Raw genomic sequence first — 115,343 nt, 5'->3', positions numbered from 1 at the left:
CCGGGTTGCCCGACTTGAAGATGCCGGAGCCGACGAAGACGCCCTCCGCGCCGAGCTGCATCATCATCGCGGCGTCGGCGGGTGTGGCGATGCCGCCCGCGGTGAACAGCACCACCGGCAGCTTGCCGGTCTCGGCGACCTCGCGCACCAGTTCGTACGGCGCCTGCAGCTCCTTGGCGGCGACGAACAGCTCGTCCTCGGGCAGCGACGACAGCTTGCGGATCTCCTGACGGATCTGGCGCATATGGGTGGTCGCGTTGGAGACGTCGCCGGTGCCCGCCTCACCCTTGGAGCGAATCATGGCCGCGCCCTCGGTGATTCGGCGCAGCGCCTCACCCAGGTTGGTGGCGCCGCAGACGAACGGCACGGTGAAGTTCCACTTGTCGATGTGGTTGGCGTAGTCGGCCGGGGTGAGCACCTCGGACTCGTCGATGTAGTCGACGCCGAGGCTCTGCAGGATCTGCGCCTCGACGAAGTGGCCGATGCGCGCCTTGGCCATCACCGGGATGGAGACGGCGTTGATGATGCCGTCGATCATGTCCGGATCACTCATCCGGGACACGCCGCCCTGGGCGCGGATATCGGCGGGCACCCGCTCCAGCGCCATGACCGCGACGGCGCCCGCGTCCTCGGCGATCTTCGCCTGCTCGGGGGTGACCACGTCCATGATCACCCCGCCCTTGAGCATCTCGGCCATACCGCGCTTGACGCGGGCGGTGCCGACGGTGTTGGTGGTCTCGGGCGTAGTCACGGCAAACTCCTGGGTCATGACGCCAATCGGGTGGCAAGATTTCGAATCGACCCAATTCTAGGCGGCGTCATCAGGCCACTTGATAGCCAGTCGGACACCACTGGCCTGGTACCCGGAGGGCCATCACGTGCCACGGTGATCGCAATCGACCCCGGGCTGATTGTCGGCAACTCCCCAGGGCCGTGCCCTCAGATCGGGTTCACCACCAGCAGCTGCGCCCAGTACTGGGCGGCATCCGTGCCGAGGATCGGTGCCAGGAAATCGAACAGCAGATACGACATCACGTGCAACTCACTTCCGCGTAACAACCCGGTCGCGACCCTATCACGGTGGTGAAAAGCATCACATAAAAGCTGGTCGGGATGGGTGTGAGCGGATGCGGTCGCGACGGTTCCCACCTGCGGCGATCCAGTAATCCATGGGCCACAACGCCTTTCAAGCCACTGGTTTCTGTGTTTGGTTGCCCGATCGATTCACTTCCTAGACTCGCCAATGTCGTTCGGCGCAAGCCGAATCGAAAACGATGAGGGGTCGGGTGACGCCAGAGGGGCTGCTGTGATGGGTAATCGGAACAAATCGACGCGGAATTGCTGCGCGGTCCGCCGCACCAGATTGGTGACCCCCGATCACAGCCCGCTGCCGGAGGGCAGGCCGCGCTACCGCATGGCCCAGATCGTGCAGTGGAGCACCACCCGGGGCCCGGCCCGCTGCCTGGTTCGCGGCTACCGCCCAGCCAAGGGCAGCTTGCTGCTGATCGCCTCCGATCTGCGCGGCATCGCCCACGCGACGACCGATTTCACCGACAACTTCACGGCGATGGCCGAGACCTTCCACCGCGTTTGGCGGGGCAGGCTGCTGGTGGCCCCGGAGCAGATCACCTGGCTCGCCCACTTCGGCGATCCCGCTGCGGCGCAACCGAATACCTTTACCCATGTCGAAATGCACTGGGACGGCACCCGTTACCTGAGCGGTACCGAACACCGGCTCACCGCGGATCAGGCGGGTGAGCTGACAACGGATCTCGTGCTGGAACCGGTGCCGCAGGTGCTGGACAGCCTGCGCGCCGCGGCCTGATTTCAGCGGATCGAGCGAACCTCGGGATCGGAGTCGCTCGATGCCGCGGCGGCGGCCTCGGGGATCAACTGATCCAGGTTGTACGGGTAGACGGTCTCGCCGGAGGCGTCCAATTCGACGATTTCGGATGGCGTGCACCACTTGTGGGCGGTGATGGACCGGCTCTCCAAATAGGCGCGGTTACCGCCGTCCGGATCGTAATTCGGCACCCTGAGCGCGAAAAATAGTTCCTCCGAGCGGATCAGCTCACCGTCGAACGGAAAGATGGCCACCCGCCGCCAGATCGGGCCGCGCAGGCCGTCCGCATCGGCGCGCAATCCGGTCTCCTCACGCAGTTCGCGCACCGCCGCGTTGCGCAGGGATTCACCGGGCTCGACACTGCCGCCGACGGTGAACCAGAACGAGGACCCCGGCGTCTTCGGGTCGTTACCGCGCATGAGCAGCACCCGGTCGGTTTCGTCGAGCAGCACGACGCGGGCCGAGGTGCGGGTGGTGTCCACCTCCAGACCGGTCGACGCGGCCGGGGTCGCCCGCTCGATGATCTCGAAATACGTTGGCAGCGGCGCAGTTCCGCCCAGGTGCAGCACGCGCACCGGCCGGCGGGTGCGCAGTGCGAGGGTGTCGCGGACGGCGTCGTTGTGGAAGCGCCGGGCGATCAACACCCTGGCCTCGGCATCGGCGAGCTCGGCCACCAGTTGCGGCGCCAACTGTTCGATATCGACCGCGGAAAGCGCTGCGGCGAGCCGGTTTTCGGCGGTTTCCCGGTCGGCGCGGGCGGCACGCTCGGCCCGGTCCGCCAACCCGGAAAGCTGTTTGCCCTGCTCCCCGCCGAGTGCCATGGCCACCGAGCGGGCGACCACCGCCCGCCGGGCCAGCGCGGAATCCAATGCCTGCCAGGACAAATCGGAGCGCACATGCAGGCGGTCGAGCCGGTTCGCGGTGGAGTAGGCCCAGACACCGACGGTGACGATCACCGCGGCGAGCAGCGCGAGAACGAGGATCGTGGTGGCGGAGAAGGTGATCATCCGACGGCACGCACCCTGATATCGCCCACGGTGACGGTCTCGTACACCCGCAGGATCTGCTCGGCCACCACCGGCCAGTCGTACTCGCCCACCACCTGGGTGGCCGTGCGCACCAACGTGTCCCGGCGTTCCCGATCGGTGAGCACGGTGTGGATCGCGCGCGCCAGCGCGGCCGAATCACCCACCGGCACCAGCATTCCGGCCGCACCGTCGCGCAGCACTCGGCGGAAGGCATCCAATTCGCTTGCCACCACGGCGGTTCCGGCCGCCATGGCCTCGATCAGGATGATGCCGAAGCTTTCGCCGCCGAGATTGGGCGCGACGTAGACGTCGGCGCTGCGCATGGCCGAGGCCTTCTCCGCATCGGACACCTGCCCGAGGAACCGCAGACGCCCCGCGTACTCCCCCGCCTCTCGGCGCAACCGCTCCTCATCGCCGCGGCCGACGATCATGATCTCGATATCCGGATGCCTGCGCACCAGATCCGGCAGCGCGGCCAGCAGGATCTGCATACCCTTGCGCGGTTCGTCGTAGCGGCCGAGGAACAGAACGCTGCGGCCCGGCCGCGGATAGCCCGGCAGCATCGGCGCACGCGCGAAGGCGGGCACGTCGACGCCGTTGGGGATCTCCACCGCATCCGAGCCGAGCGCCTCGACCTGCCAGCGCCGCGCCAGCTCCGATACCGCGATCCGGCCGCTGATCTTCTCGTGATACGGCCGCAGCACGCCCTGAAATGTGCTGAGCACCAACGATTTCGTGGTGGAGGTGTGGAAGGTCGCGACAATCGGTCCCTCCGCGATCTTCAGCGCGAGCATCGACAGGCTCGGCGCATTGGGCTCGTGGATGTGCAGCACGTCGAAATCGTTGCCGTCGATCCAGCGGCGAATCCTGGTGTATGCCGTCGGCCCGAACGAAAGCCGCGCCACCGAGCCGTTGTACGGGATGGCGACGGCCCGGCCCGCCGAGACCGCGAAATCGGGCAGCGGCGTGCCGTCCGAGGCGGGGGCGAGCACGCTCACCCGATGCCCGCGTTCGATCAACACCCGCGCCAGCTCGACCACATGTGCCTGCACCCCGCCGGGGACATCGAACGAATAGGGGCAGACCATGCCGATCTTCATGGCGCGATATCTCCCTCGCGGACACCGTCGTGCGCGACGGTGGCCTGCGCCGCGGCGATCCTGGCCAGCCGCTCGGCGGACAGATCGCTCTCCCAAAGTGGTTGCAGCATATGCCAATCCGCCGGATGCTCGGCGATATTGGCGGCGAAGCGGTCGGCCAGCGCCTGCGTCGCCGCCGCGACGCCGACCGAAACGTCAATGGGCGATTCGGTTTTCAGGCCCCAGTTCTCCCGCCCGTCGGCCTCGACGATGTACCAGCCGTGCACCGGCACCAGTGCGGCGCCGGTTTCCGCGGCCAGCCTGGCCGCACCGGCGGGCATCCAGGTGCGCTCGCCGAAGAAGGTCACCGGAACCCCCTTACCCGTCAGATCGCGCTCCCCCATCAGACACACAATCTTGTTCTGCCGCAACCGATCCGCGAGCTGACCGAAGGGCGGCTGCTCACCACCGGTGAGCGGGAACACCTCGAAGCCGAGGCTTTCCCGGTACGCCATGAACCGCTTGAACAGCGATTCCGGCCGCAGCCGCTCGGTGACCGTCGAGAAGGTGCCGTAATGCTGTACCAGCCAGACCCCGGCCATATCCCAGTTGCCCGAATGCGGCAGGCACAGGATGACGCCCCGGCCCCGCGCCAATGCGGCGTCCAGATGTTCCAGCCCGCCGACGTAGTAGTCGATCGCCGAATGGTCCATCGACGGCAGCCGGAACGCCTCCCGCCAGTAGCGCGCGTACGAACGCATGCTGGCCCGGATCAGCTCGTCGGGTACCTCGTCCGGCGTCACTCCCAGCACCCGAGATAGGTTGCGCCGCAATTGAATCGGGCCACCATTGCGGACGGACCGGTCGGCGCCCCAGTCGAAGAGCCCGCGCGCCGTCCGCTCCGGCAGCGCGCGCACCACCCGCCAGCCCGCCGCATAGGCCAGATCGCTGGCCCACTCCCCCAGGTTCACCGCGCCTCCTGCGGGTTCTGTGCCGGTGGGATCACGTCTCGCGCACCGGGCGAATTACGAACCGCGAGCACCCGCTGGAATACGGTGACGATGCTCAGCACCGCCAGGATCCACATGGACACATGCACCGCATAGGTGAGCCAATCGATGCCCCAGTAGCCGCCGATACCGGTGAATCCCGCGCCGACCAGCACGATGATCAACCGGTCCGGCCGCTCGATGATCCCGCCGTCCGCGGACAGCCCGCTGGCCTCGGCGCGCGCCTTCGCATACGAGATCACCTGCGAGGTCACCAGCACGACGAGCGTCGCGAAGAACAGCGGCCGATGGTGTTCGTGATACACCGCCCACCAGGCCAATCCGGCGAAGATCGCGCCATCGGCGACGCGATCGCAGGTGGCGTCGAGCACCGCACCGTATTTCGTGCCGCCGCCGCGCGCCCGCGCCATCGCGCCATCGAGCATGTCGAACATGACGAACAGCCAGATCACCATGGTCCCCCAGAACAGATGTCCGGTCGGGAACAGGGTGACCGCGGCCACGATCGACGCGGTGGTGCCGATCAGCGTCATCGCATCGGGGGTGAGCCCGGTGCTCACCAGCGCTCTGCCGAGCGGCGCGGTCGCCTTGGCGAACGTCTCGCGGCCGAAGAAGCTCAGCACGGTTAGCCGACTTCCTGCTCGATCGGGCGCATCTACGTCTCCTTCCAGGCCGCCGCGAGCAGCGCGCGGGTCTCCCGCAGCAGCTGCGGCATCACCTTCGCACCGCCGATGACCGTGATGAAGTTCGCGTCGCCGCCCCAGCGCGGCACGATGTGCTGGTGCAGATGGTCGGCGAGCGAACCACCCGCGACGCCACCGAGATTCAGCCCGACATTGAAGCCGTGCGGGCGGGAGACCTTCTTGATCACCCGGATCGCCTGCTGGGTGAACGCCATCAGCTCGGCGGCCTCCGCGTCGGTCAGATCCTCGAGGTTCGCGACCTTGCGGTACGGCACCACCATCATGTGACCCGGGTTGTACGGGTACAGGTTCAGCACCGCGTACACCGATTCACCGCGCGCGATCACCAGGCCGTCCTCATCGGCCATCTTCGGGATGTCGGTGAACGGATGTCCGGTGGTGTCCTTGCGATCCGCACCGGCCGCCTCGACGATGTAGGACATCCGGTACGGCGTCCAGAGTCGTTGCAGCCGATCGGGTTCGCCCGCGCCGGTGTCCACGATGGCCCCTTCCACGTCGAGGTCGTCGCGAACGCTGTTGTCACTCATGCCTGCGCCCGCCTCTTGCCATCCCCGAAGTCACTTTCCGCCCTTGATCTCGAACCCCTCGGCGGTCGGCGACTTGTTCTCGCGGCGTCCGACCCAGTCGACGATGGTGGCGACGGCGTCGGCGACCGGGACGCCGTTCACCTGGGTGCCGTCGCGGAATCGGAAGCTCACCGCGCCCGCGGTGACATCCCGCTCGCCCGCCAGCAGCATGAACGGCACCTTCTGCGCGGTGTTGTTGAAGATCTTCTTCTGCATCCGGTCGTCGCTGCGGTCCACCTGGGCGCGGATACCCGCGTCGTGCAACCTTTCGATGACCCGATCCAGGTGCGGCGCAAAGGTTTCCGCGACCGGAATGCCGACCGCCTGCACCGGTGCGAGCCAGGCCGGGAACGCACCGGCGTAGTGCTCGGTGAGCACGCCGAAGAAGCGCTCGATCGATCCGAACAGCGCGCGGTGGATCATCACCGGCCGCTGCTTGGTGCCGTCGGATGCGGTGTATTCCAGTTCGAACCGTTCCGGCAGGTTGAAATCCAACTGGATGGTCGACATCTGCCAGGTGCGGCCCAGTGCGTCCTTGGCCTGCACCGAGATCTTCGGGCCGTAGAAGGCCGCGCCGCCCGGATCGGGCACCAGTTCGAGTCCGGAGGCCGAGGCCACCTTGGACAGGGTTTCGGTGGCCTCCTCCCAGATCTCGTCGGAGCCGACGAACTTCTTGGGGTCCTTGGTCGACAGCTCGAGGTAGAAGTCGTCCAGGCCGTAGTCCTTCAGCAGATCCAGCACGAATTGCAGCGTGCTGGTCAGCTCGGCGTGCATCTGCTCCTTGGTGCAGTAGATGTGCGCGTCATCCTGAGTCATACCGCGCACCCGGGTAAGACCGTGCACCACGCCGGACTTCTCGTAGCGGTAGACCGAGCCGAATTCGAACAGCCGCAACGGAAGTTCGCGGTAGGACCGGCCGCGGGAACGGAAGATCAGGTTGTGCATCGGACAGTTCATCGGCTTGACGTAGTAGTCCTGGCCGGGCTTGCGGACGGTGCCGTCCTCATTGAGTTCGGCGTCCAGATGCATGGCCGGGAACATGCCGTCGCGATACCAGTCCAGGTGACCGGAGACCTCGAACAGATGTCCCTTGGTGATATGCGGGGTATTGACGAATTCGTATCCGGCGGCGACATGCCGCTGGCGCGAGTACTCCTCCATCTCCTTGCGGATGATGCCGCCCTTGGGATGGAAAACCGGCAGACCCGAACCCAATTCGTCGGGGAAGCTGAACAGATCCAGCTCCAGGCCGAGCTTGCGGTGGTCGCGCCGCTCGGCCTCGGCCAACAGGTGCAGGTGCTCGTCCAGCGCCTCCTGCGATTCCCATGCGGTGCCGTAGACGCGCTGCAGATCCTCCCGGCTCTGATCGCCGCGCCAGTACGCGGCCGAGCTGCGGGTGAGCTTGAACGCCGGAATGAATTTGGTGGTCGGGATGTGCGGCCCGCGGCACAGATCGGCCCAGATGCGTTCGCCGGTGCGGGGATCCAGGTTGTCGTAGATGGTCAGCTCTTTGCCGCCGACCTCCATGACCTCCGGATCGTCGATACCGGATTTGTCGCCGATCAGCTCCAGCTTGAACGGCTCCTTCGCCAGTTCGACACGGGCGTCGTCGACCTCGACCACCCGGCGCGAAAAGCGTTGCGCGCCTTTGATGATCTTCTTCATCCTGGTTTCCAGCTTGGCCAGATCCTCCGGGGTGAACGGGCGGTCCACCTGGAAGTCGTAGTAGAAGCCGTCCTTGATGAAGGGGCCGATGCCGAGCTTGGCGCCCGGAAACTCCTGCTGCACGGCCTGGGCGAGCACATGCGCGGTGGAATGCCGGATCACGTTGCGGCCGTCCGGGGTGTCCGCGGCGACCGCCTCCACCTCGACGTCGGTATCGGGGGTCCAGGACAGGTCCTTGAGCTCACCGTCGTACCGGACCACCACGATGGTGTCCGGTCCTTTAGTAGGGAGGCCCGCCTCCCGCACCGCAGTGCCCGCCGTCGTCCCGGCTGCGACCCGGACGCGGGCGACAGGACTTTTGGCGTTCGAGGTGGTCACGGCGGCGCTCTCCTTGGCGTCTTCGTGCGGGCGGATTCCCGCGCTGTCGCGGGCCGGTGCCCGCGGGTCGTCCCCGGAGCGCGTTTTCACTCCGGCGCGACCATGCTATCGGCACGGTCTCGACCACGTGCCGATGGATCATCGTGCACCGCGGCCCGTCGCACACGGTAATGGCTTTCCCGGGCGAAGGCGCAGCGTGCGCGGCGTGTTCCCGGGCGGCTCAGCCCTGCGCGGCCAGTTCGGCGAGCAACGTTTCACGTTCCGCCGCAGCGCGTTTCGGGCAACTGGTGCACATATCGCGGCCCGGCACCTCGAAGACCAGGCAGCACGAGATGCGTTTGACGAAGGTGCGCCCGCCGATTTCGACGAAGCGCGGCACCGGGAGTTTCCCGCCGACGGCCGTCGCCAGCCGCGCGCCGGCCTCGGGCGAGCCGGAGTCCAGCGCGCGATTGCCGATGGCGTCGGCCACGATCGCCCACAGCGCGGGCACACCGGCGCCGGATACCGCGGCGACGGCCGGGATCACCGCGGCGAGGGTTTCCCGCAGCGCCGCGGCGGCCACGGCGTGAAACGGTTCGGGCGCAGCCGCTTCGGATGCGGCGGGCTCGCCCGGCACGTTGACCCGATCGATACCGCCGTCGGGCCGCACCTCGCAGTCCAGTCGACTCAGCTCGGGCACCGGCGCGACACCACCGGTCGCATAGGCCGCCGCCAGCTGTTCGACCAGCGCCGATGCCACCATGCACCACCACAGCGTCCCCGCGATCCGCGGTGCGGCGGTACCCCAGGACTCGCCCATTTCCGCGATCCGCGCGGTCAACCATTCCGGCTGGGTGAGCATTCGTCCGGGGACGGTGTGCATCTCGACTGGGGACTGCATAACCATTGCCATCCGACTCCGATCCAGCGCCGATCTCGAGATTTCCCTATTACCTATGGTGTCGCGTTACCCGCGTCGCCGCACGTATACCGGCCACCGCCCGCCACCTCGGCGGACCCGATTCGGAACACGCTGCCGCACAAGAGGATTCGCGTTCCGACTGATAGCTTCACCCGACCGGCCAACCCGGCGACACGCCGTAATCCAGTTAGGCGAGGCTTAGCGTAGATCGCTCCGCCTCCGCGCACCAGAGGGCACGCCCGAAATCAGCGCCGAAGGGATGCGACGATCGTGTCGCCGACGAGTGATCGGCACGCCGGTTTGCGGTTGCGTCGCTACGACGACTGGATTGCCCCAGACAGGCGCGGGGCGGTAGCTCCCCAACCGGGGCGGAAACCCGCCCGGTCGGCGACCGGGCGGGTTTCGTTGTGGCTCAGACGAGTTCGGCGCTTCGGGGCTCGGTGTCCTCGATGCTCGCCAATCCGTCCTCGGTCACCTCGATGACCCTCGCGCCGGCGATATCGAAGAACAGGCCGGTGACGGTCACGCCGCGCTCGGCCATCGCCTTGCGGACGACGGGGTGCCGGTGCAGGGTGTGCACCTGCACCGCGACGTTCACCATGCTGAGCTGATCCACCTCACCGAAACCGGCGGCGGCCGCCGCACGCGCGACGGGGTGGCCGGCGTGGAAGCGCTCCAGGCTCGGGCGGGCGTGGGCCAGCCAGGTGTCGATACTCGCGCCGACGGCCGCGCCGGAATGGACCGCCGCCATCGCGCCGCAGGACGAGTGCCCGCACACCACGATCGTTCGGACGCTCAACTTCTGCAGCGCGAAGAGCAGCGCGGATTCCACCGATGCGTCACCGTGTTCGGGCACCAGGTTGCCGATGTTGCGGACGGTGAACAGATCGCCGGGGCCGCTGTTGGTGATGACGTTCGGCACCACCCGGGAATCCGAGCAGGTGAGGAAGAAGGAATCGGGATCCTGCCGGTCGCGCAGCTCGTCGAGGTGCGGGCGCACCACGTGGGCGTGACTGCGGTTGAAGTGCGCGATGCCCGCGGCTATCGGATTGTCGTTCGGCACGTCGCGCCGCCACGGGCCGAGCACCTCGTCCCAGATCGCCCGCCCGAATCCGCGCTTGGGCGGTCCGGCCACCGCATGCGCCATCCGCGCACTGCCCATCTCCACGAATTCGACTCGGCCGCCGCCGCTTTCCTGCTGGTGCTGCCACACCTCGATGGCCTCGAACGCGGCGTGGTCGAGGAAGTCGACGGTCATTTCGACGGTGACATCCGCACCGGCCGGGACCTTCGCCAGTTCCGCGGACAGCTTCGGCAGCGCGAGGAAGGTGCACGAGCCGTCGATGCGGATCAGCCAACGTCCGGTGCCCGGCACCTCGTACGCCTCGATGAGTACCCGCACCACCCGCCACAGCAGCAGGGCGAAGGCCAGCGCCAGGCCGATGAGCACACCCTCGAGCAGGTTCAGGAAGACGACGCCGAGCACGGTGACCGCGTAGACCAGCAGGTCGCCGGTGCGCCGCGCCAGCTTGATATGCGCGAGCTTCACCAACTGGGTGCCGATGACGATCAGCAGGCCAGCCAGCGCCGCCTTCGGAATCTGCTGCACCACCCCGGCCAGCGCGACGGAGAACAGCAGGATCCAGCAGCCGTGCATGATCGCGGAGGCGCGGCTGCGCGCACCCGCCTGCACGTTGGTGGCGCTGCGCACGATCACGCCGGTCACCGGCAGGCCGCCGAGCAGGCCGGACAGCACATTGGCCGAACCCTGGCCGATCAGCTCCCGGTCGAAATCGGTGCGGGCGCCGGTGTGCATCTTGTCGACGGCGACGGCCGATAGTAGAGACTCCACGGAGGCGATGAGCGCGATGGTGAGCACCATCAGCGCGACGGCGGACCAGTTGCCGCTGGGCAGATTCGGCAGCTGGATGGCGTCGAACAGCGATCCGTTCAACGCGATTCGTTCTGCGCCGGTCGAAAACACCAGGGAGAGAATGGTTCCGGCGAGTACCGCGACCAAAGGTCCTGGCACGATTCGGACCTTGGGCGGCAGGTAGCGCCAGCCGAGCATCACGGCGATGACGACCGCGCCGATGAAGGCGTCGCCGCCGTGCAGGTTCAGCAACTGCCCCGGCAGCTCGGTGAGGTTCTCGAACGCGCTGCTGTGCGACGATCCACCGAGCAGTACGTGAATCTGCTGCAGCGCGATGGTGATACCGATACCGGCCAGCATCGCGTGCACGACGACGGGCGCGACGGCCAGCGCGGCGCGGGCGATCCGGCTGAGCCCGAACAGGATCTGCAGCACACCGGCCGCGACCACGATGAAAGAGGTGACTCGCCAACCGAATTGGTTGATCGATTCGGCGACCACTACGGTCAGACCCGCCGCGGGCCCGCTGACCTGCAGCGGCGATCCGCCGAGCGAGCCCGCGACGATGCCGCCGATCACGGCGGCGATGAGTCCGGCGGCGACCGGCGCGCCGGAGGCGACGGCGATGCCGAGGGACAGCGGCAACGCGACCAGGAATACCACGATCGATGCGGGAAGATCGTGGCGCAGAATCGAATTCAACAATGAGTTACCCGTGGACGGCGAGCGGTGCAGTCCCCCGGGTGAGCGAGCATCGGTGCCTGGTGGGGCGGCATCGTGCTGGATGGCCATGACTTCTCCTTCGCCGACTCGGCGGTGCGCCGAGGTCGGTTGACGATCAATGTCCTGCAGGGCAATGGACCGCGAACCGGCATCTCGCGGTGAAGCAGCTCTCGACACGGCAACGGGTCGAGATTTAAACCTCGGCCAGGCTAATGGTAAAGACTTAGCAAAGGCTGAGGGTTCAATGGTGCCCGCAGGAATGGGTCGCACACCAGGTGAACCGCGTCACAGATCGCGCGATCACCGCATGTTGGACGTCAGACCGGTTCGGCGGCGACCCGGTCACCCATATCGTCGAAGTCGGCTATTCCGTCGATCGTCACCTCGATCACCCTTGCGGTGGCGAGGTCGAAGAACAGGCCGGATACCGCGACCCCGCGGTCCTCGATGCCGCGGCGCACGGCCGGATGCCGGTGCAGCGTCTCCAGTTGCAGCGCGACGTTCACCATGGCCAGCTGGTCGACCTCCGGGAAGCCCGCGGCGGCCGCGGCGGCCGCCACCGGATGACCCGACCGGAACCGCGCCAGGCTCGGCCGCGCGTGCGCCAGCCAATCCCCTAGCCCCGGCCCGGCCTGCACCCGCCGATACAGCGCGTCCATGGCGCCGCAGCTGGAATGCCCGCAGACCACGACGGCGCGCACGTCCAACTTCTCCAGCGCGTAGATGAGCCCGGCCTCCACCGAGGAGTCGGTGCCGTCCACCGGCACCAGATTGCCGACGTTGCGGACGGTGAACAGATCGCCGGGACCGCTGTTGGTGATGACGTTCGGGACGATCCTGGCGTCGGCACAGGTGAGGAAGAAGGTATCGGCATCGGGGCGGTGGCGCAGCCCGTCCAGATGCGGCCGCATGAGATGCGCGTGCCCGCGGTGGTACGCGGCGATGCCCGCGACGATCGGATCCACCCGGTTACCGTTGCGCCGCCACGGCCCGAGCACCTCGTCCAGCACCTTGCGAGAGTGCGCGCGCTGCGGCGGCCCGGATAGCGCCCCCGCCATCCGCGCCGCGCCGATCTCTACGAAATCGACTGTGGTGCCATCGGATTCGCGGGCACGCGCCCAGTCGGTGATCAGTTCGCATGCGGCGTGGTCGAGGAAGTCGACGGTCATCTCGACGGTGACGTCCGCACCGGCGGGGACCTTGGCGAGTTCGGCGCTCAGCTTGGGCAGCGCGAGGAAGGTGCAGGTGCCATCGATGGTGACCACCCAGCGGCGGGCGCTGGCGACGGGTTCGGCGATGATCGTCACCCGCACCACCCGCCACAGCAGCAGCGCGAAGGCGAGTACCAGTCCGATCACCATGCCCGCCAACAGATTCAGGAATACGACGCCGAGTACCGTCGCCAGGTAGACGTAGAGGTCGCCGGTGCGGCGGGCCAGCCGGATATGCGCCAGTTTGATCAGCTGCACCCCGATCAGGATGAGCAGTCCGGCCAGCGCGGCCTTCGGAATCCGTTGCACCGCACCGGCGAACGCGATCGCGAACAGCAGGATCCACACTCCGTGCATGACGGTGGCCGCCCTGGATCGCGCGCCCGCGTTGGCATTGGTGATGCTGCGCACGATCACCGCCGCCACCGGCAGCCCGCCCAGCAGCCCGGACGTCATATTCGCCGCACCCTGCCCGATCAGTTCGCGGTCCAGGTTGGTGCGGCGGCCCGGTGCGAGTTTGTCGACGGCGACCGCCGAGAGCAGCGACTCCACGCTGGCGATGAGCGCGATCGTCACCGCGGTGAGCGCGATGGCGAGCCAGCTCCCGGACGGGAGCGCGGGCGGACCGACCGCATCCAGCAGCGATCCGTCGAGGACGAGGTGTTCGACGCGGGTCGGCAGCAGCGGCGCGAGCAGCGTCGCCACCACCACGGCCACCAGCGGTCCCGGCACCGCCCGCAGCCTGCGCGGCACGAATTTCCATCCGATGAGGATGGCGATCACCACCAGCCCGATGCACAGGTCGCCGCCGTGCACCGACATCAACTGGTGCGGCAGCTGGCTCAGGCTGGCCGCCGCGCTGCTCAGCGAGGTGCCGCCGAGCAGAACGTGCACCTGCTGCAGCGCGATGAGCACGCCGATCCCGGCCAGCATCGCGTGCACCACCACCGGCGCGATGGCCAGCGTCCCGCGCGCGATCCGGCTCAACCCGAAACCGATCTGCACCAGGCCCGCCAGCACCGTAATGAAACACGTTGCCGCCCAGCCGAATTGCTGCACGCTCCCGGCGACCACCACCGTCAGGCTCGCGGTCGGCCCGCTGACCTGCACCGCGGATCCGCCGAGCAGTCCGGCGACCACCCCGCCGATCGCGGCGGCGATCAGCCCGGCCGCTACGGGCGCCCCGGAGGCCAGCGCCACGCCGAGCGAAAGCGGAAGGGCGACAAGGAATACCACGATCGAGGCGGGCAGATCGCCGCGGACTATCGCACGGATGCGGGCGAGCGGATGCGACGTCGGTGGTGCGGAATCGGTGTCGAACATATTTCTCCTTCGCCGGATCGTCGATCCGGTAACCGGTGGAACATGTACTGGCATCGAAAGCGAGCGGCGGAGGCGCCGGGGCTGATAGTAAAGACTTCGCAAAGCATACGGAAAGGTTTGCGGAATTTGACGCCATCGCCGCTATCAAAATGTGACCTACCTCACACGTGATGACAGGGTCGAACGCCCACACAACCCGGCTGCATTTCGCGGGCACCGAATTGGATCCCGACCTGCCCGGGTGGATCGAGGGCGCGGTACGCAGCGGTTACCGCGCGGCAGCGGAGATCGCTCGCGCACTGTAGCCGGATATTCGGGCGGCTACTGCTGCGAAATATCGTTCGACTGAAGGTCTTTGGTGGCCTCGCGCAGCACCGCCGTCGCCTTGGCGAAGTAGTCGAACAGGACCGCGAGTTGCGCCGGATCGTAGTCGGCGAAGACGCGCCCCATCTTCTGCTGTAGCGGTGCGAGGGCGGCGGCGAAATCCATTCCGTGTTCGTCGCTGGGCTCGATGACCACTTTTCGGCGGTCGACGCCGTCGCGGACACGCTTGACGCATCCGGCTTGTTCGAGCCGATCGATCAGGCGGGTGGTGGCGCCGGTGCTCAGGCCGATCTCGATCGCCAATTCACCCGCGGTCATCGAACCGGCGAGCGAGATCAGGTTCAGCGCCGCGAAATCGGTGGCGCCCAATCCGAGCGTGCGCGGCATGGTCACACCCACGACGCCCTGCGCCGTCAGGTATCGGCGATAGATCGACTCGCCCTGTTGGAGCAGTGCCAGTTGCTCTTTGGACAGGCCCGGGGGCAAAGCGTTCGAGAGCGAGTGTTCGCCACCCGTTGACGCCGCCGGGTCGTCGTGGCAATCTTTAGTTGCATCCATGCAGATATTTCTCCAATGCAGATACTTACCCCATGCAAGGAAGCATACTCCGGGATGCGATCGATCACGCGAACCACTCGCGCGATCATCGGCCTCGAACAACGACAAGGAATGCCAATGAATGGGAACGTCGTGATCATCGGCGCGGGCATCGCCGGCCTCACCACCGCGATCGGACTGCGCCGCGCGGGTATCGATGCCGAGGTGCACGAGGCGCGCGATCGCCCTACGGCCGAAGACAATTCGCTCGCCATCGCCGCCAACGGCCTGCGGGCGCTCGGACATCTCGACTGCATCGAACCGGTGCTCGAACGCGGCTTCTTGGTCTCCAGGATGAGCGTCTGGAGCGGACGCGGAAAACGGCTCGGCACAATACCGTTCGCCGGTTCCGAATACGGCGATCTCGCCGGATTGGCCATCAGCCGGACTCCGCTGATCGAAGCACTGACCGAACGGGCGCGCGACCTCGGCGCACCTATTACCTACGGCCGACGGTTGGTCGACGCCGGACCAGAAGCCGACGGTGTGCTTGCGCGGTTCGACGATGGCAGCACGGCCACCGGGACCACACTGATCGGCGCGGACGGCGAATACTCCCGGGTGCGTCGCATCATCGACCCCGATGCACCCGCCCCGCGCTACGCGGGCTTGGTCGAATGCGGCGGATACACCGATGCGGCAATGGATCTCCCATCGAACGAGATCACCATGATCTTCGGGCGGCGCGCCTTCTTCGGCTGCGGTCGCGGCCCCGGAGGCAGAACATGGTGGTTCGCCAATGTGCCGACCACCCCTGAACCATCCAGAGAAGAATTGCGCTCACTGTCCTCGGGCGCGTGGAAGCGGCGATTGCTGGAGCTATTCGCCGACGACGCCGGCCCGGCCCGATCCATCATCGAAATGACCGAGGGTCCGCTGCGGCCGCGGGTCAGCCGTCTGCTCCCGCCGGCGCCGGTGTGGCACCGGGATCGCATGATGATCATCGGCGACGCCGCGCACTGCGCATCGCCCAACTCGGGACAAGGCGCTTCGATGGCGATCGAGGACGCGGTGGTCCTGTCCGGACATCTGCGCGCATCCGACTCCATCGACGCCGCCTTCCGCGGCTACGAAAACGCGCGGCGAGACAGGGTCGACCGCGTCGTCCGGTACGGCGCGCGCAGCGCACGATCCAAGGCGCTCGGCCCGATCGCCCGCGTGGCCGCGGATGCGCTGATGCCGTTCATGTTCCGGCGCATCGCTACCCACCGAACGCTCGACTGGCTCTACGACTACGACGCGGCAGCCGGACTGCCGACGCCGGTATGATCCGCAGCGCGGTCCGCTGAGGTGAGCCAGATCGACTCGAATTAGCCTGTGCGGCAATCTGATTGGCTACGAGAACGCTTCGGCGGTGGTGCCGGTTACAGGCCACCGGGTCAGCGGCGCGGGGTGGCCGTCACGGTGACCCACGGGTGAACGAAGCGGATTCGACCGTCCGGCAGGCGTGACGGTGCCAGTCCTGTTGCGGGGCCGCCGTCGAGTTCCTGTTCGAGTCGCGCGCGAATCCGCGCCCGGACCTCCTCCGGCGTTCGGGAACGTTCGAGCCAGTCGTCGAGGTCGAGGTCGAAATCCGCGACGGCCTGCGAAACCACCTCGGCCCCTGACTCTTCGACGAGCGCGAGTATCTCCTCGCGGGTCAGCGTTCGGTTGTGACTGGGATCGCGCAACCGCTCCAGTCTGTTGGCTTCCGCCTGCTCGGCGGCGGAGACGTACATATCGGTGATGCCGATCCGGCCGTCCGGCCTGGTCACCCGGATCATTTCGCGGACCATCGCCGCGGGATCGGCGACCTGGTGCAGCGCCAGACGGCAGACCACCAGATCGAACTGCCGGTCCAGCCAAGGCAATCGGGTGGCGTCACCCACTGCGAACGTGATGTTCCGCAGACCGGCCCCTTCGGCCAGCCGCTGCCCCTGGAGCAGCATCTCCGGAGTCAGATCGATGGCGCTGACATGCGAAACCAGCGGCGCCAGCGCACGACCCAGGTGCGCCGCACCCGCGGCGACGTCCAGCGCCACGTCATCGCGGCGGGGCGTCAGTTGCTCGATGATCCAATCCAGGCCGCGGACAGCGAATCCGGCATTGTCGAAAGTCGTTGCCTGCAACCGGAACTGCTCACGAACCCGATCATCATGTGCGGTCGCCACCAATCCAGTGTTACACCGAACGCGGATGCGGAAACCTATAGCACACAGCGGATCATGCGAAGCCGGTCACATTCGTGTTGTGCCCGGCGCGTGGCCGCCGATAGCCGAGTGACAGCAGGTGGAGATCTCGGAGAGGCGGCGGTACATGGCGGGTCGGCATCGCGCGGTGCGCAAGCACGGCAAGTTCTTACGTGGACTACCGGTTGCGGTGATATTGCCTGCCGCCGTCACCATCTGCGATTCGGCTACGGCGCAGGCCGCGCCGACGGGGCTGATCGAATCGGTAACGGAGGCCGCAACACCCACCGGCCTCGACAGTGCACCGGCGACGGTCGGTTTCGTTCCCGGTTCGGCGGTTTCGAATCCGGCCGTCGATTACGTTGCGGCACAACCAACGGCACCGACCGAACACATTGCCGCGCGGCATGATGCGATTACCCCTCCCGTCGAACAGCCTGCGACCCAACCGATCCCGCGGATCCAGCCGGTGGCCCGCGCGACCCCGATCGCGAGCCCGGTCGAGAACGCCACCTTCATCGGTTCGGCGGCGGGCCAGCTGATCGGCGGCGTCACCGGAGCCGTGCTCGGCGGCGCCGCGGGCGGCGCACTCGGCACCGCGCTCGCCGTGCCGACGGTCGGGGCGGCGGTGCCGATCGGTGTCGTCGGTGGCGGCGTGGTCGGTGGAGTGGTCGGAACCTATGCCGGGTACTACGCCGGTTCGTTCCTCGGATCGGCGATCGGCGAGCAAGCCCCACAGGTCATCCCGAACGTCCTCCCGTAGCCTGTAGCGCCGCCCGCCCAACCGCACGTGCACCGAGTGGATGTGCTGTGCCGCTACTGACCGCGCCAACCAGCCGGGTCGACCCCGCCCGGGATCGGTCCGGCCGGTGCGTACGGCTCGCGGGTGAAGATGAAGCTGGCCAGCTCGAGGTGGTCGACCGCGCCGTCCGTGCCGCGCACCACCCGCAGCCGTTCACCCGCGTAGTAGCCGTCGAGGCCGATCCAGGCGTCGTCACCTTCGGGACGGAACCGGGAGGTGCGCCCGCCGTGCGCGAGTGCCTTCAACTCCAACCGGCCGTCGGCCAGCAGATGCAGCGCGATGGACGCCGAACCCCAGTACCAGACGCCGGTGAGCGCGAGCAGCGCCGGATCGACCGATTCAGCGGGCAGCCATTCCTCGGGTATCGACGGTTCGTGCTCGGCCAGGATGTCCAGCATGGCCAGATGCAGTTGGCCGCGAATACCGCCGTAGGTGGTGTTGGACAGGAAGAGCACCCCGGTGCGGTCGGCCGGATCGGCCCAGACCATGGCGATGAAACCGGGCATGGCCCCGCCGTGCCCCAGCAGCCTGCGGCCGTTGTGCCTGCGCAGTTGGACGCCGAGCCCGTGGCCGTCGACCCACTCGTCCCCGTCGAGGACGGCCGCGGGCTCACGCATCTCCGCCCAGGTGTCCGCGGACAACACCGGACCGGTATCACCGGCGAAGAAGGCGGCCCAGCGGGCCATATCGTCGGCGGTGGACCAGAGTTGGCCCGCCGCACCCATCGCGCCGTGATCGTATGCGGGCTCGGGCAGCACCGCATCCGCCCACGGATGCACCGCCCAACCGGTGGCGTGCGGGGCGACCGGCGCGAGGGTGGTGCGGCCCATGCCCAGCGGCTCGAGCACCTCGGTCCGCACGGCATCGAACCAGCTCATCCCGCGTAGTCGGGCGATCAGCTCACCGAGCGCCGCATAGCCGACGTTGCTGTAGTGGTACCGGCTGCCCGCGGGATGCAGCACGGCCTCGCCGTCCATACCGGCCGCCAGTTCGGCCCAGTCGCCGCCCTCGGTGCGCTCCCACCAGTCGCCGGGCGATTCCGCGCGTACACCGGCCGTATGCGAAAGCAGTTGGGCGATGGTCCGATCCCCCATCGGCGATCCGGGTACATGCCGGTCCAGCGGGTCCGACAAATCCAGCCTGCCCTCGTCGCGCAGGCGCAGCACCACCGTGGCCACCAAGGATTTGGTGATCGACCCGATCCGGTATTGCGTATCGATGGTCGGCCGCGCCTGCTCGACCCAGCCCGCCGCCCGGCCGCGCGCATCCCACCAGGCCAGTTCGCCGTCCCGGACCACCGCGGCGATCAGCGAGGGCACCCGGTACTCCGCCTGCTCCATCGCGAGTCGGCGCGTCAGTGCCCGCTCGGTCGTCGGCAACAGCACCTTTCCTGGCATATGGCACCTTCTTCATCGATCGACAGTGGGTATGCCAGCACCATTCTGTGCGGTCGTCCGATTCGCTTCGCCGCCGCATCGGGCTACGTGCCGGTAACGCCGCCGTCTTCAGAGGACGGCGACGGTGACTCCGAGATGAGTCGTGACGCTCTCGGCCGGGCGGCCGTTGTAGACGCGACCGCCGTAGGAGACATGAGTCAGTGCGTCCCAGTGGGTTCCGGCCTGCAAACCCATCGTCACGATGTCATCGCTTGTGGCAATGCCGTTGGGGCCGAACATCTCCCAGTTCACCGCGATCATGGAGTGCAGCGGATTCACCCGGCCGGGAACCAGTCCGGCCTGAATCCCGTTCTGCCGCAGCGGTACCCGGATACCGGAGCGCACCGTCGTGGCCGCCGCGCGCACCACCTCATCGGTGATGAGATACCGGCGGATCAGTCGTGCCAGCCGCTGCTCTGGAGTATCGACTCCCACGATCCCCCGGCCAGCTCCGGATGACGTTCCCGCAGAATCACATTCGCCAGTGAGGCCGGGGTGGCCTTCTGCGGTTTGGCGACGGCCTGCAGTTCGACGGAGCGGGTCAGCGCGCGGCTGCCGCCCAGTCGCGGATACGCGGCGTGCACGAGGTCGGCGTATCCGGCGGGCAGGTCGGCCGGACTGCCGCCGATATCGATCCCGATGCCCGCCACCGCGATCCAGCTCTCCGGCGGGCGCCGCCGCCGGTAGACCGGAGAATCGGTGAATCCCGAGGTGTGCGCCGCGATGCTGTCCCAAACGATATCGACCCGCGAATCGGTTATTCCGTTGTCCTCCAGGAACTTCGCCGCGAAATCCGCCCCATCGATCTCGAATCGCTGATCGCCGTTCGCCTGTTCGGACAGGCCGACGTCGTGCAGCGCGCAGATGAGGAACATCAATTCCTCGTCGTAATCACGGCCGGGCAGCCGACCCTGCTGTCCCGCGGCGGCCCGCCCGAAGAGAAATCCGCGCACGCTGTGGTTGCGTAGGTGCGGTTCGAGGGTGTTGTCGATGAGCCTGCGGCCGCTGTCGGCGAGCGGGGTGGCTGGAGCGCCAGCCCGGGATCCGGCTGCGCATGCGCCCGCGTTCCGGCGAGCGCGGCGGCGGTCACCGCGAGCCCGGCGCCGAGCGCCGCACGTCGGGGTAAGGTCATTGCACTGTTCCTTTCTTGAATTTTATTGGGCCACAATGGTTATCGGGCACCGGGCCGTACGATCATGAGCACGACGACCACCGCCCACAGCAGGTTGTAGACGCCGGCGAGCATGCTCAATGTCCGCAGTCGCCTGGCATCGGCGAGCCGCTCGAGCACCTCCCGCTGGATCGGGTGGATGAGGATGACCAGCAACCCGGCGGCGATCCCGGTCAGCGCCATGGCCACGGTGATCCAGACCTCGCCGAGACGGTGCTGTACGGCGGCGAGCGCGATTCCCGCGATCGGCACGATCACACCCGGAGCGATATAGACGCCGGTGATCCGATGCAGTGCGACGGCTACCGCGCGGCTGCGTTCCGGAGAAGCGGGCTCCGCCGGGTCGGCCGCGATCGGGGCATAGCGGGTGAACAGGCTCGTCGCGATCGCCGAGCCGCCGATGAAAACGATGCCCGCGAGGACGTGCACGGACAGCAGGAGGTGCTGCATTGTGAAACTCCCTCAACCTTCAGATTGCCTGAAGCCTACGCCCAAGGCTTCAGGCAGTCTGAAGGTTGTGGTTCAGATCACGAGCCGGCGAAGGCGGCGAGAATTGCGGCGCCCAACTTTCGCTGGATCGGGTCGGCGTCCGCGCCGAACAAGCGCTCGTCGACGGTCGACACCGCGTCTTGCGCGGCCCGCAACAGGCGCCGCCCCGCCGGCGTGAGCTCGATCGCCGATGCCGCACCCGCCCTGGCCGTGCGGTCGCGTACGAAACCGGCCCGGGCCAGGGCCTTCACCGCCGTGTGCACACTCTGCACGGTGATCCCCGACATGCGGGCGAGATCGCTGAACGACGCCCCCGGCACGCCGCTGATATGCCCCAACAGGCCGAGTCGCGCCACGGTCAGATCGAGCGGGGCCAGCGCCGCGCCGAGTTCGGCCTCGACCCGGTGCGCCAACGTCAACACGACGATCGACGGGCTGGTCACGGGCGGCACGGTGTTGTCGGTGGTCACCGAAAGAGTTTCCCCTAGAAACCCGCGGCACCCGGTCAGCTCAGGGCGGTCGACAGGTACGCCATCGACGCGAGATGCGTCGCACCCGCGATCACGGAACCGGCAACCTGGCCGGGTATCCGCCGATACAGCCCGATCAGCGCGTCCCCGACCTGGCACGCGCCCGCGACGGCGAGCAGCGCGATCCAAGTTTCGTCCCTGGCCGAAACGAATGCCAGCGCCAGGACGGCGACCCCGACCGGAATCGCGCGAACGGCGTACATGGCGGCGTAATAACGCGTCGAGGCCACCACCTCCGACCGGGCCAGCGCGGCAGGCGCGACGACACCCACAACCGCGAACCCCACGGTGACCACCGCGACGACCGCATTCAACGCGGCAAGCCAGACCGTCATCACACACCAACCATTCACTCAAGAATCGTTCTGCACTGAATTGTTCTAATGCGATACTATCCGAGTCGTGAAACGTGTCAACGGTGCGGATCTGCTCGGCTCACTCAGCTTCCGGCTCGGTGTGGTCGGCACGCGGATAACCCAGACGTTCGGCGCCCGGATCGAGGCACTCGGCCTGACCCACAAACAGGTCGGCGTGCTGGCCGTCGTCGACGCCGGCCCGGCCCGATCGCAGCGCGAGGTGGCCGACGCACTCGGCGTCGCGCCGAGCCTCGTCGTCACCCTCGTCGATCGCCTCGTCGCGATGGACGCACTCGTCCGCACCCAGGACCCCACCGACCGCCGCGTATACACCCTGGAACTGACCCCCCGGGGCCACGACCTACTCACCCGCTGCGTCGAGATAGTCCTCGACCTCGACCGCGACCTGCGAACCAGCCTCGACCACAACCACACCGCCGCGGTCGACACGGCCCTGACCCACTTCCTGACCAGGATCCAGTCCTAGCCGGGCGTCACGCCGGAATCGCGGGCGGGGAGCATGGCCGAGGCGGCGAGCATGATCAGCGTTATGATCGCGACGCCGACGAAGACCAGGTGTACCGCCGAGGCCAGGTCGGCGGGGGCCGGGTGGTCGGGGTCGGGGAGGTGGGCGTTGACCAGTGCGCCGAATATCGCGACGCCCACCGCGCTGCCGAGGTTGCGGGCGAACATATTGGTGGAGGTCACCACCCCGCGCTCGGACCATTCGGCGCTGGACTGCGCGGCGATCAGCGTCGGCGTCGCCATGAGGCCCATGCCCATGCCGACGATGAAGCAGCCCGCCGCCATCTCGGGCAGCGTCGAACCCTTGTCCACCAACAGCAATGCGGCCGCACCCAGGGCGGCGAGCGTGCTGCCGATCAGCGCGGTTCGGCGAAAACCTATGCGCAGATAGACCTTTCCCGCCTGTGACGCGGACAGCGGCCAGCCGAGCGTTAGCGTGCCCGAGGTCAGACCGGCGATCAGCGCCCCGCTGCCCAGCACGCCCTGGGCGAAGGTCGGCACATAGGAGGTGAGCCCGAGCAGCACCGCGCCGACCAGCAGCGACACCAGGCTGCTCGCGACGACGATGCGGCGGGTGAAAATCCACAGCGGCAGAATCGGATTCGCGGCATGCCGCTCCACCCAGCCGAATATCGCGAGTACGGCAGCGCCGCCGACGCACAGCGCGATACCGGTCGGCGAATTCCACGCCCACGCCTGCCCGCCCTCCAGCAGCGCCAGCATGAGCGCGCCCGCGCCGACGGTCAGCAGCGCGGCGCCGAGATAGTCGACCTGGTGTCGCTGCCGGGGCGCGCTTTCGGTGAACTGCCGCACGATCATCCACGCCGCTACCACCGCCAGCGGCAGGTTGACCAGGAAAATCCAACGCCAGCCGACGTATTCGGACAGCACGCCGCCCAGCAGCGGGCCGAGCACCGAGGACGCGGCCCATACGCTCGCCAGGTACGCCTGCACCTTGGCGCGCTCGCGCACCGTGTAGATATCACCGGCGATGGTCATCGACATGGGGCTCACCGCGCCCGCGCCGATACCCTGCACGGCACGAAAACCGATGAGCGCCACCATATTCGTGGCGAAACCGCACAGCATCGATCCGAGCGCGAATACCGCGATGCCGAACAGCAGCACCGGCTTTCGCCCGAGCATATCCGCGAGTTTGCCGTAGATCGGCACGGTCACCGCCTGCGCCAGCAGGTAGATGCTGAAAAGCCAAGGGAATTGCGCGAAGCCGCCCAACTGGGCGGTGATGGTCGGCACCGCGGTGGCGATAATGGTCGAATCCAGCGCCACCAGCGAGTTCGCCAGCATGATGGCCGCCAGGATCGGTCCGCGTTCGGAGCGCAGGCCGACCGATATGTTGGTCTGTATTGCCGTCACCGGCAATCCCTTTCGTCGAGTTGCGCCGAATCGGACCGCCCCGCAACGTGATCGCACCCCGCTGGCGATCACGTCGGCCGGGCGGTCCGGGGAGCCGGTCAGCCGAGCGCGTTCCGGAGGAAGCCGATGCTGCGCCGCCAGGCCAGATCGGCGTGCGCCGGGTCGTAGTTACCCGAGCGGTTCTCCTCGTTGGCGAAGGCGTGACCGGCCGGATAGAAGTGCAGCTCCATCGTGTTGTCGGCCTGCTCGCGCAGCTGGGTGGCGAGTTGCCTTGCCGCATCCGGCGATACGGAGGTGTCGTATTCGCCGAAGTGGCCCTGCACCGCGGCGCGCAGACCGGTGAAGTCGGGATGGTCACCGGCGTATACGCCGTAATAGGACACGGCGGCAGCGATTTTCGCACCTACGGCGGCGGCCAGCGCGACGACGAAACCGCCGCCCATGCAGTACCCGACGGCGCCGAGCGCGTCACCGGTGACGGCGTCCGAGGCGAGCAGATAGTCCACCGCGCTCGACAGCTGCGCGACGCCGCGTTCGAGTGGCAGTTCCGCCATCCATTTCTCTGCGTCGGCCGCGTTGTGGGTTACCCTGCCGCCGTAGAGATCCGGCGCGAGCGCGACGAATCCCGCCGCGGCCAAACGGTCAACGACCCCCGCGATCTGATCGGTGAGCCCCCACCACTCCTGGATGACGATCACACCGGGGCCGTGCCCGCTCTCGGGTAAGGCCAGGTAGCCGTAACCGTGGCCGTCATCGGTCGGGAAGGTGACGTTCTGCCGGAATGTCGCGGTGTTCATCGAGTCGGATTCCTTTCGTCGCGGCCGGGCGGCCGCGGATCGAGTAGTCCTCTGCGGACTGCGATTTCGGTGTCGTGCCAGATGGCCATGGCCGTGGTCATCGGCAGGAAGCCCAGCCGCCGGTAGAAGTCCTCGGTGCCGGGGTTGGCGTAGAGGAGGATCTTCTTGTGTCCACGGCAGCGCTGGATCAGTCGGGTGATGATGCCCGCGCCCAGCCCGATTCCTTGATGGTCGGGATGGACCGCGACATCGGCGATATACGCGCAGTCCAACCCGTCGGCCAGCACTCGCCCGGCCCCGACGAGATCCTCGGCCGAGTAGACGAAGCAGGCGAACATGCTGTTGCCGAACACTTTTCGCAGCCGATCCGGCGGCTTGTCGCCGAGCGGCGCGATGCGGTAGAGGTGCGAAAGCTCGGCCAGATCTACGCCCGCCACCGAATCGACCCACGAATAGCCGTGTGCACCAATATTTTCGGACTTCACGTCAGGCCTCGGCCGCGACTCGATCGTCCGCCTGACTCGCCTGCTCACTCGCATTCCGGCCGAAGGCGAGGGTGAGGGCCACCGCTGCCGCGGTGAGTGCGACGCCGAGCCAGATGGCGCTTCTGATGCCGAGATGGTCGGCGAACAGCCCGCCGACGAGCGCGCCCAGGGCGATCGACAGGTTGTAGCCGAGGGTGTTGATGGACATCGCGGCTTCGAAGGCGGCGGGGGCGGCGGCGAGGGTCAGGTTGACCTGGCAGAGGTTCGCCGCGCCCAGGGCGATACCCCAAACGGTCATGCAGACAACGGCTCCGGCGGGTGTGTGACCGATCGTGAGCAGCAGCGTCAACGACACCGCCAGCCCCGCGCAGGCAACCATGAATCCGGCTCGCGGATTCGTCTTCACGACGTGCCCGGCGAGGAAATTGCCTGCCGCACCGCCGATTCCGAAGACGATCAACAGACCGGTGATGAATCCGGGCGAGGCGGAATCGGTCCGCTCCAGGAACGGACGGACATAGGTGTACGCGGCGAAATGCCCGAATACGTAAAGGATTACGGTGATCATCACATTCCGCAGCCGCATGTTCCCGACCGGCAGCGCGAACACTTCCCGCACCGAGACCGCGTTATCGGACGGCAGCGCCGGAATCGTGACGAGGACCAGCAGCAGCACCACCACCGCGAGGGCGCTCCAGATGAGAAACGTTGTGCGCCAACTCGTCAGGCCGCCGATGAAGGTGCCGAGCGGAATTCCGACAACGGTGCCGATCGAGATACCCGACAGCGCGATCGCGACGGCCCGGTTCGCGTGCCGCTCCGGGACCAGCCGCATGGCCATGCTCACGCCGATGGCCCAGAACATGCCGTGCGCGAAACCCATGATCAACCGGGTGACCAGGGCGAGCGGAAAGCTCGGCGCCGCGGTGATGATCAGATTTCCGAGCGCCAGGATCGCCAGCAGCATCGCAAGTAGCGCACGGCGGTCGACCCGCCGGGTCCAGCCGACCAGGAACGGCACCCCCAGACCGGCCGAGATGCCGAAGAGCGTGACGATCAGCCCGGTGGTGCCGACGCTGACGCCGAGGCTCGAGCTCATCGGGGTGAGCAGGCCGACGGGCATCAACTCGGTGGTGACGAAGGTGAACAAGCTTGCGGTGATGACCGCGACGCCCAGCCAGGATCGCAGCGGCGAGAGCGAATGCTCAGTATTGGTTGACATCTTTCCTCTCCGACTCTTGGAATGCGCTTCACGCCGCGTGGAACTGGGGATCCCGGTTCCGGGCGCGCTCGAGTTCGAAGAAGCCGTCGGTGCCCGCGATGGCGAGCACGCCGTCCCACAGCCGGCCCGCGGCCGCACCGCGCGGCGCGGGCGAGATCACCGGGCCGAAGAAGGCGATCGGTTCGCCGTCGGGCGTCGGCACGTGAATGACCGGGGTGCCGACCGCGTCACCGACGAGGTCCATGCCCGCGTGGTGGCTCGCGCGCAGCGCCGCGTCGTAGTCGGTCACGTCGGCCGCATCGGCGAGATCGCCGGGCAGGCCGACGTCGCTCAGCGCGGCGCGGATCATATCGCCGCCGAGTCCAGCCTGCCGCTGATGAATCCGGGTCCCCATGGCCAGGTAGAGCGGCCGCAATGCCGCTGTGCCGTAGCGTTTTTCGGCGGCGATGCAGACCCGGACGCAGCCCCAGCCCTCGATCTGACCCCTGCGGTACTTCTCCGGCAGTTCCCTGCCGTCGTTCAACACGGACAGGCTCATCACGTGGAAGCGGGTTTCGATGGGCCGCACCTGCTCGACCTCGAGCAGCCATTGCGTGGCGATCCACGCCCACGGGCAACGCGGGTCGAACCACATATCGATCGTGGTGGCGGCCTGATCAGATGAAGCGTCGATCACTTCGGAAATCCTTTGCGCTGCGAAACTTTTGGCTCTCGAAGTTTCGCCCGCATCGGATCAATGAGTCCAACACATGTTTGTCATCTCATCAATCATTTCTAGAGATTGATGAGCTCTGCTCGGCCGCGCCGATGCCGCACAGCGCGGCGAAATCCTCCGGCGACAGCCCGTCGGCGGAGTTCATATCGCAATTGCCGAACGGCGGACAGCCCTCGGGCAGCCCGCCACCGTAGCCGGAACCGTCGGTGTACTGGTGGGCGATCTGTCCGGGCAGCCGCGGATCGCGACCGTAGCCCGCGCCGATCAGTCGCACACCCTCGGGCCGATCGCCCCACATGCCGAACAGATCGCCCTGATTCGCGTAGCCGATCACCCGGCGCCGATCGCCGAGCCAATCCGCCAAATGCCAATAGCCCCTGTTGATTCCGTCCGATTGGTCGCCGCCGGGATTCCCGCCGGATTCGACATCGATCATGGTGATCATGCGCGGATGCGGACCCGCCGCCGCGAGCACCATGTCCTGATGGGTGCGCGCGGTGTCGAGCCAATTGGGCCGCCAATAGAGATAGACGATGAAGCAGGCCAGCCGTCCCGAATCCGCCGCCCCGGTGGCCCAGGCGTAGTTGGCGGCGAAATTCGGATCCTGGAAGGTGCCGTCGTTGGAACGGAAGCTCAGGATGCGGTACGGGTACGAATCATCCACCGGCGCTTGGAAATACGAGACATCGGCGAAGAGGGTGTCCACAGTGGCTAGCGCTTTCGCGTATCGGGAACCGGCAGGCAGGTGGTGACGTTCAAGGTCAGTTCGGCGGGATCGATATCGCCCGCCCTCGGCATCAGCGCCTTGGTGACATGCCAGAAGTCCCACTGCCCCTGCGGAATCGTCTTGCAGAAATCCTTGCCATCCACATCCCGGACATTGGCGTACCAGTCGTTCTCGGCCCCGTGGTACCACAGCGGGATGACGGTGACGCTGTCGGTGGGCGGGCAGGTCTTCCAGTAGACGTAGAACCCGTCCTGGTGATCCGTCTCCATGGATACGCCACAGGGCGGGTCGGGATCGACGGGGCGTCCCGGGACGGTGGGCGAGGCCTGACTCGTCGCGGGGATGACCGCCGCACCGACCGCGACGGTGATCACCCAGGTGATCTTGCGAATACGCATGGTAGAGAATGCCTTTCAGATTTGATATTGCACCGCGCCCAGGACGGCGGCGTAGACGCTTCCGGCGCCCCCGGTTCGCCGATAACGCAGCGACACCCGAGATCTGGCGCCGGTAAGCGGAAAAGGACCGCGCCGCACCACATTCGGGCCCGGTTTGCACAACCAATCGGCGACCACGGTCGAAGAGCCCGAGCTCTCCAACACGATCTGGCCCTCCCCTGTCGTACCCGGATCGCAGCCGTCCGAGGTGGTTATTTCCAAGCCGGTGTGCGTGACCACCAGGTCGGCCACCCACACCGTTTCGAAGGCGGCACTCGTGACGACGGGCGCGTCCTGTTGGCGCGTCCGCACGAACTGCACCGCCACCGCGACGGCACCGGCGTCCGACCGCTTGCGCAGTTCGGCCACCTCCCGGCGCAGCGCGGCGATCTCGTCGAGCAGATTCGTCGGCTGGTTGATCGGCGCCATTCAGATCGCCTCCTCGATCAGCGAATTCATCGTGAACGCCACCTGGTCGTCACCGTGATCGCCGACCACGACCTCGATGCCGACGATGCGCATGACGGCATCGATTCCATTGGTGTGGAAGCCATCCCGGATGATCACCCGGGCCTGGTCGCCCACCTGGACCTCCGAGAGATGCGGCGGCAGTCCGCTGTGCACCGACAGCGTCGGCAGCGCGACCGGAAGCCGGCCCGCCTGTAGATCGGCGGCGGCATACGACCGGAGTTCGTCGAATCCGGAGACGGAGGTGTAACCGTGCTCGGTCTCCAACAGCGGCCAGCCGGATCGGTATCGGTCGGCGTCCTCCGCGACGGCGATGAGCAGGCGCGGGCCGGTCCCGGCTCCGGTGGCGAAGGTGCGGGTCGCCATCCTGGTCGCGTCCGAGGGCCACGTGTAGCCGGTCATATTGCCGCCGTACTCCCAGACGTGTGCGGTGGTGGTCGCGCCGAGCCGGGGCGCACCCAGCCGCAGCAACCGGGTCGGCCGACCGGCGCCATCGATGGGACCGGCATCGAACATCAGGTCCGGCCCATCCTTCAACTGCGACAGTCGACGCAGCGCGTCGCCGACGCTGACGTTCTGGTAGCCGTAATAGGTGACGCTGCGCGGGAACATGGACGCTCCGGATTCGGCTACGGCGATGCCGATATCGCCGCCGGGATGTCCGGCCGCCAGCGTGAGCAGGTTCCGGACGATCAGATTCTGGTCGACGCCGATCCATTGCACCGGCTGCAGCTGTGCGATGTAGTGCGGGCAGTCGTATTTCTCCGGCGACAGCTTCGGCAGCACCTTGCGGTGGTCGAAATACGACCAGAAATCCCCGCAGCCCAAGGTGATTCGACGTGCGGCCGAATCGTATCTGCGGGTCCAGATCAGCCCGGCCCAGACCGGGACGTCGTCGCGCAGCACGTAGAGCACCCGGCGGCCCGGCGTGGTCAGATCGTGTGGGTCGATACCGTCCGATCGGGCCGCGCCCAAGCTGAGCGACGCGGTCAATTGACCTGTGGCGCAAAGCTTCTTGGAATAGCGGACCCCGGTCAACTGCGCTTCGGCCAGGATCTGATTGGTCATCAGATCGCAGATCAGATATGTATGAACCGAGGCCACCGACATGTCACGGCCTCAACCAGGTCAACGTGATGTTGTTGATATTCGGCCAGCTCGTGTCCTGATCGCAGGGCACCGACGTCCACATGATCACGCTGAGCTGGGTCCCCGCCGGAAAGACGTTCTCGGCAACGCAATTCAGCGCGGCGGGCACCTTCCGCCGTTGATCGTGATTCGCATTGGCGTAGCGGATGCCGTAATTCGACGCGTCGACGATCGCGATGTAGCTTTCGTAGAGATTCTTGTCGAAATCGTCACCGACACCGCCGTCTCCGCCCGGACCGGCGGCGAATAGACGCTGACTGGTCGTGATCCGCCAGAGGCCGCCGCGCGTGAGCGTGAACGTGCCGAACGTCTCGTCGTGCACGACATCATTGGATTCGTACACCTTGTCGGGGAAGCGGATCCTGGTCTCGCTGCCCGTGATGTGCTGACCCTGCCCGTGGGTCTCGTATCTCGCCTCATGCCGTTCCGTCGGCGAAGCCCCTGTGCCGCAGTCGATTACGCCGAGCCAGGAGCCGCCGGTCCACCGGTACAGCATGCCGTCGTCGGCGCTGAGTACCAGCTGACCGAGCGCCGGATCCTTGATCGTCGCGGTGAGATCGGCGAAGGAGGCGCACACCGGAATGCTCGGCACCCGCCACCTCGAGCCGTCGCTGATCTCCAGCCAACCGCGGTCCTGGCGGTACACGGTCTGCCCGCTATAGGTCTGCGCGATGGCGGGGCGATCGTCCGCGGTGCGCACCGGTGCGATGCCACCGAGCGCGACCACCCGCTTGAGTTGGCTGTTGTTCTGGATCATGTCCGGGGTGAGCGCGGTGGCGCCACCCTTGACGTTGATGCGCGCGAGCACAACGAAATCCGTCGATCCCGATACCGGCGGATCGCCCGGCGTACCGGGAACGCCGGGGATGTGGCGCACCGCGAAGCCGTTGCCGGTGTCGCCGGGGTAGGACATATCCGACTGCTGCGCGACGATCAGATCGACCCGGGCCGCCGTCGCGGCGGGCGCGTGCTTCAGCACATCGATCGGCGTCGGGTCGTCATAGGTCTGGATGTAGCTGCCCGCACCGCGATTAGAGCGCATGAACATCTGGAACGGCCGCACCGTGACGAAGCTGGTATCCGCGGCCACCTGTACGGTTCCGGGATCGCCTGCGGCGGCGCGTATTCCGGTTTCGCTGCTGGTGCTGGTCGGGCCGGGTTGCAGCAGTGCGGTGGTGGCGAGGCGGGCGTCCTCGGTGGTGATCAGCCCGTTCGGACTGCTCGATACGGCCCAGGAATAGTGCTGGGACATGAACTCTCCCTTTCGATTCAGATGGTGGCGTGCCGCCAGCGAGCGGTCAGCAGCGCGGCCGGGTCGTAGGCGCTCGCCGTGAAACCGATCCGCACCGTGCCGTGCGCCGGGATCGGAAACCATTGCCGGGTAAGCAATTCACCATTGCGGCTGACGCCGTTGAGCAGCACGGTTCGCGCATCGGTATCGATCACGAGGCGCTGTCCGGCGTCGATCGTGAAATCGCCGTCGAAGACCAGCCGCTGCCCGGTCTCGCGGTTCACGATCACCGGACCGCGCACCGGACCGACGATCTCCAGCACCGGCCAGGCGGCGACATCACCGTCGTTGCGCGCCAACAGCATTCCGCCGGGTTTGCCGGTGCCGAAGACCAGCGGGAAGCGCAGCGGAAACACCAGACCGTCGACCGCGGGCTGCGCCAGTCCCGTCTGGGCCGTCGACTCGGCCGGCGAATACAGCCGCGGATCGGTGGCCACCCACTGGATCGCGCCGGTCGTGTAACCCACCGAGTAGTACTTGGCCACATCGATGGTGCGGCGGGTGCAGCGCGCGTTGGCCAGCCAGGACTGCTTGTCGAGCCGGGCGACGAGCGGTTCCTCCACCGGATGCTCTGTGGGCGCGGTGATTTCGCGCAGTTTGGCGATCACCGCGCCGAATCCGTCCAGTGGAACACCCTTCACCAGGTAGGTCATGGTGATCACCCGCTTGCCCATGAGCTGCGTGCCTTGGAACAGACCGTGCCGATTGGGCCGCGGCAGATCCTGGCCGCGTACCTCGGCGAGATCCTGCCAGCCCTGCAGCCGCACCATCCGGTATGGACTTGCCGACCCCAGAAGCGTTCCCCGCCATTCGATTTGGCCGTCCGCCGTAATCAGATCCCCGGCCGACATCAGCCGCCTCCTCTGGCCATCCAGTCCAGTTCCGCGGCGATATCGGCCGGGCTCTGGGTGGGGGTGGCATAGAAATTTTCGATATGGAATCCGGACCCACCGGAATTCAGGCCGCCGAACGGGCTCTGCGCGGCCAGGGCGAGCGGTTGCGGTGCGCTGATCGCACCGGTCAGCGCGTAGCTGTTCATGGCGTACGAATTTCCGCCGACGATGGACCGGATCAGGTTCCAAGCCTTGCCGAGCACATCGATCAGTGCGCCGACCGCATCGATGACCTTGTGGATCGCATCGGCGAGGGATCCGATCGCGTCGAAGACCGCCCCGATCGCCTCGACGACCCCCTTGATCGCCGAGACGACCGCGCTGATCAGATCGATGAACGTGGTGACGGCGTCGATGATCTTGTGGATCGCGTCCGCGATGGCCCCGATCGCGTCGGCCACCGCGTGCACGGCGTCGGCGATGGCCTGGATCGCCTCCGCTGCCTGCCGGATCAGCGGGGAGTACAGCGCCGACATCGCACCGAGCGCGATGATGCCCGCCGTCAGCACGACGACCATCGCGGCCGCATCCTCAGCGGCGTTTTGGACGGCGCGCAGCGCCGCCTCGAATTCGTGCAACTTGCCGACGATGTCATCGACCCGCTCGGCGACCTTCTCGGCCAGATCGCCGAGTACCCCGGCCACCCGGGCGGACATGTCCTGGAAGATCTGCTCCACCATGCCGGGCAGCGGTGCGAGCCGGTCGTGGAAGGTCGCGACCACGCTGTCCAACCAGGATTGGATCATGTCCAGCATCGCGGCGGTGGCATCCGCGATGATCGCCGACAGTTGATCGAAGTCGGCGGCGGTGAGCTCGAGGATCTGTTGCCATGCCCCCGCCACCACGGCATAGATCGCATCGGTCGCCGCCTGCACGGTGGCCAGCACCGCCGTCCAGATCGCGTCGACGGCCGCCCACATATCGGTGAGCAGGGCGACCGTCGTGTCGAGCACCTGCTGCCAGGCCGCGGCCACGACGGCATTCACCGCATCGGTCGCGGCCTGCACGGTGTCGACGACGGCCGTCCAGCTCTCGTCGGTCGCGGCGAGCACGGCGGTGAACAGCGCGACGGTGGTGTCGAGCACCTGCTGCCAGGCGATCGCGGTGTTCTGTGTGACGGTGTCCAGGGTCGTCTGGATCGTGTCGGTGACCGCGCCCCAGAGCGCGGTGGTGGTGTCCAGTACGAGCTGCCATGCGGTGGCGACCTCTTGGGTGACCGTGTCCAATCCGGTTTGGACGGTCGTCACCACCGCGGACCAGATCGTGTCGACGGTCGTCCAGATGGCGGTGAACGCCGCGGTGGTCGCGTCGACGGCGGACTGCCAGCTCGCCGCGATGGCGATGGCCAGCCCGGCGAAGGCCGCGGCGACCACCGGCACCGGACCGACGGCCAGCCTCCACGCGACGATCATGCTGTTCGCGGTGCCGAGCACCCGGTCGGCCAGCCGGTCCAGCCCGAACACCATGACGCCGATATCCGCCGCGATCAGCCCGGCCGCCAGCCGCGACGCGTCGGCCAGCCGAGCGAATCCACCCGCGCCGTCGTGTGCCAGCGCGAGCAGCGTGGGCAGCAGGAAGGCCCGTAACAGCTTGTGCAGGAACAGGATCGGGCCCGTCATGCCGCGCAGCAATTGGGTGAGCTGGGTCAGCGCCCGCGACAGCCGGGTGGTGATGGCATTGGCGACGATGAGCACCGCGTCGCGGACCGCGGACGCCAGCAGCGTCCGAAGTTGTTGCAGCGCAGGACCGGTCCGGCCGCTGAGCGTTTTGCCGAAGGTCTGTTCCAGCTCCCGGCGCAGCGTCGCCAGACCCTGGCTGACGGCGCCGGTGTCCAGATGGATGGTGCCGGTGAGCTCACCGACGGTGAGCGCCATGGTTGAACCCCTTTACAGATTGCCGATGACCGCACGGGCGGTCTCGCCGGTCAGTTCGACCGGTTCGCGGGCCGCGACCTGACGCCACACGCTGTCCGCGGAGAGTCCGGCGATCAGCGCGGCGAACTCCCACCACGACAGGCCGTCGTCCAGATCGGCCATCAGGTCGCGGCCGTACTCCCGGCGCCAGTCCGCGTAGAGCAGACGCCAGTGGCGCAGGATCATGCGGATGGCGTGCTCTCCGTCGCCCCCGCTATCCGCAGAGCGGGGGCCTGCCCCTTTCCCCCGGGGCGCTCCTGGCGGTCCCGGTAGACCCGCTGACAGGTGTCGAGCAGATCGGGCAGGTCATCGATTTCCAGACCGCGCTGCATGATGTCGATCAGATTCGCCTCGCCGAGCAGCGCGGACAGCATGTCGAACGCCTCCTCCGCGTTGACCTCGTCGGCGGCCGCCCTGCCGTTCTTGCGCGCCGACACGGCGAACAGGATCAGCTTGGCGGGCAACGAATTCGGGAGGGTGTACACCTTGCCGAGGATGCGCACGCGCGGTGCGACCCTGGCGGCCTTGCGTTCCCGCCACGCCTCGTCGAAGTCGTAGTCGACCTCGATCTCGTCGTCGGGGATGGCGGGCTCGTTGTTCGGCAGTCCGTTCACGACGCGGCACTGACGTTGACGAGCGTGGACGCACCGGACCGGGTGATGGTGGCCTTCCACGACACCTTGTCGTTGTTGCCGCCGCCCTGTTCACCGATGGAGAAGGTGGCCAGCCAAACCTTCCACTGCTTATCCGCGACGTGCCGGAAGTGGACGCGCCACAGGCTGTCTCGGCCCACCGCGGCCGCGAGCGCTTCCACCTTCGCCTGCCCCGGATCCTGCGCGCCGGTATCCGGGTCGACCAGCAGGAACCCCTCGAGTGCGAGCGACGCGCCGCGCTGCACAATTTCCTGCTCGTAATTCCCGGCGGAATCGAATGTCGTGGTTTCCACGACCTGCTCATGGTCGCCAGGATTGGGAATCGCTGAGGTGAGCCCGTGGATGGTGGTCCAACCCGAAGGGACGTCCTTATTGTCGTTCGCGACCTCGATGATGAAATCGCGGGCGTTTATCTTTCCGATTGCCATGATTGCCACTTTCTTTCTTGGATATTCACGTCTGCGGGCGATTGCCGCCCGGCCGATAAAGTTCCATGCGCACGTTCACGATCCATTGATCGCGGCCGTCGCCGTCGCGGGTCTGATAGACCGGGCCGCCGTCGGTACCGACGGCCAGCACCAGCCGGGTGCCGCCCGCGAGGGTGCGTTCGCCCAGTCCGTGCAGGGCGTCGTAAATCGCCTGTGCCCGCGATTCGGAGTCGGGCGCACCGGTTTTCGGTCCGCGCACCCCGATCTGCACCACGGGTTCGTCATACGGCAGGTGGGCATCGGATTCCCGGCCGCCCGCCCTGGTCAATACCAGAGCGGCGTCCGGCGTCGGCGGCAGCGCGTACAGGAATACGTCTCGATTAACCACCGGTTCGTAGACGCCGAGCCCCAATTCTTGGAGCAGCTTCGCGACCTCCTCCAGCAGCGTCATGAAAGGCACCCGCTTTCGCAACGTTCACGAACTTCCATGACTCCAGCATTCCGCCCCGCGGCACCGCTGTCATCGACCGGACGCGCACTGTCGAGTTGATTATTCGTGCACCAGACAATGCCCCGATAATTCGGCGAGATTCCGCAAGACGGTATTCCTACGGTATTCGCCGGGCGGCGCGCCGAAGTGGGTGGCGAATATCCGGTTGAAATGGGCGGGCTGGGAAAAGCCCCAGCGCGAGCCGATACCGGCCACCGATTCGCCGTAGAGGGCGGGATCGAGCAGGTCGCGGCGGCAGCGATCCAGCCGTCGCGCGCGGATCCAGCCGCTCACCGTCGCATCGTGTTCGGTGAACAGCTTCTGCAGGTACCGAACCGAAATATGGTGTGCGGCAGCGATTTCGGCGAGACTCAGCTCCGGATCCGCGAGATGCTGCTCGATGAACGCCTGGATCCGCAGCAGCAGCGCGGTCCGCCGGGCCGGCTCGGCGACCGCATCGGAGATATCGGCGCGTTCGGCCAGGGCCGCGGCCATGACGTCGACGACCGCCGCGGACAACCGCACATCGCCGGCCAACGCGGGATCGTCCATCGAGCGCGCCAATTGCCCGACCAGACAGCCGACGATCGCCCCCGCACCCGACGTGCCCGGGAGCGCGACGGCGGTCGAGCGCGCTACCGCGGCCGGCGTCAGCGGCAGCATCGAGCGTGGGATCCGCACCAGCGTGAACCGAGTCGGGTCCTGTCGCCGTAAGTAGTACGGACGCGAGAGATCCACGAGCACGACATCGCCCGGCCGCAACCGGACCTCTCGATCGTCCTGCTGAATCGTGCAGTATCCGTTTTGATGGACGTAGACCACCAGATGATCGGAATCCGCCCGGCGAATCAGCCGCTCCGTCCGCGCCGACTCGCCCGGCGGATTGAGCATGTGCACCACCCGCACCGCCCCGAGATCGCCGACGACCATCCGCCCGCACACCTCCGCACCCCGCGGGCCGCGCAGATCGACCTCGACCAGATGATCGCGCATCACCCGCCGCCAGTAATCCAGGCGGATCGCCGGCTCGACATCCTCGGTCGACAACCGAATGCCGCGCATGATCTCCCTCCCCATGAAACATCCACTCCCATGGTTCATGCCGGACCGGAGTTGCTCGAAACCCCCGGCGTTTCCACCCGATTCGGCAGTGTTCTCGCTTCGAACATCGGAAAACCGCCGATGTCGTGGGGTCTTGTTTATCCGACCCGAGTTGTTCGGTGTCGGCGTCCCGATGCCGAACGACAGGCTCCGAACAACTCGCGCCGTTTCCGCTGCACGTCAGCAGGGTGGGCGATAGGGCAGACCGAGGAAGTGGCGGCCCCATTCCTCAGGGGTGACGGCCGGATAGGCGATCTGGCAGATGCGTTTCGCCGCGCGATCGACATCGGTCTCCCAGAGCCGAAAGGTTTTGTCGCGGCTCGTGCTCACCAGGGTGTGGCCGTCCGGGGCGAAGAGCAGATGGTGGATCCGGTCGGTGTGACCGTTCAGGACGGCGCGAACGGTCGGGTCGCGTCGGTCGCGAACGTTCCACAGCCGCACAGTATGATCGCCGCCCGCAGTGGCGAGGGTGTTTCCGTCCGGGCTGAACGCCGCGGCGTATAGGCCGTCGCTGTGGCCGTTCAATACCGCGAGATTCACCGGATGCGCCGGATCGGTGACATCCCACAATCGGGCGGTGCGGTCGATGCTCGCGGTGGCCAGGGTATGACCGTCGGGGCTGAATACCGCCGACCGGACGGCGTTGGTGTGATCGGTGATGCGCGCGAGCAGCACCGGATCGTGCGGATCGCTGACATCCCAGAGGCGTGCGGTGTTGTCATCGCTGGTGGTGGCGAGCAGATGACCGTCGGGGCTGAACTCGGCCGACCAGACAACATCGGTGTGCCCGGTGAGCACGGCGACGGTCACCGGATTGCGCGGATCGGTGACATCCCACAGCCGCACCGTGCGATCGTCGCTGGTGGTCGCGAGAATTCGGCCGTCGGGCGAGAAGGCGACGCCATCGGGATTCCTGGTGTGACCGGTGGCGACCCCGACGGTCACCGGATGCGCCCGGTCGGTGATATCCCAGAGCCGAGTGGTGTTGTCCTCGCTGGTGGTGGCGAGCAGGCGGCCGTCCGGGCTGATCGCCGCGCCGTAGACGTTGTCGGTATGGCCGGTCAGCACCGACAGCGGCGCCGGGCGGCGCGGATCGGTGGTGTCCCAGAGCCGGGCGGTGTGATCCTGGCTGGTGGTGGCCATGGTGCGGCCGTCCCGGCTGAAGGCGACACCGAAGACGAAGTCGCTGTGCCCGGCCAGCACCGGTCCAGGCAGCTGCCAGAGCCGAACCGTGCGATCGGCGCTGGCGGTGACCAGGCGTTTCCCGTCGGGGCTGAATGCCGCCGACGTGACGAAATCGGTGTGTCCGCCGAGTACCGCCAGAGTGCTCGGCGCGCGCGGATCGGTGATATCCCACAGGCGCGCGGTGTGGTCGTGGCTCGCGGTGACGAGGCCGCGGCCGTCTGGAGCGAAGTCGACGGATCGGACCGAATCGGTGTGCCCGGTGAGGGTGGCCAGCGGGGCCGCCGGATCGGCGACGTTCCACAGCCGTGCCGTGCGATCCACGCTCGCGGTGGCGACCGTGCGGCCGTCGGGCGCGAAGGCCACCGACATCACCGGTTCGGCATGTCCGACGAGCAGGGATCGCCGCCGGGGCGCCTGGGGATCGGTGATATCCCACAACCCGGCGGTGTGATCCTCACTCGCGGTGGCGATGGTGCGGCCGTCCGGGGCGAAGGCCACCGCCCGGATACCGCCGGTGTGGCCCGTGAGCACCGAAAGTTGGTGCGGAGCACGGGGATCGGCGACATCCCAGATCCGCACGATTCGATCGGCGCCCGCCGAGGCCAGCAGATGTCCGTCGGGGCTGAACGCGACGCCGTGCACCACGTCGGTGTATCCGGTCAGCCGCGCCAGCGGCGCCGGTGCGCGCCGGTCGGCCAGATCCCAGAGCTGGATCGAATCGTCCTCGCTGGGGGTGGCCAGGATCCGGTCCCCGGGTGCGAACGCGGCCCGGCCGACCGTATCGCCGTAGGCGGTGATCCTGTCGAGGGCCGCGGGGTGGTCCGGATCGGCGATATCCCACAGGCGGGTGGTGTGGTCCTGGGAGGTGCTGGCCATGGTTTTGCCGTCGTGGCTGACCGTCACGTAGTCGACGTGCGCGGTGTGGCCGGTCAGCCGGGTGGCGTACGGGGCGGCGAAGGTCTCCAGCACGCCGCTGGCGGCCTCGGTGGTCGGCGCGAGCCGGTAGGCGGCGAGCCCGAGCTGCGCGGCCAATGCCGGATCGGTGCCGCGCAGGTCGTCGGCGTCGGCCGAAACCTTTTGCGAGAGTGCGATATTGCGTTGCCCGGTGACGGTCCGCTCGGCGCGCACGGCGAATACGGTCGCGCCGGCCGAGACCAGGAACAACACCGTGAGCAGTGCGAGCAACTGGCGTAGGCGTCTGGTTCGGCGCGCGGCGGCCGTCCGCCGCGCCGCCTGCGCGGCCAGGCTGCTGTCGAGGAATCGGCGTTCCCGCGGCGTCGGTTCGATGGCGGTATTGGCGGCCCAGTCGGCGGCGACGGCCAACCGGGTGCCGCGATAGAGGGCATGCGGTTCCTCGCCGAGTTCGGCCCAGGCCGCGGCGGATTCGGTCAGCTGCCGGTGGATGCGCAACCCCTCCCGCTCCTCGGCCAGCCAACCGCGCAGCCGCGGCCAGGCGCGGATCAGGGATTCGTGCGCGATCTCGGCGGTATCGGCGTCCAGGGTCACCAAACGCGCCTTGGCCAAGCGATCCAGCACGATCTCGACATCGGGATCGGCGCCGTCGAGTTCGGCGCGGGCGATGCGGCGCTTGGTGTCCTCGGTACCCGCACCCGGTGCGGTCATGCGCAGCAACAGGTTTCGGGTTACCGACCGCTGCCGTTCGGTGAGCCCGCCGTAGCAGGCCTCCGCGGTTTTCGTCAGCGCGCCGTCTATTCCGCCGGTGGCCTGGAATCCGTTCAATGTCAAGGTATTTCCGCGGCGACGGCGCCACGTCTCCAGCAGCGCGTGCGACAGCAGCGGCAACGTGCCCGCCTGGCCGGTGGCCTGCCCGATCAGCGTGGCGAGCAGCGCGCCCTCGACCGCGATACCCGCCGCGGTCGCCGGTCCGACAATGGCTTGGCGCAGCTGATCGGTGGTCATCGGGCCGACCACCACCTGCGCCCTGGCCAGCGCGGCCGCCAATTCCGGGATGGTGGTGCAGTGCGCGTAGAAGTCGGCGCGCACCCCGATCACTATCCGGCACCGGCTGCCATCGACCTCGGCGGCGGTGAGCAGCGCGTTGATGAATCCGATCCGCTCGCCCGCGTCGTGGCAGAGGGTGAACACCTCCTCGAATTGATCGACCACCAACACCAATTCGGCCGCGGACGATCGGTCGACCAGCGCCTGCCGGATCAAGCGATGCAATCCGCGCGGCTCGGCGGCCAATTCGTCGCGCAGCGGGCCGGGAGTGGTACTGCACGGGCGGGCGAACTGAATCGCGCACTCCTCCAACGGATGTGCGCCCGGCGTCATCAGCACCAGCGTCGGCGGTTCGGCCTCGGCGCGCAGCCGGGGAATCAGGCCCGCCCGCAACAGCGAGGATTTACCGGCGCCAGAGGCGCCGAAGACGGCGACGAAGCGGTGGCGGGTCAGCTGTTCGGCGAGCTCGTCTATCAGTTCACGGCGTCCGAAGAAACGGTCGGCGTCCTCGGGCTGGAACGCCGTCAACCCGACATACGGTGCGGCACCGCCGTTTTCGGCGGCAACCGCCTCCGGCGAGGTATCGTGCTCCGCCGCCGCGACCGCTGCGGCCACGGTGTGCCAGCGCCGCTCCCACTCCGCGACATCGCCGCCGCAGGCCCGCACATAGGCCAGCGTCAACGCCAGGCTCGGCAGCTGCCGCCCACCCGCCGCATCGGACAGGCTCCCCGCCGAATAGTGTGCGCGCCTGGCCAATTCACGGTAAGGCGGACTCCCCGCCGCCACCCGCAACCGCCGCAACTCCGCGGCGAACCGCACCTGCGGACCATCCCCTGCCAACGGCCGTTCCGGACGCGGCATCCCAGCTCCCTACCGCCGATCGAACTCGATCATGTCAATGATGGTGCAATCCAACCCGATTCCGGGGCCGTTCCCCGGACCCGACTATTGCGGGCTCGGTGATTCGACCATCGCCCGACCTGCCGCCCGCCGCCGAATCATCGGCTCTGCGCCCTCCACCCCGAGCCCGGCGCGGCGGTGGAACTGCCGGGCGCGTCGGTGCGCGGCCCTGCGCATCCGGCCCACTGTTCTGCCCACGGCGCGACCGCGATAAAATCAAGATCATCGGCCCTTTCCGGGCCCGCACCACGCTCGGCGCAAACCGGTGGAGCTCTATGCTCCGCATCGGCGCGCTCATCACCGCGCCGGTATTCCGATAATTCGACATTTGCCCGGTCATTCGAACAACCGATGCAAGGAGTCGACGTGGACACGAATTCGCACGACCCCGGCGCCGTCTTCCATCTGGAGTACCTCTACGGCCCGCAATGGCAGACCGTAGTGGCCCTGATCGAACGCGCCGCCCAACTGACCGCCGACGAACGCGAACGGCTCAACGCGGCGGCCGCCAAGAAGATGGAGGCGGGTATGAGCGCGCTCACCGGCGCCGCCGGTCAAAGCGGACTCGGCGGGCTGGCCAACCTGCTGTCGAACCTCGGCCAGTCCGCCGATAATCCGCAACCGATGCAGATCGCCGCCGACACCGCCAAACAGTTCGGCCGCTCGCGCAACCTCCAACTCGCCGGACTGGTCGCCGGACAGGCCATCTCCCCCGGCTCCGGAACCGGCGATCTGGCGGCCGCCATGCAATCGCTCGGCTCGATCGGAACGCTCACCGCCGTCGGCCAGGCCGCCTCCGCCGCCGTCCTGTCCGACCTCGTCGGCCAGGGCAAATTCGACCAGAGCGTCTACGACGAGCTGATGCAGCCCTGGACCAGCGTCATCGGCTGATCCCGCGGGGGGCGAATCACCTTGTCCCGTCGCGTGATTCGCCCCCTCGCCGCGCCGCCTGGCCGATCCGAAATTCGTTTGCGCCGGACGCGTCGGAGCGTGACATTGGGAGCATGAGTAAGGGAGCTGTCCCGGTTCGGCCCCGGCCCGGTGGCGGTAGCGGCAGCAGTGATCCGGCCATCGACCGTCTTTATCGCGATGGCCGGTTGATGTCGATGCCGACGATGCGGGCCCGCAATCGCATGTTGCGGGAGAAGCTGCTCAGCCATATCGCCCGCACGTCGTTCGAACCGAATGTCATCTACTCCGAGGGGCAGGTCAACCGGCGTCTGGCAGCCGTCTTCGATGATCACGTCGCGTTGCGGCGCTACCTGGTCGAGACCGGCCGCCTCGACCGCACCCGCGACGGCGCCCGCTACTGGCTGCCCGGCACCGAACAGTCCGCCGACGCTTGACCATTCGGCCGGATGTTCGTGAGATCGGTTGGCGGCCAACGGCTACGGTCCGGTCAACCGCGATAGGTCCGCAGAACATCCGGAGTGGCGGCGTACTCGGCCAGTCCCTTCGCCATGGACCGCATGAAGCGACGCAGATACCACTGGAAGAACCAGCGCATCCCCCCGCGCGCGAAATATGTACCGTGCCAATGGATGTGCGTTCCACCCTCAGGGGTCTCCCGCAATTCGACGGCGGCCCGGTAATCCGACATATGCGGATTCTCGACGCCCTCGTAGGCGAACCGGCGTAGCGGGTCGAGGGAGGTGATGCGCTCCTTGGTGACCACCTTCCCGGTGCGGAAGGCTCGGGTCGCCCCGACGCCGTCTCGCCCCTCTGGCGAGATATCGTGGGACAGAGCGGATTCCAGTGCGTCCAGCCGCGACCATTCGGGCCAGCTCCGCGCGTCGAGCAACAAACCCCACACCGCTGCGGGTGGCGCGGCCGATACCGCGGTGACGTCGTACGAAAGGGTTTCGACCATGTACAAGACGTTAAAGGCTGGTCGGCAGCGCTCCCATACTCGAGATTGCCGTGCCGCGATCAACAATTGCGATACGCCGAGGGGCGAGCTCCGGCGTGCCGCACGAATGCGGTCGACAGGGCACCCGGGCTGCTGAATCCGCACCGCGACGCGATCTGGGCGATGGTGAGTTCGGTATCGCGTAGCAGCCGTTTGGCCTCCTCGATCCGTAGCCGGGTGAGGTAGCGGTAGGGCGTCACCCCGGTCGCCTCCTTGAAAACCCGCACGAGGTGGAAGACGCTCAAGTGCACCTCGCCCGCGATATCGGCCAGGGTGACCGGATCCGCTATCCGAGCACGCATCATCGCCACCGCCGCGTCGACGCGTTTGTCCTCGCGCACCGGCGTTTCGGGCGACGCCGACCGGCCATGGCGGGTGAGCAGATGCATGCTCAGAAAGGCCGCGGCGGACTCGGCGTAGAGGTCATCGGCGTCGCCGGGTGCACTCAGCGCGCGAACAACCGCCTCGACCAACGGATCTCCCGCCGCCAACGACGCGGCGATGGCCTCGAAGTCCACCGCGCGACCACCCAACTGCTCGGCGGTCGCATCGACGGCGCCGCGGGGAATGTGGACCTGCACGCTGCGCATCGGCCCGTCGCAGCGATAGCTGCGCAGCACCGGCTGATCGGGGAGCCTCAGGTCGAGCCGTCCCGGCAGCCAGGCGGAGCGGGTGCACCGCCCGCCGCTTCGCGTCTCGAGCACTCCTCGCCCGGCGACCGGCAGCACCAGATGCAGATCCGCGGCCGCGGGTAGCGCCATATCCTCGGCGATCGGCGCATGGTCGAACCGCTGCACGAGCAGCGACCCCCAACCCGCGTCCTCCCAACTGCAGTATGTCCGCCGCACGTAGCGATCCATCTCGAAACCGGTATAGGGCCGCAGATCCAAACGCGCGGAGTCGAACACCATACGGCCGAGGCTACCGACCGCCCTAATGGGTTGCGCCCAACCGCATTCGGATCTGCTCTTCGACGACCTCATAACCCAACCGCTGGTAGATACCGTTGCTCGTGGGATTCGACCGGTCGGTGAACAGCAGCACCTCCCGGTTCCCGGCGTCCAACGCGGCCTGCGACACGTGGTGCGTCACCGCGGCCGCATAGCCGTGTCCACGATGTTCCGGCGGGGTGGCCACCAACCCGACCCGCACGATGCCGGAAACGCTGCGCGAGAGCGAAGCGACCGACACCGGCTCCCCATCGACCTCCCACAACCAGATCCCGTTGTAGGAGAGGCGCTCACCGATCTGATCGAACGCCGAGCCGTTGTCATCCGCGAATACTTTGGTGAAATCCTCCAGCACCGCCCGGTCGGACTGCTGAGCGAGCCGAGCCCGCCCGGCCGTCGGGCGCGGCGCCACCAGCCCACCCAACCGGTAGAGCAACTGCTGATCGACGACCTCGGATTCGCGCCGCGCGGCCTCGGCGAAGGCCCGCACGACACCGACCGGCCCGACAACATGATCGAAATCCCGACCGGCGGCGTTCAGCACCGCCACCAACTCCGGGGTGTCAGCGGCGGCAAGCCCGAACAGGCCGAGCGCGAACGGCGGGGTATGGACGATCGCTCCGCCGACCCGACCACCGCGCGACAACCAGCCGAACAGCGGATGCTGCGGCCCATTGCCCGCGGCAACGGTCGCGCTCACGGTCAATGCCACATTGTGTTCGGCAGGCCGGGACCGCAGAAACTCGCCCGCCGCCGCCAAAAATTCCGTGGCATCTCCGGTGAAACTCCAATCCATGCCGCCATACTCTCGAAACGGGATCGGAGGCGCATCCCAATTAATCGCGAGTTCCCCATGGCGACAACGAACCTATGGTTGTGCCGAATCCCGCGAAAATGCCTGCCACCAACGGAATCCGCGCGGCGGTGCCGATCAGTGTTCAGTCGAGAGCGCGCGCGTAGCGTGCCGCCGCGAGAACCGCTTCGAGATCGATGTCCAGACTCGGATCCGCGTCCTGCGCTTCGGCGAACTCCCACATCACGTCGTCGAGCGTGGTCCGACGGGACAGCACGATGATCTCGTGTCGCACATAGTCGCTCACCGGAACACCGGACACGGCCGCCCGCAGGCACAGCCGGTTCCAGGCATCGACGGGCAGATCGTAGACGCGGACCAATGCCGTTGCGTCCTCGTCGATCTCCGCCTGCGGGGCACGCGCGGAATTCTGCTCGATGAAGTCCACCACGTTGTCGACGGGGACGCGCCGCCTGGCCAGCGTGATCAATTCTTGTCGCACCTGCTCGACGACCGACACGCCGGCCACCCGGGCCCGCCGCCGAAACAGGTTGTAGGCCATAGCGGGAAGATCTTCGACCAAGATGGACGCCATAGAGCCACAGTAAGCACAGCATCAGTGAATCGACAAGCGAAATCACCTGCACGACAACGTGAGTCCGAATAGCGGCTACCAGACCAGCGTGACGTCACCGACTCGAACGCCGCCGAAGAACCGCTTGCCCACGTCGGCGCCATCGTAGTTGTATCCGTTCAGGATCTCCGCCAGTTCGTCGGCCAACGCCTGCAACCTCGGGCTGACACTGTCCACACCCGCGTCGCGAATCCATCCCCACGCCTGCGGCACGCCCTCGATGGTGATGACGATCCGCCCGTCGAACGGCGCTTCTACGGAAAAGGAAATCTCTTCGGGACAGTCACGAAGTGGGCTGATCAATGCGAGCTCGGTCGGCGCACCCGCGGCGGAGAAGGTCCGCGCGAAGACGATGTCCGCGTGGATCATCTCGACTATGCGCTCCAGATCCGCATGCCGACCGGCCCGCTCGAATCGCGCACCGTAAATCCGTTGATCGGCCGCCCCACCCCGCATTCCGGCGCCGGATTCGGCCAAGATCCGATCGAGCATCCGCTGCGCCGCCGCACGTTCCGACACGCCGGTATTGGGATGATCGATCAGCGCCCGCAACCGAGCAACGCGCATCCCGAGACCGTGTCCCATGTGCCAGCCCCCTCGCAAGATAAATAATGCTTCGCCGGAATCCCGCCGACTCGCCCGACGAGGCTGAATGCTACCGAACCCGCTCGCCAAGGTTTCATTGCATTCGAAGGTGTGTGAACGACAATCGCCTTGCCGCGCAATAGAGTTGGACTCTTGCACACAAACGCAACACCCCGCGCGCCCCGCAGGACGGCCGAGCCGAGGCAACAGCACGTAGCGGTCGACGTATTTTACTTTTCCGTGGTTGCTTGTAGGTTCTGCTTGTGATGTCGACGGCGGATACGCCAGGGCCGATGTTGCCAGCCGGTGACTCGCGCGCCGTGGAGTTGACCACCGCGATCCACGGTGGCGACCTGGCCGCGCTGCGGCGCCTCCTCGCCGAGCAACCCGCACTCGCGTCGGCCCGCTTGCTCGACCGCAAAGGCGGCTCCCGCACGCCCCTGCATATCGTGACCGATTGGCCCGGATACTTTCCGAACGGCCCCCGCATCGCCGAGCTGCTGATCGCGGCAGGCGCCGACATCGATTCGCGCGGCACCGACGGTACCGGCGAGACACCACTGCACTGGGCCGCGAGCAGCGACGACGAAGCCGTGGCCCGCGTCCTGATCGACCACGGCGCCGATATCGAAGCCGCCGACGGATCGATCGGGACGCCGTTGGACAACGCGATCGGATACGGCTGCTGGAATGTGGCGCGCCTCCTGGTCGCCCGCGGCGCTCGCGTCGACAAGCTCTGGCACGCGGCAGCGCTCGGGCTGCTCGACCGCCTCGAAGAACTCGCGAACACCGATCCGCCGCCCACCGCGGCGGCGCTGAATCAAGCACTGTGGCACGCCTGCGCCGGCGGCCAACGCAGGGCCGCCGAACTGGTCGTCGGGTTGGGCGCCGATCTCGCATTCACTCCGGACTACGGCAGTGGCTCGGTGCTCGATGTGGCATCCGGCCACGGCACCCAGCGCAACAACCTGATCGCGTGGCTCGAGGGGCTGGGTGTGCGCCGAAGCTAGAACGCACCGAGAACGCGAAACCGAAGCGGCAGCCTCCCATCTGCCCGGTCCCACCCGGTAACCGCCTACTCTTCGCCATCGAGGCAGAGGAACGCGCTCCGGCGGAGAAGGCAAGCCGAGTTCGAGGTTAGGACGGCACACGGATGCCGGTACCGCACAAGGTGGTTCACGAGAAAGCCGCGGCGTAGTCGGTGACGAACTGTTCGAAGGTGCGGGCCGGGCGGCCGACGATGGTCGGCACGTCATCGGTGATGTAGTCCGCATCCCCCTGAGCAAAGAGGCTGAGCGCCAAGGCGTTGTCCGCGGCGACGGCGGCGGGAAGTCCGGCGTCGATCAAGGCCTGCCGCTGCCATTCGATCGTCTGGGGCCGGTAGGTGATCGGGCGGTTCAGCACCTTCGACAGTACCGCCGCCGCGTCGGTGTAGGAGAGGGTAGCGGGACCGGTGGGCCAGTAGGTCTTGCCCGCGTGATCGGTTGGCGCGGTGGCGATCTCGGCGGCCACCGCGCCGACGTCACGGGCGTCGATCATACCGATCCGCCCCTCCCCCGCCGACGCGGCGAAACTGCTCGTCGCGGCGATCGCGGGGGCCAGCATGAGGAAGTTCTGCATATAGGCGTTGTTTTTCAGCAATGTGTAGCCGAGTCCCGAGGCGATCAGCGCGTTTTCGATTTCGGCCTGGCCGCGGCGGCGAGCGATCGGCGAGTCCGGAGCGGAGTCACTGGTGATCTTCACGATGTGCGCGACACCGGCCCGGACCGCGCCGTCGACCACCGCGATCTCCTGGGCCGGGATCGCGGGGCTGACCAGCACCACACTCGAAATTCCGCGCAGCGCCGCATCGATGCTCGCCGGAACGGTCAGATCACCCGCGACGACCTCCGCTCCCGCCTCGGCAAGGTGCCGGGCTTTCTCCGGAGTGCGGGCCATAACCCGCACCGGCACACCGCGTTTCGCGAGCACGAGCGCCGCCGCCGAACCGACCTTGCCCGCAGTGGTGATGAGGACCATGCCTGTGAATTCCATTGCTATCTCTCCTTCGCAACTATCCGCGTGAAACCGGCAGGACATCCGCGTCCGATCGCCCTGTCGCGGATTCGAGCCCGGTAACTCGACGGAGCACGTCCGTCAATGCCGCAACGGGGTCGAGCGGAGCGGCGGCGCTGCGCCAAGCGATATAGCCGTCGGGGCGCACCAGGGTGGCGCCGGTGGCCTCGATGCCGTACGTGTCTTCGAAAGCGTTGGACTCCAACGGTTTCACATCCGCACCCAGGTGCACGAAGGCGGTCGGCACGCCCACTCGCTCGGCCGCGCGGGCGGCGGCGGACCAGCGCTCGTCCGCCGAGAGCAGCACCCAGCGGTGGCCGAATAGATCCAGTGTCGAAATCTCCTTGTCCCCCAGCTGGATTCGCAGGTGTGGTGCACGGGTACCCGGCTGACCCGACCATTGATCGGGGCGCTGCGCAGGCGGCAGGTCGGATCCCGCGCCGATGACGGCGGACGAGCGGTACAGCTGGCCGAGTTCGATGGCGATATCGTCCAGGATCGGGGCCTCCGATTCGGGGGTCTTCAGATATGCCTTGTAATCGGCGCGGGCGAAGATCTGTTCGTGCCGCAGATTCGCGATCGCGCGGCGTTCGGCGTCATAGGTGTCGAGCAGAGCGGGCGCGGCCTGGCCGCGCAGGACGGCGGCGAGTTTCCAGGCCAGGTTGTGCACGTCCTCGATGCCGGTGTTCGCGCCGAATCCGCCACGGTTGGGCGGTAATTGGTGGGCGGCGTCCCCGGCCAGGAATACCCGCCCCATGGCGAAGCGGTCGGCGATCAACGCGGCAAGCCGCCAACGACCGGTGGTGATCAGGTCGATGGGAATATCGTTGCGGCCGATCGCTTTTCGCACCAGCTCCCGCTGCTCCTCGACGTCACGGTCGAGGTCGTCGCCGAGCATGAGGACCCAGCGCCCGTCGGAGTAGGTGGTGAGGAAACCCTTGAAATCCGGTTGTTCGACCTCGAATTGGACGACGCCGCGCTCCAGATAGTGATCGATGGGTGCGGTGAACAAGATACTGCGCTGCGTCGAAAGCAGCCCTTCGCCGCTGCGGGCGATGCCGAGCGCCTCGCGGATGGGACTGTCCGCGCCGTCGGCCGCCACCGAATACTGTGCCCGCAAACGGTATTCGACACCGTCGTCGCGACGGCGCAAGATCGCGCTCACCCCGTCGTCATCCTGGGTGAAACCGATCAACTCGGTGCGCGGCCGCAGATCGGCGCCCAGGTCGGTGGCGCGCTGGCGCAGGATGGGTTCGAGGCGGTCTTGTGGAATGGCGGTGGCATGGGCGGGCGAATATTCGATATCCGGCTGCTCGCCGCCGGGTGTCCACGGATACTCCTCGAACCAGGTGCCTGCCAAACTCTCGACCCGGGCACGCCGCGGCGCGCTGATGCCCTGGAGGGATTCGGGCACCGCGATACCGGTGGCCCGGAACAGCTCGAGCGTGCGTGTGGTGTACCCGATCGCGCGGGGATGCAGCGAACTGCCCGCATGCTTCTCCACCAGGACGACGGGTATGTCGTGCCAGGCGAGGAAGACGGCGGCGGACAGCCCGACGAGGCTGCCGCCGACGATCAGGACGGGTGTCGACTCAGTGATCGTGTTGCCGGACATGGCGATTACTCCTTCACTTCTCGAAATGCGGTGTGCCCCTGCGCCATACGGCGCGGAGCGAGAGGCTGTCATCGATCCGGGTTGTCGGGTCGCCATCGACGAGGACGAGGTCGGCGCGTGCGCCCGGCGCGATCCGGCCGCGGTCGTCCAGGCCGAAACGCTTTGCGGGGACCGAGGTTGCGGCCCGCAGCGCATCGATCGGGGTGAGTCCGGCCGCGACCAATAGCTGGAGTTCGTGGTGGATGCTCGCACCGTGTGCGACACCGCCGTGCGAGGGCAGCGGGATGGATGCGTCGGTGCCGGCGATGATGTCGACGCCCGCCTCGTGCAGTGCGGCGACGCTCGCCAGCACGACGTCCAGATCACCCGCCCGGTACTTGTCGAAACTGCCGCGCAGCGCCGCGAGCCACGGCTCGGGCAATCGCGAGCTCACCCGCGGATCGTCGGCCAGTTCTCGACCGCTACCACCCATCACCGAGTTGCTGACCACCAGGCACGGGGTGACGAAAATATCGGCGGCGACCAGGGCTGAGACGATCTCGTCGGTATGCGGCAGGTCGATGAACAGATGCGCGAGACCGTCCACGCCGACCTCGACCGCCTGCCAGGTGGCCGCCAGCGTCATCGCGTGCGCGATCACCTGTTTGCCGAGCCGGTGCGCCTCGGCTACTCCGGCCCGCAGCGAGTCGACATCGATCAGCGGCAGGCCGGGATGGCCCAGGACCGTGCCCTCTTCGATCATGACCTTGATGTAGTCGGCTCCCTGGGCGACCATCGCCCGGACGTGGGCCACCGCCTCATCGGGGGTCGATACCGAGGGCGGCGCCCACCCCGCCCCGGCGGGATGTTCGTCCAGATCGTCGATGAACTGCCGCGGGTGGCCGCCATCGGCCATCAACCCCAGCAGCGCCGAGCGCACATCGGCGAGATCATCGTCCGCATCGATCTCTTTGCGCTGCAACGGCGTCCAATAACCCTGCATCTCCAGTTCCGTGGTCACACCGAAGACGCGGGCGAGCCGCAGCCCGTCCAACGAGGTGTGCACATGACCGTCGATCAGGCCCGGGAGCAGCGTCCCGCCATTGCCGTCGACGATCTCGGCGTCACCCGACGGCGCCCGCCCGAGGGAGACGATCTCGCCTGCCCTGATCTCCACGGTCCGCTCCGAACGAACATGTTCGCCGTCGAAGATCCGCGCGTTGGTAATAAAAGTCGACATGAGTCCTCCAGAAGCGCCGACGCTCGGCCCTTGTCCGCCGATCTGGCGAAGAACCGCCAGGGTTGCGCTGTCTCAATCAGGTTAACGAACATGTTCGTTACGAACAAGTTCGAAAATTCCGTTATGGTGCCGTTCGAGCGGTGTATCGCAACCACTCAGATACTGAAAACTGCCTCTACCTGCGGCTGCGTCGCTTGGAATTCACGAACATGTTCGTTACGCTGCGGATGTGGCAGCAGATACCGATACCCCGCGCAGTCGCCGAGAGCGCCCCGCCAAACCCGCCCTCAGCCGCGCCGCGATCGTGGCGGCCTCGGTGGCGATCATGGAGACCGAAGGGCTCGAGCGGGTGACGATGCGGCGCCTGGCCCAGGAACTCGACACCGGACCCGCCTCGCTGTACGTGTACTTCCGCAATACCGCCGCACTGCACGCCGCGATCCTCGACGAACTGCTCGGCGAGGTAAACCTCGGGCCCGCAACCGAATCCGGACCTTGGCGCGAGCGACTGATCGATATCCTCGAGTCCTACATCCAGGTGCTCTACGCCCGTCCCAGCCTGGCTCGCTCCACGCTGATCGCCCGACCGCGCGGCGAGAACTACCTCGCGCTGCTGGAGGCCCTGCTCGCGATGCTCGAATCGGGCGGCGTCAGCCGGGAACGCGCCGCCTGGGCACTGGACCTGCTACTCCAATTCGCCACGGCATCCGCCGCCGAGCACGGAACCCGGGACCAGGCCGAAACACAGGAGGATTGGACCGCCTACACCACGGCATTGAGTTCGGTGGCAGCCGAGCGCTACCCGCACCTGGTAGCCGTATCCGGCGACCTGTTCACCGGCACCCCGCGCGAACGCCTCACCTGGATGTTCGAGGTATTGCTCAACGGAATCCTCACCGCCCCGGCCCCCGCCCCGAGTCACCATCCTGCCGAAACACCCGCGATCTCCGGATAGGCCGGAGGTCGTCGCGCGGACCGCCGTAACTAAGACGAAAGCGCTTGTACGCCAAGGCGCGACAGCGTCACGACTATCGGCCGCCCTCGGCGGGCAAGGTGAGGTCCGAGCCATGCCGACCGTCGGCGAGTTCGGCAAAGCTGCCGCGCAGCTGATCCAGACAGCGCCGCACCTCGCGAAGATCCCTTTCGAGCCGCCGCCTTTCGGTGACATGGGGTGGCATGCCGCGCTTGGTCACGGTGGCCCGCAGCGCCGATTGCAATGCCGCCGCCTCCACGGTGAGCAGTTCGTGGAAGACGCGCGCCTGCGCGACATCGGATTCGTCGTGCACCCGAACACCTACCGCCGCAGCGGATCCGACGACGTTCGCCTGCTGTACATATTGCCGTTGCCCATAATTCATCTTCCCGGACACATCAGACAATGGTCAATCGAAAACGTTGCCGCCCCGCGCAATTGACCGCAGCAGAGCAGTCGGTCGACGCGGATCACTCGAGCACTCCGATCGCCTCGTCGAGAAAGTCGTACAGTGCGGCGAGATCGCTGGTGGCGACCGCCACCAGCGAATGGGACCCGGCCGGGAGCTGACGCACGAGTACCGATCCGGCAGCCGTTGTCGACTCGATCACCATGCGGGTCAACGGAATTCGAGGACTGCAGGTCGTGGACGCCTCGGCGATGTCCGCAGGCCCAAGCCGCCACCATCATGATCGCCGAACGCACGGCCCGCTTGATGCGCAAGGCGAGCTGACCCGTGCGAGTGGTCAGCGAGTGAACTTGGCGACCGCCGCCGCGGTGACGGGAGTGAAGAGGTTGATCAGATTGCCGTCGGGATCACGAAACAGTAGGGATCGATTCCCCCACGGCATCGTCGTCGGCTCGTTGACGAAATCGTCGACCAGATCGCGGAGTCTTTCGTAGTCGGCGTCCACGTCGTCGACCATGAATTCGATGATGGCGGTGTGGTTGTCGGCCGGTCGCGCGCTACCCGCCGCGAACAGCGCGACGGTTCGGGTACTGCCGATCGCCAATGTGCCTGCCGGGGTGACCAATTCGGCGAAATCGGGTGTCGACCAGGTCGCCGCCATCCCGGTCAGCTGTTGATAGAACCCGACCAGGCGCTGAATGTCGGCGGTGATCAGGCGAATCGATACGAGGTTCACGACATGCTCCTTCAAGCAATGCGGCGGGCCGATCCCGCACACCCGCGACGTTAGAACCGATACCGGACAACTTCCGCCCGGTATAGTTCCGATGTGACACGACCGACCGCTCGGGTACTTGCCCTGCTGGAGATCCTGCAGACCGGCGGCATCCACACCGTCGGTCAACTCTCCGCACGACTCGGCGTCGACGAACGCACGGTCCGCAGGTACATCACCCATCTCACGGACTTGGACATCCCGGTCCTGTCGATGCGTGGCCGCTACGGCGGATACCGGCTCGCACCCGGATACCGGATGCCGCCGCTGATGCTGTCCGACGACGAAGCGCTGGCCGTGCTGCTCGGTCTGCTCGCGGGACGCCGCGCCGGATGGTCGACCGCCGCGGTCCACGCGGCCGACAGCGCGGCGGCCAAGCTGCGCCGGATTCTCCCCGAGACCTTGGCTGCCCGGCTCGAAACCCTGCTGCGGACAGTCGAATTCACCACCGAGCCGCGGCCGGGGACAACGCCGGAGATCGGCATCCTGCTACTGCTCGCCGAAGCCACCCGCGACCGTCGACCGGTCGCGATCACCCACCTCGGGCGTGACGGGAGGCGCGGCGACCGCACCGTGCACCCGTACGGGATCGTCGCCCATGCCGGCCGTTGGTACGTGACCGGGGCGGATTCGACCAGCGGCGAGACACGCTCGTTCCGGCTCGACCGCATCACCACCGCGACGGCGCTACCCGGAACGTTCACGCCCCCGGACGAATTCGAACCGGCCGCCCACCTCTTGTCCGCGCTGGCCCGGATGCCGTACCGGCACGAGGTCTCGGTCCGCGTCCAGGGCACCGCCGCCCAGATCCGTCCGCTACTACCGGCGGCGATCGCGATCGTGGAGCAGATCCCAACGGGCACAGCGCAAATCGACTTCGACCCATGGGTCCGGGTGCGCATCCGCGCGGAACGACTCGACTGGATCCCCGCACTACTGGCCGGTTTGGACCGCCGGATCATCGTCGAATATCCAGAGGCGCTCAACGATTCGCTACGTGCCCTGGCCCGGCGCCTGCTCGCCGACACCGGCGGCCAACCCGAGCCCAACGAATAGAACGCGGCCGGTGTGCACCACACGATCGACGAGTTGGTCGCCGCGACAAGGGTTCCGGCGAGCAGCGTGGGTCGTCGGGCAATTGAGGAATCACTCCATCCGGGCGATGTCCGTTCACCCCGCGACCGCGCAATCTCGGTAGCAGCCTGAGGCTCGGGTAACGGAATTCGAGGATGTGAACGCCGTATGCGTAAGACTCACTTGGTGGGTACCTGGCCGGGGTTGTCCGCGCCGGAGGCCATGGGCACCGCTCTGCGCCGGGTCGGTGCGCACCTGCTGCGCGGCCAGCGCCGCATCGGGCAACCGAATTCCGGCCAACTCCAACAGTTCTCGCGTCTGCGCCGGAGTGAATCGCAGGTCGGCGGGACGAATCTCGGTGAGCTCGCCCTCCACCCGCAGCCGGTGCAGACCGATCCGCAGGTCGGATCGCGCTCGTCCCGCCGCACCGGCACCAGCGCGGCGCGGCCCGCCAGATCCTTCCCCGCGATCCACGACCGCAACAAAACCGTCTTCCCGGAGCCGGGCGGAGCCGACACCACGGTCACCCGCGAGGCGCCGAGACGCTCGAAAAGCTCTGGGCGAGCGACAAGCCCGACGACATCGAGCCGAGAGCTGCCCTCGGAGGTCGAAGAATCACCGGATCGCACGGTACGCATCATCGCACAGCGTTGCCCCACCACGAGTCGAGAGCCGCACTGCGCCAACGGAAATGACCTAACGCGTGGCGGCAATGCGGTGAGGCCGACGTCGCCGGCGGTCGATGAACTATCTCGACCGTAGTTGTGCGACAGCGTTGATAACCCGGTCGTAGTGCGCACCCGCGATGCGGGCGGCGAGTGTCGCCAGCCACGCGTCCGCACCGATCAGGACTTGGGCTCGACCGCGTTCGACGCCCGCCAGGATCGCGCGGGCCGCCACATCGGCATCGGTGCGCGCGATCCGCCGCTCGAATCGCGCGATGACCTTGTGCGGGTCGACATCCGGAGCCACCAGCGCCGCCCGCGAGATCGGAGTCCGGATCCCACCCGGAAAAACAACGCTCACAGCAACATTCGACCCGACCAGTTCGGCGCGCAGGCTCTCACCGAATGCGCGAATCGCGAATTTGCTTGCCGCGTACGGGGCATGCTCTGCGCTGCCGACGAACCCCAGCGCCGAAGACAGGTTCGCGATCCGCGCGGGCTCACCGGTCGCGAGCAGGTGCGGCAGAAAAGCCTTGGTGACATGGACTGTGCCCAAGAAATTCACGCCCATCACGGTTTCGAAATCCTCGCCGGGCGTCGAGGCGACAGTGCCGACATGCAAGATGCCAGCACAGGTCACCAGCACATCACACCTGCCGAACCGATCGATCGTGTCGGCGGCGAAAGCATTCGACGCGCCACGGTCGCGGACGTCGGTGTGGCTGATCTCGACCCGTCCCGATCCCGTGCACAGCTGTTTCGTCTCACCGACCTTCGCGGCGTCGATATCCGCCAGCGCCAGGTGCGCGCCCCGGCGGCTCAGTTCCAACGACAGTTCGCGGCCTATTCCGGAGCCAGCGCCGGTGATGGCGACAATTCTTCCGTTGTACCAATCATATTGTCCCCCACCTATTTTCCGTCCGAGGAAGGTCATCGCACGGGCACCTATACCGCGACTGCTCATACATCGGAGCCTATGGTGCTCAGCCCACGGATGCGGGCCCCCTCGGCGGTGAACACATCGGATCTCCCGAGTACTCGATGACCTCCTGTCGCCCCGCCTCGCCGAACTGAACAGTGCCGCCGTCGATTTTGCCAACATGATCCTTCCCGCACTGGCCGGTCGGAGACTGCGACCCGCGCGGAGTACTACACCACGACGGTGAGTTGGGACGGCACGGGGTTGGTGCTCACGCTCCCCACCACCTCCCCCGCGGCAGGCATGTAGACGTCTTGGCTCACACCGGATCCGCCGCCGGCGGGCGGCGACCATGGTATTTGCCAGGTTTGGGTGAGCGATCGACCGGTTCGCAGATCCTGCATCGTGACCGTCGCCGTCACCGTGCATTGCGTGCCCGCCGACAGTGAGATGGGGAAAGGCGGTGCGACGCTGTAATCCGGGGCGAACCCAACATTCATTCTGGCCTGCGGCGGTCCCCCGCCAGGGGGAAATTCCTCCCGGGAAAGCGTGGCTGCGACAGTACCTTTGCACCAGGGTTGCGAGCCCGCCGGATCGGCCGCCTGAATCCCGTAGTCCCGTCCCTACTCTCCCGCAGGCAGCGGCCGGAGCGCGGTTGCGAGTTGAAACGCGTTGTCTACCTGCGTTATTCGCACATCGGCGAATCGGGCGTCGGTGAGCAGTGTGTGGAGTTCGTCGTCGGTGCGCAAGTGCATGCGGCGGGCGACAGGGGGCGGGGCGATTTTCGCGGGCGGGTTCGGGGCCACCGTGTGCAGGACGAGTCGTCCGCCGGGGGCGAGGACGCGGTGCAGTTCGGCCAGGGCGCGCGGGGCGTCCAGGTAGAACAGGACATTCATCAGGGCGGCTGCGGTGTAGGTGGCGTCGGGGAGCGGAAGGGCCTCGGCGGTTGCGTTGCTCACCTCGAGCCGACCGGCTCGTACGGCGTCGGCGTTGTTCCGCTCGGTGAGTGCCACCATATCTGCGCTGTGGTCCACCGCCGTCGCGCGACAATCGGATTCCAGCGCCCAGTGGATGAAAGTGCCTCCGCCGCACCCGATTTCGACGAGGTAGTCCTCGGGGGTGAGCGCGAGCGCCCGCAGGGTCGTACGGAAGATGTCGTGGTGGGCCTTCATATCCCGCCACCAGAACCGGGCGATGGGGCCACGCGGGTTCTTCAGGATGCGATCGGTGAAGATGTCGGCTATGCCGGGCATCGGAAATTACCTCATTTCGAGTCGGGTGGGCTACCGCGCGATGCGCAGGTCGCCGAATACGGTGCGACGGGCCAGCGGGCGGGCGAGGAAGTTGTGCGGGAAGCCGGGGTCGACGGCGGAGGCCGTATCCAGTCGGCGCAGCTGATGATCGTCGAATTCGATGCCGAGCGCGGCCAGATTGTCGTCGAGCTGGGCGACGGTGCGGGCGCCGAGAATGGGCGCGGTCACCGCCGGGTTGCGCAGCACCCAGGCCAGCGCCACCTGGGCGGGTGTGCGTCCCAGCTCCTCGGCGGTCGCGCCGACCAGCGCGGCCAGCGCGAGCCCGCGTTCGGTGAGCGAATCATTCGCCGCGACAAGGCTTTTCCGGGAGCCGCCCGAGATGTCCGGCGCGTCCAGGTCGGCGGCCCGGTACTTGCCGGTCAGCACGCCACCGGCCAGCGGCGACCAGGCCACCACGCCCAGACCCAGTTCCTGTGCCATCGGCACGAGTTCGCGCTCACCGGTCCGCTCGATGAGGTTGTACTCGATTTGCAGAGCCACCAGCGGTGACCAGCCGCGCAGCTGCGCGACCGTCTGCATGCGGGCCACCTGCCAGGCCGGGGTATTCGAAATGCCGACGTAGAGCACCTTGCCGGCGCGCACCAGGTCGTCGAGGCCACGCATGATCTCCTCGACCGGCGTGAGCCCGTCCCACAGGTGCGGGTACAGCAGGTCGATGTAGTCGGTGCGCAGGCGGCGCAGACTGGCCTCGACCGAGGCGATCATGCTCTTGCGATGGTTGCCGCCGGAGTTCGGATCGGTAAGTCGGCGCAGGGCACTGTATTTCGTTGCCAGCACCAGGCTTTCGCGCATGGGAGCGGCGAATTCGCCCACCCATTCCTCGGCGGTGCCGCCGGTGTACGAACTGGCGGTGTCGATGAAGTTGCCGCCGCGGCCGGTATAGCTGTCGAAGATTCGGCGCGCTTCGTCTTTGGCTGCGCCCCAGCCCCATTCGGTGCCGAAGGTCATGGTCCCCAGCGCCAGCGGCGAGACCCGCAGCCCCGATCTACCGAGCAACCGATAGTGGTCGAGGTCCGCCGGTATCGCCGCAGATCCCGCAGGATACCGGGATCCCGTTTCCACCAACATATTTCATCCCCTCCGGCGCACGCGGAGCCATAGCGGCAATATTCACACCACCGTTGCTAATGACATTCGTCTTCATTAAACTAGGCCCGATGGCTTCATTGAGCAAGGGCTGGAGATAGTGACGGCAGCAGACGAAGTGCGACGGTGCGTGGCAACGGTGCTCGATATCGATCCACAGGAAATCCCCACGGCACAACGGCTGCAGGAGTTGGGCATGGACTCGTTCCTCGCCGTGCGCCTCCACCTGCGACTGGGCGAGCGGTTGGGCGTCAGGGTACCGCTGGAATCATTCGTCGGAGCCACGCTCGACTCGCTGATCGCGCAGGTCGAGCGGCACACACCGGGAAGTACCGACAACGTGCCCGTAATCGCTGTTCCGGCAGTGACATTCGCCACCCCGGCCGAGGCGGAACTGACCCCGATTCAGGCGTCCTATTGGGTCGGCCGGGACCCGGATATGCCGCTGGGCGGCGTTACCACCCACTACTACTTCGAATTCGACCGAGCCCCAGAACATTTCGTCGCAGCGGACCCGATGGCCGAGATCGCCGCCCTGGAGAACGCGTGGAATCGGCTGGTGGACCGGCACGAGATGCTGCGGGCCACGATCACCGACGACGGCCGCCAGCGCGTCGAGCCGCCCGGGCGGCGTTACCGGATCGGCGTGACCGATCTGCGCGACCGGCCCGCCGACACCGCACGAGTGCTCGACGAATTGCGCGGCGACAAGTCACATCAGGTGCGCGACACCGCGGTCTGGCCGCTGTTCGACATCCACGCGGCCGTACTGCCCGGTGGCGGGCTGCGGCTGTTCGTGGGATTCGACATCATCGTGCTGGATATGGCGAGTTGGATCCTGCTCATGCGCCAGTGGGGCGAACTGGTCACCGATCCGGCCACGAAACTGCCTGCGACGGAATCATTCCTACGCATCCTGCACGAGCGCGGCAGTGCCGAGGCGGCACGCCGCGAGCGCGATCGCGACTACTGGCAGACTCACGCGCCGGGGCTGCCCGCCGGACCGCGCCTTCCGTATACCGTTGCGCCCGAACAGGTTCGATGTCCGACCTTCCGTCGGTATCCGGCCGAATTGGCGGCCGACGAGTGGTCCGCGCTGACCGCCCGAGCGGCCGCCCACGGGCTCACCCCCACCGCAGTGCTGCTGGCCGCGTTCGGGCTCACCCTCGCCCGCTGGGGCGCGAGCGAGCCGTTCTGCCTGAACACCACCCTGTTCGATCGCCTCGATCCCACCGAGCACAGCGTCGTCGGCGATTTCAGCACCACGGCCCTGGTGGAGCTACCCGCGCTCGATCCGCGGTCCTGGCGGGGTTTCGCCGACTTCGCCACCCAGGTGAATGCCCGCTTCTGGGCCGATCTGGAGCATCGCTCCTACAGCGGCGTCGAGGTGCAGCGCAGCCAAGCCGGTGATCTCGCGCCACGCTATCCGGTCGTATTCACCAGCGGTGTCGGGCTCGGTCAGTCCGAATACCCGGCCGCGCGCTGGCTCGGCACAGAGGTGTTCGGGGTATCGCAGACGCCGCAGGTGGTGCTCGATCACATCGTTTGGGACGAGGCGGGTGGGCTGCGGATCGCCTGGGATGCGGTGGTTGAGGTGCTACCCGCCGAATTCGTCGCCGGGATGCTCGCCGCCTATGTGCGCCTGCTGCGTCAGCTGTCGACCGACGAGAAGGCTTGGACAACTGTCGATCTCGGCTGGGATCCGAGTTTCGAGCCGAAACCGGCGACACACCCGCGTACCGGTGGCGGGCCGCTGATCATGGACCCGCAGGTGCGCGCGGCGAACGACCGCCCACACGCGTCCGCCGTGTTGGGACCGAACGGGACGATCACCCACGCCGACCTGCTGTCTCGCTCCCGCGGCGTCGCGGCCCGCCTGACCGCCGCTCGGATTCGGCCCGGCCAGCGCGTAGCGGTGGTCGCGCCGAAATCCCAGGAGCAAGTCATCGCGGCCTACGGAATACTCTGGGCCGGAGGCACATTCGTGCCCATCGAGCCGGACTGGCCGGATAATCGAATCGAATCCGCCTGCCGCCGTGCGGGAATCGTGCACGCGTTGGTGACCGCGAAATCCGCGACCCGGCTACCACAGGGCGTGACCGCACATCTCATCGACGACTCCCCCTGCGACACGGTCGAACCGGCGCGCGCCGCACCGGACGAATTGGCGTACATCATCTTCACCTCCGGTTCGACGGGCGAGCCCAAGGGCGTCGCCATCGAGCATCGCGCCGCGCGCACCACGATCGACGACATCAACGACCGGTTCGATATCGGTCCCGGCGACCGGGTACTCGCCTTGTCGGCGTTGAGTTTCGACCTCTCCGTCTACGACCTGTTCGGTGTGCTCGGCGCGGGTGGCGCGCTGGTGCTGCCCGATAGGGATCGACAGCGCGATCCGGGGCATTGGTGCGATTTGATTGCGACACACGGTATTACGGTGTGGAACACCGCTCCCGCCGTGGCCGAGATGCTTGTCGAATACGCCGAGGCGGATCCGACCGCCGCGGCACTGTTGCGGTCGCTGCGGATCATGCTGCTTTCCGGCGACTGGATTCCGATCTCGCTGCCGGACCGGCTGCGCGCCCTGGTCCCCGAGCTCCGGGTGATCAGTCTGGGCGGTGCGACGGAGGCATCGATCTGGTCGATCTGCTATCCGATCCAGCGGATCGCGCCGGAGTGGACGAGCATCCCGTACGGGCGGGCCCTGCGCGATCAGTTCTTCCTGATCCTGGACGAGGACGGCCGTCCGTGTGCCGTCGGCGAGCCGGGCGAACTGCATATCGGCGGCGCCGGGCTGGCCCGCGGTTACGTCGGCGACGAGGAGCAGACCGCGCGCCGATTCGTGCACAACCCCGTACTCGGCGAACGTCTTTACCGGACCGGGGATTTGGGTCGATGGCGAGTCGACGGCGCGATCGAATTCCTCGGACGCACCGACCGCCAGGTCAAGATTCGCGGCCACCGCATCGAACTCGGCGAGATCGAGGCGGCGCTGACCCGGTTCCCCGGTATCCGCCGCTGTGTGGCGGCCGCAGTGCCCGGCCCCGACGATCGGCCGCGTCTGGTCGCCTATCTCGTCACCGAATCACCACGCCTCGATCAAGGGAAACTGGCCGCCTACGCGGCGACGCGGCTACCGCGATACATGGTGCCGAGCCATTGGATCCAACTCGATGCCATCCCACTCACCTCGAACGGCAAGGTCGATGTCGCGAACCTGCCGAATCCCTTCCGCCGCAACGGCGATACGGGACTCGCCGAACTGCCCGCGACCGCCGATGACACCCTCCCGCACGTCGACGCGAGTTGGCTGGCCGAGGCCGTGCGACAGGCCGGTGGCTTCGGGCTGACCGTCGCGGTGCGATTCGAGCCCGGCGCTGCCCAGGGACCGGCGGCGCTGGCGAAGGCGGGCGAGTTGGCACGCGCACTGCGCGCGGCCGTTCCGGAACTGGATCTCGAAGCCATCGAAATGACCGGCTCCGCAACGAGTCTCATCGAGCTGCGGCCGACAACAGCGTCGGAACGGCGCGAGGATGTCGCGGATATCGAGCGCGCGGTTCTCGCCGTATTCACCGAACTGCTCGGCCCCGAGATCGCCACGACCACCCCCTTCTACGACCTCGGTGCGACATCGCTGACCCTGGTGCGCGCGCACCGCCGACTGCGCGATCTCGCTCCGGCGCTGACGGTTCCGGATATCTTCCGGCTCGGATCGATCCACCGGCTGGCGGTGTGGATCGCGAGTCGATCCCGCGACCAGAACTCGGTGCGGATCGAGAGCCGCGCCGAATCCTTACGCGCCGGAATAGATCTCACCGACGCCGATGCGCGCGGGCGCCGTCGGCGCAGCCATCGATCGAAAGCGAGGCCGACATCGTATGTCGCTCACTGACACCGTGCATCGCATCCGCACGACCCTGTCCCGCCGTGACGATCGGCGCCAGCGCTTCGCCGCCCGCGCGGAACACCGCACCGGCACACCCACGCAGGTGGACGTCCGCATCGGCGGCCACACCGTGCGCGTCGACGAGCCGATAGCCGCTGGCGGCACCGACACCGGACCGGATCCGATCGGACTCGCCCTCGCGGCGCTCGGCACCTGCCAAATCGTCACGTATCGCTTTCACGCCGCCCGGCTGGGAGTCGAGATCGATTCCCTCGCAATCGAAGTCGAGGGCCTGCTGGATATGGGCCCGGTTTTCGGCTTCGACGCGGCCACCAGGCCCGGGCAGATACGCATGCGGGCCGAGGTGAGCGGGCCCGACGACCCCGGGCGCTACCGGGAGCTGCAGCGACTCGTCGAACAGTCGTGTCCGGTGCTGGCGCTGGCACAGGGGAAGACCACCGTGATTTCGGAGTTGGAGATCGTCTCGTGACAGAGGATATGACCGATAGTATCGCCATCATCGGCATGGCCTGCCGTTTCCCCGGCGCGCCGAATCTGGCCGCGTTCTGGGATCTGATCAGCTCCGGCCGCACCGGTTTGCAGCGGTTCAGCGACGCGGAACTGGCCGCGGCCGGTGTGCCCGAATCCCTACGCGGGCATCGCAATTACGTGCCGGTCGGCGGTGTCATCGAGGATCAGGATCGCTTCGATCCGGACCACTTCGGGCTCACCCCCGCGGACGCGGCGCTGTTCGACCCACAGCTGCGCCTACTGCTCGAATGCGCGTGGAACGCCCTCGGCGATGCCGGGCACGCGGGCGGCGGCGGGCTCGGCGCGGTCGGCGTATTCACCGGGGCATCCCACAGCCAGTATTTGGAGTCCAACCTCGCCGCGTATCGCCGTGCGGCGGCGCATGATCCGATCGGATTGCTGCAGGCCCAAACCGGCGCGCTCACCGACTATTTCCCGCAACAGCTGGCCTACCGGTTGAACCTCACCGGTCCCGCGGTGGCGGTGCAGGCCACCTGCGCCACCTCCCTGGTGGCTGTGCATATGGCGGCACAGTCGCTGCTGTCCGGGGAATGCGATGCCGCGCTTGCCGGCGGTGTATCGCTGATCGTGCCGCAGGGCCGCGGCTACCTGCATGTACCGGATTCCATCTTCGCCGCCGACGGTCGCACCAGGACCTTCGGCGCGGACGCGTCGGGGATGGTGCACAGTCAAGGTGTCGGCGTGGTGGTGCTGCGCCGCTTGACCGAGGCACTGGCCGATGGCGATCCGATCTACGCGGTGCTGCGTGGTAGCGCGGTGAACCATGACGGGGCGGGTAAGGCGGGCTTCACCGCGCCGTCGGTCAACGGTCAGGCTCGGGTTATCGCCGAGGCGCTCGCCGCCGCAGGTGTCGAGGCCGATGACGTCGGCCTCATCGAGGCGCACGGCACCGCGACCGCACTCGGCGATCAGATCGAATTATCGGCATTGGCAGCGGTTTTCGCCGATCGCTCCGAGCCGGAGCCGATTGCCATCGGTTCGGTGAAAAGCAATATCGGGCACGCCAATTCGGCCGCGGGCGTCGCGGCATTGATCAAAACCGCGCTCGCGCTGGAACATCGCCGCATCCCCGCCACGCTGCACGCCGATCCGGTCCATCCGGATCTGGCCCGCTATCAGGGCCTGTTCGAGGTCGCCGGGCACACCCGCGACTGGCCCGACCGGCAGCGGCCCCGGATCGCGGGGGTGAGTTCCTTCGGCATCGGCGGCACCAATTGCCATGTGGTCCTGGAGGAATCGATCGGCTCAGAGCGGGGCGAGCCGGACGACCGCGCACAGCTGTTCGTGGTATCCGGCAAGTCCGAACAGAGCTGCCGGGCACAGCTGGAGCAAGTGACCCCGGACTCGCCCGCCGACTACGCCTTCACGCTGGCAGGCGGCGGGCACGCGGACAGCGGATGGCGCGCCGCGGCGGTGTGGACCGGGCGCTCGAGCGAACCCGACCGGGTGGCGCTGCGGCAGCTACCGTCGCTGCGGCGCAGGATCGTCTTCGCCTTTCCCGGTGCGGGCGCACAGTATTCGGGCATGGGCGCGGGCCTGTACCGGGACGAGCCGGTCTTTGCCGCGATGATCGACGAATGCGCGAACGCCGTGAAACCGGTGCTGGACTACGACATTCGCGACCTCGTCACCGGCGTCGCGCCACGGCACGAGGCCGACGATGTGCGCTACGGTCAGCCCGCGCTGTTCGCGGTCTCGCTGGCCACGGCGGCGACCTTGCGCGGCTTCGGAATCGAGCCGGATGCGGTGCTCGGTCACAGCCTGGGCGAATACGCGGCCGCGGTGACGGCGGGGATGCTCGGCGCCGCCGATGCGGCACGGCTGGTCGCGGTCCGCTCCCGCGCGGTGGCGCAGGCCGCACCCGGCGCGATGCTCGCCGTGGCGCTGGGTGAAACCGACCTCCGGGATGTGCTGGCCGACCATCCGAACGTCGCGGTCGCCGCGATCAACGCCGCCGATTCGTGTGTCGTGTCCGGGACGGTCGCCGCGATCGACGATCTCACGCTCGCGTTGACGGGCGCCGGGATACACACCGATAGGCTGCGCATCGATGCTGCACTGCACTCCCCCGCCGTGGCGGCGGCCGGGGACGCGCTGCGCGTCGCGGCGGCCCGGGCTGCCCTCTCACCCGCTCGGCTGCCGCTGTACAGCACGCTCACCGGTGCGGCGATCCGGTTCGCCGATGCCGAGCACTGGGTGCGCCAGCTGTGCGAGCCAGTCCAATTCCGTACCGCGATCCGGGCGGCGGCGGGCGCCGAGCCCACCATTGTGGTTCAGATCGGCCCCGGCGCCACCCTCGCCGCGCTCGCCCGGCGGAATGCTCCGGCCGCGCTGACGGCCGCATTCACCACCCTGCCCGGGGCCGGTGAGAACAGCTCCGGCAATTCCGACCGTGCCGCGCTGCTCACCGCCGTCGGCCAACTATGGTGTGCGGGAGCCGATTTCGATGCCGAGGCACTGCATCGCAAGCGTCGGCGAGTCCGGCTGCCCGACTACCCTTTCCAGCGTCGCCGACTATGGATCGATCCACCCGAAGCCGTCGACGGTCCCATCGATCCGACCGCGCACACCACGCCAGGGCGGGCCATCCCGACCGAGCATCCCGAAGAAACCGCTCGTCACTCTCCGGCGCTCACTACCGAACTCTTCTCCACCGCAGCAGATTCCGACCGAAAGCCCATCGGAATCGCGACTGACGCATTCGATGCGGACCGCAACGGCGCGCCGCTCGGCGCGACAGCCGGACCGGAGGCACACTCGGCCGAAGCCGGTGCGCCGCAACCCGGATCGCATGCCGTAGCCGAGCAGCACACGGCCCCGAGCGGGACACTGACCATGGGCGAACAGCTGGTCGCGAATCTGTGGACGGAACTGCTCGGACTGCCGGTGTCGACGCCGGACGCGGATTTCTTCGCGCTGGGCGGGAATTCGATGCTCGCCACCCGCATGCTCGATCTGCTCAACGATCGCGAGCAAGCGGACATCCGGCTGCGTGAGCTGCTCACGCATTCGACCGTCGCCGCCTTCGCGGAGCTGATCGCTCGCCGCGCTCCCATGCCGAACCCTGGTGTGGTGCGGCAACAATCGGCGCGTGCAGACGTCGAAAGCGAGGCGACCTTCCCGTTGACCCGCGTGCAGCACGCCTACTGGGTCGGCCGTTCCGGGGCCTTCGGGCTGAGCGATATCTCATGTCACATCTACCTCGAATACGACTGCCCCGACCTCGATCTCGCGCGATACCAGCTGGCATGGAACCGGCTCATCGACCGCCACGACATGCTGCGCGCCGTGATCACCGACGACGGGCACAATCACGTGCTCGACCAGGTGCCCGAATACCGGGTCCGGCGGCACGATCTCACGGATCTGCCGCCCGCGGAGCGGGAGAGCGCGCTGGCGGACCTGCGGCGGCAACTGTCGCATCGGGTGCATCGCCCGGATCGCTGGCCGCTGTTCGATATTCGCGCGGCGCGCATCGACGACACCACGACCCGCATCTTCTTCGGCATCGACGCGCTCATCTGCGACGCGGCCAGCTTCCTCGTGCTCGACCGCGACCTCCACGCCTACTACGACGACCCGGACGCGGCGCTGCCACCGATCCGAACCGGATTCCGGGACTACCGCACCCACCTGTCCACTCGAACGGGTACAGCCGAACATCAACGGGCGGTGGACTATTGGCGGGAACGGATGGATACCATCCCCGGACCGCCCGCGCTGCCGACGCGCGTCCGGACCCAATCCCGCCCCTGGTTCGCCCGCCGCGGCGGGCAACTGTCCCCTACTGAGTGGGGAACCCTCCGCAGCCGCTGCGCCGAGCACGGTGTGACGCCGTCCGCGGTGCTGCTCACCGCCTACGCCGATGTGTTGGCCGCCTGGTCGGGCGACGAGCGGTTCGCGCTGATGCTGACACTGGTCGACCGGCCGGTGGCCCTGCCGGGAATCGAATCCGCCATAGGCGATTTCACCACTCTGCTGGCGCACGAGGTCGAGCGCGGCGGCGGCGAATCCTTCGCCGAGCGGGCCGCTCGCACGCAGCGGCGCCTGTTCGAGGATATCGATCACCGCAGCTGGTCGGCCCTGGACCTGCTGGCCGAGAAGTCGACGAAGACCGGTGAGCGGCAATTACTTCCGGTGGTGTTCACCAGCGCCCTCGATGTCGGCGAACTGGTCGGCGGCACTTCCGATCTGGAATGGGCCGGGCGAATCGTGCACGGCGTCAGCCAGACTCCACAGGTCTGGTTGGACCACCAGGCCTTCGTGCAGGCGGGAGCCCTGCAACTCCAGTGGGACGTGCTGGAAACCGTGCTGGACGCCGAGGCCGCCGACACTGCGTTCGACGCGTACCTGACCTGGTTGCGCCGCCTCGTGGACGACGCGGGCAGCTGGGACGCATCCGGCGACGGCCCCAGCCTGGCCGGAAGCGGCGCGGATGTGACCGAGACCGTGACGGAAATCTGGACCCAGGTCCTCGGCATCGAATCCGCGAATGTCACCGGCGATTCCACCTTCGTCGGTCTCGGCGGCGACTCCGTGCTCGCGGTGCGGATGGCCACCCTGGTGCGCGGGCGGCTCGGCGTCGCGGTCCCGGTGGTCGACCTGGTCGGCGATCAGACCCTGGCGCAGTTGGTGGCCTATATCGGTGAACGGCGGTCCACCGGCATGGTCGCGAGCATCGACCTTGTGCGGCAAGACGATCCGGACGCGCCGTTCGCGCTCACCCCGCTGCAGCAGGCGTATTGGGTCGGCCAGCAGCACGGTTGGGCGCTGAGCTACGACTCCGCCCACATGTACGTCGATTTCCGCTTGGCGGGCGCCGATCCGAGCGCCGTCGCGGATTCGGTGCGCTGGCAAGTGAATCGGCAGCCCATGCTGCGGGCCATCTTCCTGCCCGACGGCACCCAACAGGTGCTGCGGGCGGATGATCCGCGCCTGGCCCGGCTGCCGCTCACCGAGATCGATATGCGAACGGCATCGATCGGCGAGATCGAGCGAATGCGCGCCGATATCCGCGCCGAGATGCAGCGCACCGGCCCCGATATGGATCCATGGCCGTTCCGGATGGCGGCGCTGCTGCTACCGGGCGGGGAACTCGGCCTGCACATCGTCACCGGTCTGCTGGTGGCCGACGGCTGGTCCGTACAGCTGATGTTCACCGAACTGTTCACCCACCTCGATGATCCCAACACTGTCTTGCCGCCGCTCACCGCACATTTCGGTGACTACGTGGCGACCATCGACCGGCAGCGCTCCGACCCGGAGTGGCTGGCCGAGCGCGACTGGTGGTGGGACCGGCTCGACGAGCTGCCCACCGCGCCGCGCCTGCCCTTCACCATGCCGGTCGAGCAGGCGCGCCCGGATGATCTGGAACGTCGCGAACTGTGGGTCTCCGGCGAGCGGATGGCGGTGCTGCGCGAGCGGTGCACCGCCTACGGCGTCACTCCCACAACGGTTTTCGCCACCTGCTACGCCATCGCCCTCGCACGGCTCGCCGGACATCGCCGGTTCCTACTGAATGTGCTGTACCTCAACCGTTTACATCTGCCCCGTGATCTCGACCACGCCATCGGCCCGTACGCCGGGACGGTGTTGCTCGAGGTGGATCTGCCCACAGACGCCGATTTCGTGACCCTGGCGCGGACCATGCAGGATGCGACGGCGCGCATGCTCGACCACGGTCAGGTCACCGGCGTGGAGATCGCGCGCGAACTCGGCCGCCGTCGTCGTGATACCGCACCGCAGGCGCCGGTCGTCTTCCACAGCACGCTCGGACTGCATCCGCCGGGCGGCACGCCCGCCGCAATCCAGTTGCGGGACTTCTATCAGCGGGTGCGCACGCCGCAGGTAGCGCTGGATATGCAGGTGTTCCAATGGGATTGGGACGACGCGGTGGTGGTCAACCTGGACGCGGTCGCCGAGTTGTTCGCACCGGGCGTACTCGACGACCTCTTCGCCGCCATCGGCGCGGAACTCACCGCGCTGATCGACGATCCCGAATCCTGGTCGGCGGCAGTGGAATTACCACTGCTCGAGCGAGCCGACGAGAACCCGCGAGCGGTCACCACCCCGCAGGTGAGCGGGCCCGCGGCCACCGACACCGAACGGGCGGTCGCCGCGCTATGGGCACGCATGCTGGATATCGACGCGGCCACCATGGCGCGATCGACCGATTTCTTCGCCGTCGGCGGTGATTCGGTGCTGGCGATCCGAATGTTGAACCGGCTCCGCACCGAACTCGGACTGCACGTCACGCCGCGGCAGTTCCTGGCCGACCCCACGCTCGCGGCGACCGCGGCGGCTCAGTATGAGCCGGGGCCCGCGGACTGTGCCGTCACCTTGCGTGACGGCACCGGGGATCCGGTCTTCCTGATCCACCCCACCGGTGGTGACGTGCTCTGCTACCTGGATCTGGCGCGCAAGCTGGACACCGTGCGGCCGGTGATCGGCATCCAGGATCCGGCCCTGTCCGGCGCGACCGGACCGGCGGACATCGGTGAGCTGGCGCGGCTCTACGAAACCGTGATTCGGTCATATCAGCCTTCGGGACCTTACGTTCTCGGCGGCTGGTCGATGGGCGGCATCGTCGCGCACGAGGTCGCCCGCCGACTCCGCGATGCCGGTGCCGCCATCGCCACGCTGATCCTGATCGACGCCAATATCGCCGACCGCATCGCCGACACCGACGATCTCGGCTTCTGGTCACGCTATCTCGGCTCACTGGAGGCGTTCCTGCAGGTCGATCTCGAATCCGCTGCCGCCGCCGCACGATTCGAGTCGCTGTCCGAGCCCCAGCGGCGCGCCGACACCGACCGGATATTGACCGAGGCCGGGCTGGCCGGGCGGGGCGATACCGGAATATTGCGGTTGCGCGAGGACGCCTTCCGCAGGCATCTGCGGGCGCTCGGCGGCCACCGCACCGGCCGCCTCGACGGCGATGAACTCGAAACACTCGTCGTGCGTGCGGAATTGCCCGCGCCACGCAACTCCGGAATCGGGATGGGTGTGGACGATTGCACGGACCTTCCGGATCTGGGCTGGGGTGCGCACACCGGCGGCCGCCTCGAAATCCGTTCGGTCCCGGCGCATCACTATGCCCTGCTCACGGAACCGGCCGTCGATGCCGTGGCACGGCTGGTTTCCCGGGCGCTGGCCGGTTCCGAAGTGGGAGCCGGGCATGAGTGAACAGGTGACCGACGCGTACGCCGCGGCCGCGGAGTTCTACGACCTGATGGCGACTCCGTATGTGGCACAGGTCGAACCGATGCTCGCCACGCTGCTGAGCGAAGTCGATACCGTCGCCGGGCCGTTGGTCGACATCGGCGCGGGCACCGGCTTGTCGACGATCATGATCGCCGACGCGCTGCCCGACGCTGAGGTCGTCGCGGTCGAGCCCGCACCCGCCATGCGCGCGGTGCTGCTGTCCCGGCTGGCCGCCCGCAAGGATCTGCGCGAGCGAATCACCGTGCTGCCCATGGGTTTTCTCGACACCGAGCTGCCGCGACGCTGTGCCGCGGTTATCGCGCTCGGGGTCATCGGCCATTTCGATCCCGCCGCCCGCCTCCGGGTGTGGTCGACCATCGCCGCGGCGCTTGCGCCGGGCGGCGATGCCGTCGTCGAGATCCAGCGCCCGGGCGCGGTGCTGGCGGTGCCCGAGCGCCGCTACACCCGCGCCCGCGCGGGTGCGCTGCACTACGAGGGCTGGAGCCGGGCCGACCCGGTGGACGCGGAATCCCTGGTGTGGCGCATGACCTATCGCACCTATCACGAGGACCGGCTGCTACAGGAGGCCGTCACCGAGCACCGGGTCTGGCCCGCGAACGCGGAGCGGCTCGCCGCCGAGGCCGAATCCGTCGGCCTGCGTGCCGTTTCCGCTGATGCCGACACCGGCCTGCTGCGATTCACCACAGAAAGGCGTACACGATGACCGGATACGACCGTCCCCTCCGAAGCGACGAACGAAGCTCGACCGACAACACCGCCGAGTCCGTGCTGTCCGCCGTCGACGAGCTGCTGCCGGTGCTGCGCGACCGGGCCCAGGAGACCGAGGACGCGCGCCGCATCCCGGTCGCCTCGATCAAGGCATTGCGGGAGACCGGCTTCTTCAAACTGTTGCGGCCGAGGCGATTCGGCGGCCACGAGGCCGATCCGGTCATCTTCTACACCGCCGTCCGGCAGCTGGCGAGCGCGTGCGGCTCCACCGGTTGGGTGGCATCGGTGCTCGGCGTGCCGCAGTGGAACCTGGCGCTGTACGATCCCCGCGCGCAGGCAGACGTGTGGGATGCGGACCCCGACGCCCACATCTGCTCGTCCTATGCCTTGACCGGCACCGCGATTCGAGTGCCCGGCGGGTACCGGCTCAGCGGCCGTTGGGGTTTCGCCTCCGGCTGCGACCACGCGTCGTGGGCGCTGCTGGGCGCCAAGGTGATCGACGACGGTGCCGCCGTGGAATCCGCCACCTTCCTTGTGCCGCTGCCCGATTTCACGATCGATGACGTGTGGCATACGGTCGGCCTGCGGGGCACCGGCAGCAACGACCTCCTTGTCGAGGATGGGTTCGTGCCGGAGCATCGGGTGCTGAACTCGGATGCGGTCACCAAATGCGTAACACCGGGTCAGGCGGTCAATGACGCTGCGCTGTACCGGATTCCGTTCGGAGCGATCCACCCCAATTCGATCACCGCGGCCATCATCGGCATGGCGCAGGGCGGTTACGAGGCGCATCTGGCCCATCAGCGCGGCCGGGTGCGGGTCGCGCTGCCGGGTGACGCCCGCAGGGAAACCGGTTTCACCGGAACACCGTTCGCCGAGGATTCGGCGGCGCTGGAGCGAATCGCGCAGGCCGCCAGCGAGATCGATGCGGCCTGGTTGCAGCTGGCACGGAATACGAACGCGCTGCACGATATCGCGCGCCGAGGTGAACCCATCCCGATGCTCGACCGAGCGCGGACCCGGCGCGATCAGGTGCGCGGCACCGAGCGATCGATCTTCGCCATCGACCGGCTGTTCGAGAACTCCGGCGGGCGCGCGCTGCGGTCCGATACCGCGCTGCAGCGTTTCTGGCGTGACGCCCACGCCGGGCGGGCGCACGCCGCCAACGATCCCGAGCGGGCGTACCGGATGTTCGGCACCGCCGAATTGACGGCTCCGGCAACCGGTTCGACCGCTCTCGCCGGACAGGTGCACGGCCGGTGAGCGATGAGGTCATATCACTGCTGAAGAAACATCCGTGGGTCGGCGACGCGCGATGGAGCCCGGACCGCACCACGATCGCGGTGCGACCGGCCGCCTCGGCCATCACGGTGCGGCCGATACCGGGACCGCTGCTTGCCGAACATCTCGCGCATTGGCAGCACGTCTACGAGTTCGTGTACTCCGCCGCCCGGGACCACCATCGCGACGACCTCGACCTGTCCGGTTGGCGGGCCTCCGACACCGGCGCGCCCTTTCCGCAGGAGCATATGCTCGAATGGATCGAGCACGCCGTCGGCCTGGCGCTGCGCGGCAAGCCCCGTATCGTGCTCGAAATCGGTTGCGGCAGTGGTTTGCTCGCACATCGCATCCAACCGCACGTCCATGCGTACGTCGGGCTCGACGTGGCCGCACCGGTGGTCGAGCGGCTACAAGCGCAGCTCGCCCCCGGCGCACAGGTACTGCGGGCAGCGGCACATGAGCTCGCGACACCGCCCGTGCGCGCCGCATTGCGCACCGCCGACCCCGACCACCCCGCCCCGGATTGCATCGTGCTCAACAGCGTCACCCAGTGCTTCCCGAACCGGGAGTATTTGGCCGCCGTGGTCGGCGACGCGCTGGACCTGGTCGCCACGGGTGGCACCGTGGTCGTCGGCGATATCCGAAATCTCGCCAGCGCACCCGAATTCGCCCGCTGGCTCGAAACAGCCCGAAACCCGGCACTGCCCGAATCCGACCTGGCCGCGCGGGTCACCCGCCGCCTCGCAACCGACGAGGAATTGCTGTGCGCACCAGAGGTTTTCGCGCACATTGCCAATTCCCATCGGCGCGCGGTGCGGACCACCGTTTACGCCAAGCCATTTCGAATGGTCACCGAGCTCACCCGCTACCGCTACGACATCGTCTACACCGTCGACGCTCCCCCACCGCCGCCCGGCCGGTCGCTTGCCTGGGCGGAATCGGTCGGAACGGTCGAGCATCGGCTCGGCACGCTGCCGGACCAGATCACTCGGGTGACCGGCATCCCCAACGCCCTCTTGCCGAGCGCCGAATCCGATGCGGTCACCCCCGCTCAACTGGCCACCGCGGCGCCGGTCGGCTGGACGGTGCAGCTCGACTCCGCCGACGGCAGCCGTCTTGCCGTCTGCGCACCCGAGCATTCGGCCGAAGCGGCTTTGTCCAGCGATAACGCGGCGGACGGCTGCAACGAGCCCTTCACCCGTTTCGTGCGGCGGCGGCTACCCGAGGTATTGACCGATCACCTCGCCCGGGAACTGCCGGCCGCCCCCGCGCCCCGCATCGTGGTCACCGAGGAGCCCGATCGAACATGACGACGACCCTCTCCCTACAACAGGTGGACGACCTGCGCGCCTGCTGCCGCGGCGCGGTATCGCTGCCCGGTGATCCCGGATACGACGCCGGGCGGCACACCTGGAGCGCCGCCGTCGACCACCGGCCGGTAGCGGTCGTCCGCTGCGCGGACATCGAGGACATTAGGGCCGCAATGCTTTTCGCACGCGAGCGCCGCCTCGCGGTTTCGGTGCACGCGGGTGGGCACGATGTCGCCGAGCACGCCGAGATCGCCCACTCGATCATGCTCGACATGTCCGACCTGAAGAACATCACTATCGATCCCGTCACGCGGCGCGCCACCGTCGCACCTGGCGTCACCTGGGTCGAATTCGACCGGGCCTGCGCCGCACACGGACTCGCGGTCACCGGAGCCGACGTCTCCACCGTCGGCGTGATCGGCACCGCGCTGTCCGGCGGAAGCGGCTGGCTGCAACGGGCTTTCGGCTTCACCTGTGACAATGTGCTTGCGGCGCAGGTCGTGACGGCCGACGGCCGCGTGGTGACCGCGGACGCGAACCAGCATGCCGGCCTGTTCTGGGCATTGCGCGGCGGCGGTGGCAATTTCGGCATTGTCACCTCCCTCGAGCTCCGACTGCATCCGATCGGCCGCGTCTACGCGGGCACGCTGCTGTACCGATACGCGGACGCTCGCGCGGTGCTGACCGGATTCCGGGAATTCACCGTCGACGCTCCGGCCGAACTCTCCCTGCGCGCCACCCTGATTCATTGGCCGCCCACCTCGCCGGAGGGTCCGCCCATGGCCGCCATCACGGCGTCCTACCTGGGACCGGCCGATCAAGCCCGATCGGTGCTGGATCGGCTGCGCCGCATCGGCGAGCCGGAACTGGATCTGCTGCGCCCGTTGAGTTATCCCGAGCTGCAACGCAATACCGAGCAGGCGTTCCACACCGGCCATGCCACCGCGACCGGCACCGAATGGCTGCGCGCGCTCGACGATCGCACCATCGACGGACTGGTGGACCTCGGTGCGCGCATGCCGACACACCATTCCCTGATCTCGATCCATCAGCTGGGCGGCGCAATCCGCCGAATGCCCACCGGCGCAACATCATTCGCCTATCACGACGCCGCATACCATCTCGTCGTCTTCTCCGGCGGCCCGACGGGATACGACCTGTTGCCCGCGCGCCGCTGGATCGCGCGGATCACCGAGACCGTCCAGAACTGTTCCGCCGGTGGGCCGTACATCGGCATTCTCGACGACGCCGCCGCCCCGGAACGGATCCGCAACGCCTACGGGCTCGACGGCTACCGACGGCTGGCGCGCATCAAGGCCGAGTACGACCCGGACAATATCCTCCGCTGCAATCACAACATCCCCCCACTGCCGGGCGCGCGAACCGAGGCGGCTCGATGAGCACCGATGTCACCGAAATCGCCCGGCTGGCTTCCGAATCCGTCTCCGCCACCGGGCAGTACGCCGAGGCGCTCGACGATCTCGACCGGCACGGGCTGGCCGCCATCACCCGCGTGCTGCGAAGCGCGCTGCGCGACAACAAATCTCGCACCGAGGACGAGATCGCGCGGCACCTGCGGGTCGCGCCGCGGCATCGCTGGCTGCTGCGCCGTTGGCTGCGCGAGCTGACCGCCCGAAACCTGCTCGAGATCACGCCCGACGGCGCCTATGGACTCCTGCGCGAACCGCCCGCGCCGGTCCGAGGCGATCTGCGCGACGTATGCTCCGAGCTGGGATTCGCACCGCAGCTCGCCCGATTCTTCGCGCAGGCCGACGACCAGCTGCCGATGCTGCTGCGCGACCGGGTACTCGCCCAGGAGTTACTCTTCCCCGACGGCGACTTCCTGACCGCGGAGGCCGCCTACCGCACCAACCCGGTCAACGGTTATCTCAATGTCGCCGCACGGGAATTCGTCGCACGGGCCGTCGCGGAGCTGACCACCGAGCACACTCCGGTCCGGATTCTGGAACTAGGGGCCGGGGTCGGCGGCACCACCGCCGATATCGTGACGGCACTGGCCGACACTCCGGTCGACTACCACTTCACCGACCTGTCCACCTTCTTCCTCGCCGCGGCGCGCGACCGGTTCACCGGATATCCGTGGCTGCGCTACGGCATCGTCGACCTCAACCGCGATCTGCCCGAACAGCCGCCCTGCGATATCGTGCTGGCGGCCAACGTGCTCCACAACGCCCAGGACTGCGGAGAATTACTTGCCGCGGTGCACCGGCTGCTGACCCCGGGCGGCTACCTGATCTTCGTCGAATCCTGCCGGGAGCACTGCCAACTGCTGGCGTCCATGCACTTCCTCATGTCGGCGCGATCGGGCGGGACACAGCCGGGACAGACCGATGTCCGGGCGGGCACCGACCGAATCTTCCTGCGCGAGAACGAATGGCTGACCGAACTCGCCGCCGCCGGATTCACACCATGGCCGACGCTACCGCCCGCTGACCATCCCCTGGCCGCACACGGTCAGCGGCTGTTCGTGGCCCGCAAAAGCCGTACCGACGCCTCCGGTGCGCGATGACCTCGGCCCCGCACGGTGGCGACTACTACGAGGTCGGGCGCGAGAGCATTCGCCAATTCGCCCGCGCCGTACAGGATTTCCACCCGGCTCACTGGGACGAGCGGGCCGCCCGCGCGCTCGGCTACCCGACGCTGATCGCGCCGGTCACCTTCGCGTCCTCGACCGGCACCCTGGCCCAGCGGTCGATGCTGCGCGATGTCCTCGCCGGGCGCCCGCCGAGTCGACTCCTGTACGTGGAACAGGAAATACGGGTGCACCGACCGACCTTGGCGGGTGACCGACTGTACTGGGACGTCACCCTGGATTCGGTCCACCCGACGGATGGCGGCGACCTGATGGTGGTGACCACCACCATCAGCGAACGTCATGCCGGACCGGTGCAAACGGTGCACACCACACTGCTCGAACGTCCCGCCGCCGACGCCGTCCACGTCGCCGAAGCCGTTGCGATGAAGGATATTTCAGCGCCGGTCGCCGATGTCACCGCGGCATCCGCGGCCGAGATTCCCGCACCGCGGCTTTCGGCGGCACACGCGACCACGTTCGCACCCCCACCGCCGATCCTGGTCGCGGGCCGAAACTTCCCGTCGCGAACCATCCGCCTGGCCCGCGGTGATCTCGTGAACTACGCGGGCATCTCCGGGGACAACAACCCCATCCACTGGAACGACACCGTCGCCCGCGCCGCGGGCCTGCCCGGTGTCGCCGCACACGGCATGCTCACTATGGGCATCGGAGCCTCTTATCTCACATCCGCACTCGAAACACCTTGCTGGGCAGAGACATACGCGGTCCAATTTGCCAACCCAGTCCATCTCGGCGAGACAAGGCCCGCTCAGTTGACCTACACGGCCTGTGTCCGCACCGTCGACAACCACCACCACACCGCGACGATCACCCTCACCGCACAGGCGGAGGGGCACCCCGTCTTCGCCCGCGCGACCGCCACGGTCGCCCTACCCGAATAGTTCGGATTTCGCCCAGACCTGTCGAATCACCCTGTCTGCCTGTGAGGTTGCGATTCGGTGGTCGCCGCGCCCGAGGGTCGGCGCGCCCGTTGAGGGACGCCCGCATACCGGAGCCGCGCACTGCCGAACCAGCGAAATCTGTTGCGCCACACCGCTCAGACCCGACTCACCCGATCAATCACGGTGCACCGCTGCACAGTCAGGACAGGTTCCGTAGAGGTCGAGCTGATGGTTCAGGTCGGTGTAACGGTATCGGTGCGCAACATGTTCGGTGTGGTCCTCGAGCGCGTCGAGGGTGAATTGCTCTGCGCGACCGCAGATTCGACACAGCAGGTTGTGGTGGTGGCCGGTGCTGTCGTTCAGCCGGTAGAGCAATTCGCCGTCCTCGGCACGCTGGGTCTCGACCACCTGCTGCTCGGCGAACTGATGCAGGATGCGGTAGACGCTGGTCAGCCCGACCCGCACGGTGGCAAGCAATTCGGCGTGCAATTGCTGGGCACTGCGGAAACGATCGGTGCGCCGCAGCAGATCCAGCAATGCGCGCTGCCGCGGCGTCGAGCGCCGGTGCCTGGGTTCAGGGGATCGAATGTCCTGGGACGGCATGGGCTCCAACTCGGTATCGTCGGAATCGGTCGAAGACGAGTGCGGCGAGGTAGCAGGACGCGGCGACGGTGGTAATGGTGAAACCGGCCGGAGCCGCCGGAATCGCATAGGAGAGCGTGACACCCGCCCATACGGCCGCGGTGGCCAGCAGCGCGGATAGCCAGAATGCGGGCCATGGGCGATCGGTCAGGCGGGCGGCGGCGGCCGGCGGCGCGGCGAGCAGGCCGAGAACCACTACCGCACCGACCAATTGGGTCGCCTCGGCAACGGTCGCGCCGACCAGGGCCAGAAACACCGCCCCCAGCAGCCGCACCGGAACACCCGCCGCCCGGGCCACCGCGGGATCGATGGTGGCGAACAGCAGCGGCCGTGCGATCCCGAGCAGCACCGCGACGGCCCCGAGCGCGATCAGCGCGGCCGTCACCGCGGCCGAGGCGCTGATCCCGAAGATGCTGCCGAACAGCACATTTGCGTTCGCATTGCCGTTACCGCCGCTGCGGTGGGTGGTGTAGTAGGTCAGGAACAGCACACCCAGACCCAACGCCCAGGAGAAGAACGAGCCGATCGCCACATCGTCGACGCCGCCGCGCGCACCACCGAATCCGAGTATCAGACCCGCGACCATCGTGGCGGCGAAAAGCCCTGCGTGCGGACTGATTCCGGCCGCCAGCGCCACCATCGCGCCGGTGTATGCGACATGGCCCAGTGCGTCTCCGGCGAAGACCTCGCCGCGCTGCACGACGAAATAGCCCGCCAGCCCGCACAGGATGGCCACGGCGGTGCCCGCGATCAGCGCATGATCGATGAACGGGTGCGCGAGCATGGTGGTGACAGCGGTCATGCCGTCACCTCCGCGCCCCGCCCGACGGCTGGGTCCGGCGCCCGCCGATCGAGCACTCGCCGCACACCCGCGCACAGCAGGTAGCAGCCGAAAGCGAAAGTGCTGACCCAGAATCCGATCGGATACGGCGAGTAGTACGCGAAGGCCATACCCGCCCATGTCACGGCGAGCGCGATCCCGATCGCGGCCGCGACGCCGATGCCCGGATGTCCGGTGAGCTGGTGCGCCGCAGCTGCCGGGGCCACCAGCAGTGCGAAAACCAGCAGGCTGCCGGTGACCTGACTGGTGCCCGCCGCCGCGACACCGAGCAGCACCAGGAATATCGCCCCGACAAGCCGCACCGGAACCCCTTGCGCGGCAGCAGCTTCCGCATCGATCGAGGCCCACAACAGTGGCCTGCCCAGCAGTACGAGCACCAGTACGCACGGTACGGCGGCGATGAGCAGCATGGTGACCTGCGCGTCGGTGACACCGGCGATGGTGCCGAACAGCAGATTCGTCAGGCCCGACAGAAAGCCCTTGTAGAGACTCACGAACAGCATCCCGGCCGCCAGCGCGAAGGCCTGCACGACGCCGATGACCGCCGACCGCTCGCCGCCGCGTGACCGGGTCGTGCCCGGTAGCGCCGCGATGATGAAGGCCGCGCCGGCGCACGCCGCGAAATACCCTGCGCCGGTAGATAATCCGAGCCAGGTAGCCGCCGCGGCACCGGGAAACCCGACCACCGCCATGGTGTGCCCCGCGAAGCTTTCCCGGCGCAGCACCATGACCCAGCCGACGGCTCCGGCCACGATCGCGACGATGCTGCCCGCGCGCACCGCGTTCACCATGAACGGATAGGACAGCATCTCCCGCACGTCCTGCGCCACATTCCAAGTGGCTACCGGATTCATCGGTCCTGCCTCGCAACGGGATCCGACAGATCATGGCCTGCCGGGACATCGGGTTGGCCGACCACCACCAGGCGGCCTGTGCTGTCGCGCAACACCTCGATCGGGATGCCGTACAGCGCGCTGAGCCGCTCGCCGCTGATCACTTCCTCGGGCGGACCGCTCAAAACCGTTCCGCGCGCAACATATACGAGGCGGTCGAGGTAGGGCAGGATCGGGTTCACGTCATGGGCGACCATCAGCACCGTCACCCCTTCGCTGCGGCAGATGTCGCGAATCAAGGCACTGATTCCGGCCTGGCTGGGTACGTCGAGGCTGTCCAGCGGTTCGTCGAGCAGCAGCAGGCGCGGGTGGCGGACCAGCGCCTGGGCGATCAGCAGTCGCTGCTGCTCACCGCCGGAGCACGCACCGATCGGCCGGTGGGCGTACGCATTCGCGCCTACCACCTCGATCACCTCGCGCAGGCGGCGCTGCTGAGCCCTGAATCGTTGCGGCGCAAGCAGTTTCGATAGCCAGGGGATCGGCGTGCCCCAGCGTGCCCCGTCCAGACCCAACCGCACGATGTCGATGCCGCGGATGCGCACGCTCGCGTCGAAGGCCCGCCGCTGCGGCAGATATCCGATACCGGCGTTGCGGCGGCCCGGCTTGCCGCCCAGCACCTCGATCGTGCCCGCCACCATGGGCGTCAATCCGAGAATCGCCTTCAGCAGTGTGGATTTCCCGGCGCCGTTGGGACCGAGTACGGCGACGAACTGCCCGGGTTCCACCTCCAGGGACACCTCGGACCAGATTCGCTTGCCACCGACCACCGCCGCGGCCCCCCGCATACGGACCACAGAGGACCGGACCGGCGGGCGGGCCGCGATCTCGTTCATCGCGACCCTCGTCTCCATGTCGGTCATCTACTTGCCGGTCGCCCTGTGCAGCGCGTCTGCCAACGCCTGCAACTGGCCGGACTGCCAATCCTGGAACGTCGCGTCGGCCGGGGCAAGGGTCTCGGTCACCGTGGAGACCTCGATGCCCTGCTTCTTGGCCGCGTCCACCTGGGCTTGCACATCCGGGGTGCTGTTCTGACTGTTGTAGATGTAGACCTTCAGCGCCTTGGTCGCGATCTGCTGATCGATGGCCGCCTTGTCGGCGGGCGAGGGATCGGTGCCCTCACTGATCGCCTTCAAGAACGATGCGGGAGTAATGAGGTTGAGCCCCAACGCATCCGACAGCGGCGAGAAGATCGATTCGCTCGCCCCGACCGGGGTGCCCGCGTACTTGGTCTTGATATCGGAGATCAGACCCTTATATTTGGCGAGCGCGGTGCCGACGAATTTGCCGCGCTGATCGTCGAAGTACGCGGCGTCGGCCGGATCGGCCTTCTTGTAGTCGGCGGTGATCGCGTCGACGATCTTGGCGACCGAGTCGGGCGAGTACCACTGGTGCGGATTCCCGTCATCGGGCACACCGAGTTGCTTGCCGACGGTGAGCTCGAGCCGATCCTTGCCCGGATTGGCCGCCAGCAACTTGTCCGCCCACGCGTCGTAGCCGATTCCGTTGCCGATGAACACCTTCGCATCCGCCACCGTGCGCGCATCGGCCGGCGACGGCTCGTAATCGTGTGGATCGGTCGCCGGATTGGCGATGATGCTGGTCTCGTGCACCTTGTCACCGCCCAACTGGGCCGCGATGCTGCCCCAGGCGTTGATCGTCGCCACCACCTCGAGCTTGCCGCCCGAGGACTCCGGCGAGTTGGACGACGTGCTGCACGCCGTCACCCCCGCTGCCAGTGCCGACGCGCACACCGCCGCCACCATCACGCGTTTACCGAAAACCGAACCAGCCACCCTGCAACCCTCATCGGATCTTGAAACTGAAAACCATTTCTATCAAGGTAACAGACCGGCCGCTGGCGTACCAGTCGAGAATCCGCACCGGCGTCGACGAAGACCTCACGCCCGATAGTGATTGAGCCGGTAGTGCCCGAACCGCTGGCGGAATATCAGGCCGGCGGCTCGCAGGCCGATACGCTGCGGCAATGACACCCGATCGCGCATGCGGGCCGGCAAACGGGACAGATCACCCGAGACCAGCAGTCGCCAGCCGGGCTCCCAGCCTTCGACCTCCGCAGGATCGTCACAGGCCCAACGCATCCGAGCCGACACCTTTCCGAGGGCGTCGTGGCTGTCCTGATGGTCGATCATCCAGCGGCCGATCGTGTCCATCGCGAGATCCGCGCCGGGAAAGTTCTCCGCGATGAGCGTGAGAGCGCGCCGGACCTGAGGCTCCTCCAGATAGACGAGCACCCCCTCCGAGATGAAGAAGTACGGTCCCGGAAGGGTTTTCACCGTTTCGATCCAGCTGTCGTCCAAAACCGACGCCGCGATCATGCGCCGCCGATCGGATTCGGCGAAGAACTCCGAGCGCAGCGCCATGGCATCGGGCAGGTCGAGGTCGACCCAGTGCAGGCGGCCGTTGTCGACCCGCTCGAACCGCGTATTCAGCCCGGCCCCGATCTCGACGACCATGCCATCGGGGTGCCGCTCCAGGAAATCGAGCACCCACGCGTCGATGATGCTGGTGCGCACCACGGTTCCGAACAGACTGCGCCCGCCGTCGAATCGGCTGAAGTCGTAATCGATGGCCCGGACCATCTCCACGGCCTTGGGATCACGCAGAATCGGACGGGGCCTGCCGGTCTCGACGGCCCTGCCATAGAGCGGAATGAGCAGCGTTTCCTGAATCTCGCCCAGCTGTGCGGCATCGCTCGCCATACCCGAACTCCTTATTGGTATAGATTTTCAATAAGGGTACTCGGCAAGCCACCGGTCGCGACAAGGCTTTTTATGGAGCCCGAAAGGTCCCGCCTTTGGCGGCTGTCCGCCGAACTCACCGGCATCGACGCTCTGAGTTAACAGTACGAGGCTATGGTTCAGCGCGGTTGCGGTGCTCGCGCACGCGGTCAAGTCGGTTGAATGGATCGAGCAGGCCGAACCCCACACGGCAACGAGACATCTCCGATGATCTCGCGTAGATCGTCGTTCCTGCCAGATCCGATCAGCCCACTCGCCGGACTTCTGTCGATGTTCCGCCAGCCGCCTGGGCAGGTATGCACTATACGACTAGCGGCGTGCACGTGCGTTCCATCGCCGACTTCACCCGGCCACTACGGTTTGAGCTGTTGCACGACTCGCCACCGACGTCAAGCCACGCAACGATCAGCCATATCGGATCCGGCAGGCAACGGCGCCTGTCGGATGCGCTCTGTCATCTTGTGCCACCCGAGTCCAGTCCGGCTGAGCTCGGGCGGCGCAGCGGCTCGTGGTCGATGCCGCAGGACGATGTCTCGATACCGGACAGGAGGTCGGCCGGGTCCCCGCGACCAAGGCCCTGCAGGTAAATTCATCGACTCGGCGACCCCACCAGGTGCGCGAGATCGTCGTCACAGCTTCGCGCCCTGCGCGGTCTGCCGCCATTCACGTGGCGTCATACCGAAGGTGACACGGAAGCGGCGGGTGAAGTGCGAGGCGTCGCGGAATCCGTACTGCTGCGCAATGACCGCGATGGGCCGATGCTGGTGCTGCGGGCTGATGAGCTCACGGCGGACACGCTGGAGGCGTTGGTCGATAATCCATTGGTGCAGACTGAAATTCGCGTCGGCACACAGCTTGTACAGATAGCGCAGCGAGATATGGTGCGCGCGGGCGATCCGACCAGGAGAAAGGTCCGGATCGGCCAGGTGCCGGTCGATGTACTCGCGAATCTGCAGGACCAGGATATCGGCGGGCAACCGCGTCCCGTCCCCGTTGCGAACCGCGTCGGAAGTCAGCAGCGCCCGCACCAAATCTATACAGGCCTCGCCGAGTTCCGTTGCGGCGGGATCGGTTTCGAGGGCATCGGCCGAACGGGCCATCAACGCGATACTGCTCGCAACCAACGACTGAATCGGGCTGACCGACAGCGGCCCCACCGCCCGACGGATGGTCTCCACCGAAACACCGAGCGAATCCAGCGGAACCAGCAAGGTGAACGCTTCACCGCCACACCAGTCGACCTCGAAAGGCTGATTCAAGTCGACCACATAGACGTGTGCGGGCTCGATCCACTGCTGATCGCCGTCCAACGTCCATTGCACAGTGCTGGTCGGCGAGACGACGAGCAGCAACGACGATGCCGGTGACACCCTGATCAGCCGCGGTGTGCGCTCGCCCCGGTATCCCGCGCTACGGATGCTGACCAGATCCGCACTACCCAACCGCCAAGCTTCGATGCGACCGTGCACGGCGCGCCCGGCGTCGGGGAATGCGATCCGCGAAGGCGCATGGGTCTGCACGATGGCCTCCGCCATCAGCTCCGCCCGGAGACCCTCTTCGACTGTATCTGTATCGAGCACAATTGCCATCTCGTTCCTTCCGAGAGGTAATTGCGTTGCCGCACTAACGATTCGGTCGGCTTGTTGCACCAATGGACCAGCGACGTGCACAACGAGTCGATTTGGTCGTCGGCGAACCCGATAGCTTCCAGTTTAACGCAAATTCCAGGCAGTCAAAGGGCCGATCTATGTCACCGTGCGAGTCTTGGATCAAATATCAATTGTGGCAATGGTTTCGGTTACGACGGATCGGTGGTCCGAGGATTCGGACGCAGTGCGAGATGACCGGGCCGTACCAGCCGTGCTTCACGATCATGCATAACGCCCGGTCTGGATGAGCACACGGGCCCAGCGGTTCCCCCGTGTATGTGTCGCAAAAGACCAGTTGGGTGTCGAGTCTCTCGGAGCCCCGCGCAGTATCGAATTCGTCTCTCCGACAGGGAAAGAAGTAATGCGATGACCTCAACTACGAAGATTGTTTCTTCCCCCATCAATCACCGGCCTTCCGAGATTCTTGCGTATGCCCGAACAACTGCAGAACTTGGTTTACGGGCGGCTGCGGATTCCCTGCCAGAGCCCTTACTACGAATGGCCGGTTACCACTTCGGTTGGTGGGATGTGCACGGCGAACCCGTACCGGGAAGGGCGGGAAAGCTTTTGCGGCCAGGGCTGGCGATGGGCGCCTGCATGGCGTGCGGAGGCACACCCGAGTCGGCTACACCTGCCGCGGTGGCGGCCGAGCTGATCCACAACTTCACCCTGATTCACGACGATGTGATGGACGGCGATGCCACCCGTCGTGGCCGACCGACTGTATGGGCGATGTGGGGATTGCCCGCTGCTGTCCTGCTCGGGGATGCTTTGCACGCCTTGGCAGCTGAAGTGCTGGCCGCGCGGCTTCCGGCCGTCGTCGTCGGCCCAGCGCTCGACCGGCTCGAATCAACGGTGATCGAACTCTGCCGCGGACAGCACGAAGACTGCGCAGCCGTCCACGAGCGGCAGCCCACGATCGAAGACTGCGAGCGTACGGCGATGGGCAAGACCGGAGCATTGATGGGCTGCGCCTGCACGCTCGGGGCATTGTGCGCCGGCGCGGATGAAGCGACCGTGACGTTGATGGACAGGTTCGGGCGTGAACTCGGTCTGGCCTTCCAACTCATCGACGATCTCCACGGTATCTGGGGAGATCCGACGGTCAGCGGCAAACCCGCCGAGGATCTGGCCCGCCGAAAGTACACCCTCCCCGTCGTCGCCGCACTGCGGTCGGGCACCACGGCCGCCGCGGAACTGAATCAGCTCTATCTTCGCTCAGATCCGTTGTCCTCGAACGAGATCGCCCATGCCGCGAAGCTGATCGAAGCGGCCGGCGCACGTGGCTGGACACAGAGACAAGCCGATCAGCGAATCGAAAACGCCCTGCGCGGCCTTCCTGCACAACTGGCGAGCGCCGATCTCGAAGCGCTGGCTCGACTCGTCGGTCACCGAAATCTGTAACGCACCACCCACATTGCGCACTCGATCACACCTACGGCAGACAAAACCTCCATCCCCGCAACCTGAAAGGCCAATACCATGACCGCACAGCCGGACACCGCCACCCAGCAGCCCGACCTTCCCCCCGAGCAAGCCCTACAGCTGTCGCTCAGCACCAGCGCCGCCCGCAATCTCGCCACGACCACCAAAACTCCGCCACAGATGGCCGGTGTCACCTCGCGCTGGCTGCTGCGCGAGCTGCCATGGGTGTCAGTGACCAGCGGCACCTATCGGGTCAACCGCCGGCTCACGCTGCGACGCGGCCGGGGGCGGGTCTCCTTCATCCAGACCGGAGCCGACGTCCGGGTCGTTCCGGAAACACTCAGCGAGATCCCGATCCTGCACGGCTACCAGGACATGGACGTTCTCGATCGCATTGCGCAGCTGCTGGAGCCACGCGAATTCGCCGCAGGCGACACGATTGTCGAAGAGGGACAGCCGGTACAAGAGTTGTTTCTCCTCGCGCACGGGCGCCTCGAACGGATCACAACCGGCAGTTACGGCGATGCCGAGTTGCTCGGAGTATTGACCGATGGCGACCATCTCGGTGACGAGGCCGTGCTGCAGACCGATCCACTGTGGACTGCCAGTGTGCGAGCCGCTACATCGGGCACCCTGCTGGTACTGCCGTGGAGCGCGTACACCGAACTGTGTGAGCAGTCGGCCAGTCTTCGCGATCATCTGGCGGCATTCATGTCGAATGCCAACCGGCGGGTCAACTCCAAGGGTGAGGCTGTCATCGACCTCTCCTCCGGGCACCAGGGCGAGCCCTCGATCCCGGGCACATACGTGGATTACGAGCTGAGCCCCCGCGAATACGAATTGTCTTTGGCACAAACCGTTCTGCGGGTGCACACTCGGGTGGCGGATCTGTTCAACGACCCGATGAACCAGGTCGAACACCAACTGCGCTTGACGATCGAGGAGATCCGCGAGAAGCAGGAGTGGGAACTGGTCAACAATCGCGAATTCGGATTGCTCTACAACGCCAGCTACGACCAGCGCTGCGCCACGCACTCCGGGCCGCCGACCCCCGACGACATGGATGAATTGCTGTCGATGCGGCGCGGCACCAACTTACTGTTCGCACACCCCAAAGCCATCGCGGCATTCGCCCGCGAATGCAATTGTCGCGGACTGGTCCCGGAAATGACCGATGTGGGCGGCCGGCGCATGGTGTCCTGGCGCGGAGTTCCGTTGTTCCCGCTGCCGAAAATCCCCGTCACCGACACCCAGACCACCTCGATCATCGCCATGCGCACCGGGGAGGACAACCAGGGTGTCGTGGGATTGCGCCCGGCTCTCATTCCCGATCAGGTCGACCCGGGCCTGAATGTGCGGTTCATGGGCGTCGACGAGCACGCCATCATGTCCTACCTGATCACCGCCTACTTCTCCGTGGCAATCCTGGTTCCCGACGCCGTAGGAATCATGGAACACGTCAACGTCGCCGCCCCACGCCGATAGCAGCCGAATCCGCCAGGAGGCAACGATGTTCAGCCACCGGACAGTGCTGCTCGCAGCGCCACGATCCTTCTGCGCCGGCGTGGAGCGGGCCATCGAGACCGTCGAGCGGCTCTTGAACGCACCGGGCCGGTGCGCACCGGTCTACGTTCGCAAACAGATCGTCCACAACACCCATGTGATCAACCACTTGGCCGCCCGCGGTGCGATGTTCGTCGACGAGCTCGACGACGTACCCGTCGGAGCCACCGTGGTCTTCTCCGCCCATGGCGTCTCGCCCGCCGTGCGTGCGCGGGCACGCGAGCGAAACCTGACCGTCGTCGACGCCACCTGCCCGCTGGTCACGAAGGTGCACACCGAAGCACGCCGCTTCGCCGCCCGCGGCGACACGATCGTTCTGATCGGCCACGCCGGACACGAGGAAGTCGACGGCACCTTCGGTGAAGCCCCGGCCGCGACGGTGATCATCGACAGTCCCGCCGCGGCCACCGCACTCGAGGTGGCCGACGACCACAAGGTGTCCTATTTGACGCAGACAACTCTCTCGCTCGAGGAAACCGAAGCAACGATAACGGCTCTGCGACACCGTTTCCCGCAGCTGCGGGGCCCGGCGACCGACGATATCTGCTACGCGAGCACAAATCGCCAACGGGCAGTGGAGGCCGTCGCCGCTCGCAGCGATGTCGTCCTGGTGGTGGGCTCGGCCAATTCCTCCAACTCCCAGCGAATGGTCGATGTGGCCCACCGCCACGGCATCCCGGCCCATCTCATCGACGACGCCTCCGCAATCGAGGACGCGTGGATCGACGACGCCGAAGTCATCGGACTCTCCGCCGGTGCATCGGCGCCGTCCACGCTGGTGCACGAGGTGATCGACGCGTTGCGGCGCCGCGGTCCGCTCACCGTCGAAGAGATCGTCACCGCCACCGAGAACCTCGTTTTCGCGGCACCATCAGCGGTGCGGAGGCGATCATGACCGTCTCCACACCGCTGACCATCGAGATCGCCTGTGTCACAGGCGATCCAGCGAAACAGGTCGTCGACTCACCTGAGGAGTTGCGATTACTGCCTGTCGATCAACTGCCGCAACTGGCCGCGGCGATTCGAACATTGCTCCTGGACACCGTGTTGACGGTGGGCGGGCATCTTGGCCCCAATCTGGGCGTGGTCGAACTGACCATCGCGTTGCATCGGGTGTTCGATTCGCCGCGCGATACCTTGTTGTTCGACACCGGTCATCAGACCTACGTGCACAAAATCCTGACCGGGCGCGGGCCCTCGTTCGCGCAGACTTTGCGTCAATCCGGCGGGCTGTCCGGCTATCCGAACCGCGATGAGTCACCACACGACGTCATCGAGAACAGTCACGCCTCGACCGCGCTCAGCTATGCCGACGGCATCGCCAAAGCCCACGCCCTGCAAGAGCAGGACGATCGTGCGGTCGTCGCGGTCGTCGGTGACGGGGCCCTCACCGGCGGTCTGGCGTTCGAGGCGCTGAACAATATCGGCGCCGCACCGAAGCGCCCGGTTATCGTCGTACTCAACGACAATGGGCACTCCTATGCACCGACCGAGGGTGCGCTGGCCGCACACCTGCATCGCCTTCGCACCGACCGGCCCACAGGAGTAGCCACACCGGCACTACCCACGGTCTTCGAGGATCTCGGGCTCGTTTACATCGGGCCGGTGGACGGACACGACTTCTCCGCCCTCGAATCCGCGCTACGCAGAGCACGCGCGCTGCGACGGCCAGTGGTCGTGCACGTGATCACTGTCAAGGGCCGGGGCTACCCGCCGGCGTGCGCGGATCCCGAGCGCATGCACACGACAGGAGCCCGACGCTCCCCCGGTACCCCACCGGCGCCGCAAGCCTGGACGCAGGTGTTCGCCGACACCCTGGTCGACATCGGTAGCCGCCGAACCGATGTCGTGGCCATCACTGCCGCGATGCCCGGACCCACCGGACTGGCCCGATTCGCGAAGCGATTCCCCCAGCGCTGCTTCGATGTCGGCATCGCCGAACAGCACGCGGTGGCCAGCGCGGCCGGACTCGCCACCGCGGGCCTGCACCCGGTGGTGGCGGTCTACTCGACCTTCCTCAACCGCGCGTTCGACCAAGTGCTCCTCGACGTGGCCTTGCACCGGCTACCGGTTACCTTTGTCCTCGACCGCGCCGGAGTCACCGGCCCGGACGGGCCGAGCCACCACGGAATGTGGGACCTCACCCTGCTCGGCGTGGTGCCCGGCCTGCGCGTGGCCGCACCACGAGACACCACTCGTCTCCGCGAGCTGCTGGCCGAGGCCGTCGCCGACGACAGCGGCCCGACCGCCGTGCGGTTTCCGAAAGCCTCCGCCGGCCCGGACATCACCGCACTCGAACGATTTCAGGGTATCGATCTGCTCCACCGCGACACGCGCTGGGACGTCCTGCTGGTAGGTATCGGGCCCCTGGCCAGCGAGTGCCTCGAGGCGGCGCGGCGACTGGACGAGCACGGCATCGGCACCACCGTCATCGATCCCCGCTGGGTACTACCGGTGTCGGATCTGATGATCGGAGCCTGCCTGCGCTACCGGATGATCGCGGTCGCCGAGGACAACACCGCAGCCGGCGGCGTCGCCTGCGCGCTGCAACGTGCGCTCACCGACGCGGGTGCACGCATCCCGGTACGCGGACTCGGTCTGGCACACCGATTCCTCGGACACGGCGAGCGTGGCGCACTCCTCGCCGAGGCAGGGCTGACAGGAGAAGGAATCGCCGACTCCGTGGTGTCGGCCTACCGCGAACTCGCGCACGAACAGGAGGGCGCATCATGACCGTCAGTCTCCCCGAATTGGCGCTCGCCCTGCCCGCACGTCGCGTGTCGCGGCGGCTGACCATCGGCTCGGTGCCTGTCGGTGGTGGCGCCCCGATCTCGGTGCAGACCATGACCACCACCCGCACCGCCGATATCGACGCCACGCTCCAGCAGATCGCCGCAGTGACCGCTGCGGGCTGCGATATCGTCCGCGTCGCGGTACCCACCCCCGACGACGCCGCCGCACTGACCACGATCGTGACCAAATCACCGCTACCGGTCATCGCCGACATCCACTTCCAGCCGCGCTACGTCTTCGCCGCCATCGACGCAGGCTGCGCAGCGGTACGCGTGAATCCAGGCAATATCCGGGAATTCGACGACCGGGTCGGCGAGATCGCCCGCGCCGCGGCCGCGGCCGGAACACCGATCCGAGTGGGCGTCAACGCTGGATCCCTCGATCCACGCATGCTGGCCCGCCACGGCGGCCCGACCGCCGAGGCGCTCGTGGATTCCGCCCTGCATGAAGCGGCACTATTCGAGGAACACGGCTTCCGCGACCTGAAAATCGCTGTCAAACACCATGATCCGCGCACCATGATCGCCGCGAACCGGCTGCTCGCGCAGCGCTGCGACTATCCGATCCACCTCGGCGTCACCGAGGCCGGACCGCTGCTGCGGGGCACCATCAAATCGGCGGTCGCCCTGGGAGTGCTGCTCACCGAAGGCATCGGCGACACCATCCGAGTCTCGATCTCCGAGCCCCCGGTCGAACAGGTCAAGGTGGGCAACCACATCTTGCAGTCGCTGGGACTGCGCCCGCGCGCATTGGAAATCGTGTCCTGCCCCGGCTGTGGACGCGTACAAGTCGACATCCACCGGCTCGCCGCCCGCGTCGAAGCCGCCTTCGAAGACTTCCCGCACCCGCTGCGGATCGCGGTCATGGGGTGCGTGGTCAATGGTCCCGGCGAAGCCCGTGAAGCCGACCTGGGCGTGTCCTCGGGAAACGGCAAGGGACAGATCTTCGTCCAGGGCACGGTTGTTCGCACCGTTCCCGAAGACCGCATCGTCGACGCACTGCTCGAGGAAGCGCTCGCCCTGACCGAACACACTCAGCAGGAACAACATTCATAACCACAGCCGTCGCGGCGACACGACCTGACTCGCGAGGAGGCTAACCGTGCCCTATGTGATCACCCAAAACTGTTGCAACGACGCCAGCTGTATCAGCGCATGCCCCGTCGACTGCATCCGTCCGACACCCGACCAGCCCGAGTTCGCGACCGCCGAGATGTTGTACATCGACCCGGCCACCTGCATCGACTGCGGCAGCTGCGTACCGGCATGCCCGGTCGGCGCGATCTTCCCCGAGGACGATCTCACCGCACCGCTACGGCGCTACACCGACATCAACGCCGCCTACTTCCGGGACAACCCACTACACGCGGACATCAACGCACCCCTGCCCACCGCACCGCACCTGCCGCACGGGCACGAACGACTGCGAGTCGCAATCGTCGGATCCGGACCGGCGGCGAACTATGCGGCCCGCGCACTGCTCGCGAACACCGGCGTCGAGGTCGACCTCTTCGAAAAGCTGCCCACCCCAGGCGGACTCGTTCGCGCAGGCGTGGCACCCGACCACCCGGACACCAAGTCGATCGGTGACCGATTCGAAACCGAGCTCACGTCAGACGCTCTCGCGTATCACCTCAATATCACGGTGGGCGAACACATCCAGCCACACGAATTACTCGACTACCACCATGCTGTGATCTACGCGGTAGGTGCGGCGGCCGACCGCGAACTCGGGATTCCCGGCGAACAGTTGCCCGGCAGCCACTCCGCGACAGAGTTCATCGCCTGGTACAACGGCCACCCCGACTACACCGACCGCGTCTTCGACCTCTCCACCGAACGCGCCGTCGTCATCGGCAACGGCAACGTCGCCTTGGACCTGGCGAGGATACTGACTACGAACCCGGCCGATCTGGCCAGGACAGACATCGCCGACCACGCCCTGGACGCCCTGCGCCGCAGCCGGATTCGTGAAGTCGTCGTGCTCGGGCGGCGATCACCGCTGCAGGCGGCCTACACCGGCCCGGAACTGCTGGCTCTGTCGCAACTACCCGGTGTCGATGTGCAGATCGACCAGCGAGACCTGAAATCCGACGCCGTCGGCGCAGCCGAATTCGCGTCCACCGACCCGGCGGCGCCATTGAAATGGAGCCTCGCACAGGAATACGCACGTTCCCCCCGTGCCCTCGGCCATCGGCGCATCACGCTGCGTTACCTGTGCACCCCTGTTTCCCTGCGAGGCACGGACCGAGTGCGGGCAGTCGACTACGCACGCAATAACTTGGAATATCGCGATGGCGAAATCATCGCAATGCCCACCGGCAGCATCGAAACGATCGAGACCTCACTAGTGTTGCGCAGCATCGGGTATCGGGCACTCCCCGTTCCCGGGCTGCCGTTCGACGAACAACGGGGAGTGATACCCAACGATCACGGGCGGGTCCTCGACGCAGGCACAACAGTGCCAGGCACCTATGTCACGGGATGGATCAAACGCGGCCCCCACGGCGGCATCGGCATAAACCGCAACGACGCCGAGCAGACCGTCGCAGCCGTGTTCGCCGACTTCACCGCCGACCGGCTCCGCCCACCACGACAGGGCCGCGAAGCATTGATCAATCTACTGATCCGTCGCCAGCCGAATCTGATTGATCGCTCTGGCTGGCAAGCAATCGACACGACCGAGCGAGCCGCGGGCCGGGCCGGCGGCCGACCTCGCGTGAAGTTGACAGATCACGCCACGCTGGTGGCTGTGGCGCACGCCGACTCGGATGCAACTGCCGACGGGAGCAGGACATGAGCACCCGCCACGAGACGATCCGAGCCGACCGCTCCTTCCGTATGCCAGAACCCATCTGCCGCACCACGGCTCGTATCAATCCCAGTTATCCCACCATTTATGAGGACAACGCGACCTGGGTTCGTCGCTTTCTCCCCCTCGACGACTCGACGGCGATGTCGTGTCTGTTCGAACGGCGCTACCCCATGTTCGACGCAATGGTCTATCCGGCCGGTCTGCCCGATCGTGTCACCCATTCCTCGTGCATGACGTCATTGATGTTCGAGGTAGAGGACCTCGCGGTGCTCCAGCACGCGGCTTTCGGTGAGATCGCCGCCGACCGGACCGCCGATCACCCGTACGGGCCGGCGTTCACCGATATCTGGAAAACATTGCGAGACAACATGTCCCAGCCGGTTTTCCGGCGCTACCGGCAGGGCTGGCAGGACTGCTTCCGCGGCATCCTCGCCGAGAACGACTACACCGCCCGGGACGCGCTGCCCACGTTCGATATCTACCTCGATATCCGACAACTCAGTTTCGCCTACCGAGCGCAGCTGGCGTGCGGCGAATACGTACACGCGCTCGATCTGTCCGCGCTGATCGGTACCGACCCCGATCTCGAGCGAGCCGAGCGCGCGGCGATGCTGCACTCGTTGTTCGTCAACGATCTGCTGTCCTTCCGCAAGGAGTACACGGACGGAGAACTGTTCAATGTCGTGGCAGTGCTGATTCACAGCCACGACCAGCCACTGCAGACAGCGCTGGACATCACCGGTGAGCTCATCCGAACCGCGGACGCCGAGCTGGCAGCCGCGTGCGCAACGCTGCGGCGACGCTATCCGCTACTGCCACAGCTACAGCTGTACCTGGCCATGATGAATTCGATGTGCGCGGGGAATCTGCGCTGGTCGCTGGAAACAACCCGCTACCACGGCACCGGGTTCGGCTGGAACGGGTTGCGCCACGGCACCGTTGCCCTCGACCCCGATCGCACAATCCTCGAGCCGGTCGCCCCGAACGACCATGTCCGAACAACCATATCCGTTCCGAGTCTCCGGGACGCACCCGAGACAGCGAGGTTGCCATGACCATTACGCAGGCCCAACCGTCCACGGACCCTCTGGGGCAGATCGTCGCCCGGTCGCTGAGTACCGCGGCGGCCCGAAACCTGGCCAGCACGACCAAGACCCGGCCGCAAACGGCGGCCATCACCGACCGCTGGCTGCTCGACCAACTGCCGTGGGTCGAAGTTCCCGGCGGCGTCTATCGCGTCAACCGCAGGCTGGCCTTGCGGCCCAGCCGCGGTCGTCTCGCTTTCATCCAATCCGGGGCCGACGATATCCAGATCGTTCCCGAGTCCTTGATCCAAATCCCGGTGCTGCACGGCTACCGAAATGTGGACGTCCTGCGACAGATCGCCGCACGGTGCCGACCACGCACTATCGCCGCTGGTGAGGTGCTCATCCGACAAGGACAACCCGTCGAGTTCACACTGGGAATCGTCCACGGTCGTCTCGAACGGCTCGTCGCCGACTCGTATGGAATCGACCACGTGGTCGGAATCCTCACCGACGGTGACCATCTCGGCGAGGAAGCACTCCTACAACCCGAACCGACCTGGTCGGCGACGGTGCGTGCCGGCACCGCCAGCACCCTCGTCACCTGCCCCTGGGAAGACTTCCTCGAAATCTTCGAAGCCAACGCCGACCTCCGCGAACATCTTGCCGCGTTCATGACCAACGCCGCTTCACGAGTGAACTCCAAAGGTGAAGCCGTCATCGATGTCACCTCCGGCCACCACGGTGAATCCCCGGTGCCGGGAACATTCGTCGACTACGACGTCGGCCCCCGCGAATACGAACTGTCCCTGGCACAGTCGATCCTGCGCATCCATACCCGCGTGCTCGGTTTGTACAACCATCCGATGAACCAGTTCGACGAGCAGCTCCGGCTCACCATCGAGGAAATACGAGAACGTGGTGAATGGGAACTGATCAACAACCGTGATTTCGGACTGCTCCACAACGTTGACTACGACCAACGCCTCTCCACCCGATACGGCCCACCCACACCGGACGACATCGACAGCCTACTGTCCATCTGCCGAGACACCGACCTCATACTCGGCCACCCCCGAGCCATCGCCGCATTCCACCGCGAATGCAACCACCGCGGACTCATACCAGAAACCGTCAGCATCCACGGCCGACCCCTCACCGCCTGGGCGGGCGTCCCGTTCTTCCCATGCCCGCAGATACCGGTCACCGACACTCAAAGTTCATCGATTATCGCCCTCCGCACCGGTACCGAGAACCAAGGAGTCATCGGTCTGCACCAAACCGGGATCCCCAACGAATACGACGCCGGAATCACCGTGCAATTCATGGGTATCGACGATCACGCCATCGCCAGCTACCTGATCACCGGCAACTACTCTGCCGCAGTACTCGTACCCGACGCCATCGCACTGCTCGAACACGTCGACGTAGCAATGACCTAGGAGAAACTTATGTTCACATCGTCGTTCCCTGTCGCCCATCGCCTCACCGGGATCGGTACCGCTGCCACCGATGTGGCGCGGCTGCTCGCCGCCGACGCCGTGCCCGCCATCGACCCCACCGGGTACGACACCGCGTCGAGCGTCGCAAACCCAATGGCCACGGAATTCGAGCAGTCGGTCCGCCGCTTCCTCGACACCTCCGCACCGCGACCGTTGCGGTACAGCCGATTCGACGCAGCGAACTCCTTGGGCGGCGAGATGCCGAATATCGCGCACCACGCCTTTGGGCGCACCCCCTGCGAGGCCTCGCAAGAGGCGATCGAAATCCCGCCCATCTGGTGCCCCCTGCCGCTGCGATCGCGCGGCGACGGCATGAAATTCCAACGTCGGACAGAGGAATTCTATCGGTCGATGGGGTTCGACGCCGAGTCGTTGAACACCGTTCGCGAGGTGTGCGCCGGCGAAGCGGCTTGCATGTGGGCGGCAATGGGGGACGACGAAGGTGTGCAACTGCTCAGCGATTGGCTGGGCTGGGTCTTTCTGTTCGACGACGGATACTGCGATGAGGGTCCGCTGTCACGCGACCCGACCGCGTTCAACCACCTCGCCCTGAACCTCATGAACTTCGCCTTGTATCCCGAGCGCTCTCCACTCGGGATACCGTATGCCGACGCCTTGGGAACCGCGCTCGCCGACATGATGGCCCGAGTGCGCGCCCGGAGCGGCGGCGAGCAGGTTTTGGCCTGGACCCTCGCCTTTTACCGGTATGCTCTCGGGACGGCGTGCGGGGTATCCGACCGGTCCGGCTATTACATCCGCAGCGTAGACCAGCACATGATCGCTCGACCAGCGGACGGCGCGGACCTCCTTACCATTTACACGCCCCAAATCGCCGAGGGAACGTGGTTCGATCCGGCAGCTTCGCAGGATCCAGCGACACGTGCGGCCACTGACGTGGCGTGCGCTTTACTATCCATGCTGACGGATCTCGCGGCGTACGGACACGAACGCTCGCAGCAAAGCCTGGAATCGAACATCGTCCAGATGATTGCCGTGGAACGAAGATGCTCACCACAGGAGGCCATGTACGCGGCCTGTGCACTCATGGAAGAGATCATGGAACTGTTCATCTCGCTGAAAGACAAACTGTCGGCCCACGGCACCCGTGATCTGCGGCGCTATCTGGAGCAGCTGTCCAACATAGTCCGGGGCGTCGTGGAATGGCAACGCCGAACTCCCCGCTACGCCAAACACTTCGATATCACGGCACCACCACCCGCACCAGGAAAGTTACTCGACACACCCTTCCATGCCATCTCCGACCACCGACTCTTCCCCAGCGTGGAGCCTCCGCAATCCATCCGGTGGTGGTGGGATTTCGTCTGAGCCCGACAACATCAAGATCCCGACTACGGGGACTCAGCGGGTGCGTCGGGACTGTCTGAGATCTTGTGGGCGGGGCGGTGATCGGCGAGGCCGAGGCGGCCTGTCTCAGCGGAAAGGATCATCGTGTCGGCGGAGTCGGTATCGGTGGCTGAGGAGTCGTCGGTGGTGGGACGGTCTGGATGTCCGGATCGCTCAGGAGTTGGTGGATAAGGCTCGGAAAGAAGGGGTGTCACTGGCCGGTCCGGGTGGTTTGCTGTCGCAGATCACGAAAACCGTTCTGGAGGCGGCACTGAACGCTGAAATGGACGAGCACCTCGGGTATTCAAAGGGTGATCGGCCTGTCCGTGAGGACGGGAATCACCGCAACGGGCGGTCGCAGAAGACGGTGCACACCGATATCGGTTCGGTGCGTATTGATATGCCGCGGGATCGGAAATCGGAATTCGAGCCCCGGATGGTTCCGAAGCATTCTCGGCGGGTTGAGGGTTTCGACGACTCGATCATCTCCCTGTATGCGAAGGGATTGACAACCGGGGAGATTCAGAAGCATATTTCGGAAATTTATGATGTGGACGTCTCGCGCGAGTTGATTTCGAAGATCACCGACAAGGTGGTCGAGGAGATGACCGAACGGCAGTCACGGCCGCTGGAACATATTTATCCGGTCGTGCTGATCGACGCTATTCTTGTGAAGATCCGTGACGGGCGAGTGGTGAATCGGCCGTTTTATGTGGCGGTCGGTGTCAACCCCAATATCAGGTCCGCACCACTATCACCGCGCTCAACAACGCCGTCGTGACCCAGCCGTCGCAATGGACCGACATTTCGATCGAGGATGTTCTGCAACTGGAAAGAATGGGCGCATTCGTCCCGCAGATCCCCGCCACCGCGTGAATCCGATCGAGGAGATGACCGATATGAACGTCCGCCAGTTCGCGCCGGGAATCACGGCATGTCGGCTGTTGCTCATGGCCGTGGTCGCCGCCACTTCGGCCCTCACCGCGTGCGGCGGGAGCTCAACCCCGAGCGCCACATCCACCTCGTCGGCGCCGGTGCTGAACGAAGCGGCAGCGCAAGACCGCATCCGCCAATACCTCACCGAAACGCTCGACGCCTTACCGCCAGGCACCACGCTTACCGCAGCCCCGGCTCGAGCAGATGGCCGAACAGCGGATCCCGATCTGCGCGACCTACCCGCAGCACCCTGCGACGGCGACCTCAACAACACCACCGGACCCAAGAAAGCGCAGGTGTGGTACTGGGTCACCGGCATCCCCGCCGGAAAAACCGGGGACTACCTCACCTCGATCATGCGGATCTGGCGAGACCGGCTATGGAACGTCACACCGATCGAACCCGACGTACAGGCCAACGCCGTCACCCACGACGGCTACCTGCTCATCGTCGCCCGCGCCAAAGCCAACGACGGAACAACCCAGGACGAACTCTCCCTGGCAGGCACCTCGCCATGCTTCCCGAACTCCGCCACCGGAACCGCCACGCCATTGCCAACCGCCATCAACCAGCGCTGAGAGGAAAGGCCCGAATTGGTTGCTTTACCGGCGGTGTAGTGGCCGGTTTTCGCAACGGTGGGTGGTCCAGGCGCGGCGGATGGGTGATGATGGCGTCGGCCGCGATACGACCGCGCAGGCCACGCCCGACCAGCGGATTCGGTACCGCCACGGTGAACTGGCGGTTCGCCAGATCCGACGCCCGTTCCGCAGCCGGATCCCGCTCGGTGGTACGAACCTTCTTGCGCCGCAGACACACCCACCCATTGACGCGCATCAGCCGCTCCACGGTGCATCGGGTCATCAGAACGCCCTCACGGTGCGGATGCGCCCGCGCCCCCTCCGCCCCGTACGGAACTCCGGGCGGCACCGACCGTCGGTGTCGGGCTCGCAATAGCCGACGAGGATCTCGGCCACCGCGGTGTCTCAAAGGACCGTCTCGACGGTGCCCACATGTTCCACGAACCCGGCAGCCACCCCGCTGGCCAGCCACCGGAAATCAATCCGAACCGGATCACGTCTGGTCGAAGGGCCGATGAAAGATAAAGGGCAAGTGGCGGTTACATGGGTGTGCGCTGTTAGGCGAGCAGCGTGCACGCACGGTCCATCGCCGACTCCACCCGGTCCATATCATATGGCTCAGGCGGGATCGCAGCCAACGCATGAGACGCTATGACGGCACCCGCCGACCGGGATCGTTCGCGCACCAGACGCCAGGCACCGAAGGGCTGTTGCGCGGCTCGCCACCGACGTCGAGTCGCGCAACAGGTCATATCGTATCCGGCAGGCAACGGCGCTTGCCGGACACGATTCTTTCGCCTTGTGCCACAGCGGCTTCGGGTCCGGCCGATGGCGGTGTCCCGATTCAGGACAAGATGGGACCTGCCAGATCCGGCGGGCATTTCACGCAGGTGCAGTAGCGGGGCGTATCTGGACGACGGAGTGACCGGTCTGGTACTGACCGCACTCGCACCAGCCGCGCTGGAGGTGTCCCTGGCCACTGCCGAGAAGCACAACCGCGGCGCGGTCGACAAGATCTGGCGGCAACACCTGAAACGAGCCGACTACGAGGTCGACCGGGCGCGGTGCTGCTACCGGCTCGCCGAACCCGAAACCTCGTGGTCCAGCAACTGTAGGCCGATCGGGAATCCGCACTCGCCGCCCGCGAGGCGTTGCGCGGCGACAACTACAATCGCCTCACCACCACGACGCCTCGCACCCTCACCACCGCCGAGGAAGAGCCGATCGACCCCACCGCGTGTCCACCGCCACGTCCTCGGACTGTCGGTTTCGGAGTCGTCTGCACAGATGTTCGAATTCCATGCACTACCGCTAACGCTCGACCCCGGCAGCGGTGAGCCAGCCGAGCCCGTGGACTGAGGCGGCGGCGACATCATTGTCGGGGATGTCCTGCTCGTGCAGGGCGATGGTGAACGGCGGCGCGTTATGGAGGTTGGTGTTGTATCGAGGCGCCCTGGGATGCCAGTCGGCGTTACCGCGGATCCACTGGTCCAATTGGCGGACATAGCAGATCGCTCCCGGATCTCCCGTGTCGTTCGCCCGTACCCGAAGCTCGAGGTAGATCCGCATCAGCTGATTCCACAGGCCGATGACGTCGGCCAGAGCCTGGCTCAGTAGGTACTGGTTTTGGCGCATCAGTATCGCGATGATGTTGGATTCGAGCGCGCCGTGGTCGGCTTCCCGGGGATAGGAGTATAGGTCGCTGAGCAGCAGGACCAGCAGGCTCGCAGTCTGGAAGACCGCACGGGCGTCGGCTGCGCCGTGCAGGTCGGCTGGTAGCGGTGTCTGCTCGGCTATCTCGATGAGAGCGACGCTGACCTGGGATCCCCGGTCCGCGAGGCCGATGACCAGGTAGTCGTCCAGGCTCGGTAGGCAACGCCGGGCGCGGTAACCCGCGATGCAGGCCGCACCAAGGAACCATCTGGCGACCCCGTCGGACCAGCGCTGGGCCGTGGCCGGCGGGCTGATGGCACGGATGCGCACCGACAGCTCCCGCATGGCTGCCACGAAGGGGTCTGAACCGGTGGAGGCTTCGGGGTTTTCCGCCGCGTAGTGTATCCGATGCATGATCGGAAGGAGTTCCTCGGGCCGATCACGAAGCGGGCCGGTGTCGAAGAGCTCGTCATCGAGGAACAAACCCAGGCAGACCCAGTCCGAAGCGATCTGGATGCCCTCCTCGCTACCGTGCGATGCCCAACGGCACAGTAGTTCGCCGGTTCTCATCGCATGGATGCGTTTGCGATGACAGGCGTCGTTTCCGAAGCCGAACCCATACATCCATTGGCGGGTGCGCTCGGTGAACACCTCGTCGTGCGGTGCGATCGACGAGGGCAGCGGACACCACAGCCGCAGCGAGATGGGCTGGTCACCGTAGGCTTCCATCGATAACCGCTCCGATGGTGCGGGCAATCGCGGCCCCAGAGGCGGCGCTTGCGTTGGTGGTGCTCTGGGCACGGTCCTCGCCGGCGAATTGCACGCGGGAGTCGGGCCGCAGCGATGCCGCGTACCGGGCCATGGCACGAAACTCACCGGGTTGGCGGATCACCAGACAGGGCGATCGGCGAAGGACCCGTGTCATGCACACATGCTGGTCGAGCTCGGGCACCAGGCCGAGCCGATGATTCGCTGCCAGGACCGTATCGAGAACCTTGTCATCGTCGAGATCCCAGCAGCGTTCTGAAGAGCTGCCGCGCAGGTGGGCCATGACCAGCCCGGTGCCGGCCGGGACTCGGTCGGGCGTCAGAGCGTGCTCGAGAACGTAGGCGAGCAGATCAGGATCCTCGACTTGCGGGACCATGATCAGCGGAGCGTGCTCTGTCGTTGACCGGTCCAGACCGAACGCAACGTGCACGCTGCGGGAATAACGAAACCGCTGTAAGAACTCCCGCTGCTCACCGTCCAGTTGCTGATAGATCTGCAGTAACTGCGGCGGCGGAACCGCGATCACACACGCTGCGGCGCGGTCGATGCGTTCGGCCTGGTTGGGGCCGCTCCAGGACACCACGACCTCGTTGCCGCGTTCCTCGACCGAAGTGACTGTAGCGTTGTAATGCACTGTGACCTGCTCGGCCAGGCCGCGCGGGAGGAAGCCCACACCGGTGGATGAGGTGAATGCGCCGCTGTCGCCGGTGATGAGCATGTTGATGAAGAACAGGGCGCTGACCATCGATTGCAGCTCCGCTTCGCCCAGGGTCGCCGCTTCCACCAAAGGGCTCAGAAAGTACTCCAGCGTGTCCTGGCGTAGTCGTCGCCGCGCAGCGTATTGGGTGACGGATTCGAAGTCCCTCGGTGCCACCCGGGACATATCTGCCCAGCCGAGTGCGGACCGGACCCGCGCCAGGTCCACTCCGATCTTGACCAGATCCAACACGGGCAATGTCCGGATGAAGGGGCTGCGTAGCAGACGCAGTCGCGAAGCCGACCGCTGCATCCGGTACAGCACACCATCGCGCACGATGCCGTAAAGATCCGAAGCCGGGCAGACCTTTCCCCACAACCCGGCATCGCGGATCAATCCGATGATCTCGCGATATGAGCCGAACAGCATCGTCGCCCCGAGATCCACATGAAACCCGTCGCACCGGATTGTGGCCATCCGGCCACCTACAAGCTCCGGGCCGCACTGTTCTAGCACGGTCACCGCGTGCCCCTTCTGCTTCAACCGGAATGCCGCGCTGAGTCCTGCAATGCCCGCACCCACGACGATCACCGGTTGCTCACCCATTACGACACCCACATCCTCTGTTCGTGCAGTTCGAGTCTCCCCGGGGTGACCGCCACCGCATTTGTCAATAGGTGATGGAAACCCGAGATCGCGTGAACGCCGCCTTCCGGCGAACGCCTCTGAACGCAGAGCCGGTTCGAAGAGGAACAAAAATTGTGCAATAACAGACTACTTTCTCGGTCCATCCAGCAAAGCCGGACATTCAGGGGACATACCCATGACCGGTCGGACTGTAGATACAGGGACTGTCATTCCTGAAGCCTCCGTTACTCTTTCGGTGGTGACGAGTTCCCGCTGACGGCACGATGTGTCAGTGCTCGAGGTGAATATTGCTGCTGCCGTCGTGTTTTCGGGTTTGCCGCCGCTGGCGGTCGAGGATGTCGACCAGAGCCGCCTCGACAGCAACCGGATCACCCCTTCACCACGACAGCTGGCCCGCTGGATTCTCACCCGGCCGGCCAACCTGTCCGAAGGACGGCGCGCCCCTCGACGAACTCGCGGCCGCCCGCCCGGAAATGACCGCCCACGCTCACACGGTGCTCGAGTTCGCACAGTTGATGACCCAGCGCCGCAGCGCCGAGTTGGACTGCTGGAACAAGCAGGACCGGTAGGCCGGACTCGTCTAACTCGAACCGCTTCTCAGCGGGCACGAGCAAGACCACGACACGGCCGTCGCCGGACTCACTCTCCCCTACCACAACAGACCCGGCGAAGGCGTCGACACGAAAACGAAGCTCCTCAAAAGACAGACGTACGGACGCTCGGGCCTACCGCTCCATCGACACCGAATCCTGCTGGGATAACCCACAATCCGTCACCACCGAAAGAGGAACAGAGCCGCGTACTTACAGTCCCCCGCACATACCAATATCGACCACTATATCGGCGTTGACTTCGGACAAGGTCTTCCCGAAGGAGACCGCGTTTACTGAATGACCATCGGCGGGGTCCTCGATGGTGTCGGGATACTGCACGTCGTTGCCATCAGGATGGTAGATGCACACAAGGTGGTCGACGCTGAGGACGACGGTCCCCTCGGAGCTATAGAAGGGATCGGTATTGTTTACGACCGCTGCAAGTGCTATTGCCTTCGGCATAACAGCGACATGAAGGGGCGCCGCTGGGGATTCTGGTATTGAGGCCGCCGGGGCGCTGCGGTCGTAGTCGATTTGCGTGGTGTAAAGGCAAACGTCTCCCGACGGACATCCGTGAACGTCGGCCGCCCGGGCTGGGCCAGCGGTGATGAGTACGGCGCAGAAAGTCATCGGTATTGTGTAGACCAGCGAGGTGACTCGGTTACCACTCACGACGTATTCCTTCCGAATATCTGATATGGACTGGACGAGCAGGGCAAATATCGGTGAAAGCTTAGATTGTGACAGCGCCAAGAATTCGGGCACTCACCGATATTGTCGGCTTGATCGTGGAATGCGACAACGATATCGTCTCCTATGGTAAAGAAGCCTACCGGAGTGCCCGATACGGCTACCCTACCCCACAGAGTCTCGTCAGCATCCTGTCGAGGAGCTTCATACCGATAATGTCGAAGCAATCGAGGCGGCAGCCGCATTCCGTGACACTCTGATGACATCGTTTCTTGCGCTGCAGCAATGAGCGCTCCCGCGCGCCGGTATGTTTCAGGTCTTGGACAATGGATCCGTGGATATCTCGACTATGCACGTGCCAGTGACCGATTCCTGAAACCAGCCGATACAACCGATTCATCAAGGCCCGCTATCGAATGGCCAGAACAATGGTCTGACACACCCCGGAAGGAATCCGTATCATTCTCTACATCCTTTGCGATCTGGTGGTGGAGCCAGGTGGGTCGGGGATTAGTGGGATGAAACCGTTCGAAGCGATGACCGGACCTTCGGCAACGGATGCTCGGCCGATGACAGGGACCCGCCGCCTGCCCGAGTATCAACCGAAATCCAGTGCAAGCGCCTGACATACCGGGGCCGCTCCTATCGTGCTCGAGCTGTGACAGGTAATGTGCGAAGCGCCAGTAGCGGATGGAGAGGGTCGATTCGGGGTCTGTAGGACTTCGGTAGTTGGAAATGCCACTGGTCTACCAGCGTTGTGGTAATGGCGATACACAGCGATCTGGCTAGATCCGCGCCGATACACCGGTGGCTGCCTGCTCCGTAAGGTATGAAGCTACCTGGGGGCAGACGTCTCATCAAGCCGCCGGTCCAACGGTTCGGATCGAAGCGGTCCGGATCGTGGTAGCTCGCCGGATCCCTATGTAATTGAGTCAGGCTGAACAAGAATTCGGTGCCGGTTTCGAACTCGTAATTTCCGAGACGAACAGGCTCGCAGCATCGCCGCATGAGAAACCAATTCGGTGTATGCAGCCGCATGGTTTCGTTCAGGACGCTGTCCGTGTACTCCAGTTCATGACCGATTTGCGGAGAATCGGCTCCGGCGTGCCGTGCCCGCCCGATCTCGTCGCGAAGCTTCCGCTCCACCTCCGGATGTCTGGCCAATTCATAGAATAACCAAGCCATTACCGTCGCAGGGGTACCACTGGCTAAGATCAAGGATGCGAGCTCATCGGAGGCCCATCGCCGGGCTTCCGTAGCGTTCTTCGCATCGGACGTATCGATCAATCGACCGACCAGCGAACCGCGGACATGCTTGTCCTCTGAATCCTCGGCCAAGATCCGGTCGATATAACACTTCATGACACGCAATCCGCGTTCGAACCGCCGGTTCGGGCTGATCGGTATTTTCTCCATCCAGGAATACGGGTAGAGAGTTCGGACCAGGAAGTTTCGAATTACATCGTGTGCCATAGATGATATTTCATCGAGCTGTGTCGACGATAGTGAGCCCAATTCGGGAATCATAGTGTCGAAAAACGCGCCGAGAGTCAGCTCCGAAGCGAGGCCGGCGAAGTCGAACACATCGCCGTCGCGGATGCTTCGGGACACGGCCGAAACCCGAGCTCGGAGGGTCTCCGAGCATCCCTCGATACGTTCGTGACGAAATTCTGGCCGCAGCAGTTTCCGTTGTTTTCGGTGAAACTCACCTTCGGATGTGAACAAGCCGTTTCCAAGGGCCGGTCTGGCCTTATCGAATATGTAGCCCTTTTCGAAGGATTTTTCATGTGCTACCAGAATTTCCCGCATCAACCGCGATGAGGTTACGGCTACTACCGGTCGGCGTCCGACATAGACCTCGGCGACCGGACCCGTGGATGCGAGCAACTCGCCGAATGCCACCGGGCCTCGGACCATCTTCAATCCATGTCCTAGGACCGGCAATCGTCCGGGCAGTTCCGGCGGCTGTCCGGGTATTCGGCACTCCGACGGTTGGGATCCCATATTCGGCAGCGGCCGTCCTTGGCTGTTCATTGAATGTCCCTTCTGCGTCCGCAGGTCCAGACCAGCATGCCGATAACGTCAAAACGGCCGGGAAGCTCGAGCCAGGACCGAAATTCAGCGAGCTCGTCGAGCGTTATCCGCTCAGCATTGACCATGACCGACGCGAGCGAGTCCACCGTGCTGACAATGCACCGTTCGACAGCACCGTGATCACCAATCATCAGTGGCTGGTAACGGACGTCGATTTCACTGAGGCCCGCGTCGACCATGAGCGGTCCGGCGCGACGACTGACGAATATGTCGCTGTCCGTCGCCTGGCGCATGTGGTCGAGGATCGCCGAGACCACCTTCCGGACGGGTGGGTGCGGGGAGGCTGCACCAGCCGAAAGATCTACACCCTCGACTACGAGCCACCCATCCGATTTCAGCCAGACGACTGTTCGGCGCACAATCGTATCGGGGTTCGGTAGATATTCGAGAACCAGTCGTAAGTGAATCAAGTCAAAACAGTCCGGAGGGAAATCATCGACGCGGATATCGTGCTCGATGATGCGAAGATCAGATCGGTTATATGCCAGAAAACGAGTGTCGATATCAGTAGCTGTGACGGATCCGTTGGGCACCTGGGTAACCAGCCAGCGCGCTAACGAGCCTGCGCCCGCGCCAAGGTCGGCGCATTCCCAGGTCGGCTGCGGCATTAGTTCGGAAATCCACTCCGTGGAGAACGGATCACACATCGCCTCCACCGTATGCAGTCGGTCCAGCTCTGCTGGACATGCGTGGCCAAAGCCAGTTTCAACGTATTCTGCGGTCACTTCTTCAAACTCCTGGGTATACATTCTTGGACAGTTGTGTCGAGATACCCCGATGCCTCGTAAAGCAATTAGTCGCAAAACCAATCTTTCTGCACAGCCGGCAAGCAAATCCGACCGAATCGCGGCAAAGCGTCAGGTGCGCCACCTGTGATGCAAAGACCGTGGAATGACGAAGGTTCGGAGATATTTCCTTGTTGTCGCACCGGCTGATCTGAGGCCTTCGCCGAGAGTGCCCTCCACCTGCTCGTGCCCGTCGTGACAGATCAACGCGATCGTGTACCCGTGCGCGGCAAAACGTTTCGCCTCTGAATGCACCTTGCTCAGCAGAGGGCAGGTGGCGTCCACCAGGTTCGGCCGACGGCGACGAGCCTTGATCCGCATCGCCGGAGACTCCCCGTGTGCGGAGAACCCGAGAGTGGTCGCATAAAGCATCTGGTCGAGTTCCCTCAGCGCTCCGCGGCCTCGTAAACCGGTCGATAACCCGGGTGTCGTGCACGATCTGCTTGCGCACGTACACCGGCGGACAGTGGCGATCCAGCACGATCGCGGCCGTACGGATCGCCCGCGCCTCACCAGCACACAACGAGCGCGGCGAAGCGAGCAACAATTCCCTGGTCACAGACATGACCACCCCATCCGCAGTGATGCAAACCCGGGATCGCGTGAAGGGCCACCCTCAGCCAATGCCCCTGAACCCCGGGACAGTCCGAAGAGGAACGAAAACTAGAGTGCAATAACAGACTAGTAATCGGTTCATTCGGTAAGGCTGGACATCCAGCGGACATACCCATGACCGGTCCCATGCCGGGGCCGAGTGAGGTTGGCTGCCAGAAGACGGGTTCTCGCGCACTGACGGGATACTGCTGGTGCGTATATCGGTGTTCGGCATAGCCGGTGAAATCAGCTGGGAGGCTTTGGCTTCGAGCTGTTTTCCGTGTGTCGGCCGAGGCGGATCAGGTCGATCCCGGCAGTCCCCGTGGCCCGTCCCCAGTGAATGAGACCGCCGCCCTCGGGGACCGGTCGCCCGGACCAGCCACAGCGGCGTCGACCGTGACGCCTCGGCGGCGAGATGGCTGGTCATACGTTGCCGACCCGCCGCTCAGCGAGTACTACCGTCAGCGACCCGAACAGCGGCTCAGCAAACCACTCACGGCCACGAACGGGGTCTCTGGAAAGTGAGTCCCGCCTCGCGATGGGGCGCACCGACAGTTGGCAACGCGGCCGTCTACTTCAGCGAACTTCCCGACCTATGCGGCCATGAGCCCACCCGTATCGCATCGGCAGCAGCATTACCCGGGGCTGGACCCTGTCGATGCGGCGATGATCGTACCCGATCGCATTTCGACTCCCATCCCGCACCGAGGACAAAGCGGCTGCAACCCAGACAAATTCTTTCTTTGTCGAACGCCAGTATCCGCGTCGCTGGATTGGCCGTCGACTCGGCCGGTTTCGAGCACCAAGAAGCCGGGAAGAGCATCGGTCCGGCCGCAATGCCGACCGACGACCGGTACGTTCTCACCGCCGAGACCACGACCGCTCCATAGCCGGTGCGCACGACTCCCGGCCTACCACGAGGAATTCTGTCCAGGGTGCGCGAGTCGTGTTTCGAGCATTGATCAGGAGCAGTTGCCGATGTCTACGATGATGTCGGAGTCCACACTTGCTGCCGTAGGGCCGAATGCCACGATTGACACCGGGTGGGCGGGGTCGCCGGGCTCGGTCGTATCAGGTGCCTGCTCGTCGAGTGGGTCCGGATGGTAAATGCATACCAGGCCGCCGACACTGAGAACGTAGTTACCTTCCGACGTGAACCACGGATCGGTGTTGTTTACGTCTAGATCGTCCTGGCCAGGGTCTAAGCCGGGGTTTAGCGTTTGAAGTTGTGCGAAAGTGATGCCGGCGTTCTGAGGCGGTTCCTGAGTGATGGTGGTGGGTCGGTTAGCGTTGAAATCAGCGGTTGTGGCGTAGGTACAGTTGGTGCCCGCCGGACATCCATGGACCGAGGGTTGACCTGGGGAAGCCAGCGCTACTGCAGTTCCGACGATGAATTCCGGGATGAGAGAGCAGCTGCTTAATACGGCCGCAAGTCGAGTCGCGTACATTGTGCAATCCTCGCTGTAATCCCGACCCTTGCGTGATCTACATCACAGTAGCACGAGGCTTGGGGAGATGCTAGCGTGCCGGCGTCGGTGGTGGAAGGGGCGTTCGGTCCGGGTGACGATTGCGATTCGCAATTCGGTCATCATCATCGAGGTGCGCCAGCTTTTTCGTAGCGGGTGCATACCGTGGGCCGGTCGGCAGCACTTCCCACTACGGCGACGCCACACTCCTATCGAACTACCACGGCCCATCCTGGTGCGAATCGGGCGCAGCATCTATCACAGGTATGGAGGCGGGAACTTGACAGCAGAGCGATCCAGCCGACCCAATAATGCCGACACCGCGAACAACGGCTCTGGTTACACGACTCCGCGCGCCTGCTGCCGCTATTCCCTCGGAGTCATTCCGAAGGTGGAACTGAAACGCCGAGAGAAGTGTGAAGGATCCCGGAATCCATTCTGCCGTGCTACCACCGCGATCGCACTGCCGAATCGTGCTCGCCGTATCGCGCTGCCGAAACAAACGGGTTGCGATCGGTAAGTTCTGTCGTGATGACGCCGATCCTGGTCCGGGCCGCACCCGCCACACATCGGCGGCCGGGATGCGGCACCAACCGCCAGGACAGGGCCGGTAGTCGGTGCTTGAACATTCCATCCAACGAATACCGGCGATACCGGAATCAACATTCGGACGACGGCGCGTTCAATCTGCCCTACTGTAACGGTCTCCACCATACCCGGGGGTGTCCAAGGAGATTACTCATCGCCGCCAGAGGCCGGCGATGAGTAATCTCCAGTGCCGTCTTGATGCTGACCGGTCTCGTCGTCGAGAACGCAGCTATGCGCTGATCTCCGCCAACCTACCTGGCCGATCACCGTTACCCATATGGTTGATCAGTTCAGTTGTCGGCATGCGTCGCACCCGCAGACGGGGTCGGGTCAGTCGGCGGCGCAACTGGCTGAGGAACAACCGGCGGCGCAACCGGCTCAGGAACAACCGGCGCCACAACCGGCGCCACAACCGGCTCAGAAACAACCGGCGGCGCAACCGGCTCGGGCAAGACCGCAGTCGGCTCAGCGGTCAAATTGCTCCGCGGCTTCGCTTTGGTGCCCCACCCGTCGGGATTGACCGGTTTGCCACCCCATCCGCCTGGATCGCGGACGCTATCGGTCACATTGTGTGCCGTATTCTCCGCCGCCTTCATGATTGGCGCTGCCGCGTTGGCCGTCGAAGCCGGGAGCTTGGTAAACGCGTCCTGCTTATCTCCGGCAGTCCTTATAGCACCGGTCAATGCGCCGACGAGTTTGAAAATACTCAAAGCCTGCGGCGCGGTCTCCCGCACAGTCTTCGGATCCTGATGCCAAGGCGTCGCCGTGTCACGCACGTCGTGCGGCGGAACACAGACAGACTCAACCGGCTCACCCGGAATATAACCGGCGATGTCCTTCCCTGCGATCGCGCCCGAGTCCGAAGCACTCCCACCAGCGGCAAAAACATTTTCAAAAACCATCACTACCACCTCACTACTCGAGAAAACACTGATCACAAATAATGCGGACGCACAGTAATGAACGCGTCATCAACGGCCGTCAATGCCTCCTGTTCGAATATCGTGTGCTCGACATCGAGCGCCGACACCGTCTCGGCGATCCCCTTCGACCGGTAATCCTTATACAGCCCGAGCTTCGTGATATTAACGGGGATCAAATCACCCGTCATCTCAACCGGAAAGCCCTTAGTGGCATTTACACTCACTTTGACCGGCTTGGGATAATGCAAGACGACATACCCCGCCAACGTGATCGGCAATTCATAAATATACTGCCTGACCTGACGCCGCTGCGTCGCCATAGCCTTAACTCGATTGGATGCCGCAATCGCACCTGATACGGAGGAGCTTGATTTCCATGACGTTGTCACCGACCCGCTGACCGACCCGGTGATCCCCAGCATCAACTGAGCGAACAATTCCCCGGTCCCCGAAGCAGTACCGGAGCCCGTGTCAGTCTCCGAATCCGACATCGACAACTGGGTCTGATCCTGCGTCTCACCACCGTTATTCTCTGGGTGATTGTGACTGATGTCGGTATGTGACTTCGATTGCGTACTGCTGTGCTGCAGACTCTTTTGCAGTTGCGATGCCAACTTTGCATTGGTCCGCCCCCCGAATGTCAGCTGCCCTGTCCCTTCCAGAGACCAGCTGATCGTATTCGAAATAGAAAAGTCGACCGCGTGCTCGAAATTCCTCTCTTGGTTCGATCGGTTGGCGTATGTTCGGGTGGACAGGACGTCTGGCGGTGGCTGCACAATATCGGCGCGCTCCTCGATCAACGGCTCACCAATATCCATATACGTCATCCGGCCCAACTTCGCAGCCGTCTGGCCCGAGTAAATACCGAAAACCTCCTCATTGATCGATAATCCATCCGGAACAACACCATCTACTTTCAGATCGGAAATCTTCTGAATATCCTGAACCACAGCAACGGTAATACCCAGCTCAGCCAGATTGTGGGCCGTCAGCAGATGACGCTTATACCTATCGATATAGTAAGTAGTAATATCCGGCATTACCTCCACCACCTTCCTCGAGCAAACCACACACATCCACAACCACACCGCAGTGGCCCGCCTTCGATTCTTACAAAACCTAAGAGAACCGACATGCGCCCTTGCATCATCTAACCCACGAACACAAGCCCGCCGGAGTGACCATAGCGAGAATTACTGGCGCGACTACCCGGCTTACACCGATACGGCCACTTTGGGTTTGGTTCACGCCCGAGTCCGAAGCACTCCCACCAGCGGCAAAAACATTTTCAAAAACCATCACTACCACCTCACTACTCCAGAAGACACTGATCACAAATAATGCGGACGCACAATCTTGACATCGCTATCAGTGGCGGTCGCGGCCGTCAATGCCTCCTGTTCGAATATCGTGTGCTCGACATCGAGCGCCGACACCGTCTCGGCGATCCCCTTCGACCGGTAATCCTTATACAGCCCGAGCTTCGTGATATTAACGGGGATCAAATCACCCGTCATCTCAACCGGAAAGCCCTTAGTGGCATCTACACTCACTGCGACCGGCTTGGGATAATGCAAGACAGCATACCCCGCCAACGTGATCGGCAATTCATAAATATACTGCCTGACCTGACGCCGCTGCGTCGCCATTGTGGTCACACGGTTATCTCCGAGAATTTTGCCTGATACGGAGGAACTTGACTTCCATGACGTTGTCACTGACCCGCTGACCGACCCGGTGATCCCCAGCATCAACTGAGCGAACAACTCCCCGGTCCCCGAAGCAGTACCGGAGCCCGTGTCAGTCTCCGAATCCGACATCGCCAACTCGGTCTTATCTCGCGTTTCACCTCCGCGGTCTTTCGGGTGATTGTGGCTGATGTCGGTATGGGACTTCGATTGGGTGATACTGTGCTGGAGACTTTTCTGCAATTGGGCTTCCAACTCCGCGCTTGTCCGACCCCCGAATGTCAACTGCCCCGTACCCTGCAGCGACCAGCTGACCGTATTGGAAACAGAAAACCCAACAGTATCCTTGAAGTCCCGAACGAAGCCGTGGCGGTCCGCACGATTGCGGTTCGTGAATGTTCGGGTGGCGAGGAGATCTGGCGGTGGCTGCACAATATCGGCGCGCTCCTCGATCAACGGCTCACCAATATCCATATACGTCATCCGGCCCAACTTCGCAGCCGTCTGGCCCGAGTAAATACCGAAAACCTCCTCATTGATCGATAATCCATCCGGAACAACACCATCCACTTTCAGATCGGAAATCTTCTGAATATCCTGAACCACAGCAACGGTAATACCCAGCTCAGCCAGATTGTGGGCCGTCAGCAGATGACGCTTATACCTATCGATATAGTAAGTAGTAATATCCGGCATTACCTCCACCACCTTCCTCGAGCAAACCACACACGCCCTACAGCAACCAAAATATTCGCGAGCAGCGGACACTGCACTTTCCTCACACTACCCGCATAGCGGAGACCATTCCCCATCATCGCCAACAATTCTGTAGATGAACGAATGCACGATAAAGGTCGAACCTACGATGACGTTTCATAGATATACAACTACAGGTAGTGTGGCCGGACGGTTTCGAAGGCCTCTTCGCCAGTTTTCATTTTTCTGTCAAACCCCCATTCGTCAACATGAAATAGAGTATGGTCCACGTGAATAGCCGAAACAGTCTCCGCGATCCCCTTCGGCCTATAAGTACCCAGGCCAAGATTCGCGATACCCATAGCGATATAATCGCCCGACTGCTCACCCGGCAGGCCCGTGCTAGCCGCCGACGCGGTGACCGGCCTGGGATAATGCAAGACAACAAACCCTGCCAACGTGATCGGCAATTCATAGAAATACTGCCTGACCTGACGTCGCTGTGTGACTATCGCCTTCATACGGGATGGGAGATCGGCTTCAGACCATGAGATAACCCCCGACATCTCGGAGCTCGATGTTGATGATGCTGTTACCGACCCACTCACCGACCCGGTGATCCCCAGCATCAACTGGGCGAACAGCTCGCCGGTCCCCGAAGCAGTACCAGAGGCCGTGCCAGTCTCCGAATCCGACACCGACGACTCGGTCTGATCTTGGGTCTCACCACCGCTATTATCTCGATGATTATGATCGATATCGGTGTGCGATTTCGCTTGCATGCTGCTATGCTGAAGATTTTTTTGCAATTGGGCTTCCAACTCAGCACTGGTCCGACTCCCGAATGTCAACTGCCCCGTACCCCGCAGCGACCAGCTGACCGTATTGGAAACAGAAAACTCCACAATATCCTTGAAGTCGCGCCGATAACGCGACCTATTTTCGTACGTGCGGCTGGACAGGACGTCTGGCGGCGGCTGCACAATATCGGCGCGCTCCTCGATCAAGGGCTCACCAATATCCATATACGCCATCCGGCCCAACTTCGCAGCCGTCTGGCCCATATAAGCACCGAAAAAACTTTCATTGATAGATAATCCATCCGGAGCAACACCACCCACCTTTACTTTGTCGCCCATCAGAATCCCATCCACCGCATCGGCGATACCCAACTCGACCAGATTCTGACCCGTCAGCAAATGACGCTTATACCTATCGATATAGTAAGTAGTAATATCCGGCATTACCTCCACCACCTTCCTCCACCAAACCACGCATGCCTACAGCAACCGAACCACGCAATCCGACGACACACCCGCGAGCGGACGACGACGCGACTCCCAATCCTTCAAACCGCCCTTCCACACTCACATCAATACAGTCGCGCCCAGAGCCGCCGGCTTGTCATCAAGTCGGCCTTCTGGCCTCGAGCTCGGCAATGCGCTTGTCGAGCGTTACGATCCGCTGTCGAATATCGGCAATCGAGTCAGTTAGCGTTCTATTGCTGCCATCATCATTCTGTCCAAGCTGAGGAAGCCCAGGGAATTGACCAGGCTCCTGCCCCCCGGTCAGCTGATACCGGATTTCTTTTAGAATCGTAAGTGCTTCCGACATATCCAGCTCCTCTATCCCTTCGACATCGACACCGAAAAGTGTCGACAATTCAGTGTGCGTACCTTTGAATGCATTGACATCCAGCCGCGTCCCCGCCACCAGACCAGTGTCCGCGAATTGGTATATAGCGACTTCGATGCCACCATACCCATGCCACCCGGCATGATCGTCGCCAGGATACAAATCCGATGCACACCCCTCCCGACTTCCATTCGGATAATTCGACGTCATCAACCGCGGCAATCCCGATAGGTTTGGGGAACCCAAGTGGTCCTGCCAGTACCAGTGTGGGAGGTAGGTCAAAATTACTCGATAACCGCGAGCAACGAGCTCGTCATGCACTTGCCTTAGCTGGTCAATATCACCGGAGCCACTCTCATGGTCGAGCATGACACAGACCGACCTATTCGGCTCGGTCCGCTCGAAATTATCGGCCTGATCGGAGACGGAACCTGGGCGCACGTAGTGGTACGCCGCAAAGAACAGCCCGTTTGCGCGAGCCCCATCTCGCTGATTCTGGTACTCGGGGTTCTGATAGTCGGCGCCCTCGGTCGCTTTCCCGATCACATATGCGAAACCCTCATTCTTTACGCGCGCCATGTCGAGACCGGATTGATATGACGAAATATCGATACCAAACCAAGTCTCAGGAAAATCTCCAGGACTCTGAACCGGAAGTTCAGCAGTATTTTTCTCGCCCGGATCGCACACGTTCACGAGCCACGGTTCCGGATCGACTTGACTGCCGGCTCTCCAGACCGTTGGGTGGACTTCGAAATGCAAATGTGGACCAGTCGCTTCACCGTTCGAACCGACAAAGGCGATCAGCTGTCCAGCCTCCACATGATCCCCCTGATGCAACCCGGTTGCGAAGGCATTCCACATGTGCCCGTACACGGTAGTGCCCGAACCGGATTCAGTCGGATGATCGATAACGATCCATTGACCGAATCCGTCAGCAGCACCGATGTACGCTACCGTGCCCGCTTGGGCCGCATATACCGGCGTTCCATCGTCGGCCGCGAAATCCAAGCCATAATGGAACGTCCCCCATCTCGGACCAAAGCCCGACGACAGCGTGTAAGTACCGACCGCCATCGGTGCATAGCGCAGTGGCATGGGCACCTCCTGATGCTCGAGTAATTGTCAGCAGCGGCGCCGCCTGCTCCAGCTTTCACCGGCCGCACAGGACCCATTCGCTTCAATTCGCGCCATGCCGCCGCGGACCGGCATAAACTTGCGACCTGACTGCTACCTCGTCATAGCAGTCTCGGTTATGTAGCACTCTACATCTGATATGTTGGATGAACTCGCAATCCCCTCGCTCATTGGAGGAAAATTCCGATACCGATTTCGCGTCACTTTCAAGATCGTTGCCTTACGCATAATGATCGAGCCACGTAACGAGACGTGGAATGCCTCAATCCTCATGGAATCCTCCCGTATGGTCCTATACGACTACGTTCGCCAACCGCTACAGCGATTCAGGATCTCCATAAACCGACACCGAATTATCCGCTGACGCCGTCGACAAGGTAGCCGTTGCGAAGCTTCTTATTGTTACCGGACCCAAGCATGAATCGACTTTGATCTCGACCTGGTCAAGATCGACTGAACCATGTGTACCCGTAACAGGCTTCGTGCCAAAAGTAATCGTGCTGATCGAGCCGGGTTTGAGGGTGGTCTGGAAACTCGGCGACAGCGACCCTTGAAGTCCAAGATTGACGCCCGGAGCCGGCCCTACAGTAAGACCGACACTCGGGCCTATCGACAGCCCCAACCCGAGGGCCAAGCCACTCGAAACATCGACCTGACATCCGATCTGATACCCCAAAGAGACCGCGCCCGCACTAACCGTTTTGGAACCGTGCCCGGAGACGTCGATACTTGCAGATATGGATACGAATCCTTCTCGCGTGGTTGGTGTCATATCCAGGGCAGGATAGCGATCTAAACTTTCGCCCTTCTTTGTGATCGACAATATCCATCCATCGTCGGTTGTCACATTCCGATACTTGTCCGGCGTACTGTCCGCGCCCGCGAACCCAGCACTCCACACAGCAGCCGTAAGCAACGCCGCACCGGCAGCGACGACCTTTTGCGTCATCAACAGATCTGCACCCCCTCCGGGCAAGAACTCCGCGGTAGCTCAAGATTCTCGAAACACCTGACTACCGTCGAGCTTGTATGTGAGGCCTCTACACCGACTGACGATCAGGTGGGAATATCCCCTGGTTGGTGCGAACTTCTAGGTTCACGCATGAGGCGCGATCCCTCGCTTGGTCAATATCCATCGACTTGAGAATGCCCATCTGTGGCGGCGGAGAACACAGCGTTGTGCGGGTCAACCACCCGCAATAGCTACCGACACCGCGACTTCGATACCCGCGTCCGCCGGATCGGGAGGTGTGGATGTCATGATCTGCTGGTCGACCGTGTCGGCCTGGGTGACCTGTCGGAGATCTACCCGGCTGGGTTGATCGATCTGCTGGTGGTCGAGGAAGGGTGCCGTGAGGGATGGCGTCGGCTGCTTCCTGCCCAGCTCGTTGTGCTGTTCCTGCTGGCCAGGGCTTTGTTCGCGGGAGACTGCTACCAGGAAGTGCTGCGCAGGGGCACGGGAGTCGGTGTGCAACCGGTCGGCGGCTGGCATCTGCCGGACAAGGCGACAGTGGTCCGGTAGCTGTCAAACCGGATGAGACCGTTCAGGCTATGAATTCTGTGATGATGTTCTCCTTGGGCGGTTCGTTGATC

Annotated in this window: 104 protein-coding genes (1 of these 104 running past the window's edge); 32 read left to right on the top strand and 72 right to left on the bottom strand. The window is 65.6% G+C overall.

The genetic code is table 11. The annotated features are described in order from the left end of the window. Positions 1–769 carry the 5' portion of a pyridoxal 5'-phosphate synthase lyase subunit PdxS gene (gene pdxS, locus LGY53_RS15110; protein ID WP_225727322.1) on the bottom strand. 152 nt of this gene lie to the left of the window's left edge, so 769 of the gene's 921 nt are visible here — the first part of the coding sequence; its start codon is at positions 767–769; the stop codon falls past the left edge of the window. 540 nt (positions 770–1,309) lie between these two features. Between pdxS and LGY53_RS15105 the strand changes: the two genes are divergently transcribed. Further along, positions 1,310–1,825: a hypothetical protein gene (locus tag LGY53_RS15105; RefSeq protein ID WP_225727321.1), complete on the top strand. Its 516-nt coding sequence runs from the start codon at positions 1,310–1,312 to the stop codon at positions 1,823–1,825. A 2-nt stretch (positions 1,826–1,827) separates the two neighbouring features. Here LGY53_RS15105 and LGY53_RS15100 read toward each other — a convergent pair whose 3' ends face one another. The 9 genes from LGY53_RS15100 to LGY53_RS15060 form a co-directional block, all read right to left on the bottom strand. Continuing rightward, positions 1,828–2,847, bottom strand: a complete 1,020-nt coding sequence (locus LGY53_RS15100; protein ID WP_225727620.1) for an NUDIX hydrolase — start codon at positions 2,845–2,847, stop codon at positions 1,828–1,830. Then, positions 2,847–3,971, bottom strand: a complete 1,125-nt coding sequence (locus LGY53_RS15095; RefSeq protein ID WP_225727320.1) for a glycosyltransferase family 4 protein — start codon at positions 3,969–3,971, stop codon at positions 2,847–2,849. Before LGY53_RS15095 ends, LGY53_RS15100 begins: the two co-directional genes overlap by 1 nt. Then, positions 3,968–4,921, bottom strand: coding sequence for a phosphatidylinositol mannoside acyltransferase (locus tag LGY53_RS15090; protein ID WP_225727319.1), 954 nt, complete (start codon positions 4,919–4,921; stop codon positions 3,968–3,970). The genes LGY53_RS15095 and LGY53_RS15090 overlap by 4 nt, the downstream gene beginning before the upstream one ends. After that, positions 4,918–5,583 (bottom strand): phosphatidylinositol phosphate synthase, encoded by a 666-nt coding sequence (gene pgsA, locus LGY53_RS15085; protein ID WP_225727318.1) that lies wholly within the window; start codon positions 5,581–5,583, stop codon positions 4,918–4,920. Before pgsA ends, LGY53_RS15090 begins: the two co-directional genes overlap by 4 nt. Positions 5,584–5,615: 32 nt before the next feature. Next, positions 5,616–6,191: an HIT domain-containing protein gene (locus tag LGY53_RS15080; RefSeq protein WP_167476082.1), complete on the bottom strand. Its 576-nt coding sequence runs from the start codon at positions 6,189–6,191 to the stop codon at positions 5,616–5,618. A 30-nt stretch (positions 6,192–6,221) separates the two neighbouring features. Then, a complete protein-coding gene (thrS, locus tag LGY53_RS15075) occupies positions 6,222–8,273 on the bottom strand; it encodes a threonine--tRNA ligase (RefSeq protein WP_225727317.1) in 2,052 nt (683 codons plus the stop codon). Positions 8,274–8,493: 220 nt separating this feature from the next. Then, positions 8,494–9,153 carry a (2Fe-2S)-binding protein gene (locus tag LGY53_RS15070; protein WP_225727316.1) on the bottom strand — a complete coding sequence of 220 codons (660 nt, stop codon included), beginning with the start codon at positions 9,151–9,153 and terminating at the stop codon, positions 8,494–8,496. 433 nt (positions 9,154–9,586) lie between these two features. Then, positions 9,587–11,839, bottom strand: coding sequence for a bifunctional SulP family inorganic anion transporter/carbonic anhydrase (locus LGY53_RS15065; protein ID WP_225727315.1), 2,253 nt, complete (start codon positions 11,837–11,839; stop codon positions 9,587–9,589). A gap of 248 nt (positions 11,840–12,087) precedes the next feature. Beyond that, positions 12,088–14,304 (bottom strand): bifunctional SulP family inorganic anion transporter/carbonic anhydrase, encoded by a 2,217-nt coding sequence (locus LGY53_RS15060; RefSeq protein WP_225727314.1) that lies wholly within the window; start codon positions 14,302–14,304, stop codon positions 12,088–12,090. Positions 14,305–14,474: 170 nt separating this feature from the next. Here LGY53_RS15060 and LGY53_RS15055 point away from each other — a divergent pair, with 170 nt between their 5' ends. Next, the gene (locus LGY53_RS15055; protein WP_225727313.1) at positions 14,475–14,609 is read left to right on the top strand and encodes an FAD-dependent oxidoreductase; all 135 of its coding nucleotides are present in this window, start codon (positions 14,475–14,477) and stop codon (positions 14,607–14,609) included. A gap of 16 nt (positions 14,610–14,625) precedes the next feature. On the opposite strand, the gene LGY53_RS15050 is transcribed toward LGY53_RS15055, so the two are convergent. Beyond that, positions 14,626–15,186, bottom strand: a complete 561-nt coding sequence (locus LGY53_RS15050) for a MarR family winged helix-turn-helix transcriptional regulator (protein ID WP_225727312.1) — start codon at positions 15,184–15,186, stop codon at positions 14,626–14,628. Between the two features lie 117 nt (positions 15,187–15,303). Between LGY53_RS15050 and LGY53_RS15045 the strand changes: the two genes are divergently transcribed. After that, positions 15,304–16,494 carry an FAD-dependent monooxygenase gene (locus tag LGY53_RS15045; protein ID WP_225727311.1) on the top strand — a complete coding sequence of 397 codons (1,191 nt, stop codon included), beginning with the start codon at positions 15,304–15,306 and terminating at the stop codon, positions 16,492–16,494. Positions 16,495–16,604: 110 nt separating this feature from the next. Here LGY53_RS15045 and LGY53_RS15040 read toward each other — a convergent pair whose 3' ends face one another. Further along, positions 16,605–17,375 carry a class I SAM-dependent methyltransferase gene (locus tag LGY53_RS15040; protein WP_225727310.1) on the bottom strand — a complete coding sequence of 257 codons (771 nt, stop codon included), beginning with the start codon at positions 17,373–17,375 and terminating at the stop codon, positions 16,605–16,607. Between the two features lie 145 nt (positions 17,376–17,520). Between LGY53_RS15040 and LGY53_RS15035 the strand changes: the two genes are divergently transcribed. Continuing rightward, a complete protein-coding gene (locus LGY53_RS15035; RefSeq protein ID WP_225727309.1) occupies positions 17,521–18,156 on the top strand; it encodes a hypothetical protein in 636 nt (211 codons plus the stop codon). Positions 18,157–18,209: 53 nt separating this feature from the next. On the opposite strand, the gene LGY53_RS15030 is transcribed toward LGY53_RS15035, so the two are convergent. From LGY53_RS15030 to LGY53_RS15005, 6 genes are all read right to left on the bottom strand, one after another. Beyond that, positions 18,210–19,592 (bottom strand): serine hydrolase, encoded by a 1,383-nt coding sequence (locus LGY53_RS15030; RefSeq protein WP_225727308.1) that lies wholly within the window; start codon positions 19,590–19,592, stop codon positions 18,210–18,212. Positions 19,593–19,700: 108 nt separating this feature from the next. Next, the gene (locus tag LGY53_RS15025; RefSeq protein WP_225727307.1) at positions 19,701–20,066 is read right to left on the bottom strand and encodes a cyclase family protein; all 366 of its coding nucleotides are present in this window, start codon (positions 20,064–20,066) and stop codon (positions 19,701–19,703) included. After that, the gene (locus tag LGY53_RS15020) at positions 20,027–20,584 is read right to left on the bottom strand and encodes a hypothetical protein (RefSeq protein WP_225727306.1); all 558 of its coding nucleotides are present in this window, start codon (positions 20,582–20,584) and stop codon (positions 20,027–20,029) included. The genes LGY53_RS15025 and LGY53_RS15020 overlap by 40 nt, the downstream gene beginning before the upstream one ends. Positions 20,585–20,802: 218 nt before the next feature. Further along, entirely contained in the window at positions 20,803–21,252 is a 450-nt protein-coding gene (locus LGY53_RS15015) for a hypothetical protein (RefSeq protein WP_225727305.1), read from the bottom strand. 77 nt (positions 21,253–21,329) lie between these two features. Next, positions 21,330–21,761: a MarR family winged helix-turn-helix transcriptional regulator gene (locus tag LGY53_RS15010; protein ID WP_225727304.1), complete on the bottom strand. Its 432-nt coding sequence runs from the start codon at positions 21,759–21,761 to the stop codon at positions 21,330–21,332. A 35-nt stretch (positions 21,762–21,796) separates the two neighbouring features. Continuing rightward, on the bottom strand, positions 21,797–22,156 hold the full coding sequence (locus LGY53_RS15005; RefSeq protein WP_225727303.1) for a hypothetical protein: 360 nt from the start codon (positions 22,154–22,156) through the stop codon (positions 21,797–21,799). Between the two features lie 67 nt (positions 22,157–22,223). Between LGY53_RS15005 and LGY53_RS15000 the strand changes: the two genes are divergently transcribed. Then, positions 22,224–22,664 (top strand): MarR family winged helix-turn-helix transcriptional regulator, encoded by a 441-nt coding sequence (locus tag LGY53_RS15000; RefSeq protein ID WP_225727302.1) that lies wholly within the window; start codon positions 22,224–22,226, stop codon positions 22,662–22,664. Here the strand turns inward: LGY53_RS15000 and LGY53_RS14995 are convergent. From LGY53_RS14995 to LGY53_RS14910, 18 genes are all read right to left on the bottom strand, one after another. Next, on the bottom strand, positions 22,661–24,079 hold the full coding sequence (locus tag LGY53_RS14995) for an MDR family MFS transporter (RefSeq protein ID WP_225727301.1): 1,419 nt from the start codon (positions 24,077–24,079) through the stop codon (positions 22,661–22,663). The two genes, LGY53_RS15000 and LGY53_RS14995, sit on opposite strands and share 4 nt — an antisense overlap. Positions 24,080–24,177: 98 nt before the next feature. After that, entirely contained in the window at positions 24,178–24,876 is a 699-nt protein-coding gene (locus LGY53_RS14990) for a dienelactone hydrolase family protein (protein WP_225727300.1), read from the bottom strand. After that, the gene (locus tag LGY53_RS14985) at positions 24,873–25,361 is read right to left on the bottom strand and encodes a GNAT family N-acetyltransferase (protein WP_225727299.1); all 489 of its coding nucleotides are present in this window, start codon (positions 25,359–25,361) and stop codon (positions 24,873–24,875) included. Before LGY53_RS14985 ends, LGY53_RS14990 begins: the two co-directional genes overlap by 4 nt. A 1-nt stretch (position 25,362) precedes the next feature. Beyond that, positions 25,363–26,583 carry an MFS transporter gene (locus LGY53_RS14980; RefSeq protein WP_225727298.1) on the bottom strand — a complete coding sequence of 407 codons (1,221 nt, stop codon included), beginning with the start codon at positions 26,581–26,583 and terminating at the stop codon, positions 25,363–25,365. 28 nt (positions 26,584–26,611) lie between these two features. Continuing rightward, on the bottom strand, positions 26,612–27,259 hold the full coding sequence (locus LGY53_RS14975) for a disulfide bond formation protein DsbA (RefSeq protein WP_374111184.1): 648 nt from the start codon (positions 27,257–27,259) through the stop codon (positions 26,612–26,614). 88 nt (positions 27,260–27,347) lie between these two features. Beyond that, positions 27,348–28,004, bottom strand: coding sequence for a hypothetical protein (locus LGY53_RS14970; protein ID WP_225727297.1), 657 nt, complete (start codon positions 28,002–28,004; stop codon positions 27,348–27,350). A 5-nt stretch (positions 28,005–28,009) separates the two neighbouring features. Then, positions 28,010–28,423: a hypothetical protein gene (locus tag LGY53_RS14965; protein WP_225727296.1), complete on the bottom strand. Its 414-nt coding sequence runs from the start codon at positions 28,421–28,423 to the stop codon at positions 28,010–28,012. Between the two features lie 15 nt (positions 28,424–28,438). Next, positions 28,439–28,891, bottom strand: coding sequence for a hypothetical protein (locus LGY53_RS14960; protein ID WP_225727295.1), 453 nt, complete (start codon positions 28,889–28,891; stop codon positions 28,439–28,441). Beyond that, positions 28,892–29,998, bottom strand: a complete 1,107-nt coding sequence (locus tag LGY53_RS14955) for a hypothetical protein (RefSeq protein WP_225727294.1) — start codon at positions 29,996–29,998, stop codon at positions 28,892–28,894. 43 nt (positions 29,999–30,041) lie between these two features. Further along, positions 30,042–31,331 (bottom strand): hypothetical protein, encoded by a 1,290-nt coding sequence (locus LGY53_RS14950; RefSeq protein ID WP_225727293.1) that lies wholly within the window; start codon positions 31,329–31,331, stop codon positions 30,042–30,044. 17 nt (positions 31,332–31,348) lie between these two features. Beyond that, positions 31,349–32,221: a phage tail domain-containing protein gene (locus LGY53_RS14945; RefSeq protein WP_225727292.1), complete on the bottom strand. Its 873-nt coding sequence runs from the start codon at positions 32,219–32,221 to the stop codon at positions 31,349–31,351. Beyond that, positions 32,221–34,137 carry a hypothetical protein gene (locus tag LGY53_RS14940; RefSeq protein WP_225727291.1) on the bottom strand — a complete coding sequence of 639 codons (1,917 nt, stop codon included), beginning with the start codon at positions 34,135–34,137 and terminating at the stop codon, positions 32,221–32,223. Before LGY53_RS14940 ends, LGY53_RS14945 begins: the two co-directional genes overlap by 1 nt. Positions 34,138–34,149: 12 nt before the next feature. Then, entirely contained in the window at positions 34,150–34,362 is a 213-nt protein-coding gene (locus LGY53_RS14935; protein ID WP_225727290.1) for a Gp15 family bacteriophage protein, read from the bottom strand. After that, positions 34,359–34,790 carry a hypothetical protein gene (locus tag LGY53_RS14930; protein ID WP_225727289.1) on the bottom strand — a complete coding sequence of 144 codons (432 nt, stop codon included), beginning with the start codon at positions 34,788–34,790 and terminating at the stop codon, positions 34,359–34,361. Before LGY53_RS14930 ends, LGY53_RS14935 begins: the two co-directional genes overlap by 4 nt. Further along, positions 34,787–35,257 (bottom strand): phage tail tube protein, encoded by a 471-nt coding sequence (locus LGY53_RS14925; RefSeq protein ID WP_225727288.1) that lies wholly within the window; start codon positions 35,255–35,257, stop codon positions 34,787–34,789. The genes LGY53_RS14930 and LGY53_RS14925 overlap by 4 nt, the downstream gene beginning before the upstream one ends. A gap of 25 nt (positions 35,258–35,282) precedes the next feature. Beyond that, positions 35,283–35,708: a minor capsid protein gene (locus LGY53_RS14920; RefSeq protein WP_225727287.1), complete on the bottom strand. Its 426-nt coding sequence runs from the start codon at positions 35,706–35,708 to the stop codon at positions 35,283–35,285. Between the two features lie 99 nt (positions 35,709–35,807). Then, the gene (locus LGY53_RS14915) at positions 35,808–36,824 is read right to left on the bottom strand and encodes a helix-turn-helix domain-containing protein (protein ID WP_225727286.1); all 1,017 of its coding nucleotides are present in this window, start codon (positions 36,822–36,824) and stop codon (positions 35,808–35,810) included. Positions 36,825–37,028: 204 nt separating this feature from the next. Beyond that, the gene (locus LGY53_RS14910; RefSeq protein WP_225727285.1) at positions 37,029–40,856 is read right to left on the bottom strand and encodes a helix-turn-helix domain-containing protein; all 3,828 of its coding nucleotides are present in this window, start codon (positions 40,854–40,856) and stop codon (positions 37,029–37,031) included. 405 nt (positions 40,857–41,261) lie between these two features. Here LGY53_RS14910 and LGY53_RS14905 point away from each other — a divergent pair, with 405 nt between their 5' ends. Next, positions 41,262–41,786 carry a hypothetical protein gene (locus tag LGY53_RS14905; RefSeq protein ID WP_225727284.1) on the top strand — a complete coding sequence of 175 codons (525 nt, stop codon included), beginning with the start codon at positions 41,262–41,264 and terminating at the stop codon, positions 41,784–41,786. Positions 41,787–41,899: 113 nt separating this feature from the next. Beyond that, the gene (locus LGY53_RS14900) at positions 41,900–42,241 is read left to right on the top strand and encodes a DUF2087 domain-containing protein (RefSeq protein ID WP_225727283.1); all 342 of its coding nucleotides are present in this window, start codon (positions 41,900–41,902) and stop codon (positions 42,239–42,241) included. Positions 42,242–42,294: 53 nt separating this feature from the next. Here LGY53_RS14900 and LGY53_RS14895 read toward each other — a convergent pair whose 3' ends face one another. The 5 genes from LGY53_RS14895 to LGY53_RS14875 form a co-directional block, all read right to left on the bottom strand. After that, positions 42,295–42,765, bottom strand: a complete 471-nt coding sequence (locus tag LGY53_RS14895; protein WP_225727282.1) for an SRPBCC family protein — start codon at positions 42,763–42,765, stop codon at positions 42,295–42,297. Between the two features lie 59 nt (positions 42,766–42,824). Continuing rightward, complete coding sequence (locus LGY53_RS14890; protein WP_225727281.1) at positions 42,825–43,715, bottom strand: AraC family transcriptional regulator; 891 nt, start codon at positions 43,713–43,715, stop codon at positions 42,825–42,827. Between the two features lie 22 nt (positions 43,716–43,737). Further along, positions 43,738–44,454, bottom strand: a complete 717-nt coding sequence (locus tag LGY53_RS14885; RefSeq protein ID WP_225727618.1) for a GNAT family N-acetyltransferase — start codon at positions 44,452–44,454, stop codon at positions 43,738–43,740. Positions 44,455–44,692: 238 nt separating this feature from the next. Continuing rightward, positions 44,693–45,142: a hypothetical protein gene (locus LGY53_RS14880; RefSeq protein ID WP_225727280.1), complete on the bottom strand. Its 450-nt coding sequence runs from the start codon at positions 45,140–45,142 to the stop codon at positions 44,693–44,695. 75 nt (positions 45,143–45,217) lie between these two features. Next, complete coding sequence (locus LGY53_RS14875) at positions 45,218–45,748, bottom strand: hypothetical protein (protein WP_225727279.1); 531 nt, start codon at positions 45,746–45,748, stop codon at positions 45,218–45,220. Positions 45,749–46,059: 311 nt separating this feature from the next. Here LGY53_RS14875 and LGY53_RS14870 point away from each other — a divergent pair, with 311 nt between their 5' ends. Further along, complete coding sequence (locus LGY53_RS14870) at positions 46,060–46,776, top strand: ankyrin repeat domain-containing protein (RefSeq protein WP_225727278.1); 717 nt, start codon at positions 46,060–46,062, stop codon at positions 46,774–46,776. 166 nt (positions 46,777–46,942) lie between these two features. On the opposite strand, the gene LGY53_RS14865 is transcribed toward LGY53_RS14870, so the two are convergent. The 3 genes from LGY53_RS14865 to LGY53_RS14855 are packed head-to-tail and all read right to left on the bottom strand — an operon-like array spanning position 46,943 to position 50,655. Further along, entirely contained in the window at positions 46,943–47,800 is an 858-nt protein-coding gene (locus LGY53_RS14865) for an NmrA family NAD(P)-binding protein (RefSeq protein WP_225727277.1), read from the bottom strand. A gap of 19 nt (positions 47,801–47,819) precedes the next feature. Continuing rightward, the gene (locus LGY53_RS14860) at positions 47,820–49,436 is read right to left on the bottom strand and encodes an FAD-dependent monooxygenase (RefSeq protein ID WP_225727276.1); all 1,617 of its coding nucleotides are present in this window, start codon (positions 49,434–49,436) and stop codon (positions 47,820–47,822) included. Positions 49,437–49,449: 13 nt separating this feature from the next. Then, positions 49,450–50,655, bottom strand: a complete 1,206-nt coding sequence (locus tag LGY53_RS14855; protein WP_225727275.1) for an amidohydrolase family protein — start codon at positions 50,653–50,655, stop codon at positions 49,450–49,452. Between the two features lie 229 nt (positions 50,656–50,884). On the opposite strand from LGY53_RS14855, the gene LGY53_RS14850 reads away from it, so the two are divergent. Next, positions 50,885–51,610, top strand: a complete 726-nt coding sequence (locus LGY53_RS14850) for a TetR/AcrR family transcriptional regulator (protein ID WP_225727274.1) — start codon at positions 50,885–50,887, stop codon at positions 51,608–51,610. A 73-nt stretch (positions 51,611–51,683) separates the two neighbouring features. On the opposite strand, the gene LGY53_RS14845 is transcribed toward LGY53_RS14850, so the two are convergent. From LGY53_RS14845 to LGY53_RS14835, 3 genes are all read right to left on the bottom strand, one after another. Beyond that, positions 51,684–52,013: a hypothetical protein gene (locus tag LGY53_RS14845; RefSeq protein ID WP_225727273.1), complete on the bottom strand. Its 330-nt coding sequence runs from the start codon at positions 52,011–52,013 to the stop codon at positions 51,684–51,686. Between the two features lie 85 nt (positions 52,014–52,098). Then, positions 52,099–52,242, bottom strand: a complete 144-nt coding sequence (locus LGY53_RS14840) for a hypothetical protein (protein WP_225727272.1) — start codon at positions 52,240–52,242, stop codon at positions 52,099–52,101. Positions 52,243–52,374: 132 nt separating this feature from the next. Further along, positions 52,375–52,773, bottom strand: a complete 399-nt coding sequence (locus tag LGY53_RS14835) for a VOC family protein (protein ID WP_225727271.1) — start codon at positions 52,771–52,773, stop codon at positions 52,375–52,377. 93 nt (positions 52,774–52,866) lie between these two features. Between LGY53_RS14835 and LGY53_RS14830 the strand changes: the two genes are divergently transcribed. Both LGY53_RS14830 and LGY53_RS14825 read left to right on the top strand, forming a co-directional pair. Then, entirely contained in the window at positions 52,867–53,868 is a 1,002-nt protein-coding gene (locus tag LGY53_RS14830; RefSeq protein WP_225727270.1) for a YafY family protein, read from the top strand. Between the two features lie 204 nt (positions 53,869–54,072). Continuing rightward, a complete protein-coding gene (locus LGY53_RS14825; RefSeq protein WP_225727269.1) occupies positions 54,073–54,648 on the top strand; it encodes a hypothetical protein in 576 nt (191 codons plus the stop codon). On the opposite strand, the gene LGY53_RS14820 is transcribed toward LGY53_RS14825, so the two are convergent. From LGY53_RS14820 to LGY53_RS14810, 3 genes are all read right to left on the bottom strand, one after another. Further along, a complete protein-coding gene (locus LGY53_RS14820; protein ID WP_225727268.1) occupies positions 54,634–55,515 on the bottom strand; it encodes an SDR family oxidoreductase in 882 nt (293 codons plus the stop codon). The genes LGY53_RS14825 and LGY53_RS14820 overlap by 15 nt on opposite strands. A gap of 578 nt (positions 55,516–56,093) precedes the next feature. Continuing rightward, complete coding sequence (locus LGY53_RS14815; protein WP_225727267.1) at positions 56,094–56,723, bottom strand: class I SAM-dependent methyltransferase; 630 nt, start codon at positions 56,721–56,723, stop codon at positions 56,094–56,096. Positions 56,724–56,753: 30 nt separating this feature from the next. Beyond that, on the bottom strand, positions 56,754–57,851 hold the full coding sequence (locus LGY53_RS14810) for an aldo/keto reductase (RefSeq protein WP_225727266.1): 1,098 nt from the start codon (positions 57,849–57,851) through the stop codon (positions 56,754–56,756). 118 nt (positions 57,852–57,969) lie between these two features. On the opposite strand from LGY53_RS14810, the gene LGY53_RS14805 reads away from it, so the two are divergent. From LGY53_RS14805 to LGY53_RS14765, 9 genes are read left to right on the top strand one after another with little or no spacing between them, the layout of a single operon-like run. Beyond that, positions 57,970–61,764 carry a non-ribosomal peptide synthetase gene (locus LGY53_RS14805; RefSeq protein WP_225727265.1) on the top strand — a complete coding sequence of 1,265 codons (3,795 nt, stop codon included), beginning with the start codon at positions 57,970–57,972 and terminating at the stop codon, positions 61,762–61,764. Then, positions 61,751–62,248, top strand: coding sequence for an OsmC family protein (locus tag LGY53_RS14800; RefSeq protein ID WP_225727264.1), 498 nt, complete (start codon positions 61,751–61,753; stop codon positions 62,246–62,248). Before LGY53_RS14805 ends, LGY53_RS14800 begins: the two co-directional genes overlap by 14 nt. An 8-nt stretch (positions 62,249–62,256) precedes the next feature. Continuing rightward, positions 62,257–69,495 (top strand): type I polyketide synthase, encoded by a 7,239-nt coding sequence (locus LGY53_RS14795; RefSeq protein WP_225727263.1) that lies wholly within the window; start codon positions 62,257–62,259, stop codon positions 69,493–69,495. Beyond that, on the top strand, positions 69,488–70,237 hold the full coding sequence (locus LGY53_RS14790; RefSeq protein WP_225727262.1) for a trans-aconitate 2-methyltransferase: 750 nt from the start codon (positions 69,488–69,490) through the stop codon (positions 70,235–70,237). Before LGY53_RS14795 ends, LGY53_RS14790 begins: the two co-directional genes overlap by 8 nt. Next, positions 70,234–71,505, top strand: a complete 1,272-nt coding sequence (hsaA, locus tag LGY53_RS14785; protein ID WP_225727261.1) for a 3-hydroxy-9,10-secoandrosta-1,3,5(10)-triene-9,17-dione monooxygenase oxygenase subunit — start codon at positions 70,234–70,236, stop codon at positions 71,503–71,505. The genes LGY53_RS14790 and hsaA overlap by 4 nt, the downstream gene beginning before the upstream one ends. Beyond that, on the top strand, positions 71,502–72,833 hold the full coding sequence (locus LGY53_RS14780) for a bifunctional 2-polyprenyl-6-hydroxyphenol methylase/3-demethylubiquinol 3-O-methyltransferase UbiG (protein WP_225727260.1): 1,332 nt from the start codon (positions 71,502–71,504) through the stop codon (positions 72,831–72,833). Before hsaA ends, LGY53_RS14780 begins: the two co-directional genes overlap by 4 nt. Beyond that, positions 72,830–74,233: an FAD-binding oxidoreductase gene (locus LGY53_RS14775; RefSeq protein WP_225727259.1), complete on the top strand. Its 1,404-nt coding sequence runs from the start codon at positions 72,830–72,832 to the stop codon at positions 74,231–74,233. The genes LGY53_RS14780 and LGY53_RS14775 overlap by 4 nt, the downstream gene beginning before the upstream one ends. Next, positions 74,230–75,363, top strand: coding sequence for a class I SAM-dependent methyltransferase (locus LGY53_RS14770; RefSeq protein ID WP_225727258.1), 1,134 nt, complete (start codon positions 74,230–74,232; stop codon positions 75,361–75,363). Before LGY53_RS14775 ends, LGY53_RS14770 begins: the two co-directional genes overlap by 4 nt. After that, positions 75,360–76,331, top strand: coding sequence for a MaoC family dehydratase N-terminal domain-containing protein (locus tag LGY53_RS14765; protein WP_225727257.1), 972 nt, complete (start codon positions 75,360–75,362; stop codon positions 76,329–76,331). The genes LGY53_RS14770 and LGY53_RS14765 overlap by 4 nt, the downstream gene beginning before the upstream one ends. Positions 76,332–76,505: 174 nt before the next feature. Here LGY53_RS14765 and LGY53_RS14760 read toward each other — a convergent pair whose 3' ends face one another. From LGY53_RS14760 to LGY53_RS14730, 7 genes are all read right to left on the bottom strand, one after another. After that, positions 76,506–76,934 carry a Fur family transcriptional regulator gene (locus LGY53_RS14760; protein WP_225727256.1) on the bottom strand — a complete coding sequence of 143 codons (429 nt, stop codon included), beginning with the start codon at positions 76,932–76,934 and terminating at the stop codon, positions 76,506–76,508. Continuing rightward, positions 76,906–77,775 (bottom strand): metal ABC transporter permease, encoded by an 870-nt coding sequence (locus LGY53_RS14755; RefSeq protein ID WP_225727255.1) that lies wholly within the window; start codon positions 77,773–77,775, stop codon positions 76,906–76,908. Before LGY53_RS14755 ends, LGY53_RS14760 begins: the two co-directional genes overlap by 29 nt. Further along, on the bottom strand, positions 77,772–78,668 hold the full coding sequence (locus tag LGY53_RS14750) for a metal ABC transporter permease (protein WP_225727254.1): 897 nt from the start codon (positions 78,666–78,668) through the stop codon (positions 77,772–77,774). Before LGY53_RS14750 ends, LGY53_RS14755 begins: the two co-directional genes overlap by 4 nt. Next, positions 78,665–79,558 (bottom strand): metal ABC transporter ATP-binding protein, encoded by an 894-nt coding sequence (locus LGY53_RS14745; protein WP_225727253.1) that lies wholly within the window; start codon positions 79,556–79,558, stop codon positions 78,665–78,667. The genes LGY53_RS14750 and LGY53_RS14745 overlap by 4 nt, the downstream gene beginning before the upstream one ends. A gap of 9 nt (positions 79,559–79,567) precedes the next feature. Further along, positions 79,568–80,500, bottom strand: coding sequence for a metal ABC transporter solute-binding protein, Zn/Mn family (locus tag LGY53_RS14740; protein WP_225727252.1), 933 nt, complete (start codon positions 80,498–80,500; stop codon positions 79,568–79,570). Positions 80,501–80,605: 105 nt separating this feature from the next. Beyond that, positions 80,606–81,427 (bottom strand): class I SAM-dependent methyltransferase, encoded by an 822-nt coding sequence (locus LGY53_RS14735; RefSeq protein ID WP_225727251.1) that lies wholly within the window; start codon positions 81,425–81,427, stop codon positions 80,606–80,608. A gap of 668 nt (positions 81,428–82,095) precedes the next feature. Next, entirely contained in the window at positions 82,096–83,055 is a 960-nt protein-coding gene (locus LGY53_RS14730) for a helix-turn-helix domain-containing protein (RefSeq protein ID WP_225727250.1), read from the bottom strand. Positions 83,056–83,391: 336 nt separating this feature from the next. Here LGY53_RS14730 and LGY53_RS14725 point away from each other — a divergent pair, with 336 nt between their 5' ends. From LGY53_RS14725 to LGY53_RS14675, 11 genes are all read left to right on the top strand, one after another. Further along, positions 83,392–84,519 carry a polyprenyl synthetase family protein gene (locus tag LGY53_RS14725; protein ID WP_308102892.1) on the top strand — a complete coding sequence of 376 codons (1,128 nt, stop codon included), beginning with the start codon at positions 83,392–83,394 and terminating at the stop codon, positions 84,517–84,519. Positions 84,520–84,597: 78 nt separating this feature from the next. Then, a complete protein-coding gene (locus tag LGY53_RS14720; RefSeq protein WP_374111183.1) occupies positions 84,598–86,025 on the top strand; it encodes a family 2B encapsulin nanocompartment shell protein in 1,428 nt (475 codons plus the stop codon). Positions 86,026–86,050: 25 nt separating this feature from the next. Beyond that, complete coding sequence (gene ispH, locus LGY53_RS14715) at positions 86,051–86,998, top strand: 4-hydroxy-3-methylbut-2-enyl diphosphate reductase (protein ID WP_225727249.1); 948 nt, start codon at positions 86,051–86,053, stop codon at positions 86,996–86,998. Next, the gene (locus tag LGY53_RS14710) at positions 86,995–88,836 is read left to right on the top strand and encodes a 1-deoxy-D-xylulose-5-phosphate synthase (protein WP_225727248.1); all 1,842 of its coding nucleotides are present in this window, start codon (positions 86,995–86,997) and stop codon (positions 88,834–88,836) included. The genes ispH and LGY53_RS14710 overlap by 4 nt, the downstream gene beginning before the upstream one ends. After that, positions 88,833–89,951: a flavodoxin-dependent (E)-4-hydroxy-3-methylbut-2-enyl-diphosphate synthase gene (gene ispG, locus LGY53_RS14705; protein ID WP_225727247.1), complete on the top strand. Its 1,119-nt coding sequence runs from the start codon at positions 88,833–88,835 to the stop codon at positions 89,949–89,951. The genes LGY53_RS14710 and ispG overlap by 4 nt, the downstream gene beginning before the upstream one ends. Positions 89,952–89,997: 46 nt before the next feature. After that, positions 89,998–91,695: an FAD-dependent oxidoreductase gene (locus LGY53_RS14700; protein ID WP_225727246.1), complete on the top strand. Its 1,698-nt coding sequence runs from the start codon at positions 89,998–90,000 to the stop codon at positions 91,693–91,695. Next, complete coding sequence (locus LGY53_RS14695; RefSeq protein WP_225727245.1) at positions 91,692–92,765, top strand: terpene synthase family protein; 1,074 nt, start codon at positions 91,692–91,694, stop codon at positions 92,763–92,765. The genes LGY53_RS14700 and LGY53_RS14695 overlap by 4 nt, the downstream gene beginning before the upstream one ends. Further along, positions 92,762–94,177 (top strand): family 2B encapsulin nanocompartment shell protein, encoded by a 1,416-nt coding sequence (locus LGY53_RS14690; RefSeq protein ID WP_225727244.1) that lies wholly within the window; start codon positions 92,762–92,764, stop codon positions 94,175–94,177. Before LGY53_RS14695 ends, LGY53_RS14690 begins: the two co-directional genes overlap by 4 nt. A 9-nt stretch (positions 94,178–94,186) precedes the next feature. Next, complete coding sequence (locus LGY53_RS14685; protein WP_225727243.1) at positions 94,187–95,563, top strand: hypothetical protein; 1,377 nt, start codon at positions 94,187–94,189, stop codon at positions 95,561–95,563. Between the two features lie 202 nt (positions 95,564–95,765). After that, positions 95,766–96,362 carry a transposase gene (locus LGY53_RS14680; protein WP_225727242.1) on the top strand — a complete coding sequence of 199 codons (597 nt, stop codon included), beginning with the start codon at positions 95,766–95,768 and terminating at the stop codon, positions 96,360–96,362. Positions 96,363–96,531: 169 nt separating this feature from the next. Further along, on the top strand, positions 96,532–97,095 hold the full coding sequence (locus LGY53_RS14675; protein ID WP_225727241.1) for a hypothetical protein: 564 nt from the start codon (positions 96,532–96,534) through the stop codon (positions 97,093–97,095). On the opposite strand, the gene LGY53_RS44420 is transcribed toward LGY53_RS14675, so the two are convergent. From LGY53_RS44420 to LGY53_RS14600, 15 genes are all read right to left on the bottom strand, one after another. Then, positions 97,082–97,351 (bottom strand): hypothetical protein, encoded by a 270-nt coding sequence (locus tag LGY53_RS44420; RefSeq protein ID WP_374111182.1) that lies wholly within the window; start codon positions 97,349–97,351, stop codon positions 97,082–97,084. The genes LGY53_RS14675 and LGY53_RS44420 overlap by 14 nt on opposite strands. 1,055 nt (positions 97,352–98,406) lie before the next feature. Continuing rightward, positions 98,407–99,477, bottom strand: coding sequence for a hypothetical protein (locus tag LGY53_RS14665; protein WP_225727240.1), 1,071 nt, complete (start codon positions 99,475–99,477; stop codon positions 98,407–98,409). After that, entirely contained in the window at positions 99,461–100,819 is a 1,359-nt protein-coding gene (locus tag LGY53_RS14660) for an NAD(P)/FAD-dependent oxidoreductase (RefSeq protein WP_225727239.1), read from the bottom strand. Before LGY53_RS14660 ends, LGY53_RS14665 begins: the two co-directional genes overlap by 17 nt. A gap of 845 nt (positions 100,820–101,664) precedes the next feature. Continuing rightward, on the bottom strand, positions 101,665–102,219 hold the full coding sequence (locus tag LGY53_RS14655) for a hypothetical protein (RefSeq protein WP_225727238.1): 555 nt from the start codon (positions 102,217–102,219) through the stop codon (positions 101,665–101,667). Between the two features lie 567 nt (positions 102,220–102,786). Beyond that, on the bottom strand, positions 102,787–104,148 hold the full coding sequence (locus tag LGY53_RS14650) for a cytochrome P450 (RefSeq protein ID WP_225727615.1): 1,362 nt from the start codon (positions 104,146–104,148) through the stop codon (positions 102,787–102,789). A 26-nt stretch (positions 104,149–104,174) separates the two neighbouring features. Further along, entirely contained in the window at positions 104,175–104,987 is an 813-nt protein-coding gene (locus LGY53_RS14645) for a class I SAM-dependent methyltransferase (RefSeq protein WP_225727237.1), read from the bottom strand. Between the two features lie 108 nt (positions 104,988–105,095). Further along, on the bottom strand, positions 105,096–105,344 hold the full coding sequence (locus LGY53_RS44415) for a hypothetical protein (protein ID WP_374111181.1): 249 nt from the start codon (positions 105,342–105,344) through the stop codon (positions 105,096–105,098). A gap of 1,235 nt (positions 105,345–106,579) precedes the next feature. Continuing rightward, the gene (locus tag LGY53_RS14635) at positions 106,580–107,065 is read right to left on the bottom strand and encodes a hypothetical protein (protein WP_225727235.1); all 486 of its coding nucleotides are present in this window, start codon (positions 107,063–107,065) and stop codon (positions 106,580–106,582) included. A 384-nt stretch (positions 107,066–107,449) separates the two neighbouring features. Next, positions 107,450–107,653, bottom strand: coding sequence for an AraC family transcriptional regulator (locus LGY53_RS44410; RefSeq protein ID WP_225727614.1), 204 nt, complete (start codon positions 107,651–107,653; stop codon positions 107,450–107,452). 308 nt (positions 107,654–107,961) lie between these two features. Next, positions 107,962–108,573: a hypothetical protein gene (locus LGY53_RS14625; RefSeq protein WP_225727234.1), complete on the bottom strand. Its 612-nt coding sequence runs from the start codon at positions 108,571–108,573 to the stop codon at positions 107,962–107,964. A 32-nt stretch (positions 108,574–108,605) separates the two neighbouring features. Next, the gene (locus LGY53_RS14620; RefSeq protein WP_225727233.1) at positions 108,606–109,634 is read right to left on the bottom strand and encodes a hypothetical protein; all 1,029 of its coding nucleotides are present in this window, start codon (positions 109,632–109,634) and stop codon (positions 108,606–108,608) included. 291 nt (positions 109,635–109,925) lie between these two features. Next, complete coding sequence (locus tag LGY53_RS14615; RefSeq protein WP_225727232.1) at positions 109,926–110,978, bottom strand: hypothetical protein; 1,053 nt, start codon at positions 110,976–110,978, stop codon at positions 109,926–109,928. A gap of 191 nt (positions 110,979–111,169) precedes the next feature. Beyond that, on the bottom strand, positions 111,170–112,234 hold the full coding sequence (locus LGY53_RS14610; RefSeq protein ID WP_225727231.1) for a hypothetical protein: 1,065 nt from the start codon (positions 112,232–112,234) through the stop codon (positions 111,170–111,172). A gap of 151 nt (positions 112,235–112,385) precedes the next feature. Then, positions 112,386–113,711: a peptidoglycan DD-metalloendopeptidase family protein gene (locus LGY53_RS14605; protein ID WP_225727230.1), complete on the bottom strand. Its 1,326-nt coding sequence runs from the start codon at positions 113,709–113,711 to the stop codon at positions 112,386–112,388. A 355-nt stretch (positions 113,712–114,066) separates the two neighbouring features. Beyond that, entirely contained in the window at positions 114,067–114,597 is a 531-nt protein-coding gene (locus LGY53_RS14600; RefSeq protein WP_225727229.1) for an MspA family porin, read from the bottom strand. A 309-nt stretch (positions 114,598–114,906) separates the two neighbouring features. Between LGY53_RS14600 and LGY53_RS44405 the strand changes: the two genes are divergently transcribed. After that, complete coding sequence (locus tag LGY53_RS44405; protein WP_225727228.1) at positions 114,907–115,272, top strand: transposase domain-containing protein; 366 nt, start codon at positions 114,907–114,909, stop codon at positions 115,270–115,272. The last annotated feature ends 71 nt before the right edge of the window (positions 115,273–115,343 follow it).

The organism is Nocardia sp. JCM 34519.1 (genome assembly GCF_020361265.1).
In the GTDB taxonomy this organism is placed as follows: Bacteria; Actinomycetota; Actinomycetes; order Mycobacteriales; family Mycobacteriaceae; genus Nocardia; species Nocardia arthritidis_A.
Note: the sequence above shows the minus strand (reverse complement) of the source record. Positions and strands in the feature narration are given on the sequence as shown.

Coding starts and splice junctions, on each gene's coding strand:
- LGY53_RS15045 (WP_225727311.1), top strand. CDS start 15,304: ATGAATGGGAACGTCGTGATCATCGGCGCGGGCATCGCCGGCCTCACC.
- LGY53_RS14910 (WP_225727285.1), bottom strand. CDS start 40,856: ATGCCGCGTCCGGAACGGCCGTTGGCAGGGGATGGTCCGCAGGTGCGG.
- LGY53_RS14940 (WP_225727291.1), bottom strand. CDS start 34,137: ATGGCGCTCACCGTCGGTGAGCTCACCGGCACCATCCATCTGGACACC.
- LGY53_RS14765 (WP_225727257.1), top strand. CDS start 75,360: ATGACCTCGGCCCCGCACGGTGGCGACTACTACGAGGTCGGGCGCGAG.
- LGY53_RS14750 (WP_225727254.1), bottom strand. CDS start 78,668: ATGAATCCGGTAGCCACTTGGAATGTGGCGCAGGACGTGCGGGAGATG.
- LGY53_RS44415 (WP_374111181.1), bottom strand. CDS start 105,344: ATGCGGATCAAGGCTCGTCGCCGTCGGCCGAACCTGGTGGACGCCACC.
- LGY53_RS14620 (WP_225727233.1), bottom strand. CDS start 109,634: ATGCCGGATATTACTACTTACTATATCGATAGGTATAAGCGTCATCTG.
- LGY53_RS14945 (WP_225727292.1), bottom strand. CDS start 32,221: ATGTCGGCCGGGGATCTGATTACGGCGGACGGCCAAATCGAATGGCGG.
- LGY53_RS14820 (WP_225727268.1), bottom strand. CDS start 55,515: ATGAGCAGTCGCGGTATAGGTGCCCGTGCGATGACCTTCCTCGGACGG.
- LGY53_RS15030 (WP_225727308.1), bottom strand. CDS start 19,592: ATGCCAGGAAAGGTGCTGTTGCCGACGACCGAGCGGGCACTGACGCGC.
- LGY53_RS14935 (WP_225727290.1), bottom strand. CDS start 34,362: ATGATCCTGCGCCACTGGCGTCTGCTCTACGCGGACTGGCGCCGGGAG.
- LGY53_RS14690 (WP_225727244.1), top strand. CDS start 92,762: ATGACCATTACGCAGGCCCAACCGTCCACGGACCCTCTGGGGCAGATC.
- LGY53_RS14845 (WP_225727273.1), bottom strand. CDS start 52,013: ATGAATTATGGGCAACGGCAATATGTACAGCAGGCGAACGTCGTCGGA.
- LGY53_RS14635 (WP_225727235.1), bottom strand. CDS start 107,065: ATGTACGCGACTCGACTTGCGGCCGTATTAAGCAGCTGCTCTCTCATC.
- LGY53_RS14790 (WP_225727262.1), top strand. CDS start 69,488: ATGAGTGAACAGGTGACCGACGCGTACGCCGCGGCCGCGGAGTTCTAC.
- LGY53_RS15005 (WP_225727303.1), bottom strand. CDS start 22,156: ATGACGGTCTGGCTTGCCGCGTTGAATGCGGTCGTCGCGGTGGTCACC.
- LGY53_RS14900 (WP_225727283.1), top strand. CDS start 41,900: ATGAGTAAGGGAGCTGTCCCGGTTCGGCCCCGGCCCGGTGGCGGTAGC.
- ispG (WP_225727247.1), top strand. CDS start 88,833: ATGACCGTCAGTCTCCCCGAATTGGCGCTCGCCCTGCCCGCACGTCGC.
- LGY53_RS15105 (WP_225727321.1), top strand. CDS start 1,310: ATGGGTAATCGGAACAAATCGACGCGGAATTGCTGCGCGGTCCGCCGC.
- LGY53_RS15015 (WP_225727305.1), bottom strand. CDS start 21,252: ATGCAGCACCTCCTGCTGTCCGTGCACGTCCTCGCGGGCATCGTTTTC.
- LGY53_RS14720 (WP_374111183.1), top strand. CDS start 84,598: ATGACCGCACAGCCGGACACCGCCACCCAGCAGCCCGACCTTCCCCCC.
- LGY53_RS14840 (WP_225727272.1), bottom strand. CDS start 52,242: ATGGTGATCGAGTCGACAACGGCTGCCGGATCGGTACTCGTGCGTCAG.
- LGY53_RS15070 (WP_225727316.1), bottom strand. CDS start 9,153: ATGCAGTCCCCAGTCGAGATGCACACCGTCCCCGGACGAATGCTCACC.
- hsaA (WP_225727261.1), top strand. CDS start 70,234: ATGACCGGATACGACCGTCCCCTCCGAAGCGACGAACGAAGCTCGACC.
- LGY53_RS14950 (WP_225727293.1), bottom strand. CDS start 31,331: ATGTCCCAGCACTATTCCTGGGCCGTATCGAGCAGTCCGAACGGGCTG.
- LGY53_RS44420 (WP_374111182.1), bottom strand. CDS start 97,351: ATGCGCGTCAATGGGTGGGTGTGTCTGCGGCGCAAGAAGGTTCGTACC.
- LGY53_RS14645 (WP_225727237.1), bottom strand. CDS start 104,987: ATGTATACCCAGGAGTTTGAAGAAGTGACCGCAGAATACGTTGAAACT.
- LGY53_RS14800 (WP_225727264.1), top strand. CDS start 61,751: ATGTCGCTCACTGACACCGTGCATCGCATCCGCACGACCCTGTCCCGC.
- LGY53_RS14735 (WP_225727251.1), bottom strand. CDS start 81,427: ATGGCGAGCGATGCCGCACAGCTGGGCGAGATTCAGGAAACGCTGCTC.
- LGY53_RS15065 (WP_225727315.1), bottom strand. CDS start 11,839: ATGGCCATCCAGCACGATGCCGCCCCACCAGGCACCGATGCTCGCTCA.
- LGY53_RS14965 (WP_225727296.1), bottom strand. CDS start 28,423: ATGCGTATTCGCAAGATCACCTGGGTGATCACCGTCGCGGTCGGTGCG.
- LGY53_RS14860 (WP_225727276.1), bottom strand. CDS start 49,436: ATGTCCGGCAACACGATCACTGAGTCGACACCCGTCCTGATCGTCGGC.
- LGY53_RS14675 (WP_225727241.1), top strand. CDS start 96,532: ATGGCCGTGGTCGCCGCCACTTCGGCCCTCACCGCGTGCGGCGGGAGC.
- LGY53_RS14865 (WP_225727277.1), bottom strand. CDS start 47,800: ATGGAATTCACAGGCATGGTCCTCATCACCACTGCGGGCAAGGTCGGT.
- LGY53_RS14990 (WP_225727300.1), bottom strand. CDS start 24,876: ATGAACACCGCGACATTCCGGCAGAACGTCACCTTCCCGACCGATGAC.
- LGY53_RS15050 (WP_225727312.1), bottom strand. CDS start 15,186: ATGGATGCAACTAAAGATTGCCACGACGACCCGGCGGCGTCAACGGGT.
- LGY53_RS14710 (WP_225727248.1), top strand. CDS start 86,995: ATGACCGTCTCCACACCGCTGACCATCGAGATCGCCTGTGTCACAGGC.
- LGY53_RS14795 (WP_225727263.1), top strand. CDS start 62,257: ATGACCGATAGTATCGCCATCATCGGCATGGCCTGCCGTTTCCCCGGC.
- LGY53_RS14915 (WP_225727286.1), bottom strand. CDS start 36,824: ATGGGGAGGGAGATCATGCGCGGCATTCGGTTGTCGACCGAGGATGTC.
- LGY53_RS14685 (WP_225727243.1), top strand. CDS start 94,187: ATGTTCACATCGTCGTTCCCTGTCGCCCATCGCCTCACCGGGATCGGT.
- ispH (WP_225727249.1), top strand. CDS start 86,051: ATGTTCAGCCACCGGACAGTGCTGCTCGCAGCGCCACGATCCTTCTGC.
- LGY53_RS14760 (WP_225727256.1), bottom strand. CDS start 76,934: ATGCCGTCCCAGGACATTCGATCCCCTGAACCCAGGCACCGGCGCTCG.
- LGY53_RS15035 (WP_225727309.1), top strand. CDS start 17,521: ATGGCGGGTCGGCATCGCGCGGTGCGCAAGCACGGCAAGTTCTTACGT.
- LGY53_RS14955 (WP_225727294.1), bottom strand. CDS start 29,998: ATGACCAATCAGATCCTGGCCGAAGCGCAGTTGACCGGGGTCCGCTAT.
- LGY53_RS14665 (WP_225727240.1), bottom strand. CDS start 99,477: ATGGAAGCCTACGGTGACCAGCCCATCTCGCTGCGGCTGTGGTGTCCG.
- LGY53_RS14730 (WP_225727250.1), bottom strand. CDS start 83,055: ATGGCAATTGTGCTCGATACAGATACAGTCGAAGAGGGTCTCCGGGCG.
- LGY53_RS14920 (WP_225727287.1), bottom strand. CDS start 35,708: ATGACGCTGCTGGAGGAGGTCGCGAAGCTGCTCCAAGAATTGGGGCTC.
- LGY53_RS15060 (WP_225727314.1), bottom strand. CDS start 14,304: ATGTTCGACACCGATTCCGCACCACCGACGTCGCATCCGCTCGCCCGC.
- LGY53_RS14605 (WP_225727230.1), bottom strand. CDS start 113,711: ATGCCACTGCGCTATGCACCGATGGCGGTCGGTACTTACACGCTGTCG.
- LGY53_RS14775 (WP_225727259.1), top strand. CDS start 72,830: ATGACGACGACCCTCTCCCTACAACAGGTGGACGACCTGCGCGCCTGC.
- LGY53_RS14745 (WP_225727253.1), bottom strand. CDS start 79,558: ATGGAGACGAGGGTCGCGATGAACGAGATCGCGGCCCGCCCGCCGGTC.
- LGY53_RS44410 (WP_225727614.1), bottom strand. CDS start 107,653: ATGTGTGGCGGGTGCGGCCCGGACCAGGATCGGCGTCATCACGACAGA.
- LGY53_RS15080 (WP_167476082.1), bottom strand. CDS start 6,191: ATGAGTGACAACAGCGTTCGCGACGACCTCGACGTGGAAGGGGCCATC.
- LGY53_RS14895 (WP_225727282.1), bottom strand. CDS start 42,765: ATGGTCGAAACCCTTTCGTACGACGTCACCGCGGTATCGGCCGCGCCA.
- LGY53_RS15055 (WP_225727313.1), top strand. CDS start 14,475: ATGACAGGGTCGAACGCCCACACAACCCGGCTGCATTTCGCGGGCACC.
- LGY53_RS14880 (WP_225727280.1), bottom strand. CDS start 45,142: ATGGCGTCCATCTTGGTCGAAGATCTTCCCGCTATGGCCTACAACCTG.
- LGY53_RS14875 (WP_225727279.1), bottom strand. CDS start 45,748: ATGCGCGTTGCTCGGTTGCGGGCGCTGATCGATCATCCCAATACCGGC.
- LGY53_RS14660 (WP_225727239.1), bottom strand. CDS start 100,819: ATGGGTGAGCAACCGGTGATCGTCGTGGGTGCGGGCATTGCAGGACTC.
- LGY53_RS14725 (WP_308102892.1), top strand. CDS start 83,392: ATGTGTCGCAAAAGACCAGTTGGGTGTCGAGTCTCTCGGAGCCCCGCG.
- LGY53_RS14855 (WP_225727275.1), bottom strand. CDS start 50,655: ATGTCGACTTTTATTACCAACGCGCGGATCTTCGACGGCGAACATGTT.
- LGY53_RS14810 (WP_225727266.1), bottom strand. CDS start 57,851: ATGTTGGTGGAAACGGGATCCCGGTATCCTGCGGGATCTGCGGCGATA.
- LGY53_RS14770 (WP_225727258.1), top strand. CDS start 74,230: ATGAGCACCGATGTCACCGAAATCGCCCGGCTGGCTTCCGAATCCGTC.
- LGY53_RS14650 (WP_225727615.1), bottom strand. CDS start 104,148: ATGGGATCCCAACCGTCGGAGTGCCGAATACCCGGACAGCCGCCGGAA.
- LGY53_RS14755 (WP_225727255.1), bottom strand. CDS start 77,775: ATGACCGCTGTCACCACCATGCTCGCGCACCCGTTCATCGATCATGCG.
- LGY53_RS14870 (WP_225727278.1), top strand. CDS start 46,060: ATGTTGCCAGCCGGTGACTCGCGCGCCGTGGAGTTGACCACCGCGATC.
- LGY53_RS14615 (WP_225727232.1), bottom strand. CDS start 110,978: ATGCCGGATATTACTACTTACTATATCGATAGGTATAAGCGTCATCTG.
- LGY53_RS14925 (WP_225727288.1), bottom strand. CDS start 35,257: ATGGCAATCGGAAAGATAAACGCCCGCGATTTCATCATCGAGGTCGCG.
- LGY53_RS14625 (WP_225727234.1), bottom strand. CDS start 108,573: ATGGTTTTTGAAAATGTTTTTGCCGCTGGTGGGAGTGCTTCGGACTCG.
- LGY53_RS14695 (WP_225727245.1), top strand. CDS start 91,692: ATGAGCACCCGCCACGAGACGATCCGAGCCGACCGCTCCTTCCGTATG.
- LGY53_RS14815 (WP_225727267.1), bottom strand. CDS start 56,723: ATGCCCGGCATAGCCGACATCTTCACCGATCGCATCCTGAAGAACCCG.
- LGY53_RS14960 (WP_225727295.1), bottom strand. CDS start 28,891: ATGGCGCCGATCAACCAGCCGACGAATCTGCTCGACGAGATCGCCGCG.
- LGY53_RS15095 (WP_225727320.1), bottom strand. CDS start 3,971: ATGAAGATCGGCATGGTCTGCCCCTATTCGTTCGATGTCCCCGGCGGG.
- LGY53_RS14890 (WP_225727281.1), bottom strand. CDS start 43,715: ATGGTGTTCGACTCCGCGCGTTTGGATCTGCGGCCCTATACCGGTTTC.
- LGY53_RS14980 (WP_225727298.1), bottom strand. CDS start 26,583: ATGTCAACCAATACTGAGCATTCGCTCTCGCCGCTGCGATCCTGGCTG.